Origin of the sequence: Sphingobacterium humi, assembly GCF_009768885.1 — a bacterium.
GTDB classification, from domain to species: domain Bacteria; phylum Bacteroidota; class Bacteroidia; order Sphingobacteriales; family Sphingobacteriaceae; genus Sphingobacterium; species Sphingobacterium humi.
Genome location: NZ_WSQA01000007.1, coordinates 1 through 115,343 on the forward strand (window position 1 = coordinate 1; position 115,343 = coordinate 115,343).

Sequence of the window (115,343 nt, forward strand, 5' to 3'; positions counted from 1 at the left end):
CATAACCGTTGTAAACGTGCTCTTCCCAACGCCCCCTTTTTGGCTTGAAAAAGCAATGAATTTTGTCCTGTTTGTTGCTTCCATTTCTATTCTATTTTTAAGTTTCTATTTCCGTGGACTGCCTGCCATCCGGCGTGAAACAGGGCTGTCATCCCTGCACACCGTCCGGCAGTCTTGATACAATCCCGTCTGTCGGGCTTGCCGTCATTCGTTCAGTCAGCCGTGCCGTCGTTCCGGCTTTCACACAGACAAGACCGATGGCTTGCCTGTCGTCCTGCCTGTTGGAATGGCTACCGGATAGTTTTCATGCCGTCCGGCATTCCTGCGCTCCGTCTTTCACAACTGCCATCGGGAGCGGATGCCTGCAAACAGGCTTGCGTGACTGATAGCGCAAAGAAGCAGGTTATTCCGCTCCATTGATTTAAAGCGGTAATCCACGGCATTTTTTGGCAATGTTTGGTCGTGGCGGATAGGTCAATGCTTTGAAAAAGCTACCCTTACTTTGTAAGGGCTTAAATGCAAAGGGTGAATGGAAAAATCATTGGAGAATGGAAGTTATGGGCGGAACGGCGCAAAGCCGTTTTTTTCCGCTTTACTCAATCCGCATCCGCCGATAGGCGGACGGATTTTCTGTTCACCCGAACAGAGCAAGTTATGTTTTGAGGCACTCGAAACCCGTTTCGTGCCTCAAAACCACTTGCCCTTGCAGGGAGCTTTAAAACACCCTCCGAAGTCGGGGTTTTGTTGGATATTAAAATGGATTTTATAATGAATGGAAAAGAGAAAAAGGAACAGAACAAAGGTGGGCGCAAGCCTAAAGCAAACCCAAGCATCCACCGTTATGTATTTCGTCTTACGGACGAAGAAAATGCCAAATTCCTTACATTGTTTGAGCAATCGGGAATGAAAGTAATGGCACATTTTATTACAGCCTGCATCTTTCAGAAGCCAGTCAAGACCGTAAAAATTGACATGGATGCAGTCGATTTTCATACGAGGCTGACCAATTTTTATAGCCAGTTCAGAGCGGTTGGCGTGAATTACAACCAAATCGTGAAGATACTTTACCGCAATTTCTCGGAAAAAAAGGCATCGGCCTACCTCTTTAAACTGGAAAAGCAGACGGCAGAAATGGCGGACTTGTGCCGGAAAGTGATTGAGCTAACACAGGAATTTGAAAAAGAACACTTGCAAAAACACAGATAAGATGATAGCAAAGATTGGCAAGGGTGAGAATTTGTACGGTGCTATTTCCTATAACCAAAAGAAGATTGACAGTGAAAACGGGCAGGTTTTGTTATTGAACAGAATACCCGAAACGTTGGATAATACCTATTCGACAAGCTACCTGCACCAGTGTTTTGAGCCGTATCTGTCCGCAAATATCAAAACTGAAAAGCCAGTGCGCCACATATCGCTGAACCCTGATCCTGCGGATAGGGTCAGCGATGGGCAGTTCGTAAAAATGGCGCAGGAGTATATGGAGCGTATGGGGTATGGCAACCAACCTTATATCGTTTTTAAGCATACCGATATTGAACGCACCCATATCCACATCGTAACGGTCTGTGTGGGTTTGGACGGCAAGAAGCTACCGGACAGTTACGACCATCCACGTTCGATGGCAATCTGTCGGGATTTGGAACAAACGTACAATCTTATACCTGCAACGGAAAAACAGCGCACCGGAAATGAGCAGGTATTCCGTCCGGTGGATTACAGAGCCGGAGACGTTAAGAGCCAAATCGCATCGGTGGTACGACACCTGCCGAAGTATTACGGGTACGCAAGCCTCGGCACATACAATGCCTTGCTTTCGCTTTTCAATATCACCGCCGAGGAAGTCAAAGGAGAATTGCAAGGACAGCCCAAAAATGGGCTTGTCTATTTTGCATTGAACGAACAGGGAAAAAAAGCGAGCAATCCTTTTAAGGCATCCCTTTTCGGCAAGCAGGCAGGACTGGACGGACTGCAAAACCAATTCGCACAGGCTAAGGAGAAAATGAAAGCAGACCCCGTAAGAGCCGTACTCAAAAGCACCATTGAAGTGGCGATGCACACCGCTACAAACGAAACCGATTTTAAAAAGCAGTTATTGGAACAGGGTATCAATACCGTGGTACGGCGCAACGATGAGGGGCGTATATATGGTATGACTTTTATAGACCACGAAAGCCGTACCGTTTGGAACGGTTCAGCTTTGGGCAAAAACCTATCGGCTAATGTCTTTAATGATTGGTGGAACGGGCAGGCGGTCGGGCAACGCCAAGAAACTGAAAAAGCAACCGCACAAAATCAGTCATCGACCACAGGCAACACCGTAGAGAAAGAGGAAGCCCATGCACTTTTTAACTTCCTAAATAAAGAACAGCAGACCGATGATTTGTTGATAGACGGATTGGGTGGGCTACTACCGGAGGCACAGGGCGAAGACTACGAGGAACAGGAATTTGCCAACCGTATGAAGAAAAAGAAGAAACACCGAAAACGGGGAAGACAACAATAGCTTTTTTGACCATCAAAGACCAGGATTAACATCTTGGTCTTTGTGGTTTTTAAAGTTACTGTCAAACTAAGCCACCAAAAGCCATCCGACCCCCCTTTGTATAAGTGCTTTTAAATAGCCTCTAAATTCCCTACACTAATTTTTTTTGTTATGCAAGGAGAAGACGATTTGAGAGGATTAGCCAAAATCATGGCTTTTATGCGTGCCGTAAGTATTCTTTTGGTACTGATGCACTTTTATTGGTTCTGTTACGGGTTCTTTGCCGAACGTGGATGGACACTGGAAATTATCGGTAAGATACTGACCAATTTCAACCATACCGCAGGACTTTTTTCGCACACGCTTTACACCAAGATTTTTGCCTTGCTGATGTTGGCGTTAAGCTGTCTCGGCACTAAGGGCGTAAAGAATGAAAAGATAACATGGGCTAAGATTTACACCGCCTTAGTTATCGGCTTTGTGCTGTTCTTTCTGAACACGCCATTGTTAAAGCTGTCGGCAGGGGTTGCCACATCGCTTTACATCCTTACAACGAGTTTGGGTTATATAGCCTTGCTCATGGCAGGGGTATGGATGAGCCGACTACTTCGCAACAATCTGATGGACGATGTTTTCAATAATGAAAACGAGAGTTTCCAACAGGAAACCCGTCTGATAGAAAATGAATACTCGGTCAATCTTCCCACAAGGTTTTTTTACAAAGGCAAGTGGAACAATGGATGGGTTAATATCGTCAACCCTTTTCGAGCTTCGATTGTACTTGGTACTCCCGGCTCCGGAAAATCCTACGCCATCGTAAACAACTACATCAAGCAACATATCGAAAAAGGGTTTGCGATGTATATCTACGATTTCAAGTTTGACGACCTTTCCACGATTGCCTACAACCATTTGCTGAAACACTCCGATAAGTATAAGGTAAAGCCCAAGTTTTATGTTATCAACTTTGACGACCCACGCCGTAGCCACCGATGCAATCCGCTAAGCCCTGCCTTTATGACGGATATATCCGATGCCTACGAAGCCTCTTATACCATCATGCTTAACCTTAACAGGTCGTGGATTTTGAAGCAAGGGGATTTTTTCGTGGAAAGCCCAATTATATTGCTTGCCTCAATCATTTGGTTTCTGAAAATCTATGAAGATGGAAAGTACTGCACGTTTCCCCATGCTATTGAATTGCTGAATAAAAAATACGCAGACGTATTTACGATACTGACCTCATACCCCGAACTTGAAAACTATCTTTCGGCTTTCATGGATGCGTGGCAGGGCGGAGCGCAAGACCAATTGCAGGGGCAGATAGCATCGGCAAAAATTCCATTGTCACGGATGATTTCGCCACAGCTTTATTGGGTGATGACGGGGGATGATTTTTCACTGGACATCAACAACCCCCAAGAGCCGAAAGTCTTGTGTGTGGGCAATAATCCCGACCGCCAAAATATCTATTCGTCCGCTTTGGGATTGTACAATTCGAGGATTGTAAAACTCATCAATAAGAAAGAACGGTTAAAAAGTTCCGTTATCATAGACGAGTTGCCTACCATATATTTTCGGGGATTGGATAACCTTATCGCCACGGCACGTAGCAATAAGGTTGCGGTATGTTTAGGCTTTCAAGACTATTCGCAATTGATAAGGGATTACGGCGATAAGGAAAGCAAGGTCATCCAAAATACCGTGGGTAATATTTTTTCCGGTCAGGTAGTGGGCGAAACAGCTAAGAATCTAAGTGAACGCTTTGGAAAAGTGTTGCAGAAAAGGCAAAGCATGACTATCAACCGTAATGACAAATCTACTTCTATATCCACCCAATTGGACAGCCTTATTCCGGCTTCCAAAATATCTACGTTGACACAGGGAATGTTCGTGGGGTCTGTTTCAGATAATTTTGATGAACGTATCGAGCAGAAAATATTTCATGCTGAAATCGTGGTGGATAACGAAAAGGTTTCTGCCGAAACCAAAGCCTATAAGAAGATACCGCAGATATTATCCTTTGCCGATGAAAACGGCAACGACAATATGAAACAGGTCATTGAAGCCAATTACCGGCAGGTCAAAGCGGACGTTGTTCATATTGTGGAAAGCGAAATGGAGCGGATTAAGAACGACCCCGATTTACAGCATTTGATACAGTAGGGGTAAATTACAGTTTGATAAATCGGACATTATATAATTATGTCCGGTTTATTATTTGTCTTTAACCTATAAAATATCTAACAAATCATTTTTAGAAAGACTATTAAAAAAGGAATTGTCCGTTGTGATTAAATCTTGTGCCAGTTTACTTTTTTTCTTTTGCATATTCATAATCTTTTCTTCGACTGTATTCTTGCATATTAGGCGTACTGCCACTACATTTTTGGTTTGGCCAATTCTATAACTTCTATCGATAGCTTGGTTTTCTGATGCTGGATTCCACCATGGGTCAACGAGATAGACATAATCTGCCTCGGTTAAGTTGAGACCCACGCCTCCTGCTTTCAGACTGATAAGGAAAACACGTACATTTTCATTAGTTTGGAAGTTTTGAACCTTAGCCCCTCTGTCCTTTGTCTGACCTGTTAAATATTCAAAAGGAATATTTCGTGCGATAAGTTCAGCTTTAATTAGGTCAAGCATCCCGACAAATTGAGAGAATACCAGTATTTTATGTTCCTTGGATTTATTTTCAATCTGTTCTGTCAATACTTCAATTTTTACCGCATTATCTCCCGAATGTCCCTCCTTTAGTAATACAGGCGAATTACATATCTGTCTCAATTTAGTAAGACCCGTCAGAACGTGCATACTGTTCTTATGGATCTCTTCATCGTTCGTTGCTGATATAAATTCACGTAATTCACGCTCATAGGTATCATATACCTTGCGTTGTTCAGTATTCATATCGCAGTAAATAACCATTTCTGTTTTTTCGGGAAGTTCTTTGGCTACTTGCTTTTTTGTTCTTCGGAGTATAAAAGGTTTAATTTTCCGTTGGAGTTCCAAAGCCCTCTTGCTGTATTCGAATTTGTCAATCGGCACGGCATAAATATCTTTAAAATGTTGCTTGCTTCCTAATAACCCAGGGCAGGCAAATGAAAGTTGTCCGTATAAATCAAAGGTGTTATTTTCTATCGGAGTACCCGTCAGTACAATTTTATTTCGGGACTGTAATAATCTTGCCGATTTGTAGCGCTCCGAATTGGGATTTTTGATAGCTTGCGATTCGTCTAAAAAAACATAATTAAATCTCATGGTTTTCAGAAAGCGAATGTCAGAAAGCAACATTCCATAACTTGTCAATATGACCTCATATTCGTGCATATTTTCTATACTTTTTTCCCTTTCAGCTCCATAATGGAGCAACACGCTTATAGATGGAGCAAACTTTGCTATTTCTTCCTGCCAGTTAAACAATAGAGAGGTTGGAACAACAACAAGATTAGATGTATGACCGTATTTTTGTCGTTGCGAAAGGATAAATGCAATGATTTGAAGCGTTTTTCCAAGTCCCATGTCATCCGCAAGACACCCGCCAAAATTGAAACCGTCAAGAAAGTTAAGCCAATTAAGTCCCTCTCTTTGATAATCTCTTAATACTGCTTTTAAATCGGGAGATACGGCAATGTCTGGCATTTTACTAACTTTAATAAATTTCTCATTATAGCTATCAATCTCATGCCGTACCTCTGCACTCAAGACTTCTTTTTCAAACAAATCTGATATTTCGGAAAAATTGATTTTAGGAATGGCGAGTATATCTTCATCAATTTCACCAACCTGAAAATATCGTGAGATTTTTTCTATCCACTCATCGGGTAAAATACCCTGTGTTCCATCATCCAATCTGACAAACTTACTTTTATTGCGGATAGCACGATGTACCTGCTTCAATGTTGCCTTTTTTCGTCCGAACCGAACTTTTAATTTAGCATTGAACCAGTCAATACCACTGTTTACTTCGATACTTATTTTTGCTCTGTGCGGATTGAGTTTGTTATCTTTTATTTCATTAAACCCAAGAATGGTTATACCATCACTACGCCATATTTCAAAGGCATTTAGAAACCATTTGTCATCTAAGAACTTGTCTTTATGCAGATAGAAATATTCGTGTTCTTCAATCTGTTCTTTAAAATCGTCGTGTTGTTCCAATACCATTGAGGTAAGCCGTATTTCGGCTTCGTTATCACGTTCAATTTTAAATTGGTTTCCATTTTGGTCTGTATCAAAAACCTGCTTTCGGGAATAAACGGGAATTTCAATGTCTCCATACTTCATTATCGGCGTAATAGATATAAAATTTCCTTCCTGATGCAGATAAATAATGCGTTCTGTCTTGTATTCTTTCTCCGCCAATTGTGCAGGAGTTGCTGGACGTATATAACTGTAATTTATATGAACAAGCTGTTCTAATGGTGCAAGTATGGATTGTAGAAATTCATTATATTTTGTGCCATGTATCAATAGAACTTCATTTTTTTCCTTAAAGAATTTAATGATCCGTAACATGTCGGGATTGTCTATCAAGTGGAATGCTTGATGATGATAAACAAAATATTCATTTCTGATAACAACATTCTTAAACGAAAGCCTAATATCATTAAAAACCAGTTCTCCAGTTATTTCAAAGAAAGGTTCCTTTTTAAAAACGGTAAGCTGTACCTCCGCTTTCAAAATTTCTAAACCAACAGGAAGCAACGATTTAGCAGAAATTGTTTCTGAAACATTTCTATCATGGTAATACACCTCCAACTCTAACGGATTTTTTACAATCAGCTTTAATGCTTCGAGGTCTGTGTCTATGCTATCTTCGTTGTATTTATTCTGAAAGCTAACAATAGCTGTATAGAATTTGATTTCTAATGGATTCTCAGCTTTCCAGATAAGTTGCATTGGTTCAATATTGTTGACTGGATTTTTTATTTTACCTGATTGCGTAATATCTGCCTCCATCAACAGAAAGCTTAGCTGATTGTAGTAACGATGTCTACCAATGACCAATATTTGCCTTTTATCCGTGTCTTTTACGGCAAGTTTTTTAACAACCGATTTCCGCTGGGGAACGAGACTGTTTTTTAGTACCTGCTCATCAAATTGAAGTAGCTCTTTTACTTTTGGTTCAATATGTAACCTACTATCCGAATAACTCAAATGAAAGTAAGCATCTAAATTCGGTTCGCTTTCCAATCCATACCCCTTAGCAGATTGTAATAGAACTTTATGCCTAAAGGGATTATCAAAGAAAATACGAAAATTTCTTTGTTCAATCACACAATGTATAACTTCTGCCTGATGCTCACATAATTTTGGTGTATTATTGCCACAAGAACACGATGATATAAGTGAGTTTCCCAATTGGCTCACGGCGACTTTTGGAAACCCAACTACAGAAGCTGTTTTGGTAAACACTCCAGCATTGAGTTCGAGAGAGATTGGAAAGATACTTCCAAAATCTTTCTTGTCCATAAAATTTGCGTTTTGGGTATGCTTTAACAGATCGTACACCGAAAGTATACTGATATTTGTATCGGATAATATATACTCTTTTGGTAACGCCATAAGTAACTTACAAATATTGATATAGAATAATTGAACAAAGTTCCTAAAAAAAATAGAGAGAGAAGTAAAGAAATAGGGGGATTAATAGGACAAATCACGGAATACTTCTTTACCATAGCCCTGTAAGGGCTATGGTAAAGAAGCTACACTGACCAGATATTCGGTGATAAGAAATTGAGATTTCTCTGCGAATTGCTGAAATTCTTCTATAAAAGCTTTTATTTTGCCATCCTTTTCTACTGTTTGGTACATAGATTCGAGGCTGACAATATCTATAATTTCGATATAATCATAAGGAGATTCTAAGGTTTCATTTCCCAAGACACCAATAGTGCGTAACACTTTAAAACTTTTGTGAGAAGATAGCGTAATGTTATATTTCGCCACTTTTTCTTCAAACGCTTCAAACGCTGAACGATCTATATCTTTTTTAAGTTTGACAAAAACCAAAATAACTTTTTCCATAATTAATTAGACTTTAAAAAATGCTCCACCATCAATAATAATTTCAGTACCAGTTTGAGATTCCGAACCAGAAGACGCAAGGTATAATACTGCATTTGCAATTTCTTCCGGTTTTATAAGCCTTCCCATCGGTATCTGTGCAATCAAATTATTTTTCATTTCTTGAAATTTTTCACCTTCCAATCCTAATTTCTGTAATAATGTGGAGTCTGTTGTCCCAGGACTAACTACGTTTACACGAATACCACGATTTACCCATTCATTGCTAAGTGATATAGCGAGACTTCTAAGTGAAGCTTTTGATGCAGAATAAATACTGGAGCCCCAATGAGCTTTGTGCATTCCTGCAGATGCAGTTAAAACGACTGAAGCATTCTCCGAAAATAGTTTTGAAAGGTTTTGTAATGTAAAAAATGCACCCTTAAAATTGATATTCATTACTTCATTAAAAAAACTTTCTGAAATTGTCTCCAATGGTGCGAATCTGGCAACTCCGGCATTGAGAAAAGCAATGTCAAGTTTAGAGAAAGTATCTTTTACAAATATTCCCAATTGCTCAATATCCTTCATTTTTGCTGTGTCGTAAATGAAGAAATGTTTGTTTTTATCATCATAGTCAGCGAGTTCCTTTCGGGCTTTCGCAGTTTCCTGCCCCGCAATGATAACATTTGCTCCGTTTTGTAAAAAAAGCTTTGCTGTTGCTAACCCTATACCGCTTGTTCCTCCGGTAATTAGGGCTGTTTTGTTTTCTAAATGCATAATCATTAAGTTCTAATTTCATTCCAAAACTATAATAGATTGATATTTTCATCACTATGGGTTCCTTGTATGAAACCGGTTTCCGATAGGATACCTTTTCTATTTTTAATATTTTTACAGTGACATTTCGATTTATATATTAAATTAATGCAATGGAAAAAGATACTACGATCGCTGAGGAAGTTTTATGCAAATCAAGGATATTAGCTATAAAAGATACTTCTGATATTTTATGTGGCAAATGGAAGATATTTATTCTTGGAACATTGTTGGTGACAGGGAAAATGAGATTTATGGAACTTTTACATACTATTGATGGTATTGGAAAAAAAATGTTATCAAAAGAATTACATGACTTAGAGCTAAATGGACTAATACATAGGACTGAAATAAAAACAAAACCTATTACAGTAGAATATCAGCTTTCCAAGCAGGGTAAGACTTTAAGTAAACTGATTGAAGAAATGATAACATGGGGAAGCCAATATAGAAAGGACTTATTAAACCTACACGAAAAGAAAATGAATACTGAAATATGAAGCAGGCAATTCATACCATCGAGAGAAACACAAATGCTTATGCAGGCATTGAAATTTCCAAATTGGACACATCAAAGGAAGAAGCATTTTCTGTTCATAGAGAAGATTATTTTTCGCTTATATATTTGCTAAAGGGTTCGGGAACAGTTGTTATTGAATCGGAAAAAATTGCGATAACTTCTCCCTCAATAATAATCGTAAGCCCCTTGCAGACACATTATGTGGAGGAAATAAGTTATTGTAAAGGTTATAACATTGATATTGAAAATTTTCTTATACCAAATGTTATCATATGTAAGTTGCAATCATTAAATCCTACCCAGCAAGTTATTACATTAGATTATAAACAAATAGATAAGCTCTTTCGTATAGCTGATTTGCTTTTTGAGCAATTTGAAAACAAGGGAAAAGCTTACACTAAAGAGATTATTGTCCATTTGAGTACAGCTTTGCTATTCCAGTCCATTGCTAATCTACCTGTACAACATATTGGAAAGAATGATAATGTTAAAACACAGGGGAAAATCATATCCGATTCTTTTAAAGTACTTTTAAGCAAAACACTTAAAGTCCAGTCTCCTGCGTTCTATGCCAAGAAACTTCATATATCTGTATCACATCTCAATGACATGGTTAAAAGCTATACAGGGAAGACGTCTTCATTTTGGATTCATTATTTTATTATAATTGAAGCAAAACGTTTATTATATCACACAAATTTGACTATCAAGGAAATATCTTTTGAGCTTGGATTCAACGAAGCATCTTATTTTACTCGCTTATTTAAAAACACCACTGGAGTTTCACCCATGAATTTTCGCAATCAATTCTGCGATATGTCCTAATCTTCCCTTCCTTTGTATTCTGTTTATCTAAGCCTTTAAATTGAAATTTGCAGTATCAATTTAAAATATTAGAAGAAATGGATCAATTACAGATGCAAGCAACAGAAATAATAAAAAATGTTGCACGGGAATTACAAGAGAAGTATGTCCCTAAAGAGCAAGGTGTTTCAAAGGAACGGATGGTCGAATTGTTTGAAATAGCCAATTCATTCGCCGAGCATGCAATTAGGACTGCCTTAAATAAAATTGTTCCCGATATTGCATGGGCTGATGCGGAATTTAACATTGTGGCCCAACAAAAAGGAATGGATAAGGATTATTGGGTATGTGATGCATTGGACGGTGCTGTACATTTCCTACAGGGATGCTTCCCATGGGTAATTTCTTTAGTATTAATGAGAAATAATCAGCCTGAATTTTCCATACTCTACTATCCCGAAAAAGACGAGCTGTTTACCGCTAAAAGAGGGGGTGGAGCGTTCCTCAATGGAATTAAGATTGAAGTAAATAGCCGTAAGACTTTGGATTCAGCGTTTGTAAGCACTTTTCATAGATATGGAGATGACGGAGAAAAAGAACTATTGGAAAAAACACTTTTAAGTATGAAAAGAGTAATACCCAAAACTTTTGCATTAAGAATTTTAGGGCCTGCCTCATTGCAAATGGCATATATAGCATGTGGAAGATTGGAAGCGTTTTGGGAATTTGGAAATGATATATATGATTGGTTGGCAGGAAGCCTGCTCGTAGAGGAAGCGGGTGGCGTAGTGACAGATACCGTAGGTAATGCTTTTGGTATTAAATCTAATTTAGGTATTCTATCAACGAACAACACAATTATTCGTGATGAACTTATTCGTATTTTTTAACATCCGGAGTAATGCAGATTAAAACAGTTGAAATATTTAAAACTAACGTTCGAAATGAAAACGACACTAATAAAGCGATAGCTTTTCTTTTATCCTTATATCAAAACTATAAAATCAACTTTGATCTTGAAGATGATGAAAAAATTTTGAGAGTCGAAGCCAATCAACCTGAAATAGAAACGAATAAAATTATCCATTGTATGGTTGGCTTGGGCTACAGTTGTGAGAGAATAGAATAATTCATAAACATACTTATATGGATAAAATTATGCATATGGATTTCTTAACCCAATATGCGCTTTAGTTCCAAAACTATGGTAATCATGAAAGAGAATGTCGGGAAGTACTTTTTTATTAGAAAGGTATTTTTCCGATTCTTCTCTTTTTAAAAGACACTTGAAAATTGACGTTATCTGCAAGAAACCGGATAATACAATTTTATTATCAGTAATACGGAACTCCCAATTAACAATAAAGTATGAATAATTTTTACAATGAAACACTATCTAAACTCGAAACGGGTATCAACGATTTGGAAATTGAAGCCGATTGCTCCACCCAACGAATTGAAGCCGTTATACACCTTATTCTTGAATGCCTGTCCGAACTGAAAGGGTATGTGCTGAAAAGAGGGTTTAAGAATACTGATGAAGAAATCCGTTTTTTCAAGTATCAGAAACCTGCCATTGTAGCGAAACTCATTTACTACAATGCCATTTACAAAATCGAGACAAAGAAACCCTATGGTGCAAAACCCATAAGGAAATACCTCAACAAAGAACTGAAAAAACTAAAAAGGTTCTTTGATAACAACCTCGATTTTTATAAGTACTACCGTAGCAATAACTCGTTTCTTGACGAGAAAATGTTTTTACGGGGCAACCATGATATAAAGCTATGGTTGGACACTTATTATTTCCAGTCTGACCAGTCCTTTTCCACTTCACATGATTACAAGGTCGCCAAGATAATAGCCAATGATTTGATACAGGTCTATATCGAAGACCAGTTGTATAACAAATTCCAAAAAGATAAATCGAAAAATCAAAAGAGGCTGAAATGGACAGGTAGCAAAGTGGCATTAATAGAACTGATTTATGCCCTGCACTATCAAGGCGTGTTTGACAATGGGAACAATGATATAAGGGAAGTCGCCCAATACTTTGAAAGTGCCTTTGATATTGACTTGGGCAATTTTTATCAGACCTATTTGGAGTTGAGAAACCGGAAGATGAACCGTACAAAATTCCTTGATGCGCTTCGGGAGGAACTTATACGGAGAATGGACGAGCAGGACGAAAAGTAGGGTTTGGGCGTGCCACCGTCTGCATTTTAACCCCCATGCCCAGGCTAACGAAAAAATGCAGACGGGTCGGGCTATCCGCTGTATCTTTTGCGGATCTGCGAGGACCGCAAAAGGATGTCGCTTCTATCCCTCACGCTGTATGCCGTCCAAAAAAAAACATTTATTTCCTTTTTGGTTTCCTGTTGTCAAACTCAAAGGAGGTTTCGGCTTTATCGTTCATGACGATATAGGCATTGAATTTATTGCCCGAATTGCTTTTCATGCCTTTGATAAGGCTGGTCTTTCCTTTGGTCACAAGGCTTTCTATGTCGGCAACGCTCAACGGCACTCCGCACACGGTACGGAATTGAAGCCAGTTGCAAGCCTCATCGGGGCATTTTACAACTTTGTTCCAAATCAATAGCTGACGGCTCTTGCATTTGGGGCAGGTCAGTTCCGGTTGTTTTTCATTGGCAATGCCAGTGTCCAAAAGTTCCCGTGTAATGGAAGTGGCATAGGTTTCCATTTCACACTGAAAAGCACCTGCATCCGCCTCGTTGTTTTCGATTTTCTGCAATGCCATTTCCCATTCGGCGGTCATGGCTACATCGGCAATCTTTTTGTCCTTTACTGCCCCGTAAACCTGCAATCCCTTATGGGTAGGGATTAGGGATTTCTTTTCACGCCGAATGTAATCCCTTTTAAAAAGCGTTTCTATAATAGAAGCTCTTGTGGCAGGTGTACCGATGCCGATGTCTTTTAGGGCTTTCCGCTCGTCCTCGTTGTCAATCTCTTTTCCGGCATTTTCCATTGCGGACAACAGACCTGCCTCGGTGTAAAGCACAGGCGGTTTGGTTTTCTTTTCCAGTACGGATGCCTCTTTGATTTTCAGCTCACCACCGACCTTTAATTCCGGCAGTTCCTGCACAGGCTCGCTGTCCTCGTCTGTAAATTTTTCTTTGATGCCACGCCATCCGGCTTCGAGGATTTTACACCCTTTCAATGTGAAGTCATAGTGCAGAGCCTGCAATCCAATGTCGGTTATTTCTTTGGTACAGGCAGGCGAAAGAGCTTCCAGTAGGCGGTGCGCAATCATATCATAGATAACATTTTCGTGTGCCGTTAATTCTGACGGGATTTTTTCGGTAATCAGCAGACCGTGGTGGTCTGTTACCTTTACATCATTCACGATGCGTTTGTTGAAACGACCCCATTTCACTTTTCCGACTGCTTTTTTGCAGGAAGCACGGGCTTCCAAATTCCTTACCAGTGCAGGAATTTCCGACCACATATCTTCGAGGATGTATTTGCTTCCTGTACGGGGATAGGTGATAAACTTCTTTTCATACAGGCTTTGGGCAATGTTCAATGTTTCCTCGGCAGTATAGAAAGCCCTTTTGTTCGCTTCTTTCTGCAATCCCGTAAGGTCGAACAGCAAAGGCGGTTGCTCCGTAACTGTTTTGGTTTCCACTGCCGTAACGGTCGCTGTTCCGATACGCAGAATGGATTTCAGTGTATCGTCAGCGAGTTTCCTGTCATCCCATTTGGTCTTGGAAAGGCTCTTAAAGTCTGTAAATTCTTTGCGGTGTTCCAACTGGATTTGAAAGTATTTCTTGACGGCAAAGTCTTTGTTTTCCAAATACCGCTTGCAGATAAGGGCAAGCGTTGGCGTTTGTACTCTACCAAGCGAGTAAACGCCACGCCCTGCCGAAATGCTCAACGCCTGCGAGGCATTGATGCCCACAAGCCAATCGGCTTTGCTCCGTCCTTGTCCGGCACGGTACAGCCCGTCAAATTCGCTTCCGGCTTTTAGGTTGTCAAAACCCTGTTTAATCGCCTTTTCCGTGAGTGAGCTTATCCATAGACGTTCAAAGGGCTTCCGGCACTTTAGGTATTCGTAGATATATCTAAAGATGAGTTCGCCCTCACGTCCGGCATCGGTGGCCACGATGATACTATCGCATCTACCGATGACCTGTTCGATAATCTTCAGCTGTTTTAATGCTCCGCTATCGGGAACACAACTTTTGTCCTTTTTTATCTTCCGTACCGTCAGTATAAAAGGGTCGGGCAATATGGGCAGGGCTTCCCTTTGGAAACCCGATACCCCGTAATCTTCGGGCATCGCCAGTCCTACCAAATGCCCCAATGCCCACGTAACTTCGTAGCCGTTCCCTGTGAGGTAGCCATCCCGTTTTTCGGTCGCTCCCAATAGGGTAGCTATTTCCCTCGCCACACTTGGCTTTTCTGCAATGATTGCTTTCATAATACTATCTCATTTGAATGGTTGAATGTTAGATTTCTCTTTGAGAAACCCCTCCGTTTTCTGTGAGAGGGGATTTCCAAAGAGAAATGTTTTTTTAATGGTGTTATCTCCTTACCCCTTTGGATTTAGCCGGACGGTTGTGTTCATTCTGCCGTTGCTGTTGTGTTTGATTTTTCGGCTTTTGTTGCTCCGGTTTCAGAGGCTCGTTGATGTGCTTGGTAGCCTCGTTGGTTTTCCCGTTGGAGTTTACGGCAACCTGTGTTTTGTGCGCCTCGGTAGGCTGTGCCTTATTTTTCAACGCATTGGGGTTTTTAAAGCTGAAATCATAATTTCCCGTCTCTTTGTTAAGCGTGACATATCCTTTATACGGGTTTCCTTTTCCATCCTTGAAATCCGAAACGTAAATCGTCTTGCCCTCGGTGAGTTGCTTGTATTGTTCATCGGAGAACGTTTTGCCACGGTAGTATTTCGGGTCGTTTTCCTGTGTCTGTTTGGGGGCTTTATCACCAAAGAGAAACTCCGTATATTTTTTGTCGGCGTTGAACTGCACATGGGCATTTTTGTTCGTACTGTTCTTAAAATCCAACCCCTCTAAATAAATGGCTTTCCCATCTTTCAAATCCCGTTTTTGGTCTTCGGTCAGTTTTACGCCCTTAATCTCATCGGGTACTTTTATCCTATCCTGCCGGAATGCGATAACCTCGTTCGTTAGGTGGTCGATACTGATAATGGACGGTATCTTTTCGCCTGTCTTGCGGTTGGTCAATTCCACCACACGCCCCATGTTTCCGGTTTTGAGCAGGTTTTCCCTGTCCTCTTTGGTAAACTCGTGACCAAAGAAAGGGGCTTTGAGGTTGGGTTCATGCCGTACACCGTACATCATAAGTACAGGTTTTCCGTCTTCACCGTCTTGAAACCCGAGCCTTGCATCCGAGCGCATGATAACCGCACCGAAATTGACGCTTGTGGGATATACCTTATTGGTCTTATAGCCCTTTAACAGCAAATCCAATTGCCCGTCTTTGTCAAGCCTCTCTTTGTTTATCCCAAATTGCGCTAAATAATTCCAGTCCACATCTTCCGCCTTATAGCGGTATTCGCTTTTTTCCTGTGATTGCTGCGCTTCCGGTGTCGCCTGTGGTGCTTCCACATCCTTTTTGGTTTCCTGTTGTTGCTCCTTTGGCTCTTTGACCTCATGCTTTGCCATGACAGCCTCGCCCTCTTTGGTGGGCGCATCGACCTGTTTCTGCATTTCTTTGGCGGTTTCGACCGCTTCCTTTGCAGGTACTTTGAAGAATGAAAAATGGGTCGGGTCTTTAAGCTGTCGCCAAAAGTTGGAGAAGAAATTTGTAAATAAATCTCCGGCTCTCTCAACCCGCATAAATTGGCTTTGGTTCTTCTTGGTGGCATCAACGGTTTTCAGATTGCCGTTTTCGTCAACACCCGTGACCGCTTGGATTTTCTTTTTTTCCTTGTCCATCACCAACAGCACATCCGAAAGCTGTTCGGGATATTGCTGTGGATTTTCAATTGTCTGTTCGCTCATGATATTGATTATTTAAAGATTATATTGCCCGAAAGTAGGCGAAGCAGGTACGGCATAGCCGTACCTGTCTTTTCGTGGTAGGGTTTGTCATCGGTTTTCTTTTGTACGCCGTATAGGTGCTTTGAAACTTTCCCTGATGAACTGGTGTACATCAGATAGTTTGTAGTACAGTTTTCCGCTAATGGTGTAATACGGTAGCTTGCCCGTGGAGCGGTATCGTTGCAGGGAACGGTGGCTGATTTTCAGCATGAGGAGCAGGTCTTGGTTGTCCAGTAGTTCCTCGCCGTCTATGCTGTGCCGTTCTTTCTTGATGTTTAGGACGTACTCTTTCAAAATATCGAAACGCTCCATTATACGTTCCATCCATGCGATAAATTCCATTCTGTCGATGTTCATAGCAAATACTTTTAATGATTTCTAACACCACAAAATTGGAGCGATTGGCGCAGGCTGTCTTCCGATACGTGTCTATCAAAAAGGCACTTTTTTCATTTTTTTACAATTCATGTAAAGTGCTGTTTTTAGGAGCTTTTCGCACTTTTGGTCAATCGGTCGGCATCCAAATCAATGGATTTGCCGATAGACACATATAGGCAAACGGGCAAAAAAAGACAGCACCGATTGATGCTGTCCTTTTTGATGGAAAGAGAAGACAAAATTACAAGTTGTCTTCCCTGTCCATATATTCCTCTAAGCTGTATTTGAGTTGGTCTAAAAACAACGTCCGTGAGCCTGCACGGGTTTTCATCCGGTGGAAGCTGTTATGGATGTCGTTCAGCGAGATACGGAACAGGATTTGGAATACCATGCTGATTTTGCGGATGCCTATTTTCCCGTGCGAAATGGCATCGCAGGCGTAGAGTGCATAAACCAATTCGATAAGGGCATTTTTCGACTGTGTCCAAAAAACATCTTTGGTTTCCTCATGCTGTAGCAGGACATCTGGATTTTGTTCGGGGCTTAGCTTTGTCGTTAGGTAGTTATAGATTAATTCGTTGGCGATGATTTTCGCCACCTTGTAATCAAAGTAGGTGGAAAATTTGGGGTCGATTTCAAAGACAAAGCTGTTCAGCCCGTCATAATAATTAATGTTTCCCAATGTGAAATAATTCCCGTCACGGTCTGTTCTGCCGGAACGGTAATAGCGGTAAAAATCGGAATTGCAGACATGCTCGGTGTATTCCTGTTTCAATCCCCGAAGCTGTAAAGCATAGTAATTTTGGTTAAGATTGCCATTGTCCACTGGGCAAGCCGTCTCAATCCGGTACACCTTATTGTAATAGATAAGTTTTCCGAGGATGTTCGGCTTTATCTGTTTAAAAAAATGGATTTCCTCATCCTTACTGGAAAAGCCCTCTTTTATCACATCGTCTTTGACACTGCATAATAACTCTTGGAGGTAAACCGTCATCTTATATGCCTCATCAATGAAACTGGATGTTTCGGCTGATAGCTTTCTCTCTTGCTTTTGTATTTCAGCCACAATGTTATTCAAAGGATGTCTCATAGCTAAGGTTTTTAAATTGTACACTATCACTATCTATGCACAAATATTATCCTTTACAATGGGTTTCTTACATGATACAGGTCGAAGTCGGGGAAGATAATTAAAGATTAAATGAGCATCTTATTCCTTGTTTACGCTTTGACAACATCATTTTTATGATATTTTTATCTATATTGTCAATATTTTTTGTTTCAGCCGTTTTTACTGATTTCTTTTAATCTGTAAAAACGTTATCAAACCGTATGTAACTTTTAAAACCAACAAATTAAATATGGGAGAATGGTCGAAATCCATTGGAGAAAAGGGCGAATATATAGTCAAATTTATTTTTGAAAATATCTTGAACTTCAACTCTTTAATAGAAAACCCTTCAATCGACTGTATTAAGGGCTTTAAACATAAAGACAAATATGCAGAATCAAACAAATCGTCTCACGGAATAGACGGGCTGATTAGCTATAAAAGTCCATTAGAAGACTATAGTCTTGACATCGGCATTATTTCATCTAAGTATGTAGGAGGTGAATACCCCAAATATCCGTCAACCCTGTTCAAATCCCACATAAAAGATTTAGCTCAGACTTTAGAGTGTTTTTACAACTCTAAATTAAAAAACAATATAAATCAGAATTTTACAGGTGTTAACAAAACAGAAATTTTCGGCATTTTAGTTTGGTTGTCAAATACAAGTGATTTGAATTTTGATTTAGTCTCAAAGGTTGATAACATTCAAATTGATACGGACTTAGTTTTTGATAAAATAATACTATTGGACAATAGCAGAGTCAATTTCTTATATGAGAGTATCTTTAGAACAAAAGAAATATTTGGGAACGATAATGTTGATTTTGTCTACCACAATAGTGGTCTAAACTTCACTTCCATTCAAGAAAACTCTTATGGAAAAATCTTTCCTTTAAACTATTTATACTCCGACATAATTGCACTAAGGACAGCAAAGAACAACAGAATTACATTAAGTATATTCATAAATGATGACTTCGAAGAAGAACAATTTGTACAACTTTTAAATTTTGCAAAATCATTTGACCATTTAAATGCAGTTGATAAAATAATCTTGAGCTATAAGACGTATGATTATTTGACAAATGAAAATATTGTGAAAGAAAAGCTTGTAAAATTTCCGATGTATAAGCTCGGTGAAAATTTAGAAATAAAGAAGTTCCCGTCTGATTTTAGAAATTAATGATATGAATAAAGATATTTTACCTCAAGGAGATTATATAAGACAGCTACTTGTTAAATCTAATGTCACAAACGCAAACATAAACTTTCTTATGAGAGAAAAAGGAGTGTTTCTTGGTCATAACGAGAAGAATAACTCTGTTCCATTGTTAATGAAAAGTGTTATAAGTCCGAGGGATTATTCTGTTTTATACGACACGCAAAAAACGAAAGAAGAAAGTATAAAATATAGGACTTCTTCAATCAAATGCAATTTAGACTTTGATTTTACAGATATTTTTGATACTGCAATTGACTTGCATACTCTAATTGTTGACAAACATACATACAAACCAAATTATAAAATCATTGGTAATCCAACTTTCTATTTCGAAGACGAAAACACTGCAATATTTGAATATCAGATAGAACGAGAGAACCTACTTAGTGATTGGACAAATAATAAAACCTATCACAACGGAGCGATAACACTGAAGAAAGTTTCTGAACAGGACATTCAGATTTCAGTGCAACAAAACTCAACATCAAAAGAGACTTTTGAAGTCAATAATTTGATTATGAATGTGGTGAAAGAAAAGCTCTTTCAAAAATCAATAGTCAGTTCAAATGATGATATTATTACCGTTAAATTTAATCATTTTGATAATTCTTCAAGAATTAAATTTTTCTATTCCTTTGCAAGTGACTTCAATATTTATCTCGAATTCAAATCTATAACTGACATTGATGTTTATTTAGATGAGAATGTTGAAAGCCATAACGATGTAAAGATATTTTTAGATGAAATAGACAATTTAAAACTGAATGGAAAAGGGCTACAGAACCACATATTACTTAATAAGGTCGAATACTTTCCCAAATTAATATTTGGCGCAGTAAAATTTAGATATAAACTGAATTATAGTGGTATTGAAGGCTTTGCAATAATTAATCTTGGCTTTCCTGATTATGTGAAATCTAAAGACGAAAATTCAGATTTTCAAATTTCAATCGACTTAGTTCTAAGTAAACAGGACAAAAATCAAAAAACTGACAATGCTATAAGAAAAAAACTACTGGAATTATTTGAAATTAAAAAAGTTGAAAGCTATGAAAAATTCAAAATAATATAGCTGAGGATATTACCTTTTAAATTTTCTCCCTTTAATGGTAGATATGGATTCTTTAGTTTTATTAATCTTTTCCACGAATATATCAGATTGGTACGGACTGTCTTTAAGTTGGTTTAATCGTCTTAAATCTTCCAGAAAGGAGTTCGAGTTCTGTACCAACGGGTTCACAGAGAAAAAGCCACTTGAAAAAGTGGCTTTTTTTGTTGGTGGAGGATTTGAAATTTTGGCCGGTTTTGGATTAAATTAATCTTTTCTTCTCCAATTTTTTGTGATTAATACTTATCTTTATGTGAATTCAATAATGTCGACATGGAAGTTATTTTAAAATCCGATAATGAGGAAAAAATAGCCAAAATATTGGCTTTAGCTAAAAAGCTCAATATTGATTTTGAAAAAAAGGAGTCAGGTATTGACAAGAAAGCAATCAAACAAAAAATTCTTAATTATAAGTCTGACTCTAAATTACCTTTTGGAGATGCTGCGGAGTGGGAAAGAAATATTAGAGAAGATAGAGAATTACCATTTAAAAAATAATGCTTATTGATAGTAATATCATTATCTATTCCCATGAGGAAGAATACAAATACCTTCGAAAGTTATTGATGAGAAAAGACTGTAATATTTCAGAAATTTCACGAGTAGAAGTATTAGGCTATCATTTACTCACAGAAAACCAGAAAGATTATTTTTCAGTAATCTTTAAATATTCCAGTATAATTATTCCTTCAAAGCCAATTTTTGATAAAGCAATAGAAATCCGGCAAAAACATAATTTGAAACTAGGCGATAGTATCATAGCCGCAACAGCAGTAGTAAACAATTTAACTCTTCACACTAGGAATCTGAATGATTTTAAACGTGTAAAAAAACTAAAGTGTTTTAACCCAATTGGGAAATAGCATCTTTTTTGAAAACCTTTTGTAATATTATAAGTTTCTTCGCTAGCATGTAGAAATCAGGAATTGGTAATTAAATATGTTTTATTCTATCTCTTAATTGACCAATAGTTACACTTCCAAGATTTCTATGAAGCATTCTATGACAATTTGCACAAACTAATGCTAGGTCAGACATTTTAGTTTCCATATTGTCAAAATAATCAGAGATTGGTCTTATGTGATGACATTCTATAAAACCAAAACCTAATTCACCATAAGTTTTATAAAAATCAAACTGACAAACTTCGCATGATAAGTTTCCAGTTGCTTTTAAAACCGTTTTCTTTTTGGCAGAAATAATCTTATTATTCCTTTCCCTGTATTTATGGAATTTGTATAAAACTTGTCCTTCTGAAACACCCTCAACTTCAAAATTCTCATCATCTTCAATTTGGTACAAATTCTTTCGAAGTGTTTCGTCACTAATTATTATTCTTATTTGATCCGCAATATTTTTTAAACGCACTCTATCATTATAGAATTCTTCAAAAACTTCTTTATCAAGTTTGCTATAAGCTACCATCCCTTTTCCATGATACCCTGGGTCTAATGCTAAAAAGTTGGATAGTTTTAAACCAACACCATTGGGGTTTCTAAACTTTTCTGAGTCAACTTTTTCAGGAAAAACTGGAAGTTTATTTAGCGTTTCTGAAAGTTTAATAATATTGGGATTTCTCGCCTCAATACTGCCTCTATCTGGATCAAAGTACAGATCCAAAGCAAGTATTATTTCATCTCTTTGCCATTTAGGGTTTTTCAATAGGTAGTATCACTAAAAATTGGTAAAACGTAATTCAATATATAATAAATAATTCATAAATATACCTTTTAACTTGAATTAAGTTCTATTCATACTATTCGCTTTATTAAAAATTTAAATTATAAGTAGTACGGATTTATACAACCTCCTATTCAGACTGCATCGCTTTGAGCAAAATCAAAAACTTTCAATTGGAAATCAAAGAAATATTGAAGAACAAATGAAATTAAATGGCACGAAAATATAACAACAAATTGCTTAATTAATATTTTTAAAAATTAAATACAGGGATTAGAAAATTGTAGCTTTTGAGATTTGAAAAGTAATAACGATTTCGTTTATCGGAATACTAAACAAACTACAGATAATTAAAAATTGATTTGAAGGAAACCGTTTGGACTAGGGTGGTAAATAAGTCCCTCAACAATTCTTCTTGATTATACTTATCCATATATATGTTGAAGGCTGCTTAAAAAAATAATTTCAATTTGAACCTCCTATATTACACCTTGAATATTTTTCAAATTTAGTACCTTTAATAAAAATAAAACAGGCATGAAAACAGGTGATAGAGTTTTGATTTCTTCCCAAGTTACAGGAAGAAAGGATTGGACAGCAGCCACTGTAATTGAAGTCGAACAAAACCCTTATGCAGGTATTGTGATTACTGCAAAAGCGGATGATGGAGAGATCTTCTTTGAGAAAGAGGATATGTTCAGACTTTTGGATAACGAAGTATACGCGCGTTAGCCTACGGAATGGTTGATTCTTTTTAATAAATCAATTACTAACTAAAAGTTACGTGATTGATTTAAATAAAAACTCAAATAGCGGTATTCCGACAATACTAATCTCCCCCCTAAGCACCAGCCTGTTGTAGCGCCAGTTTTACCGTCTCCTTATTTGGTTTCGAAACGGGTATTTTTTCACCAGACACCAAGCGTAATACTCCCCCATCCTCTTTTAACCAGCTTTTCACGTATTTAGGATTTACCAAGTGGCTTTGGTGCGTTCTTAAAAAACCATTTGGGCTCAATAAGTCAGCATATTCTTTTAGCGATTTAGAAACCAGGATATTTTCACCTGAGGAAAGGAAAAAGTGGGTGTAGGTATTGTCGGCTTCACAGCGGACGATTTCCGATAGCGCCACATACCTTATTTCACCTTGCATCGGCAAGGCAATTTTGCTGCTATTCGCAACAGGCTTACTAAGCTGTTGCATTAGAAAATCAAGCTGTGAAGTTTGCACCTTCGCGGCAATCTTCTGTTCGGCTTTATTGACGGCAAGCACTAATTCTTCAATATCAATGGGTTTTAAAAGATAATCTAGGGCGGCAAATTTCACGGCTTGGATCCCATATTTATCATAAGCCGTAACAAAAATAACTTCAAAATTACGCTTTGGCAGAAGCTTGAGCACATCAAATCCGGTCTGCTCCCCCATTTGAATATCTAGAAACACGACCTCAGGCTCATGCGTTTGTATGGCAGCTACGGCATCAGCCACAGTTTGTGTGGTTTCGCAAATCCTTAGCTGCGGACAATGCTTTTCCAATAAAGTCTGCAGGTTTTCCAAGTTGGAGATTTCGTCATCTATTAAAACTGCTTTCATCATCTTATAACCAGTCTTTTAATGTTATGTTTATTTTCGTTCCATCGCTGTTTGACACCATCCCTAAGGTAATGTGATTTTCTTTATAAATACTATTCAGCAAGGCTATTCTGTGCCTACTTAATTGAAGCCCCAAGCCTGTATGTTGTTTCGCGACATCAAAGCCATGTCCATTATCTTTAATCGATAACAGTAAATCATGGCCTTCCTGAAGGAAGGAGATCAGGATCTTTCCGGCACCGGCTTTTGCTGCTAAAGCATGCTTTACGGCATTTTCTACAAAAGGCTGCAGCAACATACTCGGTATTTCTATATTCGTTAAATCTAGGCTTTCGGCATGCGTTATTTTATAGGTAAATCCGAATCGCAATTGCTCCATCTGGAGATAATCATGCAGGAGTTTTTCTTCTTGCGACAGGCTGATTCGTTCCTTATCATCAAGTACAGTACGCGTGAGGCGAGCAAACTTGGCAAGGTACTGATTCGCATGATCCACCTCGTTCTTATTCATCAAGTTTTGAATACCTGCCAGCGCATTGAACAGGAAATGCGGATTGAGCTGACTACGAATGGAGCTTAATTGCAGCTTCGCGATGTTTTCTTGTTGTTCTTTTTGAGCCAGCTTTTTTTTGTTTGCTTTTTTGTTGAAATAAAGGAGTAGGAAAAAGGCGAAACCAACAAGCAAGGCTGCCATCAGTGTATACCGTAAAAGCTCCTTTTTTGTATAATTTACCTGCTCTAACGCTATCGACAAGGTATATCTGGCGGTATATTCTTCGATATCCTTTGCCGACATTTTGCAATCAAAGCATTTTTTCCAATCGATTAAGGGTTGTATGCTAATTTCATAATCTCCTGATTTCTTAAAGATGCTTTTGTCCAGGCGAACATAGGGCATAAATTTATCGTTCTCATCAACCGTTCCCCCATATTCCCATAGCTTTGATTCGAATATGATTTGACCAGTTTGCTTGTCCTTGATGGTTGTATAATACAAGTAATCAATTTCCGAAACATCTTTTAAGATGGTTAACTGTTCGTCCTTTTCCGTAATGCTAAGCTTAATATTTTCCTCCGGATTGAGGATGCGATCGTAATCTACTCCCTTATATGTTGCAAAGCGTTTTGAAAGTGCTTTGATAACCGCTTTGGGGATACGCTTCCCATAAAAAACAGACTTCCAGATATTCTCGGGGTTTTCAACACTGTAAATCAGGATGCTGATTATTTTATCTTTTACAGGAAAATCGCCCAGTGTTTTTGCTAGCAACACTTCATCTGGCCTATTGACCGTTTTTAACTCCCCTTTTTCGATCGATTTATTGACAAGGATGGGCTTATTATCGACCAGTACGCTGTACCGATAACTTTCTACAGGTTCATCTAACTTGAAATAAATCTGAAGATTGATGCTATCCACTTCTGGAAGATAATTTAAGGCTGTTTTCGGCTGATTGGGAAACATCAAGGCATAGTAAACATTTTTAGCTGCACTATCTACACGCATCAGCAACCTGCCGCCTCCGGCGTAGGAATGGTTGTAATTAATGCCCCTTTGCGCATTCACAGCAATAAGCATCGTTAAAAGACTGAGGATCGTTAGCAGGCTTCTTTTCATGGCGGTTCGTTTAATATGCATCAAACTTCTCACAATAATAGCAAAACTAAAACCTTAAACTAGTAAAGGCAGGGCTGGAAATAGTAAAGGGCGGGTTTTGGGCTGAATTTGAGGGAAGGGTATGTTCAAGGAAAGGATAAGGAATTTGTTCCATAAAATGGAATAATTAAGGTATATTTACCATATGAACATTATTGAACTTTCATCTGGAAATGTGATTCCCATTGAAGTCTTACCTGTTCATGAAAGTGATTTTAAATCCATTACTAAAAAGAGATATTTTTTTAATTGGAGGACAGAAAAAGCTTTCGAAATATTAAAATTAATAATAAGAGGAGAACATGAAATTTTAGGACTCATTTCTTTTGAAAGGATTCCGAATGAATGTAGAATCCATATAAGACTGCTAACAGTTTCTGTTGAAAACAAAGGTGACCATAAAAAATACGATAAAATAGCGGGGAATCTAATTGCCTATGTAGCTAAGATTGCTGTAATGGATTATGCAGAATTAGCCTGCATTTCCTTAACTCCAAAATCAGCATTAGTAAATCATTATATGGAAAAATATCAAATGAATATTACTGGCAAAACACTGAGTTTAGAGGTTCCTGAAATTTTACATGTGATAAATCAATATGACAATGACGAGCACTAAAAATAATATAGATTTTGGCATTGATTCTAGATATCGCTCAAAAACGGAGAAAGATTCAGAATCTAATCAATTGATGAAGGCAAGGCTTAAAAGACAGCAGAATTTGTCGAAAGAACAAATCAACAATGCTAGACTCATGCAGCTTAAATTGAGAATGGAAGATTATTTACAAAACCCTGCATATGATGCTAAAAACTATTTCACTCAATTTCTAAAACAATATGTAGATTCTTTGTACTCAAAAAGAAGCAATTTTGCGCATGATATTAATATTACGCCTAATTTATTGAGTAAAATTTTAAATAACTACCGAGAGCCCAACCAAGAGTTTTTCTATAGGTTGATGATACATTCTGAAAAAGTATTTCAGCATATAGGAGAATTTCAGAAAAAGCTATGGATCCAAGTCTATTATCACGAAAAGATTTGTGACACTATGTTTGATCAAAACAATTGGAGACCTAAAATAGAAAAACAAATAAAACTGTCTGAATTAACTATAAAATAATAACTAGGTAGGTTTATTATTTGGGTAAGTGCTACTCGTTTAATGGAAATTCCTTTTGAATTGCATGATTTGCTCTGGAATGTAATTTCTCTATACTTCATAACAATAGGATAAAGTTATTTCTTATCATCAAAGCCCACCTCTCTTTAACATTCCTAGTGTCTTTCCTCTTTTCTCCTCCCCTCTTTCTTTCTAGTATTTAAAATCTCCTATTAATTCTGCATCTTTGGCTAATTTGCAAGCACCTTACCTATAGCATGAAGATATTTTGTTTTTTACTTTTTTTCCTTTCGTCCCTTTCGGCGCTTTATGCACAGCTCACCCCTCATGATCAACTTAAAAACGATAGTTTATTAACCTTATTAAAAACGGGCCATACGGATAGTATCCGGGCAAGGGCAGCTTTTCACCTTTCCAAGCTCTGGATTGACAACGATTCCACGAAAGGCGTACAGTTTCTTCAGCAGGGTAAAATTTTAGCCAAGGATAATGAATATCTAAATGCTATTTACCGATACCAGTCTATCCGCAGCTATAAGGATAAGCAAGAAGTGAAAGCCTTATTAGCTATTTTTAACCGCTATAAAAATCCAGACAGTTGGGATTATGCCTATCGACTATCCATCAACCGGGTAACCTGGCTCATTAATCAACCGCAACCCGAGGAAGCGATTGCGATGCTGCAGCAAGATGTAATCCCTTTGGTTCGGAAGCTTAAAAAACCAAACTTTCAGGCGGAAATAAACCTGGAGATGGGGAGAGCTTTTTACAATCAAGGGATGAACAACAAAGCGGTTCCCTATTTAGAAAAGTCCGCCGCCATTTATGAATCTATTCAACCCAAAGATCGAGTTCTCCTTTTAGATCATGCCCATACGCTGACCGTGTTAGCGAATGTGTATCATACCTTAATGAACGACAAGGCAGATTCGGTTATCCAACGCACCAAGTCGCTTTTGAAACAAGCGCCTAGCCTTCCGCAGGAGCTTCGTATCGTTTCATTAGCTGCCATGCGGCTGAACCAATCGGGGAAATTCCAAGCTGCAGAACAACTGATTAATCAAACGCTGGTTAAAACTAATGGCGTTCCAGTTCGCTACCTCCTCAGCTTACATTTCCAACGACACAAGGCCCGTATGGGGATGGGCGATTATCGGGCTGCCCTGCATTTATTACAACAAAGTCACCCTATCGATAGCATACAGCATCATCCTACAAAATATGCTGCCATCGATTTAAGCGAGTTATTACCAGCCTATGCGAAGACTTATGAGAAGCTTGGCGATTATAAACTAGCATCGGCATATTGGCAACAGTACATCCAACATCGCGATTCGGTAAGTAAAGATCAGATTGCAGCAGAGATTTCTAAACTGGAAGTACAACTAAGAACCCAGGAAAAGGATGCCGCCATACAAACCCTAGAAGCGGCACAAAGCGAAACCGCCCTACGCTTAAAAAACCAACGCATCTTGAATGGATTATTTGCTGCTGCCGCCGTTTTCCTATTAACGGTATTAGGCTTTATCCTATACATTTACCGAAGCAAGCAACGCGCGAATAAGGATAAAATTCAGCAAATAGAAACCGATAGCAAATTGGGCGTTGCAAACGCCCTATTGGAAGGTGAAGAAAGAGAACGACAGCGCATTGCTCGGGACTTACACGATAGCTTAGGCGGATCCTTAGCCGGTATCCGGATCCAACTGTCTGCTTCTCGGCAGGAACAGCATGCTCCCGATCCAACAATTGACCGTGCTATCGTGCAATTGGAACATGCCATTGCCGAGGTTCGCCGAATCGCCCGTAACATGATTCCCGAAAGCCTTTTGGCGAGAGGTCTTGATATAGCCTTGCAAGACCTCTGTGCGGCATTTTCACCATCGAGCATCCACATCGAATACCAATCTTCGGGTCTTTCTCCCGACATCCCTATCCTCATACAAACGAACATCTACCGCGTTGTGCAAGAACTGCTGGTTAATGCCATACGGCATGGGAAAGCTAGACAAATTATTGTACAGTGTATTCAGGAAGATAATCGTATTCTATTGACCGTAGAAGATGATGGACAAGGCTTCAAGCTGGAAGACACGGTTAAGAACCCTGGAATTGGCCTTCAGAACATTCAACGTCGGGTAGATTATATGCAAGGTCAGCTAAGCATAGAAAGTGAACCCGGCGAAGGTACCGCAGTAAATATTGAAATCCATGTCGACTAAGAAAATAAGTATAGCCATTCTTGATGATCATCCGATTGTAGTGGAAGGCATTCGCATGCTATTATTGCAATATAATCCTAAATTCGAAGTACACACTTTCGAAAGTGCTAAGGCCTTTTTCACCTTTTTGGAAAACAAGGTACATCTAGATGTATTGCTGTTGGACATCAACCTTCCCGATGGCAATGGGCTAAGCATCTGCAAGGAGCTGCTGCAACAAAACCCTACAATAAAAGTGCTTGCCTTGAGCAATGAAATCGAACAGAGTACCATCAAACAAATGTTTGATAATGGTGCCAAAGGCTATTTACTAAAAAGTACGCCTTCGGCTAAGATTATAGCCAGTGTCGAAGGGGTTTTGCAAGGACAAGTGGTCATGGATCCTGAAGTTATGAGCATATTAACCCGTGCAAGCCAATCCAAATGCTTTCCTACTCTCACCAAAAGGGAAAAACAATTAATTGCGCTGTTAGCAGAAGGAAAGACAACAACGGAAATTGCCGAGGAATTGTTTTTAAGCAAACTAACCATTGATACCTACCGTAAGAACTTATTGCAAAAGTTTTCCGTGAAGAATACCTCCCAATTGTTAATGCTTATTATGCAAGAAAACCTCCTATAATTAGGAGGGTAAAAACTCCTGTTTATCGGTATTTCAACAGCAATCTTCGTATGCTAACTTTGCTTACCAGAAACGGTAAAGAGTTCCCCAATGAAGAAAAAAGCATTATTACTTGCGAGCACAGTTCTTTTTCTCGCTTGCAACAACAGTCCAAAAGAAGGCGAAAGTCAGCAGCTAGATAGCGCTTCAACAACAGTAACCGATAGCGGCAATCTGACTACGGACAGCTCCGCCACTACCCCATTCGATATCACCCGATTACCCCTATCTACTGCGGATATCGGCGACTTCCCTTTCATCAATCTCCCACAAGGATTAGAAGAAATGAACAAGCCTATGGTTCGAAACTATGATGTCTGCTTTTTCCCTGTAGATGGCAAGATGACCCCTTTTGAAGGCAAGCTTTATAAAACCTTTGTATCACCAAAGCGAAGGGAGGATTTTTCACAGCATTATTTTGAAAAAAGCATGGCCAACTACCTCGAATCTGTTGGTGCTGTTAAAATATTCGATAGCGAAATTACCCGGGCAGAATTCGATCGATATAACAAGCAGGATGCAAACAAAGGAGGCGAAGGCGATATGGGATATCCGGGAAGTATAATTAAGTTCTGGGCAATACGGAGTGCCGATCAGGGAAATATTTACATCCAATATACGGCGAATAATGCCGGTGGCACCTTGAATGTCCTGCAAGAAGCTGGATTTGAACAGACAATTACAAAAATAACTGCCGATCAGATTGCGGAAGAGTTGACCCAAAAAGGAAAAGCTATTCTATACATCAATTTCGACAGCAACAAGGCTGATCTAACCGCAGAGGGCAAGGAAGTGGTGCAAGAAATTGCTGCCGCCTTGAAAAAAGAAAACAGCCTGAACATTAGCATTGAAGGCCATACCGACAATTCAGGGAATGCAGCACACAATAAGACCTTATCGGAACAACGCGCCAATGCTGTATTGCAAGCCCTCACGAAGGATGGTATAGAACAGAATCGCCTTAAATCGGCAGGCTTCGGTGCAGAGAAACCCCTCCTAGCAAACGACTCAGAAGAAAACAAAGCTAAAAACAGACGGGTTGAACTGGTAAAAACTAATTAATGAAATTACTTCATGAAATATGGCTCTTTATTTCCATTGCTTCATCCAGTCCTTTTCTGCTTGCCATAAGCCATCATCTGTTGGCGAATAGTTTGCATTAGGCATGTACCATGCTAAGCCCGTATAAACCGACTGCAATTCCTTGTCTTTAAATATATAGCCACGTCGTGCATAGGGTAGATTCCGTAATATTTTCTTTTCCTTGGCTGTTTTATTATCGCCATAAAAGGCCATATCCTGTGCATAAATGGAATAAGGTAAATACTGCGCAACTCCCTTTGTTTCCGAAACGCCTATATTGGGACTGAAACTCTGAATATAAAGCTCGCCTTTGGGGCTGAAATTCTTCTTTTGAAAAACGATGCTACCCTTCCGAATATAGAACCTGGAAGCATCCACATTTAATATGGAATTTGCTGAACCCACCACGTCCTGCACCTTGCCTTGACCTTGTATTTTCCAATCCTTGCTATGCTTATAAAAGGATTTCGACAAATAGAAATCCTCAAACTCGCCCATATCGATTTCCAACGTAAAATCATCAATCTGTTTATTGGCCCACCGATTAGCCGCCGTCAGCACATATTCAAAATAATAGTTGTAGGCCACTCCACCCGACACATCAAACGTATAAGTATGCTTAATGATATTTTTACCCTTTTTAAAATTGGCCTTAAAGTGATATACATAGAAAAAATCTACTTCATTTCCTTCTTTGTTTCCTTTAAATGTCTTTAAATCAATGGCCTTAATTTTTCCAGCCTGATTATATAAGCTATCCTCTACATAAGCCACCTGATAGGTCAAGTCCTTATTGTTCATTTGTACCGTAAAGTCTCGCATATAAGGATGTTTCCCATTCTTCGGAGCACCATCCACATCTCCATTGGGCGACATGGCTTCAAATCCAACGATGATTTCCTTGGCATTGCCCGGATTGAAAAACTCGTAATACACGGACACCTGAATATACTTGTTGTCCAGTTTTTTGATTTTCAACACTTCCTTCTGCACGGATATTTCCGTTTCACTAATAGGGATAAGCTGATTGCCGGAAGCGTAGAAAGCACCATCATTGGCATATAGGCATTGACTTAGCAGCAAAATAAATAAGGATAATACGATTCTCATAGATAGTGATTAGTGCCGTGATAATTTTAGACCTCTTCACACACTAACAGGCAAATAATCTGCCAGATATGCATTGGAGCTTCTTGTTTATTACCTATTTTTATAGGAAAAGTAAAATGGAACAGAATCATCAGCTTTGAAAAAGCTTGAAATCATTAGACATGAGAATTAAAAATCACGACTTACAACATGGTAAAATAGCGGAGGTTTTTTCCGACAGTCCTCTTTTTGGTAATAGCGAGCAAGCATTGGATTTATTAGGGGATCTATATTATCAGGGCTACGACCATATCATGCTGCACGTTGAAAATATCCACCCCGATTTCTTTGAACTCAGAAACGGCCTGGCAGGAGAAATTTTACAGAAATTCGCTAATTACCGAATGAATCTTGCCATTGTCGGCGATCTTTCTCCGTATACCAGCAAGAGCCTAAAGGATTTTGTATATGAGAGCAATCAAAACAGACTCATTAATTTTATGCCAACAACAACGGAGGCATTAACTAAATGGGATACTTAAGCAACAACTGTATAATACAATCTTTCTTTTATTGTGCGGTATAACCTCCGTCAATAACCACCGCTTGGCCAGTAACTCCGCCTGCTTTTGTGCTGCACAAAAAGGCCACATAATCGGCAACCTCCTGAACGGCTAGCAACTTCTTTTGCGGAACTAAGGGATAAATTACTTCCTCCAATACTTTCTCCAAGGGCACATTCCTGGTCTTGGCCAGGTCTGCAAGTTGGTTTCTCACTAAGGGCGTATCCACATATCCAGGACAAACCGCATTTACCGTAATGCCATATTCAGCAGCTTCTAAGGCGGCCACCTTAGTCAAGCCGATAACCCCATGTTTGGCACTGTTGTATGCGGCCTTACCCGCAAAACCCACCAATCCATTGATAGAGGCAATATTGATGATGCGCCCCCATCGTTTCGCTTTCATATGCGGCAACACCTGCTTTATGGTAATAAAGGGAGCCACCAGCATAATTTTCACCAGCAGCTCAAACTTCGCGGTCGGGAACTCTTCAATAGGTGCTACAAATTGCATCCCAGCATTATTAATTAAGATATCTATGCCTCCATAAAGCGTTTGTGATTGCTGAACTGCTTCCTCAATAGCCGCTTCACTGGATACATCACAAGGCAAAGCATAAACATCCAGCTGCTGCGATCGTAATAAGGCTGCAGCAGCTTCTACTTTTTGCGCGTCCAGATCCGTTATCACCACCCTTTTTCCTTCTTGAGCCAAGGTTTTTGCTATTTCTAAACCAATACCACTTGCAGCGCCTGTAATAAACACCAGCTTTTGATTGCTTTCCATATGATTAATCTAAGTCCTTGAATTGTATCTCCTGAAAATACTGAATTTCATCCAATAAAAAGAGTCGCTTAAAAGCGATTAAGAAAAAATAATTCCCTTTTTCTTAATAAAAGAATAACATAAAACAACAGAAAGTATTTATAAAATGTTTATTTTTATTTCATTATTATTTATTTTAATTACATACCCTTTCAAAATAAACAAATGAACCTAATCAAAGACCTGTTTTCAACCTTAAAAAAAGGCAAATCCTACGCAATAACCGTATTGATTTGCCTGCTCAGTTTTTATGCTACGCGAAGCCAAGCCCAAGAGGAACTCTGCATCCTAAGTTACAATGTGATGCATGGCTTTGAGGGCGATAGCAGTATCATGAATCGCTATAAGACCTGGATCCAACAGGAAGTAAAACCCGATATTATCCTTTACCAGGAAATGAATGGCTTTAGCAAAGAAAAATTAGCTTCCTTTGCGGCAAGTTATGGCCACCCCTATACTGCCATCCTGAATACAGAGTCTGGACTAAACCCCACCCACCCTTTGGCCATCAGCTCAAAATTCCCGATTAAGGATGTCGAGTTTAAGATTGATGACATGTGGCATGGCTACTTGATGGCCAAGGTAGCAAACCTGCATATTATGGTTACCCATATGGCTCCATTTACGGTGAAAGACAGACAACGCGATGTGCAAACCATCTTAAAACGCATACATCAGCTGCCTGGCAAAGCGAACATCTTGGTTGCTGGTGATTTTAATGCCTTGGCGCGATCAGATGCCGACCATTATGGCCCCACCTTGCTGAAGTCCTTACAAAAGTTGGAAGGTCGGCTAGAACCTAAAAGCGGAACAGCCATTGTAAAATACAGAACCATCTACCGCAACAACTTGACCGATGGGCAGATAGATTATACCGTTACGGATGCCATGCTTGCCGGTGGATTAAAAGATACATTTCGAGAGAAAAACAAGAATTTCAAACATAGTGCACCCATTAAGGCCAATATGACAAAAAAATCAACCCCGAGAAGGATTGATTATATCTGGACCAATGAAACGCTGTTGAAGAAGGTAAAAAGCATAGATATTATTCATGATGATTATACCGAAGCCATATCCGACCATTATCCAGTTCTCATTAAAATATCCAAGAAATAAATAAAGAAGATCATTAGCAGGGTGCCGGGAGGCAATCCTTGAGGGAAAACAGGGTCAGCCTTTGGTTAAGGCTGACCCTGCTTGTTATTATTTTGAATTTCCAAGCTTAAAGCTGAAATTATTGCGGGCATCTGTTTTATAAGCATGCTCCTGCGTTGTTGGGGATATCCCAAATAATGGTGAATAGGTTTTCACATTCACGGTGGTATTATCGGGCATAAATTCCAGAATCCTTAACCAGCCATCCCCCCCATTACCATGTCTATGACCGCCCCCTTCAGATTGGCTATCAAAAAGCATTTGATGCACCGGTTTTCCGGCAGCATTTTTATCCGCGCGGTATCCTTCGCCTGAAATATGACCACATAACACCATGTCGATATTATGGGCAGGTTTCACTAATTTCTCCCAAATCTGCTCGCCAGAATTAGCTTTAGGCAGGGTAATTCTTTCCGATTTTTGAATTTGATTATCAATAGCATAAGGTTCGTAAATAAACCATTTCGGCGCCGCCACAGTACGTTTATCCTTTTCACTTAAGTACGCATGCGTTGTTAAAATAATGCGGTGGTCTTTGTATTGAGGTAAGGCAGCAACACGGCTCGCCCAGGTCAACACCGTATCCCGAGGGGCATACTCCACCGTCATAAACAAATAGTCTTTCCCATTGATATCTTTAATCTCGTAAGCAGAGTTCTCCAGCGTTGGCTGCCCATGCTCGTTGGTGCTGTTCTGCACAATGATTTGCCGATTTTTAAAGTTCTTATCAATTTGAAAAAACTCCTGGAAGCGGGAATTCCGCTTGCCCGAGAAGTCGATGCTGTAATCATGATTTCCGGTAGCCGTAATATAAGGCACTTTTCCATCTAACTTAGAAAAGGTTTGCGACACAAACTCCCATTGCCGCTGTGCCGATTGGTCACCATCATGCCCTTGATTAATAATATCATTTTGCTCGACTAAATCGCCGACACAAACAACCATTTTGATGTTCAAACTGTCCACATTATCTTCCACCCAACGCATCATCAAGTCCAAGATGGGTTGATTTCGATTGAACTTCGAGTAATTTTGAACATCAGGAATCATCACAATAGACCAGGCTTTCGGATCGGATAATTTAGGCTTCTCAAACTTAGCTTGAGCCAAGGCAAACTGTATGCTGCATGCAAACAATAAAGCCGTAAAAAGGGTGATTTTTTTCATTTTATGTATCAATAAACGGTTTAGAATATGTTATTCATCGTGGTATTCGCTTTTCGGGGTATCCCTTATTGCAAATTAGCTTACCTATTTTTCATTAAATTAGCTTTATAAAACTTACTAATTCAAATTTATTTATAAATATTTTAAATATAAAATAACATAAAATAAATAAATGTAAAGATATTGTTAAGGAATTAAGGAAGTAGGAAGAAGTAAGATAGCGCAATAGCTTATCTGCCGGCTAAAAATTATTTCCAATTAATTTTTATTCCTACTATAAAGATATCAAAACCTTACCTACCTTTATTATATTTCTACGAGCAGCTAAAAATACCCGAGACACATTCCTTTTATCAAACCCTATAAATTAATTATACCATGAGAATTGTATTAATCGGCGTTGCAAGCTTATTCCTCTTGGCCTGCAACCAAACAACTAAACAGCAAGCGGCAGCATTGCCAGAAGAAACCGAACATCACCATGCTGAAACCAGCGAAGGCCTTGTTCTCAATCAAGGCGAAAAATGGCCAGTAAATGCGGAAATGAAGCCCTATGCGCAAGAAGGCGAAGCCTTAATAAACCAATACCAAGAGGCAAACCAAACGGATTACAAGCAGTTGGCCCTACAACTTAGCACACAAAACAAAGAGCTTGTTAAGAGCTGTACCATGGATGGCAAGGCCCACGAAGAATTACACAAATGGCTGCATCCGCACCTCACCTTGGTTAAAGACTTAGAAACTGCCAGCAGCACCGAACAGGCAAATGAATTGATCGAGAAAATAAAACAATCATACGCCACTTATCACGAATATTTTAATTGATTGAAATACCATGGAAACCAAACCCGTTAAAAAATTTACCGCCTTTCACCGGTTATTGCATTGGATTATGGCCATCGCCATGCCCGTATTATTTATTACCGGATTTTTACGCATGTATTGGATGAGCAAGGGCATCATCATCAGCAGCGTGGAAAGCAATATTGCTAACGTATCCAAAGAGCAGCTCGGCAATATTGTCAAAAGCATCCGCTCGCCCATGTGGGAATGGCACGAGCTATTTGCCCATATTATGATCTTCTCTTTCCTAGCTCGCATCATTTATATGCTGGTCAAAGGCATTCGTTTTCCCAACCCCTTTAAATCGCAAATTCCAATGAAGGAAAGATTACAAGGACTAACCTACGTCTATTTCTATGTATTTGTCTTCATTTCCGCTGTCACTGGCATTGCCATAGAAAAAGGATTTTTCACGGCCTATAAAGAAACCATCGAAACCGTACATAAATGGGGATTGTATTGGTTTCCAATCTTTATCCTGCTGCACATCGGCGGAATTTTTCTAGCAGAACGTGGTCGCCAAAAAGGAATTTCTTCCAAAATGATTGGCGGCGATTAAATAGGTTTACATCAGTTAACAGTATTTAAAGGGAATAACCTTATTGCTTATTCCCTTTAAAAATAAAATTAGCCTCGGTCGGCACTTCTCTATTTGTAGTTACCGATAGGTATTTATCAGCTACCTCATAAATAAAAATCCCTTTCGGGTCATTTACGTCCGGATTCATCAAATCTCCCTCAATGCTTTCTACGGTAAAAGTCTTCGCCGTTGCGCCATACTTAGGGTCTGGTGTTACCCGCAATTCGGTATCACTTACTTTGGTAATGGTAACTTTCGCATCTTTAATTTCGGTATGTGGCACTTTAGGAACCATCACCTTTAAGGTGCCGCGATACGTTCCTACGGCCTCTTCAATAGGAAACTCTTTCGAATCTTTGCTACAGGAACTTAAAGCAGTAGAGCCCATGGCAATAAGGGCAAGGCATACTAATTTAATTTTTGCTTTCATAGGTTGTTATGTGTAATTCACAGAAGCGATTCCCAAATATCTTGCCAAGAAATATTTGTTGTAAACAGCTATTTTTAGTTAAATATTTTTAACAGCATGAGCCTGAAAGCCTTATCTTAGCAAAGAAAAATAAAATCATCATCATACCTACAACCTATGCTCATTACTTACACCCTATCCTTTATTTTTCTCTGTATCGCAGGAATACATTTATACTGGGCCTTTGGCGGCCAATTCGGGAAAATGGCAAGTGTACCCAGCACTGTAAGTGGCGAGCCTCTGTTTATACCCGGCCCTTTGCCTTGCATCCTCGTGGCTTTAGCCTTCTTCGCTTTTACCCTGGTTCTTCATCTTCCTGAAATCTTTATTTACAACTTGGATTTGTTGCCCATTGCTTCATGGATCTTAGTCGCCATTTTCGCCTTCCGTATCATCGGCGATTTTAACTATATCGGACTCTTTAAAAAAGTAAAACAAACGGATTTCGCGATACTGGATAACCGATTTATTATTCCTCTATGTTTACTTATTACGGTATTGTTGATAATTCGGAATTAATTCAAATCCTTAATTTCCTTTTTCTTAATTAATAGTCTGTACATCAACCTCCCTCATCCCTTCTTTCGAAAATTCTTTCCCATTCCAATGTTGTAAAAGGTAATTCAACTCTTCTATAATTGCAGTGGATGAATTTGCCACATAATGCTCCTTATTGATTTGTCCGACAAAGCGTTAGATCATCATGTTTATATAATGTTTTGTCCCCTCTTTCTCTACCCTATTTCTCCCCTTTCCAAAGGGGATTGAAAAGGGTGAGAAAGGGGTGAGAAAGGGAGGTGAAATGGAAGTGAGCAAAAGGAGGATGAAAGGAGGGTGAAGTTTAGGCAGGTGTTGTCATCGTACTGTCATCGTACTGTCATCGTGAGCGGAGTCGAACGACTGGTACGTCAATGCAATCAACAATAAATAATAAAGTCACTTAAAACTTTTTTTATAAACATCTCATTCCTGGCAACAAATGAGATGTTTGTGTAAAATATTGTTAATAAATATGTTACGCATAAATTATTGCACTGACGTACCAGTCGTTCGACTCCGCTCACGATGACAATACTTGCCGGCACTTATTATAAAGCGTGCCGTAGTTTGCAAGCAATGCCAAATCATGTCATCACCTTCCAATAAATTTTGCAAACATTTTACCCCCTCACGATGACAGCACGACGACAGTACAATGACAGCACGATGACAGCACGATGAAAACACATTCTTAACAATTAAATACCAACTACTTAAAAGAAATTTATAATATTTTGTAATAAATTTTTTACAAAATTTAGAAACAAATTTGTATTTTAGCGTTAATATTTACACTAAAGAATAAATTAATTAACCAAAAATCCACTTTAATACAACACTAACTAAACAAGACTAAATCATTGTATCACACAACTACACCTTTATTTTTTTGCCAATCTAATGATGAATTTACTTTACAAACAAATCACATCCCTCCTATTCTTGCTTTTGCTTTGCGGTATCTCAACTGTATATGCGCAAAAAAGCATCTCCGGAACGGTTCGTTCTGAACAAGGCCCGCTTACAGGGGTTACCGTACAGCTCATTGGGAGCATAAAAAAAACACAAACGAATGCTACAGGTCAATTTAGTATAGAAGCTAAAATTGGCGATAAGCTACGTTTTTCCATTATCGGTTATACTAGCCTCGTGCTCAGCGTCGATAAAGAAACCATGCAAGTGAACTTGCAAACAGAATCGGCGAGCATCGATGAGGTTGTAATAACGGGTTTAGGCGAATCGCGCGAACGCCGACAATTGGGTTATAGCATGACCCAGATTAGCAGCGAGGATATCCGTAAAACAAATGCTATTAATCCTATTGCGGCCTTGCAAGGACTTGTTCCCGGCCTGCAAGTCAATGTTGGAACCGGCGGACCGCAATCTACATCACGCTTTCAAATTCGCGGTGCCTCTTCTTTAAACCAGTATGGAAACACCCCCTTAGTTGTAATCGATGGAATTATCATGGACGAAGAGGTGGTATTACCGAACCGTGGAGGCGACCAAGATTTTGGGAATATTCTTAAAAACATCAACATCGATGATATTGAGTCTATATCGGTGATAAACGGCGGATCTGTAACCGCTTTATATGGTAGTAGAGCAAGTAATGGTGTCATCTTAATTAGCACCAAAAAAGGCTATTCGCAAAAAGGATTAGGCATAAACTTTACGCATAGCCAAGGATTCGACAAGCCCTACTCCAGTACAGAAATGCAAAATAAATATGGACCAGGTTCTAATCCAACTTTGATTTTCCAAAAGGATAATGATGGAAATGAATTAATGCCAGCGCAAAACTATGCCTATAGTTTTGGACCAGCATTCGATGGGAGAACCTTAAAAGATATTGATGGCCGCATGATTAAATACCAGGCCAACAACAATGCCCTATCCATTTTTCAAACGGGCCGTTATATGAATTCCAACCTGGGAATACAAGGCGGAAACGAACAAACTACCTTTCGCTTTTCCTATTCTAACATGTATTCACACGGTGTGGCACCCAATAATAAATTAACCCGAAATAATTTCAATTTCCGTGCTACCCATCGTATTGGTGAAATACTGCTTTTAGACGCCAATGCAACTTATGTAAACGGACAAAGTTTCAATCCTCAATATGGCGGTGAACGCTGGAATATGGGAAATAACCTTTTCTATAGTCTTTCCTATGGGATGCCCCGCACCTATGACCTAGCCCATTGGCGACATAACTATTTAGACCCGATTCAAGGCGGTGTCAATACAACTGACCCGACGGGGAAAGCAGCCATTTTATTTTTACTTTACGAAAATAAACAACAACAAAGTGAAGATAATTTCAGAGGTTCTTTCAATGCTAAAATTAATTTCAATCGTTACTTTCAGTTAGAAAACAATTTTTCAGCAAACCTCTTTAACACGCACTTAGAGGTAAAAAACAGGGGCTATCAAAAGGCATTTCATGGAGGCTATTATGCTACCTACACATCCAGAGTATTACAAACTCGCTACCGAAGCAACCTGAATTATAATCAATCCTTTGAAGACTTCGAGGTATTTACACAGGCCGGTATGGAACTGAACCATTCCTTAAGAAACGGCCTTCGAGCACGAGCTCCAAAACTAAATATTCCGGATGTCTTTCGCTTATCAAATGCCAGTGAAAAGTTTATGGACGAAGATAAACCCAATCAATTCCGTTCTATATCAGCATTCTTCCAGGCGTCCCTGACCTATAAACAAAACCTCAACTTGAATTTATATGGTCGTAACGATTGGGATTCAAGTTTGGTGTATCCGGATGGCCGCGGTAATTTCAGTTACTTTTACCCGGGCATGGATATCGCTTGGACATTTTCCGATATGTTAAAGCTACCGCAACATATCATCAATTATGGGAAGCTACGATTCTCCTACAACCAAGTCGGTAAGGGAACAAGTGTATACAATGCTATGACTGGCTATTATTTGCCGCGTGACATTTACGATAAAATACCGAATTATGGTTTTGACTCTAAGAAACTCGGAAATGCCGACTTAAAACCCGAACGTAGTGACACCTGGGAAGCCGGAACCGAAATAAAGATGTTGCAAAACCGTTTTGGTTTTGACTTTACCTTCTATAGAAAAAACACCAAAAACCAAATTATTAATTTGCCGATTAGCCGGGAAAGCGGCGTTACGTCGAAATTAATTAATAGCGGTTTGATCCGAAACCAAGGTATTGAACTTAAAGTATTTGGAACCCCAATAAAAACCCAAAACTTCTCTTGGGACATGTACTTCAACTACACCCGAAATTGGAATAAAATTATTGATTTAGCACCTGGCGTAACCACCCATGAGTTAGATGGAGATGATGGCATCCGAGCCATAGCTGTAGTCGGTGGAGAATACGGTACCTTAATTGCCCGGTATGGACATGCGCGCTACCAGGCAAAAGATGAACAAGGGAATGCGGTAGCTCATAAGTACAATGGCCAACCGGTGATGAATGCATCAGGTACTCTTGCTTATTATGTACGCTCACAAGATTATGCACATGGCACCGAAAGGGAAGTAACCCTAGGTTCAACACTCCCGAAATTCTTAGGTAGCATCATCAATAAATTCAATTACAAGTCCTTTAGTTTAAGTTTTATGTTGGATGCTAAATTCGGCGGATTGGTTTATTCACCAACGTACAATTACGGTATGCAAACAGGTCAGATTGCGAATTCACTTTACGGCCGTATGGGTGAAGCTGGCAGCGTATCATACAGCGATTCCAAAGGCAATGAAGCATGGGGAATGATTCCTGAAGGTGTTTTTGGCCAGGGTGTGAAAATTAATGGAACCAATGTAGAAGGGATGAGTTATCAGGATGCGATGGATGCTGGTTTATTAAAACCGATAAATGCCGTGAACTACTACAATATAACCTATGGCTGGGGAAATGGCATCCGGGAGAAATCAGTCTTCAAATCCTCTTGGGTTATGCTACGTGATATTTCCGCCAGTTATGACCTGCCGAAAAATTTAACTTCTAAAATGAAGTTAAATAACCTACGTATGACCATCAGCGCCAGAAATATAGGCTATTTATACAATAGTTTACCTGTTAATTTAAACCCAGAAGACTATCGGTCTAATGGTTCCGTTTCTGCCTTCTTAGGGGGTGGATCGCCATTAATCCGAAACTTCTCTTTCACTATAAACACCAACTTTTAACGGCATTAGTTATGATTGCTATGAAATTTGTAAAACAAACCCTCCTAATCCTTTCCGCATGTTGCTTTTTAACGGCATGCGACAAAGATAAATTCGGTCGCTATAACACCGACCCCGATGCTGTCATAAGCCTTGATCCTGATTTATTACTCACCCGGGCGATTATCAACATCCACGACAATGATTTTGAAGCCTTTTACGATAATTACAGCTATATCAGCCGTTGGTCTCGTGTTTTTTTACAACGATCCGGCAACAGCATTGACGTCACGCAGAATGCCTCGAACGCCAATCATCGCTATGGAAAATTCTTCGAAGACAGTGGCCCTATATTAGTTGATATCCAAGAGCTTATTGATAAGTTACCGGCCGAACAGCAAGCGCGGTTAATATATAAAAGAGCGATTCCGACCATCCTGAAGGTATACCAATATTGGTATGTGTCGGATGTGAATGGCAGCCTGCCTTACAAAGAAGCATTTCAAGCCCGTTATCAAGGAACTTTAACCCCGAAATATGAAACGCAGGATGAACTGTACCATTTATTTGATGCCGATTTAAAAGAAGCCGCAACCATTTTAAGCACGGTTCAGAAGGAAGAACAAGTATCCTACGGACAGGCCGATTTATACTTCCAGGGCGATGCAAAAAAATGGGCAAAAGCGGCAAATTCCATGCGTTTATTAATAGCCTTGCGCTTATCGAAAAGAGATCCAGAACGGGTAAAGACCATTGTAAAGGAGGTGTTAAACCATCCTGCCGGCCTTATTGAAAATCCCGCAGAAAGCTGGGTATTCAAAGCGCGCGCAGGATTTACCGCCGGCGGCAATTGGAATATTTCCGGCAATGGACGCGCCTTTGTGGGCGAACATGGCGTGGTAGACTATATGTGGGAGACCAAAGACCCAAGATTGCAGCTCTTCTTCAAAGAAAACATGTGGAATATAGAAAATTTCGAAGAGGCAAAAGCGCAGGAGGTCATTCCGAAAGATGCCGTATTTGACGAACGCCGATACTATGGCCAATATTCCAATCCATCAGCCAATAAGGACCCGAAAAAAGCGCGCTTCTTACGCCCCCTAAGCGTTAAGAAAGGAAAAAACACCCTCTTTCTGGATACGGTTTCCCGCATTCAAGATCGATTATTTCATCCAGACAATAATGGGGGAAAAGGTTCTGGCATATTTCCCATTTTAACCTATGCTGATTTATGCTTTATTCGTGCCGAACTTGCTCAACGTGGCTGGTCGTCGGAACAGCCCAAGGAATGGTATGATAAAGGGGTGAGAGCTTCCTTAGACTTTTATAATGAGTTGGCCATGCGGGCGCAAATTGAACCCTATAACCCATTGACGAGTTTGGACATCGATGGATTCCTACAACAACCGGACATCGTTTTTCAACCCGCTAAAGGACTAGAACAAATCGTTTTACAGGCATATCTAAACTATTTTAGAAACTTTAATGAAGCCTGGGCGCTGATTAAAAGAACAGGCATGCCGAACGAACAAACTCGCTTATCTTTTGAACCATGGAAAGACGAGGAAAGAATTTTAGAAATGCCGAGGCGTTTTCCGATTAATTATCCAGGAATTGGTGATTACAACTTTGAAAACAAGAAAAATGCTTTAGATGAAATGGTCAAGGATCCTGATTTCGGTTTACCGTCCAGCATCCAAGGTCGCGTGTGGTGGGACAAAAAATAAGAACTCCTTTATCCATATATAATCCGGGGAGTTTCCATTGGGGAACTCCCTTTTTTAATAAAAAAACGGCCTGTTTTTTCAAACAGACCGCTTTGGAATCATATTACTAAAACTTATCAAACAATGCTTTAATTTGGGGGTCGCTAGGGCGTGGAGCCTTATACAACTGCAATGTGCCATCCGGGTTATACAACATAAAATGCGGAATACCGGTGATACTCATCATTTTATCGAAGCGGGAATCACCGAGCTCCCATTGCAGGCCATGGAGATTTAACTCCGCCACTTTATTGCGCCATGCTTCTTTACTGGAATCCAAGGATAAACTGATAAACACGATATTCTTATCCTTATACTGTTTTTCTAAGGCTTGAAGGGCTGGAATTTCCTGAATACAAGGAACACACCAGGAAGCCCACAGGTCGATATATATATACTTCCCTTTAAACTGCGCTAATGAAACTTCTTTCCCTTCGATATCTTTGAATTTAACATCAGGCATAGCACTTCCGATAGTTGAGTACTGCAAACTCTTAAAATCGTCGATGATTACAGTTCTCGTCTTTTGGTCTGTCATTTTTTGCGTGAAAGAAATCAAACTTTCGATATCGGCTGCATATTGCTGTCTATCGGTAATTTTATATTTCTGCATAAATTCAAGCAGGTAATCCAAGTAGAGTTTCTGATGTAAAGCCGGAGATTTGATATGCTTATCTAACAAATCACTTTTTAATTGCAGTCTTTTAAAACCACCTACATTTTTTGGCAATTCGCGCTCAAAGAGATAATTAAGATTACCCACTGCCAAATAATTAGAAAGTGCATACTCTGAATCTAGGGTTTCAAAGCAATTTTCTGGCAATGATACCTTGAGGTTTTCCGAATGAATGGCCATCAGGTAATTGTTAAAGCCGAGGAAGTTTAAATAGCCCAGCACCTCTTTATCTTTGAGTTTATTCCGCTTTACATTACGGGTTACCTCATCCAGGTAATCCTGGCAAAAAGCTTCCATATCTGCATCTGCAGGCTTATTTACAAAACGCTCCTTCATTTTCTGATTGCAAAATGAAGTGTATTCGATCATGCTCTTATGGGTTCCTTTAAGCTTACCCGGTAATACTTGGAGGTAGCGGTCTTTATCAAAATGCAGGTTCAGCAGCACCTGCTCTCCCGGTTGCAGGTATAAAGGGAAGCTAGCGCCTAATTGGCGATTACGCGCCAAGGGTTCAAAGGTAAACTGAACCCAGGTTGGGCGCTCCAAGCCATTGGTCCAGGAAAAGCGACCATCGGCTTGCAGGCGGATTTCCTCGGTTTCCAAACCACTGTTCGGAAACAGGGCGGCCACCTGAAGCTGATAGTCTTCACCCATATTAATTTTACCTTGAACTACTGTCTTTTTCGCTGCTGCAGCAAAGGCTGCAGGAATGCTGAATAAACTAATGAGCATCAAGCAGATGCCCATTAGTCTTATTGATTTTACCATGTACACTTAACTTCTCTTTTTAAACATTATTTTCACCGGTTTATCGGCAATGGCGGCAAAACTTGCCTTTTTCGCGCCAGTATCTAAATTATAAACCAGGATACTGCCTTTTAAACCTGCCGCATCTTTATTGTAAACCCCAACATAAAGCTCTTTGCTAACAGGATCTTTTTGCATGCAGGTGATTTCTCCGGGAACATCAATGGTGATGTATGGCTTCTTCGGAAAATCATTCGTGGAATAGAACCATTGGTAGATCTCCTTCGAATTCGCATATATGACTTTAAAGTAAAAATCATCCAATAAAGTCACCGATTGCTTGTTGAGCGACATTTGATCCAAATTGAATTCATGCACTTCCAATACATCTACTTTCTTCCGATCGAAGGTGGTTATTAATTCTCCAAACACCGTTTTACGGTAGGCATTCGGCGTGGTTTTGCTCTTGGTTAAAACCACACAGCGTCCGTTGGAGGTGAAAAAATGAACCAGCTCCTGCCCTTTTAACTCATTGCCTGAATTACTGTTATAATACCAGAAGTTCCACATCTTGGAATTCTTGGCATCCCAAAAGTAATTGTTGGTAAAGTTCGCATTACCAAGAACTTGGGTTTTCATATCAAACCGCATGGTATCCGCATCGGTGAAATTGGAAATAATAAATTCCAAGGTAGCCAGGCTGTAAACTTTGCCACTGCGTGTTAACACCAAGGATGAACGCGCTGCCGTGTTCGGGATGTTCATAGCCACCGGCTTGAAATCTGGATATTCAGGTGCTTTAATTGTACTTTCCAGCTCCAGGGTTTTGGTATTCAATAAAGAAATACCGCCGTCTTCACTCGAAACAAAAAGCTGAGCCAAGCGCGGCACAATATCAGTCGGTTTTTTCCCTAAGGATAATCCCGGGTTATTGACTGCGAAACTATTGATATCAACCGCATCCAAAGGCGTTTGGGAGATAAATTGATTGGCACGCTTTGGAATAAAGCTTAGGGTTCCATCGCCATTGCTAGCCTCCCCTAAGATCATTAATCCCTCTTCATATTGCGAGTTCACGCGAATAGTAAATTCCTTAAAATTGGCACCATCCTCATTACTCACCTTCAGGCGCACTTTATAGGTGCCCAAGTTTGTTCCCACATATTTAAAGGCCTTCTCCGTAGAAACGATTTGTTGATCGACCTCCCACTCATAACTCAAAGGCAGTTCTCGTTGTTGACTTACCTCAGGCTGCAACTCAAACACTTCATTTTTATCGATATCGACGATTGTTTTATCGGCAAACGGCAATTTGACTTCAATCAGGGAAATATCACGATTCCCCACACTTGAATCATCTTTATTACAAGCTTGCAAGAGCACAAATAGGACCAGCAAGCAGGATAATAGGTTTGTTTTCATCATTTTTCAGTTTATCAATTAATAGCCATAAGGACGCGGAACCTCAACGCCCATCTCCGGATGCTGCTCCATAAAATACTGATACAATGGAATCACCACGTACTTGGTTAGGGAGAAGTCATAGTCCCAAGCCCAACCGCCTGGGAAATTAGGCAATAACTCGCCACCATAGGCTTTGCAGATGGCCTGATAGGTGCTAGGTGCTTTATCTTTCATCTGGGCAAAAATCTCCATAAACTTGATGTATTTAATTGGATCCCAATTGCCAAGCTTATAGGATGGCCATGATTTATCGCCCCAATAATCTACCCAATTCGGTTGCTCTACCCTATTATTAAAGGTAATTACGGTTTTTTTATGCTCGTCGATCACCGGTACAAAATCATCCGTTTCCTGAAGGGCAAAACGCACTTTAAAAAAGCCATCTTTAAGATCCTTACGCAAGAGCTTGATGGTCATTACGCCGTTCACAGAATCCGCTTTAATCAGCAGGTTGTTCGGAATTTCAAAATGTACCCCTTGCTGGGCACTTCCGCTTTCAGGAAGGACTTGCACTTTAAAGCTGCGATCTTGTGCACTAGGTGCGCCCATAATTTTTACGGGAATGGATAAATCGTGGCTATTCACGGCCAATGGTGTAATACCAAAAGAATAGTCCGTAGAATCACTTCTGAAATAAATACCGGTTTTAAACTCCTCCGGTTGGAATATATTTTCTTTGCAAGATTGCAAGCTGCAGGCGATAGCGAATAGGAAAGCGCCTACCTTCCATAATTGATGTTTCGTTCTCATGTGCACTAGTTATTATATTCCTGTTCGTCGAAAGGAATGGGCCATACATAGATTTTATTACTTGCTGGAACCTCCACATTGTTTACATTACGGATATTCAAATGCAAGCGTTTCATGTTGAAGAAGGTCTGTCCTTCCCCGATCAGCTCCTTATACCGGTCGGCAGTAATGCGCTCTAAGGTTAGGCTTAATGCCGGGCTGCGTTCATTTAACGGGGTTAATCCGCGCGAACTTAAAACGGCATTGAAATACTGCATCGCTTCTTGCGGATTACTAGTCAATAAGGCTTCGGCCATAATGTAATAGAGTTCTGGTAAGCGGATCAAGTTGATTCCAGAAATCATCCCTTCAGGACGAAAATACTCCTGGTTATCTGCCAAGTATTTATCGAGCAATTTGGAAAAACGGATAGCTCCTTGGCCTGCAACCGGCAGTCTAAAGAACGCTTCCCAACGGTAGTCGTGTCCCACTTGTTCATGTTGATAGATGCCGGCCATGTTAGGACGTAAATCATAGGAGAAATACGTGGATTGCAATAAAAACCGATCGCGAACCGTAGTATAATAGCGAGTGCTATACAAGCCAAAGATGGTTTCTTTCGCATACAAACCACCATTTGTGCTGGCTAAGGCAAGTTCAGATTTATCCATTAAGGTGAACTTCTTCGAATTAATTACCTTCTTGGCATAGACCGCAGCATTCAATAAATCGCCTTTGGTTAAATATACACGTGCCAGCAAAGCCTGAACGGCGTAAAGGTTAAAGTGGGTTTCAAGATCGCGGAGGAAGGAAACCGGTGGATTTACCTTCGGTGTGGTTAGGTATTGCGCATCTGCAGCTAATAATTGCTCTGCTTCCTTTAAGTCGGCGATAATAAGCTCGTATACTTTTGCTGCGTTGCTGAATTCCGAAGGCTTTAAGGAAAACTTCGTCGAATAAGGAATTCCTGAAGCATTAGCATTGGCCTTGATGTTTTCAGTATACAAGCGTAGCAAGTCGAAATGCATGAAGGCACGGATGCCTAAAGCCTCCCCACGGTATAGCTTATAATGCTCCAATTTCCCCTCGTACTTTTCTAAGCTGATCAGAATATTATTGGCATTCGCGATATTGGTATACATATCCTTCCATACATTATATAATGTCGTTTCTAAGAGGGTATGTTTATAATTATAGGTTTGCACCTGTTCTACATATTCATTTTGAAAGCTATCAAAATACTGGGCCAGGATTTCGATCATTTCATGCGACAAGGTTTTTCCATACAAGTTTTCCGTGCTCATGCTGGCATATACCCCGTAGATGGCAGATTCAAATCCGGCTGCATCTTTTAATAATCGATCACTAGGCAACTCACCCTGTGGTCGAACGTCTAAGAATTTATTACAGGAGCTGGTACCGAGTAAACCAATACTCAATCCCATAAAGAGAAACTTCCGTAAAGACGATTTTATAGTCAATTTCATAATTTTTCGATTAGAAGATCACATTGATATTAAAGTCCGCACCACGGCTGTACAAATAACTTGTACCACGCTCGATTCTTACCGTTGATAAACGGAACAAATCATTAATACTCATGCCCACGGCTAATTTACTAGCACCAATTTTCTTCGCTAAAAGAGGTGAGAAATCGTAGGCAAAGTTTAAACGCTCCAAGGCGAAGGTGTTTTCCTTCTCTACAAATCTGGTAGTTTGTTTCGGTGCAGATTGATCGGCAATATCTTTATAAAGAGCAATATCTCCAGGGTGTTTCCAACGATCGTTAAATACGCGTTCATCAGCATTCAACTTCGGATTTGCACCCTCGACTTTGCTGGCACGCGTGGTGTTATAAATATAACCGCCATTCCGTAGGCCGAAATAAGCTGCCATAGACAAACGCTGGTAGCGAACCGTCGTAAATACATTGCCAGATAGTTTAGGCATTAAATCGCCAACCACAATCTTATCTGCCGGGTTATAGCTGAACGTACGCTCGCCATTCCGTTTGATATAAATCTCCTGCCCTGTGGCCGGGTCGATACCTCCCGATTGTACAACCTTAATAGCCGTTGTCGATTCGCCCTCTTGGAACTGTGGCATCGGTGCTAATGACTCGTAATCGTTATTGATTTGGTTCTGCTTTTCTAAGGCACTACTGATTTTTAAAATCTTATTGGTATTGTGCACCAAATTAGTACCTAACTGCCATGACCAGCTGGAATTACGGATAAGGTAACCATCTAAGGTTACTTCAATACCTTTATTTTCCATTTCACCCAGGTTGTCTTTTCCACTAGTTACACCTGTGGAAGGTGCTACGGTTTTATCGATCAATAGGTCCGTGGTTTTGCGTAAGTATACATCGGCCGTTAAGTTTAAGCGACGGTTTAAAATGCTCACATCGGCACCTACGTTATAGTTCAAAGTCCGCTCCCACTTCAGGTCCGGATTACCGATGGTAATCGGAACGGCACCTATGCCATTCAAATAAATAAGCTTATCGCCGAATTCGTAGGTAGTTAAAGCCTGATAGGAATTGAAGCTTACCTTTCCGGTGAAACCTACAGATCCTCTAAGTTTTAACAGGTCGATATTTTTATCCTTTAAGAAAGATTCGTTATGTAGGTTCCAACCCAAACCCGATGACCAGAAATGGCCATAACGGTTGTTTACTCCAAATTTAGATGATCCGGAGATTTGGTAAACCGCATCTACATAATAGCGGTTATTTAAGGAATAGTTCATATTTAAGAAACCAGCGACATCCGCACTTAAGTCTTGCGAGCCGGAAGGCTTCTCATTGGCTGGATAGCCTGCTGCAAACTTCATGAAGTCCAATTCATCGGAGTAAAATCCAATTCCGCGGTGTCCGAAAGACTTGGTATCAAATCGATTGATGGTACCCCCGATATTGGTGCTCAATAAATTATTATTGCCATGTACCTTATTATACGATAAAACAAGGTTACCGGAATAGTTTAATGCTTTCGATTCCTGAATGGCCAAAGAGCCTCGCTTGGAAAGATCCGGTTCGTTTCGGTACATGCCAGATAATGGCGATTGAAAGTAGGTTCTCCTCATATCGTTCATCGATAGATTCCAATGGGAGGTTACTCTAAAGTGTTGATTCAGCTCCCAACGGGCATCAAAATCATTGCTGAATATTTTTGAATGGTTCTTATCGTAGGATCCTAAGTTCGCTTCGTATAAAGGGTTCATATTGTCCCAAGAAAGCACTTGCTTCAAATTGCCGTAATCATCGCGAATGCGATCATAAGGGTTCATCTGCACGTAATGAGAGAACTCGCCATAGGGAGATTTTACCACGCCTACATAGCTGAAGTTGGTACGGTTGCTGAACGATAGACCATGCTTAGCATAATGCTCTAAAGCAAACCCTAAACCATAGCGGTCGCGGCCATCGCCTTTCATAACGCCGTTTACTTGGGCAAAGCGGGCATTCACCTCGTATCTTGTGCCTTGAGAACCGCCTGCTAACCGTAAGGAATGGTCGTGGGTAGATCCGATACGGGATGGTTGTGCTAACCAATCGGTATAAACACCGCGACGAATATCTTGATAACGGCTATTGTAAACCGAATCTAAGGCATAACGATCTTCTAAAATAGGGCTGGAATATAAACCGGCAAGTTTCTCATATTCGAGTTTCTGCATCGGATTTAACACTTTGTAATCGGAGAAATCCGGCGCCTGAATACTGGAAATAAGGTTGTAGATTACCTTTAATTTTCCTTCGGCAATGCGCTTACGCTCGATTACGATTACCCCATTTGCTGCTTTGGCACCATATAAAGAGGCCGCAGAAGCATCTTTTAACACCGTAATGCTTTGGATTTCGTTGATATCCATATCATATAAATCGGCTAAGGTCACGATAGTTCCGTCGCGAACGATTAAAGGCTGATTAACCGACTGATCGGTATTGGAAAATGAAGTGACCCCACGAATTAAAATGTCGGGCAAGGCATTCGGGTTAGACCCTGTTGCTTTTTGCTCTAGGGTAACTAAGCCTGGCGTTAGCATACTTAAGGCTTCAATAACCGATGTAGGTGCTACTGCTTTCAGCTCCTCCCCTGTAAAAGAACGGGATGCCCCCGTAAAGGTGGATTTATTTTGTGCATATAAACCGGTAACTACCACATCTTCCAAGCCTACGGATGAAGGATTCATTTGCACTTCCACAAATGCTTTCCCCTGAATATTAACTTCAGTCATCTGCATCCCTAAAAAGGTAACCTGGATCTTTTGGTCCTGATCGGTAACCGGAATGGTAAATACGCCATTTCCATCGGTGTAAGACATGGTACCACTTGGCAGGGTTTTGATACTCGCGCCTACAATAATGGCACCTGTGCTGCTATTGGTGACGCGTCCGTCTAAAAAATTTTGTTCTCCTGATCTTCTTGCCCTTGTCGCCGTATTCCCCGCGGCAGCATTGGCCTGAATAATAATGGAATTGCCTTCCAACTTATAGGTTAAAGGTTGCCCTTTAAAAAGATTGGCTAATACCTCTTTCAATGGCGCATTGTCTACCTGCAGGCTTACAGGCTTGGCCTGCTGCAATACATTGGCATTTAAGAAATAGTTGTAGCCACTTTGTTTTCTTATTTCTTTGAGCACGTGCTCCAGATTTCCTTGCTTCACTTTCAGCGTAATTTGCTGAGCAAACAGGTTGCTTTGCAACATAAAACACAACAGAAAGCCGCAGGAATAGCGCAGGACAACAGGAAGTTTTCCTTTCCCTTGTCCTCCTGATTTTATAGATGCTAATTCAGCATATAGCTGCTTGAATCGATCTATAAGAAGGATTTTATTCATAATTGTTTTTCATTAGGTAGAATAATCTATTGTTTGGTTTTGGTCAGGAATTAGGTTGTTCGTTGACCATTGTTAGTTTCGGGTTGGAAGTAAAGTTTACTGCATCAACAACCTCCTTTCACTTCCTTCACTTACGACTTTAAATTTCAGGTTACTGCTCATTTGTATCAGTTTCAACAATTCTGATAAGGGCACATCCCGTTTAATTTCTCCATAAAACCGGTCGGATGGCCACTGCTGTATTTGCACATCGATATCATACCAGCGCTCAACCTCTTTCATAATTTCTTTTAAATCACAGTCATGAAAGCTAAACAGGTTGTTCTTCCAGTCTAAGATGGCATATACATCCGTTGGACTAACTTTTAACAATTGCCCCTGCTGGCCTACATGTGCTTGTTGTCCAGGTTTCAATAAAGCCCGACGACCATGCTTATCGGCTACCGCAACAGAACCTTCTAGCAAGGTTGTGGCTGTAGCATCCTCATTATCATATGCTTTGATATTAAAATGAGTTCCTAATACTTCTACTTCTTGCTGCTTGGAAGCCACAATAAATGGCGTTCTAACCTGCTTGCCTTGCGCATCCACATGGTATTGCTTAGCCACTTCGAAGTAGGCCTCGCCGGTGATTTCCACACGACGTTCGTTAGCAGAAAAGGCCATAGGATAGCTTATTGTCGAGGAGGCATTTAACCATACCTTCGTGCCATCGCTTAAGGTTACTTGGAATATCTTTCCCCTTGCGGTACTCAGCTTCAGCATTTTAGGACTTGATACGGCATCAGCATCGGCTAAAACCCGCGTGCCATCCAAGTATTGAACCCCGTCTTTACTGAGAATAATGCCAGACTTTTCATCGCTCATCGCTATTTCTTCCCCATTATCCACGGATAAAACGACTCCTTCATTCGCGGGCATAATGCTCGTAGCTGCAATTTCTTGCAAGACAATTGGCGTTGGTTTCTGCAGGAATAACCAGCTGCCAACAGCCAATAAAATTACCGCTGCCGCCGCACTTAACCACTTCCAAAGCGCAATAGACTGCTTTTTCGGAGCAGACTGCCCTAGGATTTGCTGATAGATTCCCTGCATCTCCTTTTCCGTCCATTCCTGGTTCTGGTCTTGGCTTCCCACCTCCTCCAACCACTGATCAACCAGTTCCTGCTCCTTCTTCGAAAGAGACTGCTGTTGGTAGTTCGCTAATAGCTTATCAAAATCCTTAAGTTCCAAAGTCTTTTATTTAGGTGTTCATAAATAAGGTTGCACTTCTCGGAGGCAACACACAGTCCGTTTGCAATATTTTTTTTTTCGCTGAAAAAATCCTTAGTTTTACCCCCTGTACATCGTCTACCTCTTCCAGTGGAACCACAAAGCACAACCTACGATATCGACGCCGCCCTTCTCCGCCAAGTACAGGAAGGAGATGAAACAGCTTTCAACAAGCTGTATCGTAAGTATGCGCCCAAACTCTTGACCTATTGCTACAGCTATACCAAGAATCGGGAAATAAGTGAAGAATTTGTGCAGGAGATATTCACCTCCATCTGGACGAGAGTGCAGGATTTGAAAATCGAAAGCAGCTTTCAACACTATATTTTTGGGGCTGCCAAATATAGAATTTTATCTTATATGCGATCGGAAAAGGTGCGAGAAAAATACTTTAATCATTTCAAACTTTTTTTAGCCCAATACGAAGTCTACAGCACTGAAGAAGCATTAAATTTAACTGATTTAAAAAAAATAATTCTAAAGGAATTGCAAACACTTCCTGAAAAATGTAGTTTTGCATTTTATCTCAGTCGATTTGAACAAAAGTCGATAGATGAAATTGCAATAGAAATGGGGATTTCTAAGCGCACAGTGGAAAACTACCTGACTCGTGCCTTAAAACATCTTCGATTGGCACTGAAAGATTATGCATGGCTAATCCTATTGTTGTATAACAGTTAATTTTTTTCAAACATAGTAAAGTTTAACCCCTGAAAACAGTAACCTGCTTTCAGCTGAACTGCCTATAGGTGGAAACTTGTTAAAATCAATTATTGTTAAAAACCTATTAATTAGTAATTATTATAATTTTATGAAAAAACAAACGGTTAGTATTTTATTATTAAGCCTTTCTGCGCTGGTATTTCAAGCGGAAGTAAAGGCACAGGCCTTCGACAGCAACAAATGGGAAGGCTTCTTTGACCAAGAGAAATTCCAGATGAATTTCGAAAACAAAACTGCCGACTTATTGAAAAACGCAGTCTACCTAAAGCCTGAGCAAGCAGCTACAGACCTTGTAGCAGCAGAGGGTAAAAAAGTAAAAATTGACCTGCCAAAAGCCCGTAAAAAAGACCTTAAACCAACGGCAATTGCTGACTTGTTGAGAGAGTCTTTTGTTTCTTTCGCCATTGCTTACGATTGTGGAAATTGCCACAGAACGCACGTAAATTCTTCCTCTGGTTATGTGATCAGCGAAGATGGACACATCGTTACGAACTACCATGTGGTTGAGGGCTTTACACAAAAAGATAAAAACAAATACTTAACCATGTCGGTTCAAGGAAACGACGGGGAAGTGTATTTAGTAAATGAAATTGTTGCGAGTAACCAAGCGGCAGATTTAGCCATCGTAAAAGTGGATACCAAGGGTAAAAAATTAAAACCATTGGCGCTAGGAAATACAGCAAAAGTAGGTGAAGAAGTTTTTGTTTTAAGCAACCCAGCTCCAATGATTAATTACTTTACCACAGGAAAAGTGGCTAGAAATTACTTAAGCCCTTCGAACAAAAGAAATAGACTTCCGCAAACGGACATTACAGCTGATTATGCTGCAGGATCTAGCGGTGCCCCTATTGTAGATCGCTTTGGAAACTTGGTATGTACCGTATCTGCTACGAACTCCATTTACTACAATCCGCAAGAGCAAAAGAACTTACAAATGGTTGCAAAAAACACCATCCCTGTAATTTTATTAAAAGAAATGATTCTTTAATAGTTTCCAAGAGCTTTGGAATTTATGAAGTAAAAATGTGAATAAAAACAAAGCCCGGATGCCAACATTCGGGCTTTATTTTGTGCAAAAAATTGAAGGTCTTTCAAATCGAAATACAGGATAAAATCGCTATTTTTAGCAAGCTAAAAATTAGAAACCATGAGAAAAGGCCTACTCCTCCTTTGTATGCTATTCACCTGTTTGTCAGGTAGCTTTGCCCAACTAAAATACGCAAATAACATCATAAAAACAGGCGCAGACCAGACCGAACTTTACTTTCCTACCCTACAAGGAAAACGAGTGGCTTTAGTGGCAAACCAAACCAGTATCATCGGAAATAGCCACTTATTGGATAGCCTGCTGGCTAGCGGAATAAACGTCGTTAAAGTTTTTGGCCCCGAGCATGGTTTTCGTGGAAATGCAAGCAATGGAACCGAGGTAGCAGATGAGAAAGACCTAAAAACCGGCGTAGCAATTATCTCCTTATATGGTAAGAAAAGAAAACCGAGCAAGGAAGATCTAGCGAATGTGGACATCCTGATTTATGATATCCAAGATGTAGGATGCCGCTTCTATACCAATATCAATACCTTACGCGACGTGATGGAATCTTGTGCGCGATTTGGCAAGAAATTAATGATTCTAGATCGGCCTAATCCCAATGCATATTTTATTGACGGCCCCATTCTAGATATGAAGTTAAAGTCGGGTATCGGTCAATTCCCCATTCCGATAAGCCATGGCCTAACCGTTGCGGAATTTGCCCAAATGGTCAACGGAGAACGCTGGCTGGCCGATAATTTAACATGCGAATTGCTTTTGGTAAAGAACAAAAACTACAAGCATAGCATGCTTTATAGGCTACCGGTGCCCCCTTCCCCGAATTTAAATACCCCTGAAAGTATCTTGCTCTATCCCTCCACCTGCCTGTTTGAAGGGGTTAGCTTAAACCATGGCCGAGGCACAGATTATCCCTTTACCCGAATTGGTGGACCTATGCTGAAAGGGAAATACGATTTCAGCTTTACACCGCGGTCGATTCCCGGAAAGGCAGAAGATCCGCTCTACCAAGATCAGCTTTGTTATGGAATTGATCTTCGACACATCAATCTAGAAGCCTTGGTAAAGAACAAGAAAATCAATCTGCAATGGATGATAGAACTCTACAAAAACTATCCTAACAAGGCTAAATTCTTTGATCAAAGCATCCACAGACAGATCGGCAACATCAATTTCCTAGCCGGTGATTATGCATTTAAGAAGCAAATTGAAGCGGGAATGAGCGAGGTTGAAATCAGAAAAACCTGGGAACCAGGCCTCAAAGCTTACAAGCAAATGAGAAAGAAATACCTACTATATCCGTAATTTTTTTAATTTTTTCTTGCGAGAGAAAAGTTATCATCGTAATATTGCGATATATAAAACAACAATGGGCATCTCCAAGACTGAAATATTCACCGAAGAACAAAACCGCTTAGCCAACTTATTTAAGGTATTGGGTCATCCGGCGCGCATTGCCATCCTCCAACATATCATCAAAGAAGAAGGATGTATTTGCAATGACTTGGTGGATGAGTTAGGCCTTGCACAAGCAACTATATCCCAGCATTTAAAGGAATTGAAGCAAGTTGACATCATTCAAGGAACGATTGAAGGCAAAAGTATTTGCTATTGCATCAATCAGAATGTATGGAAGGAAATTCAGGAACATTGCCAGCTTTTCTTCGAAGAGCCTTTGCGGAAGATCTCCTGTTGTTAATATTTTTTTTAACCTTATACATCGTAATATTACGATGTTACAAAAACAAAATACAGTATGAAACTCTCAGAAGTAAAAGAAGTATTGAAAAACCTATCGGAAGTAAACTTCCAATTAGCCAATGGAGAAGCTGTTCCAGCCCATTTCCATGTAACCGAAGTCGGTATGATTAATAAGCATTTTATCGATTGTGGAGGCACTATTCGCAATGAAAAAGCCGTTAACTTTCAACTCTGGTATGCCGGCGATGAAGACCATAGACTGAGTGCCAGCAAACTGTTAAAGATTATTCAACTTTCCGAAGAACAATTGCAAATGGAAGACGCCGAAGTGGAAGTAGAATACCAAGCGGAAACCATCGGGAAATATAGTTTAGCATTCAAGGGTAGTGTTTTCCTCTTAGAAAATAAACAAACGGCTTGTTTAGCAACAGATGCCTGTGGAATTCCCCCGGAGAAAATAAAACGTAATCTAGCCCCTTTGCCTGTTCAACAAAACACTTGTGCGCCAGGCTCAGGCTGTTGTTAATCGTAAAAAGGATGGATAATTTGAATAGAAAAGACCATTGGGAAGGAATTTACCAAACGAAAGCCTTGGAAGATGTAAGTTGGTATCAAGCAAAGCCCACAACTTCCCTAACGTACATAGAACAGCTTAATCTTCCTAAAACGGCAGCTATTATCGATATTGGAGGCGGAGACAGCCTCCTCGTCGATCATTTATTAGCCTTAGGTTACAGCAACCTAAGTGTATTAGATGTTTCTGCCGAAGCCATCGCTAGGGCGAAAAATAGACTTGGCGACAAAGCAGCGAACGTGCAATGGATTGTTTCAGATATCACCGACTTTAAACCAAGTACGAAGTATTCCCTTTGGCACGATCGTGCGGCTTTCCATTTCTTAACCGAAGCTACAGACATAGCCCAATACAAACAAGCACTCCTGGCAGGAACCCAAAAAGATTCCTATTTGATTATAGGCACCTTCTCTGAAAATGGCCCTAAGAAATGTAGTGGCATTGAAATAAAACAATATGCAAAGGAAGACTTAGCGCACCTTTTTAAGCCCGACTTCGAAACCTTATATTGTGAAAACAAAGACCACGAAACACCTTCGAAATCCATTCAGAATTTCTCCTTTTGCACTTTAAAAAGGAATTAAAATACATGCACAATGATCAACCTTCAAAGCATTCAAACTATCCAGCAACTTCCAATCGATGAAGAAAGGAAAACTGCCTTACAACCCTTAATTGATTATATTATAGCACAAAAGGACTTGCATGCTTCGATCCAGTTGCATTTTATTTGCACGCATAATTCTAGACGCAGTCACCTGGCCCAACTATGGGCGCAAGTGGCTGCCTGGCATTATGCTATCCCTACCGTTAGCTGCTATTCCGGAGGTACTGAGGTGACTGCCATGCATCCCAATATTAAAGTCTGCTTGGAATCGGATGGATTTGAAATCCAAGGCAACACAGATGCTGAAAACCCGCATTATCTGGTTTATTATAGCAGCGACTCCGCTCCTATCCCTGCCTTTTCAAAGCTTTACGATGATAAAAGCAATCCTAGTTCTAATTTTGCAGCCATCTTAACCTGTACGCAAGCCGATCAAGGCTGTCCGTTTATTCCCGGTGCTAGCCAGCGCATTCTGCTACCTTATGAAGATCCAAAGCGCGCCGATCATCAACCTGATTGTGCTGAAGTTTATCTGGAAACCAGCAGAAGGATTGCTTCTGAAATGTTTTACGTGTTTTCGAAGATTTAATTATTTAATTAAATACACTTACAAAACCATGCAAACCAACATCACTACTACCTTAAAGGCTTCGATAAAAAATTAAATTCACAATCTTTTAACAAATCTTTATTTTTTTTACTAACTAGGAATTTTCCCCAAATTTCTTATATTTATGTTGCTATACAGCATAGCAAACCTAACATTACGTAATACCAATATCCTAATCTACATGGAAGCTTCTGATCAGGAACTTTTCGAATCGATCCAACAAGACCGACAGGATGCCCTCAAGCAGCTGATGGAAAGGTATTGGCGTCCCTTATTCTTGATGATCGATGCTGCCCTGCACGACCCTTCTTCCAGTGAGGATATTGTTCAGGAGGTGTTTATCAATATTTGGAATAAACGTAAAACCATCCAAATCAAGCATTCTGTTAAAGTATATCTATTTGCCTGCGGTCGGTATCAGTTATTTCGTGAAATTCAAAAAAGAAAGATACCTCATGTCGCCATAGAATCTTGCGAGCAATACTTGGTCGATCCCTACGACCCCAGTCAAGTATTACAGCAACAGGAAATGTTACAAGCACTAGAGACCTTAGTGAACCAACTGCCAGGCCGTTGTCGTGAGGTCTATCGCTTGAAACGTGAAGAAAACCTTTCCCAAAAGGAAATTGCAGAATTGCTACAGATCTCCCGCAAATCTGTAGAAAACCAACTAACCATAGCCCTCAAAAAAATCAGAACCGGCTTAGCTCGGTATATCTTTTTTTTATAATTTTTTCAATCTCCTTTGGGGGATACCTGTATTATCATACTCTATACCATTAAACCAATATAAATTATGCAATCATCATTTATCAATGCAATCATAAAAATGCTCTCTGGAAAATCCAACCAGCAAGAGTCTAATGATATTGATAATAAACTTGCTGAAGAATTTAACCGGACGGATTGGCCAAACAAATATGGTGATCCAGATGACATTCAGCAAAGATTGATTCATAAGATAGAAGAACATTTAAACGCTGAAAACAGTTTACAACCACATCTTATTAAACGAATCTTTAACAATAAGGCCTTTATTAAGATTGCTGCTACCGTAATAATTTTCCTATTTATAGGATTGCATATTTTTAAGCACGAGGCGCAACAGTTTGTAAATAACATAATACACTCAAATTCTTCGAATCCTATCGTTGGTTTGAGTACGAATTTTAATGATTCAATTAATATAGCTGAAATGGAAGTTGGTCAAACGTATAGTAGTGACTATTTCAGTATAAAAAAAATAGATAAGCAACATTTTAATTATCAGCCAGGGAGCACCTCTTTAAATAAATTAATTATAAAAATAGCTACAGGAAATAATCAAGCTTATACAATCAATTTAGAAGATGGAAGTCAGGTAACACTCAATTCAAATAGTGAAATTACTTTCCCAAGCCATTTTGAAGCAGATAAAAGAGAAGTTAAAGCAGCAGGTGAACTATATTTTGTAGTTGCAAAAAGATCACATCAACCATTCACGGTTTCCGCTAAAGATATTATTGCTGAGGTAAAAGGCACTTCCTTTGTCTTTAATACCAATTCGAAAACCAATAAACCATTTATCGCTTTGGTTGAAGGAAGTTTAGAAATGAAGGCAAAAGACGAGAAAATCCTGTTAAAACCCGGTGAAAAAGGTGTATTGGAAAGTAAAAAATTGCAAGTTGATCCTTTCGATGAGGAACAGATATTAGCCTTTACAAACAATTTGTTTCTTTTTCAGGATGAACCAATCTCTCACATTCTACAAGATATAGCTTCATGGTATGATATGGAGTTAGAAATGAAAGGAACTGGATGGGAAGACATTCGATTTACCATTCGTATTAGTAAGGAAAATTCAATAGCTCAGGTTATTGATATATTAGAATTAACAAATGATATTGAAGTTAATATAAAAGAAAGGAGGCTCATAGTACGTAAAAGATAAATTAGAACTATGGCTTATCAAAAAATATTGTCAAGGTGCTGGACACACCTCGACAATGAGGCATAAGTCATCAAATAAATGCGATTCATTAATAACTAAAACCAGACAAAATTATGAAAATTTCATGGAAAAGAAGGTATTACCTATTCTTTTTTAAACCACTCCTAGTGATGAAAGTATTCTTTTTAATTTGCGCCTTTAATTTAGTACATGCAAGCTCACTTTTGAGCCAGCAACTGCAATTCAAAATGAAAAACGCAAGTATTGATCAGGTACTTTTAAAAATCAGTAAAGAAGTAAAATATGATTTAGTATATGATGCTAAATTATTTGTAGGCCTAAAGAAAGTCGATGTCACATTTAATCAAACTACTGTAAAGGAGGCATTAGACCAACTATTTCTGAACCTCCCTTTTACATATGAAGTCAAAAAAAGTGTCATTGTAATTCGTAAATCCAAAAATCCTATCAAAGTTGAAATTACTTCCAAAATCCAACAAAAGAAGATTACTGGTAGAATAACTGATGAACAAAATAATCCTTTAGCTTCTGTTACTGTACAAGCTGTAGGATCAACCAGTGCTGCAAGCAGTAATGCCGATGGTAGTTTCGAGCTTACTGTGCCTGCATCTGTAACTACTCTGCATATTTCCTTAATTGGCTATTTAGATCAAGAAGTAAATATAGCAAACCAAAACAACATAAACATTCAATTAAAAACTTCCATAAATAATTTAGATGAAGTCGTTGTTGTTGGTTATGGTACTCAAAGCAAAAGATTGATTTCAGGATCCGTAAGTAATTTAAAAGAGGAAGAATTCAATAAGGGAGTCAACCGAAATGCGGTAGACCTTTTAAGAGGTAAAATCCCCGGTTTAACAATTACTTCTGGTTCAGGCGATGTCAGCAAAGGAGAAACCATCCGCCTTCGAGGAACCTCTTCCCTAACAGGTAGTTCTGCGCCTTTCGTTGTTATTGATGGGGTACCTGGCTTAAATATAAACTCTGTTGCGCCTCAAGACATTGAATCCATCAGTGTATTAAAAGACGCCTCTGCCGCTGCAATTTATGGTTCAAGGTCGGCTGGCGGTGTTATCCTAATTACCACAAAAAAAGGGAAACCTAATGCCCCTATTATCAACTATGAAGGTTATGCAGGTGTAGATAAAGTAAGCAATAAACCTAAAATGCTGACTGCTGACGGATGGAGAGCTTATGTTAAAGAGAAAAACTTAAATGTATCTGGCTTAGATAAAGGTGCCAATACAGATTGGTTTGATGAGATATTGAGAACAGGTGCTTCACAAAACCACAGTTTATCGGTTTCTGGTGGAAATGACAACAGTGTCTATCGTGGATCTATGAACTATTTAGATCGTCAAGGTCTCGCTATTGGTAACGACCTCAAACTCTTAAATGGTAGACTTGCTTTTACGCAAAAAGCAATGGACGATAAATTAGAAATTTCTCTTATCGGAGGAATAACTCAACGCGATTATAGTCCAACTAACGATAGAAATTTTGTTCTTGCCTATAACATGTTACCTGTTTATCCTGTAAAAAATGAGGACGGAACGTGGTTTGATAGCCGAGGCTATGACGAAGGAAACCCTGTTAGAAATCTTACCTATAATAGTATTGATAACAAAGAAAGTCGGTATTTTTTAAATGCACAAGGGAAGATCAATATCCTTTCTAATTTAATAGGTAGGGTAAATCTATTACGCGAAAGAGGTTCTAATGATTATGGGTTATACAATAATTCAGAAACTGAAAGCGGTCGTGATGATGGTGGTTTTGCGTCACGTCAATCTTGGACAAACGATAGGAACCTGTTAGAAACAACATTAGAATATTTAATTAATACGGAAAGTAAACATAACTTAAGTATTCTTGGCGGTTACTCTTATGAAGACAATTATTATCAAAATGCTGGAGCTCAGTCCCGACAATTTGTTACTGATTTCTTTGATTACAATAATTTGGCAGCAGGAGAAGTTTTAAGAGCAGGTGACGTATGGTCCGGAGCCAATATGAACAAGTTAATATCCTTCTTCGGACGGGCGAATTATTCATTTGACGAACGCTACGTATTAAGTGCTTCTGTAAGGAGAGATGGGTCTTCAAAGTTTGGAAAAAACCATAAATGGGGATTTTTCCCTTCTGTTTCTGCTGCATGGAATATCCTTCGTGAACCTTTTGCCAAACAGGAACTTTTCGATGACCTTAAATTAAGAGTAGGTTATGGTATTATAGGAAATCAAGATGGACTAAACCCATACCAAACTTTGGAGCTATATGCATCAAGTGGCCGATACTATGACAATGGAAGCTGGTACCAAGCCTATAAAATTGGACAAAATGCAAACCCTAATCTAAAATGGGAAGAAACAGCCATGTTTAATATAGGGGTTGATTTCGCCTTATTAAAAAGTCGGTTAAGCGGTACTATCGAATACTATAATAAAAATACTAATGATTTGTTATACATGTATCAAGTGCCTGTTCCACCCTATTTATACCCTTCCATGATTGCCAATGTAGGCTCCATGTCTAATAAAGGTGTGGAAGTCCTATTAAATGGTACAGCCATTCAAAAGGACAATTTTTCGTGGAATGTTTCCGTCAATTTTGCTAAAAACAAAAATAAAATCACTAAACTTTCCAATGAGGATTTCTCTACCTCTTCCATTAAGTTAGGATCTGCTGCTGTGCGAGGTGCAGCACATACAACAACCCATATTTTGGAAGAAGGAAAAGAAGTAGGAACCTTTTTTGGTTGGAAAAGCTTGGGTCTGGATGAAAACGGAAAATACATCTTTGACGATATGATCGATGGAAAACCAGGTCTAACCGACGATGACAGAACTTATATTGGTTCAGCCCAACCAAAATTCACATATGGAATAACCAATTCATTTACTTATAAAAATATTGATTTTTCATTTTTCTTAAGAGGGGTCTATGGCAATGATGTATTAAACTTTTCTAGAATGGCTTATGCAACAACACTTTGGTTACCTGGTGGAAATGTACTCGAAGAAGCCTTAACAAATGGGCTTACTGACAACCCTAAATACAGCAGTTTCAATATCGAAAAAGGATCTTTCCTGCGATTAGATAATGCCACTTTAGGATATCGTTTACCAGCAAATAGCATTAAATATGTAAAAGGATTAAGACTGTTTGTTAATGCCCAAAACTTGTTTCTAATTACCAACTACAAAGGGATGGATCCAGAAGTCGATATGGGCGGTTTAGCACCAGGAATGGAAGGTAGAAATTACTACCCTAAAGCAAAAACTATTTCTTTTGGACTTAACCTTACACTTTAGATCTTGAGCATCATGAAAAAAATATTAAAATATAGCCTTTTTGCCCTTCTTTGCTTAGGAGGGTCGGCATGTACCAACTTAGACGAGGAACTATATGATAAACTTCCAGCGGATCAATTTGGTCAAAAAGAAAAGGAAATCAATGCACTCATAGCACCAATATACAGAGCATTAAAACCTATTTGGAGTCCCGCTTATTTCTGTATGGTGGAAGGCTCTTCAGATATGGCTATTACACCTACTCGAAAAGGTGGTGATGGCTGGGAAGGTGGCCTATTTAAAGAATTTAGATTTGGCACCTGGACATCCGGAAATCGCTATGTAACAGATTCTTACAACGGCATGATGCAAGGAGTTTCTACTTGCAACCAAATTTACCATATGGTAAACAGTAATCCTTCTGTACAAAATAAAGAACAAATTTTAGCAGAAGTACGTGCAGTACGAGCATTGTGGTATTATTTCTTATTAGACAATTATGGGAATGTGCCAATAGTTACTGATTTCAACAATACAGAAAAACCAAAAACGTCAAACCGAAAGCAAGTTTATGAATTTGTTCTATCTGAAATCAATGCCGTAAAAGACTTATTACGGTCCGATGTAAGTAGTAGCAGTTATGGAAAAATGACCCAAGGAGCTGCCTATACTTTATTAGCAAAAATGTTTTTAAATGCACTAATTTGGAACCCGGATGGTGGAGCAAAATGGCAAGAGACGATCAACGCTTGCAATAAGGTAATGGAGCTTGGTTACACCTTAGAGCCCAATTGGAAGACAAATTTCGCAGTACATAACGAAGTTTCGAAAGAAACCATTTTCCCAATTGTATTTAGTACGGTTGATGGGGGGAATATTATGTTGCAACATACCTTACATTACCTCAGTAATACGGCATTAGGATTAAGTACAACAGGCTTTAATGGAATAAATGCGATGCCAGGTTATGTTCATGAATTTGATCAGGCCGATAAGCGGTATTTAGGGTCCTTTTTAATCGGTGAAATGAAAGACCCTGCGACTGGACAAGTTTTGATGACCGCTCATGGCAGACCATTAATCCACCATATAGATTTTACTTTTAAATACAGTGTAGATGCAGATGGTTGGGGTCAGGTGGAACAGGAAGATGGCGCTAGATGTTATAAATGGGAGTTTGAAAAAGGTGTAAATGGAAACATGGAGAATGATTATGCTATTTTTCGATTAGCTGATATCTACCTTATGAAAGCCGAAGCACTTGTGCGCTCTGGAGGAAATAATGCAGCAGCTACCCAATTGGTAAATGACATTCGGAAAAGAGCTTTCGAAGACCCTGCTAAACTATTAACATCCGTTACGTTACAAGACATTTATAAAGAACGTCGATTTGAATTCGCATGGGAGTTGGTAAGCCGTCAAGATATGATTCGATTCGGAACCTTCCTAAATCCGATACCCGGCCCAGTTGGTCGTGGGGCAATTAATAATAATCATCTCATTTATCCGATTCCAAGAACAGCAATAGATGCGAACCCAGGTTTAACGCAAAACCCAGGCTATTAATATTAATCAATCAAATATGAACTACAAGCTTAAAATCATCGGATCCCTTCTTTCCTGCGCGGTTCTTTTCGCTCCAGCAATCGCAGCAGCTGCTAGCCCTGCGGAAAGTTCCAGCCAGCCAAAGCCTCAGCAGAAAGGAAAATGGATCAATTTACTCGCCAACAACTCCCTATCCGCCTGGCACAAATACCTCGGCGGTGCGGAAACCGGATGGCAGGTCGAGAACGGCATCCTATCAACGCCTGGAAAGCAAGGCGATATTGTCACCAACCAAGATTTCAGCAACTTCGAATTGGAAGTCGAGTGGAAAATTCAAACCAAAGGCAATAGCGGTATTTTCATCTATGTTGTTGAAAAACCAGAAAACAAATACATGTATCAAACAGGTCCTGAGTTTCAGATTATCGACAACATCAACTATCCCCAACAGCTGACTGAGCAACAGAAAACCGGTGCTCTTTCTGACGTTGTGGCGCCAAATAATGCTAAACCAAAGCCCGCCGGACAATGGAATAAAACACGAATTGTCTCTAACAATGGTCAGGTGCAGCATTGGCTAAATGGCAAGCTCATTCTGGAATACCAAGTAGGCACGGCAGCCTTAAACCAACAGATTGCGGCCAGCAAATTTGCCCAATTGCCATACGCCAAAACAACATCTGGCAAGATAGGTATCCAAGACCATGGCGACCCTGTATATTTTAAAAACATCCGAATCCGTGAAATCAAATAAACCGCATATATCATGAAAGAAAATTCAAGAAGAGAATTTATCAAGCAGGCAGGCTTGCTGACCGGCTTTACCATCGTATCAAACACTGTATTAGGTAAGAAATTTGGCCATATCGCCCCTAGCGATAAACTTAATATTGCCGGCGTCGGTGTAGGTGGCATGGGCCGTGGAAACCTCCGCAATATGAGTACGGAAAACATCGTCGCCCTCTGTGATGTCGACTGGAAATATGCCGCCAAAACGTTTAATGATTACCCCAATGCAAAACGATTCAAAGACTGGCGTCAGATGTTCGACGAGATGGGAAAAAGCATCGATGCTGTTATGGTGGCCACACCAGATCATACCCATGCCGGCGTCACTGCCCATGCCATTACCCTTGGAAAGCATACCTATACGCAAAAACCCCTAACCCATAGTGTTTATGAGTCCAGGCTGTTGACCAAGCTCGCCAAAGAATACGGCGTTGCCACCCAAATGGGAAATCAAGGAAACTCCTTTGATGGCTGTCGTGAAGTGGCCGAATGGATCCAATCCGATGCTATCGGTGAGGTCACTGAAGTGCATTGCTGGACCAACAGACCGATATGGCCGCAAGGATTAATGAAACCTAAAAACGGCATGCCTGTACCGGAAACCTTAGATTGGAACCTCTTCTTAGGGCCTGCTGCCCAGCGAGATTTCAATGAGGTCTATACCCCATGGAATTGGCGCGGATGGTACGACTTTGGAACCGGAGCCCTAGGAGATATGGCCTGCCATATTATGGATCCAATCTATTGGGCCTTAGGTTTAAAATACCCTACCAAAGTCAACGGAAGCTCCACCTTGAGTAATTTATACTCGCCACCCCATGCCGAAATCGTTAAATACACCTTCCCGGCACGCCAGAAAATGGGCAAGGTAAAAATGCCGGAGGTTGATGTTTACTGGTACGATGGAGGCTTATTGCCCGACCGCCCGAAAGAATTGACCCCAGGCATGATGATGGGTGATGAAAACGGTGGTATTATTTTCGTAGGTAAGAAAGGAAAAATCATGACCGGTTGTTACGGCATGAATGGCACCCTATTACCGGTTGAAAACATGAAGGATTACAAAAAACCTACGCCATGGATTCCACGCGTAAAAGGTGGCAATGGCGATATCTGGAAAACCAATGCCCACGAGCAAGATTGGATTCGCGCCGCCAAGGAGTCGAAGGAAAACAGAACCGAAACAAGTTCGAACTTTGCTTTCTCCGGACCTTTCAATGAAATGGTGGTCATGGGCGTGCTGGCCGTACGCCTGCAAGGCTTAAACCGCGACCTCCTTTGGGATGGCGAAAACATGCGTTTCACGAATATTTCACCAAACGACGAAATTAAAGTCGTATCCGTTGATGAGTTCACCGTAACAGACGGCCACCCGAAATTTAACCGGCAATTCGTGACCTTAAATGCTGCTCAATCGGCAGAAGAATGGATCAAGCATACCTACCACAATGGGTTCAGCTTGCCAGCCATGCCGAAATAAGCAAAACCTATTTCATAATCAACCTGTTTTTACCAAGAAGCCCTGAACAAATTCAGGGCTTCCTTTTATAGCAAAAAATAACAGCTTCCTAATCATACGCTTCTGCGTGCAAGCTAAGTTTTTGCAAGAAAGCAGCCGTAAGTTTTATTCCCTTTTGCTTTACATAGCCTAGAATATCAGGCCCCAAACGGCTATTCACATGGTTCCCTTGCAAGGCTCCATTCAACTTGATAAAACTATACTGCCCCAATAGATCCGGCCGATACTGCCCATTTAAACGGGGTGAATAAATAATGGTATTACTCATAAAAGCACCTAAACTCGCCTGCATATCCAGCTGTATTTGTTCCTCCTTCGTTATTTCAGGAGCAATAAAGCTCTGGTCCACCGTTAGGCGTCCCTCCATTTTACCCCCATCACCAAAGCTTAGCGCAGATATATCGGTATTCCGAATTTGCAGTAGCATCGGAGTCTGCTCGGCGTGCAGTAGCAGTCCCTTGCAGTTTGAAATCTCCAAATCCAGATACAATGAATGCGCATCAGCTTGCGCATAATTCCCGCTCGATATCGCCACATGATATGGCTTTTTAGAGGTTAACACCGTCTTAATGGCTTCCAGATCAACATTCTCAACCTTAATCCGCACATTTCTAGCTAAGCGAATCCCATCATAACTGCCAAGTTGTTCCGTATAGAAACCTTCCGGATTTACCATATTCAAGATTTTTAATCCCGAGAGCTTCCCGCGGCAGCTGATATTAGAAAACTCAATATAGGAAGGGAAAATAACCCGTTCGCCATGGCTCATCTTCGAAAACACCGGTAAGCTCATCGCATAAATCTCCGGCTGCCCCGTTAATTTCAAGGCATCCACAACAATATTCTCCAGGATAATAGATTTCCCCAGCACTATCGGATAATGGTAATTGAAGTTTGCCGGGTTTAGGTCTAACAAGCAAACTTGAAATGTGCCAATCGGCATAAATCGAACATTCGAAATCCGAATATCGCCGTCCCATTTAGAACCGAAATCACGTCTAAAATTCACGATATTCCGGCCTTCCACAGTACAATTCTGAATCGTCAAATCTCCTCCGCCTGTTACGGAAATTCCACGAAAGCCGATCTGGGAATTTAAGATACGCAGGTTCCAACAGTGGAAATGCACGTCAACCCGATTTAATTTACATTGCTCAATCGAGAAATTCTTATTCATATTCGTCCCGAACACGCCCCAGTGCACTTTGCCACCCTCAGCGGTTACATTCCGAAAGGTGCCATATAAAATGCGGTCGCCCGAAATGCCATAGGTGCCCATGGGCACATCACGCTCCTTCCCTTCCCGATCCTGCTCATATGGAATTAATTTAATATCCTCCAAGCGAACCTCAAATACCTTATGGAAGTTGTAGAAACCCGTGCGAGCCACCATCGCCACATCTGAAGCACCCTGCTCCAAACGAACCACCTGCTGCGCAATAATGGTCCGAGAGCGACGGATTAAAAAACCGTTCTTCGTATAGCCAGTGCCAGTACTATTTCCAGTCAACACAAAACAGCCACCACGCATGTATAAATAAGTATCATCCACCGGAATAACCTCAAAGCTACTGATGTCTTTAAATTCATAGGCAATATCACCCAACACTTTCCCATGGTCTTCCACAAAAAACAACTCCTGCTTGGCCCAGGATTGACCGCCATAACGATCGCCTTCCCGATAACCCACACGGTCGTTTTTATCCTCCATATAAATCAGGCTTCCCCGATAAGGTGCCAAAGCTGCAATTTCCTGAACCCCCGGAACCAAATGCTGAACAAGCTGCTGTTTAACCGAGGCCTCCAGGTCAATGGATTTTAATTCCTGCCGACTGCCGATGATAAACTTAAAATCCTTGGTATTATTAAAGCTTTCATCAATATGAATAACCGTCTCTCCCCAATCAACCGAAGTTTGAATCAGGATACTGTGGGTTTCTTTAATCCAAAACTCCCCATTTAAATTATGTACAGGAAGCTGATAGGCATTCGCATACTGATGTGCTGCTTTTATAGCAATACCATCATCGTATTGTGCATCGCCTTTCGCACCAAACATGCGATAATTCACCGCGTCTAAAGCTGTCAACTGTGCAAACAAGCCGTTTTCCAAGGGCAAAGCAGTCTTAAACGCATCCGATTGTGTCTGCAATATATAGCTGGCATGTCCCCCATCACCGGCCTGAAAATACCCTTGGGTATAGACGAATTGACCGGCCTGTAAGCGCTTATTGCGCAACATGGCAGCAACCGTAGGAAATACCTTGATTTCGCCTTCTTGTTTTTCTTTGTCATCCTTCGCAGAGGCCACACCCGCCGTTCCGGCAAGCAGCATACCCACACCCAGACTTTTAATTATATTCCTTCTAGCATTCATTGGTTTAGGTTAAAATTTACTTTATGGGCTTCACCTGGCTCTTTAACCAGCCGTAGGTTTTCTCCACCTGCTGCGGGTAAATCCGGTGGAAGCCTTCTTTGATAATAAATAATTGTTTCGTTGGTTTCACTTGATTGTATGCCGCATAAAAAGAAGTAGGCGGCGTGGTTTCATCATTAAATCCCCAAGAGAAATACATAGGCACCTGAATGCGCTTGGCAAAGTTCACCACATCATAATAGGCCAGGGTTTTAATCATGTCCTGTTTCTGCTTTTCAGTTTCAATTGGCTTCGCAAAATAATGTGGCCAGCCACCGGCGCGCCCGTGCAAATAACCTGTATAATCGCACATAGCCGGGCATAAGGCTACCGAGCGTTTAATCCTTGGTTCCAAGGAAGTCGTAATGATGGATAAGGCTCCTCCTTGGCTAGATCCCCAGGCCATCAGGTTTTCACCATCAAACTCCGGAAGAGAGTAGATAAGATCCGCCGCCCGCACACAGCCTAAAATCACATTTTTATAATAAAAGCTATCCCGATCGCTAGTTCCTTTAAACTGATAATCCTTTAGTTCGTTCTCCTGCAAGCCTTTATAATAGGCTAAATCCTTATTCACCGGATGCCCATGTATGTATACACTAAATGTTATATAGCCCTCTTCGGCGGTTTTAATATCGCCAGACAGTGGCACCCACCCTGCTCCCGGAAGGCGCAAGATGGCCGGATATTTTCCCACTTTTTTCGGGACGCATAATACGCCATAGAATTTCTTGGCGCCATCATTTTCAAAGCTATATTCCACCTGAAAAACATCCACCAAGGTAGAACCATTATTTCCCATTGGCGTCATCTTGGTTTCCAAACCCCTAGATTTGGACTGCTTAATGGCCGCCGCCCAGAACTGATCAAAATCCTGCGGCTCCTTCACCGTTGGTTGAATAGCTTCCGCACTAACGGCTGCCGTAGCAATCGCAACATACTCCTTTCCATTCACGGCTAGCTTGGCCTCCCCGCGTATAAAAGATGGTGAATTCACCCCCTCAATATCAATGCTGCCTTTACCATTTTTCAAAACCAGCTCCCCCGATTTCACCGCCTTCATCTTCTCAGGACCGATGCTGTAGCGAACCGCAGCCAAATCTTTGGCATCGCCGCTCCAGCTGATATCATAGCGAATAGGTTCACCCAGCTTATATTGCCAATTCTCATTAGATAAGGTCATGAGTAGCGTATCGCCTTTTTTAGTTTGCTCGGCAACTGGCGCCTTAACATCAATGCCACTGGTTGAAATTTGCGCGTGTAAGGGCTTGTTTGTCAAGGCAAATAAGCCGATAAATAAAATGGAGGTTATGTATTTCATAGAATAATAATTAGTGCCATTAATCTTCCACTGTAAGATGAACTTCATGCATTACTCGTTCTTCTTTTTGAATGGTCGGGTTTATCCCTTCAAAAACCACCTTATATACTCCCGGCCTTTTAAAAGCATACTTATAACTTTTTAGCCGCGCGTCTGAATAAGATTTAATAGTAATCGGTTTATCCGGTCCTGCATCTAGCACGGCCGACACTGGATATCCCTTGCTGACAAAGTATTCTTCGGTATAGGTTTTATTCGTGTATTCTTTGCCGTCTACAACGGCAGTCGGCGCATTACTCCACATAACTAAGTTGCTGGATCGGTTATCCGAACGAATCGGATTTTTATCCGGGTTCCCGGTAGAGTAAGATAAGAAATCATTTATTAAGGTTGAACTTAAATTTAATTTTCCATTCTCTGTTTCTGAAGTTACTTGCACCGAATTTATCCACATTACGGCACCCACAGAACCCTTCGTCGGATCGAAAACATACTTGTATGCAAAATACAATGGCTTGTCTTTCACCACTAAATCAGAAACATCAACCTTCCCTGATGAAATATAAGCATCCTCTTTTTTAATAACACAACGACTCGTTATATCGGTCCAGGTGGCTGCCTTTATAGCCTCAAAAGAATTGCGTTCACCGTTAAAGTCCGAAGAAGCCAAAACAAAGAACGCGGAAGGAGTTCTCGTCGGATAATTGTATCTCAAACTAAAAGAAAATTCAATTTTACCTGGTGGAATTTTCCGACCTCCTATCGAGTCGTAATTATTTCCAAATTCGCCTGAGTAGAAATTTACAATCTTTGGATTTCCGGATAATAAAAATTCAACTTCCTCACCAACTCTATACGTATTTTTTAGACTTGTCACCGTGAAATCTGAAGGCATTTCTGCATCCAGAACATCTTTACAGCCACAAACTGTGGCTAGTAATATTAGATATAAACCTATTCTTTTCATGATAAAATAATTTACCAGCCTGGGTTTTGCACCATAGCTTTGTTCATTGTCATTTCAATTGCAGGAATTGGCCAAATTAAGTGGCGTTCTTGTTGCGCATTTAAAAACCGCTCTTTTGCATACAGGTTCGAGGTGTTGGGCACTACTACATCCATCCGGTCAGAAACTGCTTTCATTTCCTGGATAAAAACACCCCAGCGAATCAAATCTGCTTTTCGCATTTCTTCAAATGCTAATTCTCGCATGCGTTCATCTCGTATTTGTAATTCAAATTCTGATGGCTCTATACTCGCAGGCAAATCGAATGCATGAATATCTATTGCTTCAGGTTTATATTTTCCAAATGCACGGCGGCGGACCATATTTACATACTCCAACGCCTTAGTAGTGACATTTTGATTTTGGGCATAAAAATCAGCCTCAGCATACATCAATAACACATCCGAGAATCGTAATAGCGGAAAGTTCTGCGGCGTTTGCCCTGTTGCTTTTGGTTTTAAGGTTTCATATTCACGCCTCCATTTTGCTACTTCTCTATTATAAATGGCCGGTTCTAACACCGAGGCTATCATTACTTTATTACCCTCAGGGCCTGAATTCACATAATTAAAATTCGCGATGGTCCAATCTCGTCGTTCATCTCCTTCTTGATACTTGAAATATAACTTCGCCGTAACCTTTACGCCACCAAACCCATTTCCTGTTAATGCATTGCTGGTAATTGGGCCATTTGCAAACCCTACAAAACCCGTTTCGGTATAGGTATCCGTCCGATTTCCCCAATATTCCACCTCCCAAATACTTTCTTTAATATCGTACTGATCGCGCGCATAGTTCTTAAATACCTCAGTAAAATCAGGATTCAGTTGGTGACCTGACTCCGCATCATCAATTAGCTTGGCTGCCCAATCGCGTGCTTCAGCAAACTTCGAAAGATCCTTTAAGGGTTCTCCTGCCATATTCAAACATACCCGAGCGAGCATGCCACGCACAGCAGATTTACTTATACGACCTCCATGCTTAATACTGGTAATATTCGCCACCAATGGTTCAGCTGTATTAAAATCCAATAACACCTGGTCATACACTTCTTTTGCGGAAGCACGCGGTATATCCATATTTTCATTTGAATCTTTGGTGGCTTGTAAAATTAAAGGCACGCCTCCGTATTGCTGAACCAATAGGAAATAAAAATAACCTCGCAACGCATGTGCTTCACCACGAACCTGATTACGAAAATCCGCATTGATAGTCGTATTTCTATCTATATTTTCAATTAGCAGATTGGCCCGAAAGACACCTTCATATAAAGTTCTCCAAATGGAGGCAATATCATTATGTGAAGCTGAATAATTAAAATTCTGAGGCCCTTGAGGTAAATTATTTCGCGCATAATATCCTTCATCCCCTTCCATCCCCAAACGATAAAGCCAAATTGAGCCGTAAACATTCGCCAATCGATCATAAACAGCAGCTAGTCCGGCTGTTAATTCTTTTTCAGTTTCATAATAGCCTTCAGGCGATAAATCATAAGGCCCTTTATCTAAAAACTTATTGCATGACGCATTCATCATACTTATAAGACCTATTAGCAAATAAATAATTCTATTTTTCATAACTATCGATTAAAAGGTTGCTTTTAAAGTTCCCACGATGGTTCTTGCCATCGGATATGCTGAAAAATCAAATCCAGGCATTAAAGTTGCATTTCGCACAGAAACTTCAGGATCCATTCCCGAATACTTTGTCCAAGTAATTAAATTTTGCCCAGCCACGCCAATAGATAAGCCCTTCAATTTCGCAGCTTTTACCCAGCGTACTGGAATTAAATAATCTAAAGAAACCGTTTTTAAACGTATATAAGATCCATCTTCTAATACTCGAGAGGAGTGCCAGCCGATTACCCCCTGCCCATTTGCACGGAAAATATCGGAGTCCGGATTTTCCGGAGACCAACGATCTGCATAAGATGCATATTGATTTAAATTCGTGCGCACATTTCCATTTCCTTCATAATGCAAACGGTTGGCATTGTAAACATCATTCCCGTAAGACCATTGAAAGAATACCGCTAAGCTTAACCCTTTATAAGTAAATTGATTGTTTATACCTCCAATATGAATCGGAAGTCCACGACCGATAATGGTTAAATCTTTATTATCAATGGTAAAATCACCATTGATATCACGGTATTTTACATCCCCAGGTGCAACATTCGAGGTTCCATTATTCGGAACGGTATTCTTCAAGGTATACACATTAGGATTCGGGCTATCGAAATCTTCGTACTTATAAGTCCCTTCCCACACCAATCCATAAAACATGCCTACTGGACGTCCAACCTCAGAAATATAAAGAGGATTGGCACCATACTGACTGATGAAGCTTGGGAAACTCAATAATTTATCCTGATCACCATTTAACGACAAGATCTTACTCCGATTAAAACTGATATTGAAATCAGTCGTCCAGGTAAAATCTTTCTTTTTTAAATTGGTCGAGCTTAATGTCAATTCTAAGCCCTCATTCCGAATTGAACCTATATTTTTCATCGCGAAAGAAAAACCCTGGCTAGTTGGGATTTGGGTATTCATCAACAAATCCCGTGTATTTTTACGGTAGAGATCTACAATAACTTCTAAACGGCCTTTGAAAAAACTTAAATCCAAACCCATGTCTACATTTTCAGTGGTTTCCCATTTAATGCCTTGAGATGGCAAGCTGGTCATTACCGCACCTAGTGTAGGGCTTTCATTCCCCCAAGAATAGGCATTACCAACAGGTAGGGAAATCATCGGATACCTGGTGTATTCACCAATGCGGTTATTCCCATTCATACCATAACTCATGCGAATCTTGGCCGTATTGACAAGTTTTTGACCTTTGAACCAATCTTCTTGATGAATATTCCATGCCACAGCTGCCGCAGGGAAATAACCCCATCTGTTCTCCGGAGAAAATTTAGACGATCCGTCTGCACGCAATGTACCGGTTAAAATATACTTCGATTTATAACTATAATCTACTCGACCAAAAAATGAAAACAGAGAATACTCAGTCCAGATTGATCGAATATCTAATGGAAGACCTTGTTTTACTGCAGCCATTCCCAGTTTTTCATTAGGCAATTGCTGTACAGAAAAACCATATGATTTGTAATTCGATGTCTGTAACTCAATACCCGCTAAGCCATATACCTTATGTACTTTGTTAAAAGTTTTATTGTAATGCAGGGTATTGTTTGTCGAAAAGGTTTTTCGTTCACCGTTATTTACCGCAGCATTTACTCCCTTGCTATTAAAGTAACTAATGTTTGTTCCTTGAGGAGTTTTTGAACTATAAAAATCATCAAATTGAAAGTTATTTGATGAGAAAATCAAGGTGCTCTTAAAATTCAATTCTGGGATAATACGATAATCGATATATCCATTGGTCATAAAGTCAGTGTAATACTTTAGATTATAGGCGTTGTTTTGGGTAACCACAGGATTAAAACGTGCATCGTATTGGTTCTCCGCATCCGCATCCATATCCTCTTCCAGCAAATTACTGCCAGAACCACTAATGGGCCGATATGCCCAAACCCTACTCATTAAATATGAAGTGATGGTAGCACCATCAGATTCCCGGATAACGCCTCCAAATGTTTTACGACGGGTATAATTCGCACCTAAGCCTACCTTCAACTTTTGACCGATTGCTTGATCTAAATTCATACGACCTTGATAGCGTTGATAACCCGTATTGATGATTATCCCATTTTGATCATTAGCTGAACCGGATATGGCATATTTGGTTTGTCCGGTGCCTCCACGTATCCCTAAATTATGAATCCGATTAAGCGAATTCCTAAACACTTGATCTTGCCAATCGATACCTTCCATCTCTCTATAATCTTCCAAAGTACGATTCATCGAATCCAAGTACATCGACTTGGCATTGGCCATATTCATCTCGGTCTGATATTTCACAAACTCATAAGGATTCATCATTTCAATGGTTTTCTGTACTTGTTGAACACCTAATGAATTATTAAAGGTGATAACAGGAGCACCAATTTTACCTTTTTTTGTTTCAATCAGCACCACGCCATTGGCTCCCCGAGCACCATAAATACTGGTGGAAGAAGCATCTTTCAAAATACTTATCGATTCAATATCATCCGGGTTCAATGAAGAACTTGCAAAATCCTCCATTGGGAATCCATCTACAACATACAAAGGAGAATTATCCTGTGTCAACGAATTTCCACCTCGGATAACAATATTGAGGCCTTCACCCGGTTGGCCATCAGTGCCTGAAACCTGAACACCAGCCACTCTACCTTGCAAAGCTTGATCAATATTAGGAACCGGAGCTTTTTCAATATCCTTCATTTTCACTTGCGATACAGCACCGGTCAAATCTTGCTTGCTGATTTGTTGCCCATAGCCTACCACAACCACTTCATCCAAATTTTGCTCTAAGGGTTCAAGGGAAACATTATACGTACTACTGTTCCCAATGACAACTGTCTTGCCATGATAGCCAATAAAAGAAATTTCCAAGGATTCTCCAGTTGCGGCCTTAATTTCAAATCGACCTAATTCAACACTGCTTATGCTTCGATTGGTTCCTTTAACTTTTACCAATGCACCAACTAAAGGCTTCTTAGAAATACCATCGATGATATTTCCACGAATGTTCCTTAACTGTTGTCCACAAAGCCAAACAGGAAAGATTAAGCACATAAACAATAGGCCAGAGCCTATTTTCATAGCGTTTGTTACTTTAATCATAATTTTTAAATTGGTTTTAAATGGAATAGGAAAAATTGGAGAATTTACCCTATTCAATTAGCTCATACTATTAATTACAATAACCGTGCACGTACACGAAGTTCTTCTAAAAAAAACAGCCATACTGATTTCTTGAATTCATATAAATTTAGTTTTAATATAGTTTATAAGGGTTACCTATTACGAAGGTAAAAATGATTTTCAAAAAACCAAGAGATTAACTAACAAAAAAGAAAATATTATAGATAATAACCGAAACTTTATAAACTCTTTGTAACACAACAATCTTCCTTGGTAATAATTATTTGCCAGACTAACTATTAGGATTGAAACAAAGTAGGGAAACAACCTCTGTTTCCCTACCATACAACCCGCGCTTAACGGCCTTTCTCCTTAAAACGCAACCCTTCAAAGGTACGCTTCGGGTTCCCGCGGTCCAATTGAACTTGTTGTTCCCACTGTTTCCGCTTTAACTCTAGCTTATCCTCATCAAAGCCTGCAGCAATTTTCTCCTGCAAGCGTTGCAAGGCCAATTGCTTATTTTGCAACTGCGACCGGCTATCCATCACCTGAACCATCAAACCCGAGGGTTTATGAATTGCTCGAACGGCTGAACTCACTTTATTCACATGCTGTCCACCAGCTCCCCCACTGCGCATAGTCTGAAACTCCACATCCTTTTCCGAAAACTTCAGCCTTTCCGGGCTGCTTTCCAACGCATGAACAGCAACAAACCAATTCTTACGGGCATGGTTCGGTCGAAAAGGGCTTGCACAGATCCACAGGATGCTTCCTACCCATTGCTGGCAGAAGGCAGCTACATCCGGTCCGTGCAACTCACAACGGATCGAACTCGGCAAGCCATCCTGCATCAGCTGGCTCAGCATTTGCACAGATATCCCCCTTTCGGAAGCCTCGGCTTGCAAGCGTTTAAAAACCTGCTCCACGGCATAATTGCACTCTTTAGGACCACGTCCTGCGCTAATTTCTATCGTCTTTTTCATCACCTTCCTATTTATCCATTCTAACAATCTTCGGCGAAAATACACCGATAACGCTTACTAACTCCTCTTGCAATTGCATCACCTTATGGATATCCTTATAGGCCATCGGCGCTTCATCCAACGTCCCTCCAATTAAAGTAATCCCGGCCTCTTGCAATGAATTTGACATCGCCGCGCGCGAAAGCTTCTCTTTACAAGCACCGCGAGACATCAGCCGACCCGCACCATGGGACGCCGATTGCAAGCTTAGCGGATTTCCTTTCCCCTCCACCAGGAAGCCTGGCGAAGCCATAGAGCCCGGAATAATACCCAAAGTTCCTGCTGATGCTGGCGTTGCCCCTTTTCGATGCACAATACATTCCTCCCCTGAGACAAGTTCCTTCCAAGCGAGGTTATGGTGGTTCTCGATGTTGGCCAATACCCTTGTTCCTAAGGCTTTGGCAATCCGACGATGGATATCGTCATGGCAAGCCTTCGCATAATCAGCTACCAAGTTCATCGCCAACCAATACTCTTGCCCATCATGGGTATCCAAATCGAGCCAGGCTAATTGTTGCACCTGCTTAGGCAGCGGACATTGCTTTTGAGCCAAGTAGGAATAATGCTTGGCAACTTGAGCACCCAAGCCACGCGAGCCACTATGCGAAAGCAAGGCCAGGTATTCCCCTTTGCCCAACTGCAGATCGGGCCGATCGGCTAATAGCTGAACGCTGCCAAATTCCACAAAATGATTTCCAGATCCAGAAGAGCCCAATTGCTTGTAGGCCTTGGCGCGCAAGGATTTCAAAAGTGGCAAATCGCGAAAGCGAGGATCATCCAATACCGCATGCTCCGCCTTTGTTTTCTGTACTTCATAGGGCCCAAAAGCGGTATGCTCTTTTAAAATATTGCGCAGCTGAAAGTCCTTCCCTTTCATAAAGCTAGCCGGCAAATCAAAAACCGACAAACTCATCCGGCAGCCAATATCAACGCCTACGGCATAAGGAATGACTGCATTGTTGGTCGCCAAAACGCCACCAATCGGCAGGCCATAACCGGCATGCGCATCCGGCATTAACGCCCCCTGCACGGCAATAGGCAACTTCAAGGCATCATAAAGCTGCCGTTTCGCTTGTTCATCAATTTCATTTTCACCAAAAATGGTAAATGGAACGCGCTGAGCCAACAGTTGTTGCATCCTGACTTCCACCGGCTTGATTAATCCCTCAGCCAATTTCCCCCAGGTACCATGCCCCATAAATTGCTCCGGATGTACTAACACCTCCTTCGCCTCCATTAAGATTCGTTCCTTTTTATCGCGCTTCCGATAGCGCGCAATTTGCCCTAAGGCAATATTGATAGCATTTGTTTGCGGAAAGCCTAATTTTATTAAGTCCTTCCCAGAAAGTTTACTTCCCATGATCTATTTGTTAACATCATAAAAAACTGCCCCTCGGGTTATTTCAACCCTAGAGGTAGTACAAATTGATTCGGGCTCTTCGTTTTCCAAGAAGGGCTTATTTGGCAATCTGCCAACACAGCTTAAAAAAGGGAATAACAGACAAAAGCCCGAATGTGCTTCGGGCTTTTATTCATATAACGTATGGTAAATTACGAAAGGAATAAAGCACGAAGGATCGCTCCAGCAAATCCATTTGCTGTAAAAGCTAGCGTAGTGAAATCAGATTCAAACATCTCTTCGTCTTTTTAAAGGGTTAAAAAATTATTTATCGCTGCAAATGTATAAATAAAATGCTGATAACAAAAAAATCGATAACATTTTGTGAATCAACAAATCAGCACATCGTGCTTAGTACAACCTTGCCTAGGTTGCTAAAATAAGGCCTGCCTAATAAAAGAATTGATCTACGAAAAACCAAAGAATATCCTTATCACTTCCTAATTTCCGTTGCAAGCGCGACCAGGTTTTTGGCGCAAATTCTAGCTTATTGCCAAAGCTATCTTCATAAGACCATTTGTTAAAAATATCTTTATCCAACCAGGCTTTATCGCCGTTTTCTTCGTATTCCCAAAAATCGAATATATTCTTTTTAATACTCGCCTTGCCACCGGTATTTATATCGGTATAATATTCATTACCGAAGATATCTACCCCCGATTCCGTTGCCTTGCCTTGATTATCCTTTACTATTTCCTTCCCAAAAATATCAATGCTATAGCTAATTTGATAGCCTTGGTTTCGCCGATGCTGGTAAATCAATTGCTGAAACAAATGCGTCTGTTTTTTACGGTCTTGCTGTATGCCTGGAAAATACTTATCCAAGTACCTACTTTCATAAGTCTCTTTGTTATTCCTGGAGTCGCTAAACAGTAGATCATTGAAAATATTACGCTCCAATTTCGCCTCATAGGAACGGTCGGGACGGCTATAAACTAAGTTCCCGAAAAAATCGGGTTCTATTTGACCAGATTGCGCTGTCGCAAACTGAAAAAACAGCATGGAAAGGAGTAATAAGGCTAATTTTTGCATGATTTGAGTTTATTGGTTAGAACTGAGGTATGGGTAAAAAGTTTAATTCAAACAAAAATATAAATAGGGTGATTTTAGTGGAAAGATGATGGGTAGTTCGGGTGTGCTTGTACTTTGAAACTTGAGGTAGCAAACGTTCGCCCTTTAGCTTCGCTATCAATGAAATATTTATGTAAACCGTTGGTAAAAAATGCTTTAGGCATTCTTGATTGTATTGACGTACCAGTCGTTCGACTCCGCTCACGATGACAAATCGATGACAAATCGATGACAGCACGACGACAAATACAATGGCAATACCATGACAGCTCACTTTGACGGCAGGTCTAAATACTAACTACTAAATACTAACTACTAAATACTAACTACTCCGACCTCCCCATCCTCACCCCTTTCTCACCCCTTTCTCACCCGTATCAATCCCCTTTGCAGTGGGCTGTGAAAGGAGTGTGTAAAAGAGTAGAAATGCCTTAAAGAAATGGCAAAGCAAAAGCAATAGTAAGCAATTTCTGCTTCGATAGCTGCTTTACTTAAATAGAAGTTTGATAATAAATAAAAGCTTGTAAACTTACTCCGTTTGAATGCGGTCGAAGTAGGTTTTTAGGAGGCGAATCAGGCCATCGTAATATGCTGTTTCATGCACGACACCTTCATCTTTGAAGGTTTTTCTAAAATCACCAACGTCATTTGTGCTTTGCTGGGTTTCCAGGTTAATTTGGAAGTCGATGCGTTGTTCATTGGTTTTTTCAGAATGCAGAAAGAGATTGATATACAAGCGTCTTTCGCGGGCTAGAATACCTTTACCTTTGCTGATGTATTTCCATTGCTGGAAGCCTACTTCCGGGTTTAACGAAGTAATAAAGTAATCGTTCTCCTGGGCAAATTTAAGTAACTGCTTATAGGTTTCCTCTTTGTCCATGTTCATGACCATCATTGATTTGGCCGAATGGCTTTGGGCGGTAACTAAGGAAGAATTGAACAATAGAAATAGGGCAAATAGGAAATATCGTCTCATAAGGATCATCATTAATTTAGCGAAAAATAAGCCGGACTTGCAGACCGTGGGTATAAGGTAAAGTTAGCAATTCAAGAGGGCAAAAAAAAGACTGAGAGCCGAATGCGGGCCCCCAGTCCAAAATCAACCTATAAATTGGTTTGGTTAGTTGATTTTAATGATATTTAAACCATCCCTACCGGTCGCAACGAAAAGGATATTATTTTTTGCAACGACAAAGTTGCTGGATTCGGCTAGCTTGAAGGAGCCAACTACATTGAAGGAGTACTTATTTAAAACAATAACACCGTCGTTACCATTTGCCAGGTATACATAGCAATCGTCTACCGCTACGGCATTGGTTAATCCGCCCGCTTTAAATACTTTAGAACCATTTACGCGGTAATCTTTTGGCACGAAAGTATTCATCTCAGCACCATCGCTCAGGCGAATTTTAGCAACGCCACGATCACTTAATGCGAGGTATGCATATTCCTTATCCAAAGCCATGGTGTTTTTACCTTCCATCGTCACTTGCTTCAAGTTAGGATAGCGCTTTTCAATAGACCCAGAACCATCAAGTTTTGCAATACGCAAATACGCTTGCTCAGATTCTACAGCAAAAAAGGCTTGGTACAAATCGTTTTTAGCGACGTATTTTGCACGACCATTGATGGCAATTTGATCTAATACTTCATAGGCGTTTAATACGTTCAAGCCTAATAGACCTCCTTGGTTACCACTGCTAACCACCCATAACTTGTCGTTCAATAAAACACTATTCTTAGCGGAAGTTCCAGGTAAACTACGTTGAGAAATCTGGCTTAGATCTGTTACGGCCATTGCCCCAGCTTGAATAGGTGCATTAACCAATTTCGCACCAGATTTAGCCTGTCCGGTAGCAAATAATTTATCTGTACTTACCTCAATACCGTTAAATTCAACGGTTTTAAAGGTAGCCTGATTAAGAAGAACTGGTGCCGTACGGTCTTTTAAATCAACAATATTGATGGCTCCATAAGGAAGATCTCCGTATAGCGAATCATTGGTATGGTAAGAGATATAAGCCATATCTTCTGCAATACGAACGTCAGTTGCACTTAAACTTACATTTTCAATTTTAGGACTACTTAACTTCCCTACCATTGTAAGCGTTAATTTCTCATCCAAACAAACACTTGCGCCTAATGCAGGGGTACAACCGTTGGCTGGGATATAGACATTTTGATTTTTCGTTACCTCATTGGCTTTGAATTTAGCTGCAATAGCATCTTGGTCCGCTTGAGAAACTCCTGTAAAATTAACGTCTAACAAATCGGTAAATAAGTTACCTCCGTTTAAATTACCGCGGGTAATATTTTTAAAATCCAAACGAGCGAAGGCGTTTGTTCCACCTTGGATTTTTCCGTTGATATCAATACGGCCTCCTGTTACTTCCATGTACGATTGATCCATATTGATGATGCTGGCACTGCTGTTCATGCTTATTCCATTTTGGAATTGCAAGTGGCTGTAGTTGCTAATGCTGGAATTGATACTGTTTGTTCCGGCAAAAACTACCATACAGTAGTTGTTGAATTTACCGCCAGAATTTAAATTCTCATGGCCTAGGAAGGTTACCTGGTTGTAGTTGTTCCATTCCCCTTGGATAGATCCTGCTTTTAATTCAATAGCACCGTAGTTGTTAATGGTACATGCAGCATCGTTTACATTGAAGGAGTTTGGCGCAAAAGTAGCACCTGGCCCTACTTCTAATAATCCATTGCCTTGTAAATTCACATTTCCGTTAAAAGTACCCAAGACAATAATCTTTCCTTGGCCATAATTAAAGTTAATGGTTCCCGAGAAGGTTTTTCCTTTAGCCACCACGTAGATCGGGTTTTTGCTATCCAAGGTTACCGTTTGGTTGCCTTCAATCGTTGGTCCTGTTGCCGAAGGTTGGTAATCGGCAATGGCCTTTTTGGCCATGGCTGTAGCCTTAAAACCGCTTTGGCTTGCTGCCGGTCTAACAAAGCTGATGGCTTGGTTCAAGCTGTTCATTTGCTTGGCCAAAGCCCCTTTGTCATAGCTAATACTGGTTGTTCCATCGCTCAGGTTCATCCCGGCAGGTCCATCCGCCTGGCGAACGTCCTTCGAACAACTTGCTAATAATGCCATACTCAGTGCGATGGCGCTTACATTTTTGTACTGTTTATACATTTTTATCTAGTTAATAATGTTTGCTGTTTTACATGCCATATTCCCGAGCTTTTTTCGAGGTCTTTACTGGATTCCACACATCCTTATACGACTCGAAGAAAAAGAGCTCGCCCACATAGGCCATGGTTCTTACCATCCGCATATAATAACCCATGTAAAGGGGCATAAGCGGGATATAGATAAACTTCTTTAATAAATCCTGGGGGCTATTCACCACAAATAAGGCCATGATGAACTGAACCAGGGATAGCAATAGGTAAACGGTATACTTGAAGGGAAACCAAAACCATAAAAATTGAGGCTCCACGACAGCAATTTTTACCGTATAAAAAATCCACATAAAATCGAGCACGAAACCAAAGAATACATTCTCGAAAAAGGCCAGTAGATTCGATAGGGAAAAGTTCCGATCGGGAAACCAGACATCCTTATGTTTGCGGATTCTGAACCGCACTAAGGATCGTGACCAGCGTCTGCGCTGCTTGGTCAAGGCCTTCCAAGTGACTGGCACATGGGTTAGGCAAAGGGCATTTTCTTCAAATAACACCTTATAGCGAAGTTTCCGGATTTTAACCGTGATATCACCATCCAGGCCCGGGCCAATATCCCAGCCGCCTAAACGCATTAATAATTGCTTGGGGAAGGCGCCAAAAGCACCTGATACTATTTTATACAAGCCAAGCTTAGAAACCACCATGCGGCCTACGCTTATGGTTTGAATGTATTCCAGGAACTGCATCGTGGTGGTTAGGGAATCGTTTTCATTGCGGACAACGAGATTACCTCCAACAGCGCCTACTTTATCGTATCGATAAAAAGGAGTCAACACCTGTTCAAGGGCATCGGGTGCTAAAGAAGAATCGGCATCTAGGTGCACGATGTATTTGCCTTTGGCATAGCGCAGCCCCATATTGGCCGCCGAGGCCTTACCACCGCGTTGTTCGCCGCGCAAGAATAAATCAATATCTCCCTTTTTCTCCAGCGACTTCCCGATAATAGGCGTCTCATCTGTAGAGCCATCATCCACCACAATAAGCTCGAAATTTTTATAGGATTGCCTTTGAAGCGATTTTACTAATCGCGACAGATGCTTTCCTTCATTATGGCCAGGCACCAAAACCGTCACCAAGGGCATCTCTGCAAAAAGTTTCTCCCGGGCTTCTTCCCATTTTTCACGCGTCAGAATCCGGCGTGTTCTACTATATATCAGAATCAATGCTTCCAGAACCACATAGCGCGGCAGGTCTAACAAAAAGATAAACCAGGCCCATTTCCATAAGGTCTGAAAATCGACATGTGCTATTGTATATAAGTATTGGTTCCAGAAATTATCCATTCCTTAGCTATTTACCTCTGTTTTTATACCATGCGCTCCATATACGTAGCGTTGAATGCCTCGCTCGGCCAAGGCATATTCATACACCTTCTTCACGACCAACTCATAGGGATCATGTTCTTTCCCGCAGTCTACACAGCAAACCCGAATCGGCGCTTCCTGAAATTTATGATTGCACTGCTGATTTTTACAGATGAATACTTTCCCGGGTTTATCATAATCAACACCTAAATTGCGTAGCGCTGTTGAGCATTTCGGGCATACCATATTATCGTGAAGCATAAAATCAGACTCCGGACCTACGTAGGCGCAACGGAAGTGATGCACTAAAGGCATGGCCTTGAGGTTATGGTTTTTGCATTTCGGGCAGATCTCGTGGTAATTCAGAAAACCCGAGTTACAGTCGCTACACAAATGTTGTGTATCGTGATATGTACGTACGAGGAAGCCCTCTTCGGCTGCTTTTTTCAGAATTAAACGCGAATTCATATACGCGTCTTTGATATTAAAGAAAAAAGAATCAATTCGTGGATAAGCATATCCTGTTAAAGATTGATGCGATCGCAGCGGTATAATAGCACTCCCGCGAGTATAGGCCAGGTCAAAAATATATTGCAACACCCGTTCATGCTGATCCATACCCGGCAAAACCGGATTTAAAAAGCGGTTGAGGTAATAATGGACCTGATCGATCAAAGTGGCTAATTTTAAAGGACTCATTGCCTCGAAATAACCATCTGAAAGACGCCCAATGATGGCAGCATCAACCCCTAAAAACGGTCGAATACTATCCTCCAATAAAATAGGTTTTAAGTAAACGCGTCGATCATTAGAACGCAGCACCTGACGTAAGAACTTTTTAACCTTGCTGCCTTGGGTGCTATTCACCAACCATACATCGCCCATATCTCCAGCGGGGAGCATATCAGCATCAATAAAGTCATTAAGCAAGAGAAACTGCTTGCCATTGATTTGTTCAATTTTTGGCTGTATTTGCATCATAGATTTACCCTTCCTTTTCTAATTTTCACCGGCATGTTACTGGCTCTTAAATCGCCCCAGGCTCCTTCCTCTAAAGGCTTTACCTCCACCACCACACCGTATTTTTCTTGATCTAGGGCGTTGAACAGAATGCGTTCTTTATCTTCACCCACGGTATACATTTTAGTGATATGCCCTTGCAACTTGCGGTTGCCATAAGGCAGCATTACCATGACCTCATCCCCTACCTTAAAGCGTTCCAGGTCGGCAAAATCAATATAGGCGCGAACCGTATAGCTGGAATCGACAATGGAGGTAATGATCTCCTGCTTATAGGCCACATCTTGTTGACGAATGCGGATCCGATCTACCAATCCCGATTTCGGAGATACATAAACCTGGGGTTTCACCTGAATGCCCGCCTTGGAAAGGGCAAGTTGATGGCCCTGCCCTGCCAAGCGTTGCAATTGCGCTAACTCGCCCTGTAGGGCTTGCATTTCTGCTTGGTAGGCATTTACCTGAAATTGGATATCGTCTATGGTTCGTTCGATTGTGCTTAATTCTCCTGTTTGCAACACCCCGAGGTAAACCAAGTCCTGTTTTCGTATAAATTCCTGTTGCCAATATTGCAGTCGTTTTTGTGCTTCCTTGCGCAGCAGTTTCCGCTTAATCAGCTGACCTTGTACCGCAATCAGGTTTCCGGCATTGCCATTCGCCTTCATTTCCACTTCCAAGGAGTCGCGGGTTTGCCCTTGATTGTCTAGGCGATATTCTTCATAGAAAAACAAGGTGTCACCGGCTTTCACGGAAGCTCCTTCCTTGGTTTCTATAGACAATAAGCGGATATCCTGCATGAATTTCACATCGAACTGATCGCTGTAAAGCACACCATCGGCCGAGAAAAAAATCCAGGGCCAGGTAATGTATTTTAAAAAGGATAATAGCAACACAGCCAATACCGACAAGTAGAGCCAACGATCCCATCTTGCTTTCTTTTTGGGTTCGGCCACTACGGGTTCAAAAGACTCCATCGGCTGGTTATAAGATATTTTCATATTTCAAAGGATAAGCCTCTGCAAGCAGGCCTATTTCCGTTTTAACTGTTAATAAAATTGGCACTTACATAAGTATCGATAAGCTGTTGGCGCGCATCGCTCATCTCCAGCAGTTTCAATACATAATGGTCGAGCATTTCAATAAATTTCAGGGGGCTTTTTGCTTCCCCAGCTTTTGCAGGTTTCACTAATTCTTCCTGCAGGTTAAAAGCAAGCAACCTTATTTCGGCCGCTAGCATCTGCTTCTTTTGCTGGGCCAACAGTACCTTTCGCTTCCACTCCACTTGCTGCCAGGATTCCTGTAAATGCTGTTCCTCAAAATGGCGGAGCTCCTCTTGTTGCAAAATCTGAAAGCGCTGTTTGGCGATACTTTCTCCAAATTTCAAAGGCACCGATAAGCTGGCTCCGATACTGGCAAAACTGCGATCGCCGGTCTCCACACCGTTGTAATAATTATAACGCAACTTCACCCGCAGGCTCATCCGGTCAGCATTTGATTTGGATTTCACTTCCTGATCAAAGGCTTGCTTACGGATCAATAAATCTCGTTGCTGATCGATATAACTGGAATCCGCCTGCAATAAAGTGGAGAAATCAAGCAAATCTGTGTTACTTATTTGTTGATAGGCCTGCAATTGAGGAAACTGATAGCTTTGGAAAAAACCTTGCAAAGATTCTTGCCAATACCGGGTTTGGGCCAAAGCAGTCTCTGCAGCTAGCTGCTCGGCCTGGCTGATTAATTGCTGCTGGTATAGGGTCTTCTTAAAGTTGGCTTGTAGGCTGCGTAATTGCAACAGCTTATCGACAAGATTTAAGCGTTGCGCATCAAACAGAATTTGAAGGGCTAATTTCTGCTGTTTCAAATTAGGAATACGCTGTTCCTGTTGTTTCGCTGCTTGCAATAATTGCAGTTCGGTACGCAGGTTTTTCTCATCTTCCAGGCGTTTTTTCAAACTTCCCTCACCGAGCACTGCCCAATCGAGCCCGGTTGCTAAACGGGTTTGGAAATAAAGGTCTTCCTGCTCGGCAATGCCGGGTTTAAAGTTATGTGTGGCATCGCTCACCCATTTCAATCCGATATCGCCGGTTGGTTTCAGGGTCGCTATTGCATAGGATTTGTCAACATCAGTTGCCCCTTCAAAAAGGTTTTGATCTCGCAAGAATGCTTTTAGCAATTCGATATCCAGTGGGCTTTCTTCCTGTTGTTTTAGCTGCTTCCACATACCTTCACTAAAGGCATAGGCTTCCTGCAGCTGCCCTTTCGCGGCTTGTAATTTGGGACTCGCCTCTTGCTGTTGGCCTAATAAAGGAAAAGCAGCAAAGAGATTAATCCCGAACAGGAAGTAAACAAAGCATTTCATGGTAGGATGCGTGAGATAATAAAAAGTGTGATTTTACTAATATGTGAAGAGCTACCTAAAAATCAAAAATAGGGCAACTCCACTGTTCTATTAATTAAATATTGTAATAATACAATACACAAAGATACAGTGGATACTTGCTTCTTTTCCCCACCCATAAAGGTGGTTTTTAACGGAAAACCGAAAAAAAAACTTGATTATAGGAAGAAGTAGATATGGCTTTTTCGCCCTCTAGGGGATATAAAACCCCTGATACAAGGTTTTTAGCTCATAGATTCCTGTTTTTAAAATGCCATGTTGCTGAAGGGTAGTTTGAACATCGGCAATTTGACCAACACTAGCATAATCAATCGTTCGCAATACCCATACAAAGTTATCTTGTAATTGCGCGCGCAGGTCCACCGTCCGTTGAATCAACTTCAAAACATTCGGGTTCTCATAGGCCATGATGTAGGCCGGAATGTTCAGCTGGGCCAATAAGATGGCCGTTGAAGCTTGGGTATGCATCGGGATGCTGATGTTTATGTCAATTTGCTGGTAGTTGCACCAAGTTTTGGTACTATCGATCAACTCGTTGAAGCGATTGGTATACAGGTTTAAATTGTCTTTATAATCTGACAAGGCATGAGGTTCTACATCTAGGTGAACACCCGTATAACCTACGGCTTTCAGGTTTATCAATTTCTTCTTTAGATCTTGAAAACCATTATCTTTTTGCACATAACTATTCTCACCAATGAGGCGATATATACGAATCCCATTGGCTTTCATCAAGGCAATAAAGCTGCGGATTTTGTCTGAATCTTCAGCACCGGGCGAAAGGAATACTTCCTCGATTTGAAACAGATGTAGCTGCGCCAATAAGTCTTCATTGCTTGTTGCTTTGAAATATGCAGACCATATGTAGGTGCTTTTAAAGGTTAAGCCTTGTTGTTGCATGCGAGCAGAAACCGCTACTTGGGGCACATGCGCCATCAATGTAAATGGTGCCAAGAAACAGGCTAACAAAAAGAATAAAATTGGAGTAGACAATGATTTCATAGGGGAAATGGAAATGCTAAAGTTATTTATATTTTAATATGAGTTCAGATCGGCTATTGACTTCTAGCTTTTTATAAATATTACGGATATGAAATTTTACGGTATCCACACTAACAAATAATTTAGCAGCCACATCTTTGTAGGTTGCCCCTTCCTGCAGCATAGATACAATTTCAATCTCCCGCGGGGTCAGTTGTTCTGCTTTATCGTATTTTGACTTGGTTTGCACCGGGTTAAAATGATCAAAAACCAAGCGTGCGACCTGTGGGCTCATCACAGAGCCTCCTTTCATCACTTCCAACAACTGTTCTTCAATTTGAGCCAAGGGTGTACTTTTCAATAGGTAGCCCGAAGCACCCGCACATAAAGCCTGGAAAACATTGTCCCGGTTATCAAAAACGGTAAACATCACCACCTGTGTTTCCGGCCTCCGGCGCTTGACATACCAGGTGAGTTCGATTCCTGTTTTGCCAGGAAGGCCAATATCGCTCAGCACAATATCAAGGTTTTGGCTTTTCCAGGTTTCAGTAAATTCCTCAAAGGAAGAACAAACGATCTCCAGATCAAAATGTTCCGAATATTCAAAAAAGGAACGGATTGATTCCAACACGGGAATCCGGTCTTCAATGACGGCAAGTTTAAAAGGGGCTTGAATAGACTGTTCTTTCATATCAGGGGTTTAGGATGGGTTGATTGCATTGATTTTCACGTTATTTTGACGAATAATAAAAATACTACTGAACAACATCCACAAACTAAAGCCAAAGAAATAGCTGCTAAACCAAATCATTTGATTTAAATCTTGAAGTATAAAATTCGCCTGCAGCTGATTGGACATTAAACTTAAGATGACACTAGACTGCATCAAAATGTGAATGGTGTAAAATATGGTAAAACTCATGACATAAGGCTTGTAAAAACCCGGTACATTAGAATTGTTTTTATCGAAAAGATAAACCAATCGCCATTGCGCGGTGAGGTAAATAAAAGCAAGGCCCGTTTTGATGATATAATGCCATTTCTGCGGAATAAAACCATAGGAATGCGTGTAACTGACTCTAAAATCTTGAATAACCGCATCGATTAATTGTAGCTTATCAGGCCTACTGGCCAAGGCATAAGGCAAAATATCGATCAATCCGAAGATGAAGGGCAATAAATGAAGCCATAACAAGCGGGGTTTTAATGAACCCTGTGGAAATAGACTATACAGGGTGAAGAAATAAGCTGCAGGGGCCAGTAAATAGTAAAGAGGAATGCCTTTGTTATATAATTCCGGCAGCTTACGGATCTGCCCACTATACAGCAGCACATAGACCAGCACTGTCCAAAAGAATACGCCAATGACCACGCATAAATACCCTTCTATTTGCCGCCTACTTCCACGCAAATAAATTAAGCGCAGCATCACGGCAAGCAGCATAAACAGCAAGGCCAGTAGCGCAAGAAATACAGCAGTATCATAAAGACCTTGTACGGGCTGCAAGGCAGCCATAAAAATTTCACCCATAGTGTTAATCATACGGTTAGGATTGTTCGACCAAATTGGAAGGGGAATCGTGCGATTATACCTTCATTATCTTTTTTTCTATAACAAAAATCCTAGGATTTTCCCGGAAATCCAGTGTCGTGCATCATCCTAAAATGAAAGTTTAACCACATATTTTATGCTTAAACACCCTGTTTCGTCACTATTTTTTATGCATACGCTTACATTTTTTTGTAATTATTTTATGTCCAATACCTTAACTATCCATGCTTAACTTCCCCAATTGCAGACGGCGCCAGAAGCTTTTTGCCGCCACCCAACGAACTTCCACCTCAAAGACCGAGGCTTGGTTGCTATACTGAAATGTGGCGCCAATTTGTTTGGCGCGCAATTGCATATTCTTTAAGCCATAACTCCGCCGTTTTATCCCCTCTTGCTCTTGTTGCTGTGGCACCTCATTTTTCACCACTAAACAGATAGCACTGTCGGTTGACCGAAACCGGATATAAACCGTTGAAGGGGCAGCATGCTTGCAAATATTATGTAAAGCCTCTTTGTAAATGAGGTATAAATTCTGGCGAACCAAGGTAGACAGGGTGCCTGGCGATTTAATGCGGATATCAAATTGCACCTGAAAGCCTGCAGGAATCAATAACTGACTTGCTAAATAGCGCATTCTATGCTCCAGGCTAGTTAAATTGCTATTCCCCGGATCTACCGTCCAGATAATATCGTCCATCACTTGAATGGCTTCCCGACTGTAGGAGGCAATGGTTTCTACGGCATGTTCCTGCCGGGGTGCTAAACTGCTATGGCGTACTAAGTCGGACTGCATGGAAATTCCCGTTAATAATCCGCCAACCTCATCGTGCAGATCGGCCGATATTTTCCTACGCAAGGCCCTATCGTTTTTTACCCGGCGTCCATTCTCGAATAAGACTAATAGCACGGTTGTCCCGATAAAACATAACAAGAGGAGGTAAAACATCGGAGTTTCTATAAACTCCGGTTTTTTATAGATCACCCATTGCCGTGTAAACTCTTCTTTGGAGTGCGTAAGCATTGCTTTTACCTCCACGGTATACTCCCCCGCCGGCAAGCCTGTAAGGTTGATTTGGGAGAGCTCTGGCATTTCCTGAAACTCCTCCATCAAGGGACTCACTTTAAAATATAACTGGTATAACTGTCGATATTGGTTTGGTTTTGCAAAGTCCATCGTCAATACGGCCACATCACTCGGCAAGGATATGGTATCCTTCAATTGATATTGCCCATAGCCATCGGAGTGGGTATTTGCCTTTTGCCCCAAATGAATGCCCGTCAGCAAGGGCTGAACAGTTTGTGACGCTTCGGTTTTCTCTAACAAACTGTTCGGATCGAAATATACATAGCCATTTACACCGCCCATAAAAAGTAGCTGTTGGGTTTCATCCCAATAGCTTGCGGCATGGTTAAATTCTTCAAAAGGCAAGCCATCGGTATGGAAAAAATGCTGCATTTTATGATTGGAGTACACTGATAAGCCCTTGTAAGTCCCTAAAAACAAATGGTCTTTATACCATTTCATTTGGTAAATGATATTACTTCCTAAGCCCTCCTCTTCGGTATACAGCTGTTGGATTTGCCCTTTCAGATCTTGAATAACCAGCCCACTCCCCTTCGTAGCGAGATAGATCGAATTGTCCTTGATGCTAAAATCATAGACTTGCATATCCTTATGGTCTTGGGGGAATAGTTTTTCACTGCGCCCCCGGGTATAGCGATAGAATCCTCGATCGCAGGCATAATACAATACCCCACGATGCATGGCCAACTGATACATCCGCATCCCTTTGGTAAAGAATTCTCCTTGCTGGTTTAGTAAGGGTTTGAGTTCGCCATTATCGCGCTCATAGCTCCATAATCCATTATAAGTACCCACCAATAGCTCCCGCTCTTTCGTGGGAATTACGCAAAATGCCAAACCCGAATACCAGGACTTATAGCGGGCCTGCATATGAATGGGGGCAGATTTTATTTTCCCTTTGATGAGATAGGCTAAGAAATCGCTTTCTAAAGCAACGATACTGGTATCCGGATGGATGGATAAAAAATCATAGTAATTATCGCTTCGGTTGCTCAAGTCTTCTTTCGGTTCCTCGCCAGGTTTCCAGGTTCTTAATAATCCATAGCCTCCAAAATAATAGGTATCGCCTTGTTTTTGCATCCCCCGCACCGAGCCTACATCCAAATGATTAAAAGGCTTAAAGGTTTTGAAAACACTCAACAATCCTTTTTCTGTCGCTAACAACCATTCCTTATCCCCCGGTTGTCTGGAATTTACCCGCCGCGAGAAAAACTCCGTACCGAAGAGGTGGTTCCCTTGCGATAAAAAATGAAAGTCCGTATCCCTGGAAAAAGCGCGGTACTTGCCGTTAGGTAAAAAGAAAAGAACCTTATCCTGATCTGGAAGCACCCAATGGCTCCAATTGACGACATGATCGAATGGTTTTTCGCTAATTTTAACCGGCTTGAAGGTCGAGCCATTATAGATGTAATAGCCTAGTTTATAATTTCGGATCAGCACCCCACCTTTGATGGCTATTAAATCATCCAGCCTTTTATGCATGCCTTCCGGGAAATTCTGAAAATTATAACGTCCGGTGTTAAGCTCATAATGATGCAGACGCCCTTTATGCGCATACCAGATATGTTGATCATCCAGCGAAATCAATTGATTTACAGGTTCGGAAAAGTTAATGTTAGATGGTATAAAATCGGCGAGCTTCTTTGCCTTTTTAGGCATCACCTCCCAAAGTTGAGTATGGTCGACAATCACAAAAAAGCGTTGCGCATTGCGGTATACAGTGATTTGTCGCTTATTCAGAAATACGCCTAAACCATCTACATCCGTTAAAAAGCTCCAGGAATGGGTATCGAATATATGCATTCCGGCGATGGTCTCGATCCAGATTCTTCCCCATGGATCGGCCTTGGCATGAATCGCCTCTGCAAAGGGCAATTCTTTCCCATAGAGCTTACTCAAGGGCAGCAGCCGTACCCCATCATAACGGTATACCTTTCCCCCGGATACCATCCAGAAGATGCCCAAGGGGTCCTTACTGGCACTGGAAATCATGGCATGGAATTTATCTACCCCATGTAATACCTCAACACATTTATACGATTGCGCGTATAAGCCTGCCGGCCAACAATGGAGCAGCAACAAACAAAGCACAGAAATAGTCAAGCGGAATCGAGGGTAGAATCGCTTTTTGAATTTCATAGAGATGGTTAAAAATCGGAGCAAAGATAATGGAATATGAATACCCTCCAAATTTCTTACCTCCGACTATTTATCATTTACAGAAAATGACAAATATTTAAGAATCGGGCAATTAACTCCTTGATATAAACAACTGCCTGATGATATCAAGGAGTTTCTTCCCGATATTTTTTTGGAGAAAAGCGAGAACTAATGCTGACGAATAGCATTGATTAATTCGGCTTTCGTCATTTTGGAGCGGCCCTTAATTCCGATGGTTTTCGCCTCCTCCATTAAGGATCCTTTATCTCTTTCATCCAATTTCTTGGAATTATGATCGATGGTTCCCGCCGCTTGGGCATTGGAAATACGAGCTGCCTTTTCATCGCTCATCCCTTCTTTCTTCAAGGCTTTGTAAGTATCCTCTTTTTTGATACTTGGGTTTTTAGACTGTGGCATGATATTATTCCTTTCCTTTATAAGGGGAACAGTTCAGGGAATGAATAGTTGTAGCATGGAGGTAAAGTGTTGCTACCTTTTTCTATGGAAGGGCTAAAAAAGGCCTTGCATGATGCAAAGCCTTTTATACGATTTTTAGGAATGACTTGATTGCTTAATCAAATAAGCCATATTTTTCACAATATTATGGTGCTTGGCCACAAAAGGGTTCTCCTTATTCCAAACATAGCCTGCCAATACCGCACATATCCTTTCCTTCACTTCCGGATTTTCCGGCTGATGGTAGAATAATTCCTGCAAATTGCCGGTATACCATTCTTTCACATAGGTCGTAAACACCTCGATACCATACTGCATATAGGCTGAATATTCCTGATCCCAATCCACTTGCTCACCAGCTAATTGGCGGTGCGCTAGTTTGGCGGCCAATATACCCGATTCGGTGGCAAAGCATACGCCCGACGAAAAGACAGGGTCTAAAAACTCGGTGCTATTTCCCGTCAAGGCATAACCCGGGCCATGAAATTGGGAAACCGCAACGGAATAATTGGTCAATCGGATTGGATCGAATTCATAAGGTAAACCCTGGAACCGATTGACATAATGATCGGATAATTGGATGGCATTTTGAATCGCCTCTTTATTATCCATGGTTTCCGATAATTTATTGATATAGTCTGTAGGTCCTACAATACCAACACTGGTGTTGCCATTGGAAAAAGGAATAACCCATAGCCACACTTCCCTTTCGATAATATCGAAGGATATTTGTGTTCCTTCTATGCCGGCCGGCCTGCGCAGGTCGTTGATATGGGTAAAAATAGCAGAGTGGTAATCGAGCTTGGAAGGCATTTCCAGCTTCAACAAGCGTGGTAATACCCGACCATAGCCACTGCAATCAATCACAAACTTGGCAGATATCGTACTTTCCTTTCCTGATTTATCACGAATGGTACTGATGGAATCTGTTCCATGGAATTGGACATCCAACAGTTCAGTTTCAAAGGCAATATCCACCCCTTTACGTTGCAACTCATCGGTCATTGCTTTATCGAAATCAGCCCGTGGAATCTGCCAGGTCCAGTCCCAGCCTGCTCCAAATTTCTCACTGAAATCAAAAACACATTGTTGTTCGCCTCGGATAAAACGTGCGCCCGGTTTTTTCTCAAAGCCATAGCTGTCCAAGGCCTCCAAGAGTCCGGCTTCCTCAAAGTGATCCATCACCCTGGGAATCAAGCTCTCACCAACCACTACTCGTGGGAAGCGCTGCTTCTCGACAACTTTAATCTTCGCGCCTTGCTGTTGCAGATAACCGGCAGCTACACTACCACTAGGGCCTGCTCCAATGATTAGGATATCAACATTTTCGTTTTCCATAGCCTCAAATAAATAATTAAATTCTATTTTTGGGAAATAAAAATTTGTCCCAAAATTACAACCATTTGGAACAATTAAAAGATAAGAAACTAATTATTTTTAATGAAAACCATAAACAACTATTTATCGCTTAAAGATTTTAAGGATATAATTTTTGAAAATAAAAAAATCAAACTGAGCCCTGAGCTGGTTGAACGCGTGACGAACTGCTATGATTTTTTAACCGGGTTTTCTAAAAATAAAGTGATTTATGGCGTGAATACCGGCTTTGGCCCGATGGCTCAATACCGTATTCAGGAGCAGGATCAGTTGCAATTGCAGTATAACCTCATCCGTAGCCATGCCTCCGGAACCGGCCAGCCCCTAACCCAACAACAGGTGAAAGCTGCCATGCTGGCGCGGCTAAATAGCCTATCTCTCGGTAAATCGGGGATTCATATCTCTTTGATCGAATTGATGCAAGAATTGATCAATAAGGAGGTATATCCGCTCATTTTTGCCCATGGTGGTGTTGGAGCGAGTGGCGACTTGGTGCAATTGGCACACCTTGCCTTGGTGTTGATTGGAGAAGGTGAAGTGTATTATCAGGGCGAACGTAGACCGACAGCGGAGGTATTTGCAGCCTTAAACCTGCAGCCTATCGAGATGAAAATTAGAGAAGGCTTGGCCTTGATCAATGGCACCTCAGTAATGACGGGCATCGGCATTGTAAATAGCTATAACGCGCTGAAATTACTGGATTGGTCTATTCAGGCATCCTGTTTTATAAATGAGCTGGTGCAGGCCTATGACGATCATTTTTCGGAAGAGCTCAATCAAGCTAAACTTCATGAAGGGCAGCGCGAGGTTGCCAAAGCCATGCGTAGCTACCTAGCCGAAAGCCCCCGCATTAAAAGAAGACAAGAACACCTTTACAACGGTTCAAATACCGAAGATATATTTAAAGATAAGGTTCAGGAGTATTACTCCCTACGCTGTGTTCCGCAGATTTTAGGTCCTATTTACGACACGATTAAAAGCGTGGAGGGGGTGTTGGAGCGCGAATTGAACTCAGCCAACGACAACCCTATCGTCGATGTGGAAACCGAACATGTGTACCATGGCGGAAACTTCCATGGCGATTATATTGCCTTGGAAATGGACCGCTTGAAGCTGGCCATCGTTAAATTAAGTATGCTCGCCGAAAGACAACTCAATTACTTACTGAACTCGAAGATCAATGAAATCCTCCCTCCTTTTGTTAATCTCGGGAAGTTGGGTTTTAACTTCGGTATGCAAGGCGTGCAATTTACAGCGACTTCCACGACGGCAGAAAACCAAGCCTTAGCGACTTCCCTATACATCCATAGCATTCCGAACAATAATGATAACCAAGATATTGTGAGCATGGGTACCAATGCGGCAATTCTATGTTCCAAAGTAATTGAAAATAGCTTTGAAGTACTCGCCGTTGAATGGATTACTATTATTCAGGCGGTGGAGGCTCTAGGTATTGCCGAGCAGCTTTGTCCGGCTTCTAAAAACCTATACCAACAATTAAGAGCCATCGTGCCAGCCTTTAAAGAAGATGTGGTGATGTATCCTTATGTACAACAGGTCAAAGATTTTTTAATAAAATAAGGACTGAAAAAACTTGTAGGTTTATCGGTCAAAACCGGTAAATTAGTGATACAAGCAAAATATGAGAAACGATAAGCCAATGCTGAACTTTTAGCAAATAGCATGACAGAAACAAAAAAATACGCGATAGTAACGGGCGGATCAAGAGGGATAGGAAGTGCCATCTGTAAAAAGTTGGCCGTAGAAACAGACTATCAGCTTTTAATAAACTACCAATCAAATAAACAAGCCGCAGAAGATACCCTTCAGGAAGTCATTGCCTTAGGGGGATCAGGCGAAATCATTAAGTTCGACGTATCCAATGCGGAAGAAACACAGCAAGCCTTAGCAGCCTGGGAAGAGCAACATCCGGAGGCCATGATTGAAGTTATTGTGAATAACGCTGGGATTACCCGTGATGGCCTATTTATGTGGATGCCTCTGCAAGATTGGAATCAGGTGATTCAAACCAGCGTAGGTGGCTTCTTCCATGTGACCAACTTCTTCATCAAGAAAATGTTGCATAACCGATACGGCAGAATCATCAATATTGTTTCCGTTTCTGCGGTAAAAGGTACGCCGGGACAAACCAACTACTCCGCGGCCAAAGCAGCCCTCATTGGCGCTACTAAAGCCTTGGCTCAGGAAATAGGGAAACGCAACATCACCGTGAATGCCGTTGCACCCGGTTTTATTAAAACCGAAATGACGCAGGATCTCGATCAAAAGGAACTGAAGAAGCAAATCCCTTTGAATCGCTTCGGCGAAGCAGAAGAGGTGGCTGATTTAGTCGCGTTTTTAGCATCGAAAAAATCAAGCTATATTACAGGAGAAGTTATTAATATCAATGGTGGGATTTATTCATAAAGGATGAATAACAGAGTAGTGATTACAGGAATGGGGATTTACAGCTGCATCGGGAGCAGTCTGGATGAGGTGCGGAAATCCTTATTTGAAGGGAAGTCGGGCATTATTTTCGACGCTGAACGTAAAGCTTATGGCTTTCGATCGGCATTAACAGGTACCGTTCCTCCGCCGGAGTTGAAGGCTTTACTGCATCGCCGACAACGCGTCACCATGGGCGAAGAAACCGAATATGCTTACTTGGCTACGATGGAAGCCCTAAAAGAAGCAAATATCTCCTTAGAGGCTTTCAACGAGCGTGAGATCGGGATTATCTATGGTAATGACAGCGTATCGAAAGCCATCATTGATGCTACCGATATTGTCCGGGAGAAGAAGGACACCACCTTGATCGGATCAGGAGCTATCTTCAAGTCGATGAACTCCACAGTCACGATGAACCTATCTACCATCCTGAATATCCGGGGTATCAACATGACGATAAGTGCTGCATGTGCCAGCGGATCTCATGCAATTGGACTTGGCTACATGATGATCCAGAATGGTTTTCAAGACTTGGTTATCTGCGGTGGAGCACAAGAGATTAATCAATATGCTATGGCAAGCTTCGATGGCTTAGGCGTATTCTCTGCTAATGAAGCTGACCCGACGAAAGCCTCCCGCCCTTTCGATGCTAACCGCGACGGCTTAGTCCCAAGCGGAGGTGCCGCGACAGTGATTCTGGAAAGTCTGGAGAGTGCCTTAGCGCGCAATGCTCCCATTATTGCTGAAATTGTAGGCTATGGATTTTCATCCAATGGCGGTCATATCTCAACGCCGAATGTAGAAGGGCCGGCAACAGCCATGCGAAAGGCATTAGCACAAGCGAACCTACCGGCTTCTGCCATTCAATATATCAATGCACACGCCACTTCTACCCCCGTTGGAGACGCCAATGAGGCGCAGGCCATCGATGAGGTGTTTGGCGAAACACGCCCCTTTGTGAGCTCAACCAAGTCGATGACCGGCCATGAGTGCTGGATGGCAGGTGCCAGCGAAATCGTATATTCTACCTTAATGATGAACAATGGATTTATTGCGCCAAACCTTAATTTCGATACCCCTGACGAACATTCAGCAAAACTGAATATTGTCACCGAAACGAAAAACCAAGATTTTGATGTATATTTGTCCAATTCTTTTGGATTTGGTGGAACAAACTCTGCTATGATCGTCAAGAAGTTCAAATTGTAGAGGAAATGAATATTGAAATTGTAGACATCGTCAATAAAATTAACGTGATCCTGGTCGAAGAGTTTGAGGTGGATGAAGATGTCATTGAAGCTGGAAAAAACCTTAAAGACACCCTTGATCTGGATAGCTTAGACTATGTAGACTTAGTGGTGATCATCGAGTCGAACTTCGGAGTGAAGCTCGTAGAAAGTGATTTTGCAAATGTTATTACCTTTCAAGACTTCTATAACCTTATTGAACGTAAAATCCTGGCCAAACAACAGTAGCCATGAGCCAATGGGATGGGCAATCGAAAGGAACCCTCTTAGGTTACCAAATATTCGTCGGAATTATTAAAAAACTTGGGGTAAGAGCCGCATATGGCCTTTTGGTCTTTGTTGCCTTTTACTATGTCATCGCCTATCCGCGCATGGGTAAGGCCATGTTCTATTACTTCCGCCATCGGCAACAATTCCCTTATTTCAAAGCATTAATCGCCCTTTACCGCAGCTATTTCGTATTCGGACAGGTATTGATAGACAAGTTTGCCATCTTCGGCGGCTTGCGCAATCGCTTTACCTTTGATTTCGATGGCATCGATATCCTAAAGCAGCTGCTAGCCGAGAAAAAAGGAGGAATCCTGATCTCTGGGCATATCGGCAACTTTGAAATAGCAGAGAAATTCTTCGCTGATATTGATTTCAATCAGCAAATCCATATCGTGGCGGCCGATCAGGAAAGAAATGTCATTAAATCCTATTTCGCCAGCATATCCAAAGAGCCTTCCACAACTAACTTCATTTACATCAAAGAAGATATGTCGCATATCTTTGAAATCAACGCAGCCTTGGCTCGCAATGAACTTGTTTGCTTAACGGGAGATCGCTATTTTGACCAAGCAAAAACCCTATCTGCAGCGTTATTAGGTGAAGAGGCCTTGTTTCCTGCCGGCACCTTTATGTTGGCTTCCCGGCTGCAAGCGCCCATCGCCTTTGTCTACGTCATGAAAGAGCCAAACCTGCACTATCACCTGTATACACGCCGGGCACCCCAGATAAAACACCGAGATGCTGCTGCCCTACTGAATGCTTATACACAAAGTATGGATCAGATGCTGAAGAAGTACCCCTACCAATGGTTTAACTTCTTCGCCTTTTGGAAGATCAAAAATTAGCGAATTTCAATATCCATTCAAACCTTTTCCCACTATTTGCGTCCAATAGCCTAGTATATCCAGTATCCTGAAAGGCCTAAATGGCATTGGAAACCTGATATATTAATCAATTTGTTATTTTTGCAGTTTTAAGCAGCAGCATAATTATGAAGCACGGCATTCCATTACCTATCATCGATCAGGATATCATTCAACAGTGTATTCCACAACGGCCCCCTATGCTGATGTTGGATAGCCTGTTAGCCTATGCGTCCAGTTCGATTACCGTGGGATTGACCGTTACTAGCGATAATATTTTCACCCAAAACAGCGCCTTACAGGAGGCCGGTGTTCTGGAACATATGGCCCAAGCAGTGGCGCTACATACCGGCTATGGCTATTTCCTACGTCAGGAAGAAGCCCCAATAGGCTATATCGGAAGTATCTCCAACCTGGGAATCTTCGACTTACCGCAGGTGGGACAGCAGATTATCAGTACCGCAGATATCATCCAGGAGTTTGCGGGGGTAACCTTGGTGGCCATCCGTAGCGAGGTCGATGGCAAGCTGATTGCCGAAGGACAAATGAAAACCGTTATCGCAAAATAAGTAGGAATAATTACCTTTGCTTAAACATGCTAAGGCCCAACACATCCCGATGAGTAAAAGAAAAGAGCGATTTAGAACCGATAAAATCTTACAACATACCGAACATTTCAAGGTGAAGTTTAATGAAACCGATGCCCTAGGCATTGTGTGGCACGGCAATTACATCGCTTATTTCGAAGATGGTCGGGAAGCATTCGGCAGGCATTACGGCATTTCCTATAAGGATATCCAGAAACATGGCTGTGCAACACCCATCGTGAAAGTACAGAGCGAGCATAAAAAACCACTTCGCTATGCAGACGATGCTTATATCGTTAGCACCTATATCGACAGTGCTGCCGCCAAGATGATCTTCAACTTTGAAATCTACAATGCTCAGCACGAGTTGGTGTGCAGCGGAGAAACCGTACAAGTATTTACCGACTTCGACGGTAATCTGATCTTAACCATGCCTCCTTTCCTGGAAGCTTGGAAGAAAAAAGTAGGATTATTATGAGGTCAGCCTACATACAAGAATCTGTAATCATCAGTCCTTTAGGATTTGATACAGCGCAGAACTTCAAGCAGCTACAAGCAGGAAACAGCGCATTGCGCAAAACAACCTTATCTGCAAGCCTAGGAGAAACAGTAGTTGCTCAGCTTGATGAGGAGGCACTGAATAACCATTTCCAAGCATTAGGCGTTGAAAGCTTCGGATCACGTATGGAGAAGATGAGCCTGGCAGCCTTAATGCCAATCATCCAACAGCGCCCGATTACAGCGAACTCCCTATTGATTTTATCGACCACAAAGGGAAATATCCAAGCCCTTGCCGATCAGGATATCCAAGGCAGTTTTATCCCGGCTATGGCCAAGCGGATTGCCGATTACTTTGCTTTCCAGCAGGAACCCCTAGTGATCAGCAATGCCTGTGTTTCCGGATTAATGGCACTTTCTGTGGCCAAGCGCTTTATCCAAATGGAACAGGTGTCCGATGTCTATATAATAGCTGTAGATGAATTAACCCCCTTTGTACTTTCGGGCTTTCAATCCTTTCAGGCTTTAAGTCCTGAAAATTGCCGTCCCTATGATCAGGATCGCCAAGGCGTAAACCTCGGAGAAGCAGCCGTTGCCTGTTATGTATCATCGGTAAAGGAGGCCGATAGCATCCGTATTGCCGGTGATGCGAACATCAACGACGCCAATCATATATCGGGACCATCCCGTACGGGCGAAGGGCTCTATTTAAGCATTCAAAAGGCCCTGCAGGAAGCTAATCTAAAGGCTGAGGACATTGATTATGTGCTAGCCCACGGAACAGCCACCCGCTATAACGACGATATGGAAGCTATTGCTTTCCATCGCGCAGGGTTAGCAAACTGCCCGACAACAAGCTTAAAAGGCTATTACGGACATACCTTAGGTGCCGCAGGATTGCTGGAAGCGGTCATCACGGCGGAATGCCTTCGCCGGCAGTTTGTGCTGGCCAGTCTAGGCTATGCCCATCCCGGAACAACAGAACCTATGCATATACAGCAAGAAACCCTTGCGAAGGAAATCAAGACCGCCTTAAAAACAGCCTCAGGATTTGCTGGCACCAATACAGCTTTAATACTCACGACAGATTAAGGACCTATGTATTACATCAGCCAATATATTCAGCTTCAAGCCGGTACGGTCCTATTTAACGGGAATCCCTTTTTCCAGAGTGAGCATTCCGAATTTAAAGGATTCGCCAAGGAGCTCTATCAAAAGCTGGAGCTGCAATATCCGAAGTTTTACAAAATGGATAATTTATGTAAATTAGCCTTTTTAGCATCGGAAATCATCCTACAGGGGAATCAGGAAAGCGATGTTGCCTTGTTGTTTAGCAATCAGGAAGCGAGCTTAGGCAGCGATTTACAACATCAAGCTCATATTCAAGATCCGGAACAATACTATCCCAGCCCGGCGGTATTTGTTTACACCCTGCCTAATATTAGTATAGGCGAGGTCAGTATCCGCCATCAGTTTAAATCGGAAAGCATGTTCCTGCTGGCAGATGCGTATCCTAGCACCTATTTACTGCCCTATACGCAGTATTTATTGGCAAGCGGGAAAGCTAAAAAGGTACTGTGTGGCTGGTTCCGAATGCAAGATGATAACTATGAAGCATGTTGCTATCTGGTCGAAAAAGAAGGCCCTATAGCTCATGAAACCCAAACAATTGAATAGATAATTAATAGAAGATAAAGATGGCGGAACTAAAGGAACTGTTAAAAGAACAAATTATTGACGTTTTAAACCTCGAAGATATTACGGTAGCCGATATTCAAGATAACGACCCTTTGTTTGGCGAGGGATTAGGCTTAGACTCTATTGATGCTTTGGAACTTATTGTATTGTTAGATAAGGAATACGGCATTAAACTCGCAGACCCCAAACAAGGCAAGGAAATCTTCAGTTCCATTCAAACCTTAGCTCAATTTGTTGAGCAAAATCGTACGAAGTAAGATGCCTCGCGGAGTTGCCATAACGGGAATGGGCATTGTTTCCTCCATCGGCTTGTCTATGGAGGAGAATTTTCAATCCCTTATCGAAAGGAAAACCGGCATCTCCCGATTAACCAATTTCAGCAGCAAACATGCGGATCATATTAAAGTCGGTGAAATTAAACATACCGACCAGGAGCTTGCCCAATTACTAGGCTTAGGCTCTGCGCATAGCTTTACCCGCACTAGCCTACTTGGCGCATTAGCTGCCAAGCAAGCCCTAAACGATGCTGGAATTACCGACATCAACGCCGAACGAACAGGATTGCTATCCGCGACCTCGGTAGCCGGGATGGATTATACCGAAAAGTATTTTCAGCATTTTGCAACAGATCCTGAACTGCGCAAGTATATCAACAGCCATCCTGCCGGCGATAGCAGCAATAAAATAGCCAGCTATTTAGGCCTTAAAGGCTTGGTGAGCACAATTTCTACGGCCTGTTCATCAGCTGCCAATGCCATCATGCTCGGTGCAAGGTTAATCGAACAGGGCAAGCTAGACCGTGTCCTTGTTGGAGGAAGCGATGCCCTAAGCAAGTTTACCATCAACGGTTTTCATAGCCTGATGATCCTCTCGGATAGCGATTGTCAGCCTTTCGATCAACATCGCAAAGGACTTAACCTCGGCGAGGCAGCCGCTTACCTGTTGTTAGAATCCGATGCCCTACTCGCGAAACATCCTAAGAAAGTACATGCTTACCTTAGTGGCTATGGCAATGCCAATGACGCCTACCATCAAACGGCATCCTCCGAAACGGGCGAAGGCGCTTTCCTGGCTATGCAAAAAGCCCTTGAAAAAGCCGATTTAGCCCCTATTGCCATTGATTACATCAATGCGCATGGCACAGCAACAGGCAATAACGACCTTTCCGAAGGCCATGCCCTGTTGCGCTGTTTCCAACAAGTACCAGCCTTCAGCTCCACGAAGTCCTATACCGGGCATACCCTGGCCGCTGCAGGGGCCATTGAAGCCGTCTACAGCATATTGGCCCTCCAGTCGAGCTGCCTATTTCCGACCCTCAACTTTCAACATAAAATGGAAGAATTCGACCTGCAACCGCAAACTGAATTACAATCCAAAACCATTAATCACGTGCTTTCCAACTCCTTTGGCTTTGGTGGCAATTGCTCATCCCTTTTATTCTCGAAAGCCTGATGAAAAACTGCTATATCAACGGAATAGGAACCATAGGAATACAGCATCCTGATTATAAGTTGCTGGAACAGGAACCGCAGGCCCTCTTCGCCCGCAATCAAGCGCAGCATCCGGTCTATAAGGAGCTGATTCCCGCAGCCAGCCTACGCCGCATGGCCACAGGCGTAAAGATGGGCTGCTATGCCGCCCAATTGGCCCTGCAGGAAGCACAACAGCCCGCATTAGATGCCATTATCTGTGGCACAGGACAAGGATGTCTCCAAGATTCCGAGAAATTCTTAACGGCAATGATTGCCCAGGATGAAGAATACCTGACACCAACCTCCTTTATCCAGTCGACCCACAATACAGTAGCAGCGCAGATCGCTTTGCAGCTGCAATGCCATGCCTATAATTTCACCTACGTGCAAGGTGGCAGTTCGTTTGAATCGGCCCTTTTTGATGGGCTGAACCAACTCAACTATAGCAATGCACAACATATCCTAGTCGGTGGGGTCGATGAACATGCCCCGCAATTTGATGACTTGTATACCTTAGCCGGCAATTACAAAGCCGAAGACGAGGCTGTCGATTTTAAAAACCCTACACAAGGCGGCGTAGCACAGGGCGAAGGCGCTAATTTCTTCCTCCTATCCCAAGAACAACAGGCAAATAGCTATGCCCAATTGTTGGATGTATGGCTTTTTAATCAGCCTCAGCGCAGTATTGCAACAGAAATAATGCAATTCTTAAGCCTGAACAACTTACAAAGCAAAGATATCGATGTGCTGATGCTGGGCTACAATGCCGATGCTAGCCAGCAAGCCTATTTCGATGCCATGGCAGCCTGTTTCCCAGAAACTGCCATTGCCTATTACCAGCACATCAGCGGATCATACGATACGGCCTCTGCTTATGGGCTGGCCGCCGCTGCACAAGTACTTAAAGCGCAGCAATTCCCGGCGCATCTTTCCTACAATAGCATTAAACCAAACAGGCTAAAAACTATCCTACTTATAAATCAGTCTCGAGGAACTGATTATAGTTTTGTACTGTTAACCGCATGTTAAAACACCGCTACATAAAATACCTGATGCTGGCCATCCTAGTTGGAATTGGCCTAGGGGCTTTTATGGGGGCCTGGTCAGCCTGGTTCCTCTTCCTGGTTGCCGGCTTATGGTTGGCCATTACCGCATGGGGAAGTTTAGACGTACGGTCGAATTATTTTACGAAGGTATATTACAAAGGAGAAGCATTCCATCCGCAAGAATACGCCTTAACCTTCGACGATGGTCCAACCCTCCATACCGAAGCGGTATTGAATTTATTACAGGCCTACCAGATGAAGGCGACCTTCTTTTGTATTGGTAAACAATTGGAGAAATACCCCGAACTGGCGAAGCGCATCCTGCAGGAAGGCCATCAATTGGGCAACCATACCTATACCCATTCCAAGAATATCGGCACCTTTTCAACGAAAGAAGTACAAGAGGAAATCGCCTGTACCGACCTGATTATTAAAAAACTAAACAACGAAAACAACCCTATATTCCGACCACCCTTTGGCGTAACGAACCCACAGATTGCCAAGGCCTGCGAAGCCTTGAACAAGGCGGTGATCGGCTGGAGTATCCGCTCCTTAGACACCGTCATACAAGACGAACAGCGTATTTTAACACGCATTATCCCCCGCTTAGCCGGCGGTGAAATCGTCCTCTTGCACGATACTACGGAGCGTACGGTACGGGTATTGGAACAGTTGTTGATTTATAGTAAAGAACAAAACCTAAGGTCGGTTCGCATAGACCACCTGTTAAAAATAAATGCACATGGATAAGTTGAAAGGATTATTATTTACGGTTTTACTTATTTGGGGGTCTACCCTACAGGCACAAACCAAGATGTCTGCTACGGAAGCCAGCAGCTTTAAGCAAAAAGTCGAAAAGCAAGCCCAAAGCACGAATAGTATTACGGCCGATTTCGATGCCAGCAAGCAGGTTTCGGTCTTAAAACAGCCTTCCACAAATTCCGGAAAATTCCGTCTGAAAGGCAATAAGCTCCTTTGGAAATACGATGCACCCCAGGAAAATGCCATGCTCTTCGATCAGGATAAGCTTTATATGCGCGATGAAAAAGGAAAAAAGTCGACCATCGATTTAAACAAAAACCGTCGATTCCGGCAATTGCAAAGCTTAATGACCGAGACCAACAAGGGCAATGTATTCGATGAGGCAAACTTCATCATCCAATTCTTTAAAACAAATGCCGATAAAATTGCCATCTTAACGCCCAAGAACAAAGATATGGCCCGCTTTATCAAAGAAGTGGTGTTGACTTTTAAAGCCAATGAATACAGCGTATCGGAGATTAAGATTGTAGAGAAGACGGATGATTTCACTGTATTTAAGCTTAAAAACAAGAAATTCAACAGTAACATCCCCGATAGTGAGTTTAAATTGTAATTTTGTGTGCAAGCAGTTCATCAAGCCATGTTAATTCCAGATTTTTACAGCATCCTACATGCCGATATCAGTGCCGATAAGGTAGAAGCCCATATTCGTTTACAGGCCGAGCACCCTATTTTTAAGGGGCATTTCCCCGGAAACCCTGTCACTCCCGGTGTATGTATGCTTCAAATCGTGAAAGAATTAACCGAACAGGCCACCCAACAGCACTTGCGCCTTCGCCATTGCAAAAACATTAAATTTACCGCCCTGATCAACCCTTTTACCGATCCAGAGCTTCATATCAGCCTGCAAATCAAGCCAGAAACAGCAGGCGGCTTTAAGGTAACAGGAGCAGCAAGCTTCGCCGCAACCCAAGCACTCAAAGTTCAAGCCCTTCTTAGCGCTTAAAACATGGAAAACAACCCTCAAGAGCCAGCGAAGGTCTGCGTAATCATCCCCACCTACAACAATGCGAAAACTTTAAAACGCGTTATTGATGGTGTATTGAACTACCTGCCGCATGTTTTTGTAGTAAATGATGGTAGTACCGATCAAACAGAAGCGATATTAGGCGAATACCACAACGTTCAGATCATTCGGCAACCCAGCAACCTCGGCAAAGGAAAAGCCCTGCAGAAGGGATTTAAACACGCCCTAGCCGCAGGTTTTGACTATGCCATTACCATTGACTCCGACGGACAGCATTATCCCGACGATATTCCGGTTTTCCTAGAAGAGCTCGCCAAGCATCAGGAACCAGTCCTGCTGATTGGCAACCGCGATATGAGCCAAGCGGGAATTCCCGGCAAGAGCAGCTTCGGCAACCGCTTTTCGAACTTCTGGTTCTGGTTTGAAACCGGCATCCGCTTGCAGGATACCCAATCCGGATACCGCCTATACCCCCTGCGTCATCTACCCAAAAAACTATATACCAACAAGTTTGAGTTTGAAATTGAAGTTATTGTTCGAACTGCCTGGAAGGATGTCTTAGTCAAAAATGTACCCGTCAAAGTGCTTTACGACCCTGCAGAACGTGTTTCCCACTTTCGGCCCTTTCGCGATTTCACCCGCATTTCCATCCTGAATACGGTACTGGTCTGCATCACCTTACTCTACATCATTCCACGTAATTTCTTCCGAAAGCTAAAAAAAAAAGCTTTAGCCAATTCTTAAAAGAAGATATTCTGCATACGCAGGATTCTCCAGAAATTAAGGCCCTATCGATTGCTTTAGGGGTATTTATAGGCATTATACCGGCTTGGGGTTTTCAAACCTTCTTATGCCTGGCCTTGGCTGCTGCCCTGAAATGGAACAAGGCCCTGGCCTTTCTAGGCTCCAACATCAGTATTCCACCCTTTATTCCCTTGATCGTTTGGCTATCGCTGCTCCTCGGCGGCTATGCCATCCCATCGGCACGGGATATTCCCTTTGATTTCGAACACATCGACATGGACTTAATCAAAATTCACCTCCTCCAATATGTGGTTGGCAGTTTTCTTTTAGCTATTTTTGCTTCGCTGACCATTGGGGGCATTACCTACCTGGTCTTGAAACGAGCAAAACGGAAACCCGATACGCATGTCGAATAGCTTTTATTTCCTATACAAACTGATACAGAAGCACCCGAGGCTGGCTTTGCTCTTCGCCATATTATTCCTGCTGGGCAGTATGGCGGTCATCAAGCAAATCCAGTTTAACGAGGATATCAATAAGGTTATTCCCCTCGATGAAGACAAGGCGAAAGCCAGCAACATCATCAGTCAACTGGCCTTTACCGATAAAATAGCGGTTATATTCAGTAAAAAGGACAGCAGCAGTACGGAACAGCTCAGCGATGCGGCACAAGCCTTTCTCGATAGTTTACCGGCTTATCAAGACTATTACCTCTCCGTACAGGGAAACTTGGATGAGGAACTCTTTAATAGCTCCTTCCAATTTATCAATAGGCATTTACCGATCTATTTAGAGGAGGCCGATTACCAAGCCATCGAACAGAAGATTCAGGCCGATAGCATCCGCACGCAAGTCGAAAGCAATTACCAAACCCTAACGGGAATGTCTGCCGGCTTCATGAAAGATATCATCATCCAAGACCCGCTACAGCTGTCCTTCTTGGCTTTAAAGAAATTACAACAATTCCAAGGAAACAGCGATTACAGCTTTGAAGACGGCTTTTTATTTTCGAAAGACAAAAGCAAGCTTTTTCTTTTCATAAACCCCAAATACTCAGGAACAGAAACCAAACACAATGAAGTCTTTGTTGACAGCCTACGAAGCCTGCAACAGCAATTAGCAGTTGAGTTCCCGCAGATAGAAACCCGTTATTTTGGCTCCCCTTTTATTGCCGTGGCCAATGCCAAGCAAATTAAGCAGGACATCCTCTACACCATCGTTATCTCGGTCAGCTTACTGATGTTGCTGCTTATTTTCTACTACCGCAGTTGCTGGGTACCGCTCATAGTAATGCTCCCCTCCGTCTTCGGTGGGCTATTCGGTTTAATCTGCTTATACTTTATCAAATCGGAGATTTCAGCCATTAGCCTGTCCATCTCTGCCATTCTGATAGGCATTACCATCGACTACGCATTGCATTACCTCACACATTCCAAGGGCAGCCAAAACCAAAAGCAGCTGTTCAAGGATGTCTCCAGGCCCTTACTCATGAGCAGCAGCACCACGGCCATCGCCTTTCTCTGCCTTTTATTCGTGCGTTCTGAGGCTTTGGTAGACTTGGGTATATTTGCCAGCATAGCGGTGGTAGCAACGGCTCTATTTACCTTAATCATCCTCCCGCATATCTACAAGGGCGGAAACATAAAACAGGCGCATATCATCGATCGCATTGCGCGTTATCCTTTCGAGAAAAACAAAGGTCTAATTGGGCTATCCTTGCTATTGCTCATCATTAGCCTCTTTACCTACCATCGCGTTCGTTTTGATGGCGACCTGAGCAAGATCAACTACATCCCGCAGGATCAGCAAGAAGCCGAAAAGATCCTCAATCAAGGGCAGGAAAATCAGAAATCCCTTTTCCTGGTTACCTATGCCAACAGCCAAGAGGAGGCCTTAAAGCAAAATGAGGTTCTATTGCAAAAGCTAAAAAGCGCAAAGCTAGACCTGCAATACCAATCCATCAATCAGTTGGTGCCTAGCCCCGAAAAACAAGCAGCCGCATTAGCCCGTTGGCAGCAATTCTGGACAGCCGAAAAAGTAAAAAACACCATAGATAACCTAGAAAAAGAAAGCAGCTCCAAGGGTTTTATGGACCAGACCCACCTACCCTTCTATCAATCTTTAACGAGCAAACATTCAAGGGTAAACCTAGATTCAATTAAAGTCTTTAACGAACAATTCTACCGGGAGTTTGTGCATGGAAAAAGTCAGCAAAGCATCCTTTCTACCTTAGTCAACTTAGCGCCAAAAGACCGGGATCAATTTGCTAAAACATTCGAAGCCTTTATGGCCGATAAGCCTATGCTTTTGGTAGACCGCCAAGCCTTAAACGAGCAATACCTCAGCTTTCTGATCAATGATTTCAACAGCTTAGTCAGCTATTCCTTTGTGGCGGTGCTGTTCATCCTGTTTGTCTTCTATAAGCGTATCGAACTGGTTATTGTGGCTGCCATCCCGATTGCCCTCACCGGATTTATCACCGCAGGCCTAATGGGCCTATTGCAGGTGCCGTTCAATATATTCAGCAGCATCGTCTGTACTTTGGTGTTTGGCCATGGTATAGACTTTAGTATTTTCATGACCTCTGCGCTGCAAAAGGAATACAGCTATGGAAAGAACGAAATGCCGATCTACCGCACCTCGATTATCTTGGCGGTACTCACCACCATCTTGGCCATCGGGGCCTTGATATTTGCGCAGCATCCGGCCTTACGCTCCATTTCTTCCATTGCCCTCATCGGTGTATCCGTCGCCGTTTTAGTTACATTTGTACTTTATCCCATCCTATACAAATTCCTGTTTTTCAACAGAATTAAAAAAGGATTGTCGCCGATTACCCTCGGGCTATTGCTCCAAGCCATTTTCTTGTTCGGATACTTTGCCCTTGCCAGCATTTTCGTATCGGTTTTTATCCGAAGCATCACCCATATCCTCCCGATCTCCAAAACACGCAAGCAATTGTTCTTTGCCAAGCTGCTGTCTGCCTACATGCGATCGGTGCTTTATTTGAAACTCCAAGTCCAGAAACGAGTCTTCCATGCCGATAACTTCCATAAAGCCCCGCAAACTGTATTTATTGCCAATCACAGCTCCTTCTTAGACAGCCTGAGTATTGCCATGGTGTATTACAAGCTTGTCTTTTTGGTGAACGACTGGGTCTATAATTCACCTATATTTGGCCGTGCTGTTCGCTTTTTAGACTTCTTCCCTACCTCTGCCGGCTTGGAAGCCCATATCCCGAATTTACAGCAACGCATTGGCCAGGAGTTCTCCTTAGCGGTGTTCCCGGAAGGAACCCGATCGACAACCTCCGAGATCCATCGCTTTCATAAAGGCGCCTTTTTATTGGCTCAAGAGTTAAATCTACCGATAACTCCGGTCTACCTGCATGGCAATGCCGACAGCTTACCGAAGGGAGATTTCATCATTTATGATGGCATCTGCCATATCCATGTGGGCGAACCAATCGATCCACAGGACACGCGCTTCGGCACAAACACCCATCAAAAAGCTAAAAACATGGTCGCCTTTTTCCGAGAAAACTTCAAACAGATTCGCTTGAAAAATGAAGATGCCAGTTATTTTAAAAAGAAACTTTTCCTGAATTACCGCTACCACGAAGGCGATATTTTACATCAAGTAAAAGTTGATTTCAAAAAACATAAAGATACATATTATCAATTATTTAAACGAATAAGCGATAAAGCAAAGATTGCCCATATCAGTGGGGATTATGGACAGGTGGATTTTCTCTTAGTCCATCAATTTCCTACCCGAAAAATAAGCAGCTACCTGCCTGAAGAAGCGCATGCCGACATCGCCCGATCTAGCTACATCACGCAGAAGTTCCAGCTCAGCTATGTGCAAGATCCAGCGGAATTATGGCCGAAAAAAGATACCCTCATCCTTTCTCACTTGGCCGATTTCAACGCTGCAATACCTGCACATATCCAGGAAATCGTTGTGCTCTGCTGTAGCTTCCGGAAAGAATTCGTAGATTTCCACTTGAAGCATGAGGAAGAAAACCTGCTAATTTATGCACGGAATGAAAGAAACGCGGCAATTTGATGTAGTGGTCATGGGGAGTGGCTTAGGCGGTTTGACTACGGCCTTGCTGCTTGCCAAAGCTGGCAAGAAAGTGGCTGTGCTGGAGAAAAACAACCAATTTGGCGGCAATCTGCAAACTTTCGTTCGCGACCGAGAGATCTTTGACTCCGGTGTACATTATATCGGTGGCTTAGCGGCAGGACAAAACTTGAACCGTTATTGGTCGCACCTAGGCATCTTGGACAGCCTTGAATTTGAACAAATGAATCCCGACCAATTCGATGTCATTCGCTTTAAAGACGACCCCATTGCCTACCCACAAGCCCAGGGCTATAGCAATTTTATCGAACAACTCAGCCAGCGCTTTCCCGCAGAAAAACAAGCCATCGGCAGGTATATTGACAGCATAAAGTACTATTGCGCTGCTTTTCCACTATACAATCTGGAGAAAAACTTCGATTATCCCGCAGCCCTGATGGGCCATACTTGTTTGGAGGTTATCCAGTCCCTTACCCAGAATAGCAAATTGCAGGCCGTGCTCTTGGGCAATGGATTTTTATATGGCCTACATGCCGATAGCCCCTTCTATGTGCATGCCCTTACCATCAATTCCTATATCCAAAGTGCCTGGCGCTGCCTAAAGGGGGGCAGCCAAATTACCAAAGCCCTAACCAAGCAATTACGCTTGCATGGCGCAAAACTGTATAGCCATCAGGAAGTCGAGCAGCTACATTTCGATGGCGAGATACTCCTGAGCTGCGAAACAGCAGCCTATAAATACCAAGCCGAGCATTTCATATCGAATATAAGCGTTTTAAGGCTCTTTGAGCTTTTCGATGGACACCAGCGCCGCAAGCCCTACGTTAAGCGCATAGAAGGCTTAAAAGAGGGGCCCTCCGTCTTTTCTACACATCTAGTATTAAAGCCAGAGAGCATCCCTTATTTCAAACATAATATTTTCTACTTTGAACAAGCGGAAGATTGCTTTGGCTATCAGCACAACTGGACCGGCCATCGGCCCAAGTCCATGATGATTTCCTGCAGCCCAACCCTGCCCAATCAAGACTATGCCAACAATATTTCCATGTTGAGCTATATGGACTGCAAGCAGTTTGCCCCTTGGGCAGAAAGCTTTAACACCGTAAAAAATCCAGGAGAACGCGGCCAAGGCTACAGCGAGTTGAAACAGGCTATTGCCACCGAAATGATCGATATCCTTGAAACATATATCCCTAACTGTAAGAAACATATAAAATCCATCTACACTTCATCTCCACTAACCTATCGGGATTATATCGGTAGCAAATCAGGCGCCATGTATGGCATTGAGAAGTCCGCCAGCAATGCATTAGGCAGTATGATTTCGCCAAAAACTAAAATCAAAAACCTGTTTTTAAGTGGACAGGATGTGCGGCTCCATGGCCTATTGGGAGTTACCATTACTGGTTTTTTATGTGCCGCAGAAATCATTGGTCGGGATGAACTGTTTGACCCCTTGATACAGGAGGGTGTCCATGCCTAAATACTTGGTCTTCCTAGGTATACTTCTGCTGTTTTCCGGCTGTCGCAGCGTGCGGCACCTGAAGCAGGAAACCACCGCATTTAAAAAAGCCTTCGACAGCAGCAAGGTACATTTGACGGCGCAAGATCGCCTCAGCCAGTCGCCCCACGGCAATTGGCAGTTGCAAGTGCAGGGAAATCCCTTCGAACTCGGCTATAAACGCGGGGTATTAACCAAAGACCTGTATCAATTTCAAGAAAAGGCCTTCTTTCAACAGGTGGAAACCTTTATTCCCAAACCTGGGCGCCAACGCTTTCTGATCAAGTTCCTGAAATGGTACTTGCGCGATATCTTAGAAGACATTCCCCTGCCCTACAGGCAGGAAATATTTGGACTCTCCCGGGTCGCGAATCAGGATTTCGATTGGGTAGGCAGTAAATACGAACGGGCCTTATTGCTTCATGGCGCCCACGACATCGGCCATGCCCTGCAAGACCTCATGCTGGTTGGTTGCTCCTCGGTTGCCCTTTGGGATCAATATACCGAAGACGGGCAGCTACTCATAGGGCGCAACTTCGATTTCTATATCAATGCCGACTTTGCCAAACACAAACTAGTGGAATTTGTAAAGCCTGCGGAGGGCTACCAATATGCCGCCGTTTCCTGGCCTGGCATGATTGGCGTCGTATCGGGCATGAATGAAAAAGGACTCAGCATTAGCATCAATGCCAGTAAATCGAACATCCCGCTCAAAGGAAAGACGCCCATATCCCTTGTTTCCAGAAGCATCTTGCAGCATGCCCAAAATATTGAAGAG

The 115,343-nt window shown here is 41.4% G+C and carries 98 protein-coding genes (1 of these 98 running past the window's edge); 58 read left to right on the plus strand and 40 right to left on the minus strand.

Annotation, left to right across the window (positions count from 1 at the left end):
- Positions 1–768 precede the first annotated feature (768 nt).
- The 3 genes from mobA (at position 769) to mobC (ending at position 4,651) form a co-directional block, all read left to right on the plus strand.
- Positions 769–1,206 (plus strand): conjugal transfer protein MobA, encoded by a 438-nt coding sequence (gene mobA, locus GQF63_RS10560; protein WP_160369363.1) that lies wholly within the window; start codon positions 769–771, stop codon positions 1,204–1,206.
- Between the two features lies 1 nt (position 1,207).
- The gene (mobB, locus tag GQF63_RS10565; RefSeq protein ID WP_160369199.1) at positions 1,208–2,506 is read left to right on the plus strand and encodes a conjugal transfer protein MobB; all 1,299 of its coding nucleotides are present in this window, start codon (positions 1,208–1,210) and stop codon (positions 2,504–2,506) included.
- A gap of 150 nt (positions 2,507–2,656) precedes the next feature.
- The gene (gene mobC / locus GQF63_RS10570; protein ID WP_160369200.1) at positions 2,657–4,651 is read left to right on the plus strand and encodes a conjugal transfer protein MobC; all 1,995 of its coding nucleotides are present in this window, start codon (positions 2,657–2,659) and stop codon (positions 4,649–4,651) included.
- A 66-nt stretch (positions 4,652–4,717) separates the two neighbouring features.
- Here mobC and GQF63_RS10575 read toward each other — a convergent pair whose 3' ends face one another.
- The 3 genes from GQF63_RS10575 to GQF63_RS10585 all read right to left on the minus strand — a co-directional run bounded on the left by GQF63_RS10575 (position 4,718) and on the right by GQF63_RS10585 (position 9,280).
- Positions 4,718–7,963, minus strand: coding sequence for a DEAD/DEAH box helicase (locus tag GQF63_RS10575; protein WP_246163475.1), 3,246 nt, complete (start codon positions 7,961–7,963; stop codon positions 4,718–4,720).
- 222 nt (positions 7,964–8,185) lie between these two features.
- Entirely contained in the window at positions 8,186–8,521 is a 336-nt protein-coding gene (locus tag GQF63_RS10580; protein WP_160369202.1) for a hypothetical protein, read from the minus strand.
- 6 nt (positions 8,522–8,527) lie between these two features.
- Positions 8,528–9,280 carry an SDR family oxidoreductase gene (locus tag GQF63_RS10585; RefSeq protein ID WP_160369203.1) on the minus strand — a complete coding sequence of 251 codons (753 nt, stop codon included), beginning with the start codon at positions 9,278–9,280 and terminating at the stop codon, positions 8,528–8,530.
- A gap of 152 nt (positions 9,281–9,432) precedes the next feature.
- On the opposite strand from GQF63_RS10585, the gene GQF63_RS10590 reads away from it, so the two are divergent.
- The 5 genes from GQF63_RS10590 to GQF63_RS10610 all read left to right on the plus strand — a co-directional run bounded on the left by GQF63_RS10590 (position 9,433) and on the right by GQF63_RS10610 (position 12,839).
- Positions 9,433–9,819: a winged helix-turn-helix transcriptional regulator gene (locus GQF63_RS10590; protein WP_098195177.1), complete on the plus strand. Its 387-nt coding sequence runs from the start codon at positions 9,433–9,435 to the stop codon at positions 9,817–9,819.
- On the plus strand, positions 9,816–10,664 hold the full coding sequence (locus GQF63_RS10595) for an AraC family transcriptional regulator (protein WP_160369204.1): 849 nt from the start codon (positions 9,816–9,818) through the stop codon (positions 10,662–10,664). The genes GQF63_RS10590 and GQF63_RS10595 overlap by 4 nt, the downstream gene beginning before the upstream one ends.
- A 77-nt stretch (positions 10,665–10,741) precedes the next feature.
- Positions 10,742–11,533 (plus strand): inositol monophosphatase family protein, encoded by a 792-nt coding sequence (locus GQF63_RS10600; RefSeq protein ID WP_212592539.1) that lies wholly within the window; start codon positions 10,742–10,744, stop codon positions 11,531–11,533.
- 11 nt (positions 11,534–11,544) lie between these two features.
- Entirely contained in the window at positions 11,545–11,772 is a 228-nt protein-coding gene (locus GQF63_RS10605; protein ID WP_212592540.1) for a methyltransferase type 11, read from the plus strand.
- Between the two features lie 239 nt (positions 11,773–12,011).
- Complete coding sequence (locus GQF63_RS10610) at positions 12,012–12,839, plus strand: RteC domain-containing protein (protein WP_160369206.1); 828 nt, start codon at positions 12,012–12,014, stop codon at positions 12,837–12,839.
- A gap of 160 nt (positions 12,840–12,999) precedes the next feature.
- On the opposite strand, the gene GQF63_RS10615 is transcribed toward GQF63_RS10610, so the two are convergent.
- The 4 genes from GQF63_RS10615 to GQF63_RS10630 form a co-directional block, all read right to left on the minus strand.
- The gene (locus tag GQF63_RS10615) at positions 13,000–15,084 is read right to left on the minus strand and encodes a type IA DNA topoisomerase (protein ID WP_160369207.1); all 2,085 of its coding nucleotides are present in this window, start codon (positions 15,082–15,084) and stop codon (positions 13,000–13,002) included.
- Between the two features lie 103 nt (positions 15,085–15,187).
- Complete coding sequence (locus tag GQF63_RS10620) at positions 15,188–16,630, minus strand: DUF3945 domain-containing protein (RefSeq protein WP_160369208.1); 1,443 nt, start codon at positions 16,628–16,630, stop codon at positions 15,188–15,190.
- Between the two features lie 87 nt (positions 16,631–16,717).
- The gene (locus GQF63_RS10625; RefSeq protein WP_013632691.1) at positions 16,718–17,026 is read right to left on the minus strand and encodes a helix-turn-helix domain-containing protein; all 309 of its coding nucleotides are present in this window, start codon (positions 17,024–17,026) and stop codon (positions 16,718–16,720) included.
- 262 nt (positions 17,027–17,288) lie between these two features.
- Complete coding sequence (locus GQF63_RS10630) at positions 17,289–18,137, minus strand: RteC domain-containing protein (RefSeq protein ID WP_160369209.1); 849 nt, start codon at positions 18,135–18,137, stop codon at positions 17,289–17,291.
- Between the two features lie 271 nt (positions 18,138–18,408).
- Here GQF63_RS10630 and gapS4a point away from each other — a divergent pair, with 271 nt between their 5' ends.
- The 4 genes from gapS4a (at position 18,409) to GQF63_RS10650 (ending at position 21,354) form a co-directional block, all read left to right on the plus strand.
- Positions 18,409–19,344, plus strand: coding sequence for a GapS4a family protein (gene gapS4a, locus GQF63_RS10635; RefSeq protein WP_160369210.1), 936 nt, complete (start codon positions 18,409–18,411; stop codon positions 19,342–19,344).
- A 4-nt stretch (positions 19,345–19,348) separates the two neighbouring features.
- Positions 19,349–20,455 (plus strand): GapS4b family protein, encoded by a 1,107-nt coding sequence (gene gapS4b, locus GQF63_RS10640; protein ID WP_160369211.1) that lies wholly within the window; start codon positions 19,349–19,351, stop codon positions 20,453–20,455.
- Between the two features lie 309 nt (positions 20,456–20,764).
- Entirely contained in the window at positions 20,765–20,989 is a 225-nt protein-coding gene (locus tag GQF63_RS10645; protein WP_160369212.1) for a hypothetical protein, read from the plus strand.
- Positions 20,989–21,354, plus strand: a complete 366-nt coding sequence (locus tag GQF63_RS10650; RefSeq protein WP_160369213.1) for a type II toxin-antitoxin system VapC family toxin — start codon at positions 20,989–20,991, stop codon at positions 21,352–21,354. Before GQF63_RS10645 ends, GQF63_RS10650 begins: the two co-directional genes overlap by 1 nt.
- A 70-nt stretch (positions 21,355–21,424) precedes the next feature.
- Here GQF63_RS10650 and GQF63_RS10655 read toward each other — a convergent pair whose 3' ends face one another.
- A complete protein-coding gene (locus GQF63_RS10655) occupies positions 21,425–22,153 on the minus strand; it encodes an HNH endonuclease (protein WP_160369214.1) in 729 nt (242 codons plus the stop codon).
- Positions 22,154–22,708: 555 nt separating this feature from the next.
- Here GQF63_RS10655 and GQF63_RS10660 point away from each other — a divergent pair.
- Complete coding sequence (locus tag GQF63_RS10660; protein ID WP_160369215.1) at positions 22,709–22,903, plus strand: transcriptional regulator; 195 nt, start codon at positions 22,709–22,711, stop codon at positions 22,901–22,903.
- Positions 22,904–23,012: 109 nt separating this feature from the next.
- Here GQF63_RS10660 and GQF63_RS10665 read toward each other — a convergent pair whose 3' ends face one another.
- A complete protein-coding gene (locus GQF63_RS10665; protein WP_246163478.1) occupies positions 23,013–23,768 on the minus strand; it encodes a LytR/AlgR family response regulator transcription factor in 756 nt (251 codons plus the stop codon).
- A gap of 1 nt (position 23,769) precedes the next feature.
- Complete coding sequence (locus GQF63_RS10670; protein WP_160369216.1) at positions 23,770–25,383, minus strand: sensor histidine kinase; 1,614 nt, start codon at positions 25,381–25,383, stop codon at positions 23,770–23,772.
- A 184-nt stretch (positions 25,384–25,567) separates the two neighbouring features.
- Here GQF63_RS10670 and GQF63_RS10675 point away from each other — a divergent pair, with 184 nt between their 5' ends.
- The 5 genes from GQF63_RS10675 (at position 25,568) to GQF63_RS10695 (ending at position 30,494) form a co-directional block, all read left to right on the plus strand.
- Positions 25,568–26,041 carry an N-acetyltransferase gene (locus tag GQF63_RS10675; RefSeq protein WP_160369217.1) on the plus strand — a complete coding sequence of 158 codons (474 nt, stop codon included), beginning with the start codon at positions 25,568–25,570 and terminating at the stop codon, positions 26,039–26,041.
- Complete coding sequence (locus GQF63_RS10680; protein ID WP_160369218.1) at positions 26,028–26,549, plus strand: hypothetical protein; 522 nt, start codon at positions 26,028–26,030, stop codon at positions 26,547–26,549. Before GQF63_RS10675 ends, GQF63_RS10680 begins: the two co-directional genes overlap by 14 nt.
- A gap of 257 nt (positions 26,550–26,806) precedes the next feature.
- Positions 26,807–28,771, plus strand: a complete 1,965-nt coding sequence (locus tag GQF63_RS10685; RefSeq protein ID WP_160369219.1) for a tetratricopeptide repeat-containing sensor histidine kinase — start codon at positions 26,807–26,809, stop codon at positions 28,769–28,771.
- Positions 28,761–29,393 (plus strand): response regulator, encoded by a 633-nt coding sequence (locus tag GQF63_RS10690; RefSeq protein ID WP_160369220.1) that lies wholly within the window; start codon positions 28,761–28,763, stop codon positions 29,391–29,393. The genes GQF63_RS10685 and GQF63_RS10690 overlap by 11 nt, the downstream gene beginning before the upstream one ends.
- 90 nt (positions 29,394–29,483) lie before the next feature.
- A complete protein-coding gene (locus tag GQF63_RS10695; RefSeq protein ID WP_160369221.1) occupies positions 29,484–30,494 on the plus strand; it encodes an OmpA family protein in 1,011 nt (336 codons plus the stop codon).
- A gap of 27 nt (positions 30,495–30,521) precedes the next feature.
- On the opposite strand, the gene GQF63_RS10700 is transcribed toward GQF63_RS10695, so the two are convergent.
- Positions 30,522–31,625, minus strand: coding sequence for a YARHG domain-containing protein (locus tag GQF63_RS10700; RefSeq protein ID WP_160369222.1), 1,104 nt, complete (start codon positions 31,623–31,625; stop codon positions 30,522–30,524).
- A 161-nt stretch (positions 31,626–31,786) separates the two neighbouring features.
- Here GQF63_RS10700 and GQF63_RS10705 point away from each other — a divergent pair, with 161 nt between their 5' ends.
- Positions 31,787–32,146: a DUF4180 domain-containing protein gene (locus tag GQF63_RS10705; RefSeq protein WP_160369223.1), complete on the plus strand. Its 360-nt coding sequence runs from the start codon at positions 31,787–31,789 to the stop codon at positions 32,144–32,146.
- A gap of 28 nt (positions 32,147–32,174) precedes the next feature.
- On the opposite strand, the gene GQF63_RS10710 is transcribed toward GQF63_RS10705, so the two are convergent.
- On the minus strand, positions 32,175–32,954 hold the full coding sequence (locus GQF63_RS10710) for a 3-hydroxybutyrate dehydrogenase (RefSeq protein ID WP_160369224.1): 780 nt from the start codon (positions 32,952–32,954) through the stop codon (positions 32,175–32,177).
- 204 nt (positions 32,955–33,158) lie between these two features.
- On the opposite strand from GQF63_RS10710, the gene GQF63_RS10715 reads away from it, so the two are divergent.
- Positions 33,159–34,112, plus strand: a complete 954-nt coding sequence (locus GQF63_RS10715) for an endonuclease/exonuclease/phosphatase family protein (protein WP_160369225.1) — start codon at positions 33,159–33,161, stop codon at positions 34,110–34,112.
- An 87-nt stretch (positions 34,113–34,199) separates the two neighbouring features.
- On the opposite strand, the gene GQF63_RS10720 is transcribed toward GQF63_RS10715, so the two are convergent.
- The gene (locus GQF63_RS10720; RefSeq protein ID WP_160369226.1) at positions 34,200–35,318 is read right to left on the minus strand and encodes a metallophosphoesterase; all 1,119 of its coding nucleotides are present in this window, start codon (positions 35,316–35,318) and stop codon (positions 34,200–34,202) included.
- A gap of 378 nt (positions 35,319–35,696) precedes the next feature.
- On the opposite strand from GQF63_RS10720, the gene GQF63_RS10725 reads away from it, so the two are divergent.
- A complete protein-coding gene (locus GQF63_RS10725; protein WP_160369227.1) occupies positions 35,697–36,143 on the plus strand; it encodes a hypothetical protein in 447 nt (148 codons plus the stop codon).
- A gap of 10 nt (positions 36,144–36,153) precedes the next feature.
- Positions 36,154–36,720: a cytochrome b/b6 domain-containing protein gene (locus GQF63_RS10730; protein ID WP_160369228.1), complete on the plus strand. Its 567-nt coding sequence runs from the start codon at positions 36,154–36,156 to the stop codon at positions 36,718–36,720.
- A gap of 40 nt (positions 36,721–36,760) precedes the next feature.
- Here GQF63_RS10730 and GQF63_RS10735 read toward each other — a convergent pair whose 3' ends face one another.
- On the minus strand, positions 36,761–37,171 hold the full coding sequence (locus tag GQF63_RS10735) for a hypothetical protein (RefSeq protein ID WP_160369229.1): 411 nt from the start codon (positions 37,169–37,171) through the stop codon (positions 36,761–36,763).
- A gap of 156 nt (positions 37,172–37,327) precedes the next feature.
- Between GQF63_RS10735 and GQF63_RS10740 the strand changes: the two genes are divergently transcribed.
- The 3 genes from GQF63_RS10740 to GQF63_RS10750 all read left to right on the plus strand — a co-directional run bounded on the left by GQF63_RS10740 (position 37,328) and on the right by GQF63_RS10750 (position 43,653).
- A complete protein-coding gene (locus tag GQF63_RS10740; protein WP_160369230.1) occupies positions 37,328–37,729 on the plus strand; it encodes a DUF3995 domain-containing protein in 402 nt (133 codons plus the stop codon).
- 921 nt (positions 37,730–38,650) lie between these two features.
- A complete protein-coding gene (locus GQF63_RS10745; protein ID WP_160369231.1) occupies positions 38,651–41,947 on the plus strand; it encodes a SusC/RagA family TonB-linked outer membrane protein in 3,297 nt (1,098 codons plus the stop codon).
- A 20-nt stretch (positions 41,948–41,967) separates the two neighbouring features.
- Positions 41,968–43,653, plus strand: coding sequence for a SusD/RagB family nutrient-binding outer membrane lipoprotein (locus GQF63_RS10750; protein ID WP_160369232.1), 1,686 nt, complete (start codon positions 41,968–41,970; stop codon positions 43,651–43,653).
- A gap of 106 nt (positions 43,654–43,759) precedes the next feature.
- Here GQF63_RS10750 and GQF63_RS10755 read toward each other — a convergent pair whose 3' ends face one another.
- The 6 genes from GQF63_RS10755 to GQF63_RS10780 form a co-directional block, all read right to left on the minus strand.
- A complete protein-coding gene (locus GQF63_RS10755; RefSeq protein WP_160369233.1) occupies positions 43,760–45,136 on the minus strand; it encodes a TlpA family protein disulfide reductase in 1,377 nt (458 codons plus the stop codon).
- A 6-nt stretch (positions 45,137–45,142) separates the two neighbouring features.
- Positions 45,143–46,540, minus strand: a complete 1,398-nt coding sequence (locus GQF63_RS10760) for a PKD domain-containing protein (RefSeq protein WP_160369234.1) — start codon at positions 46,538–46,540, stop codon at positions 45,143–45,145.
- A gap of 15 nt (positions 46,541–46,555) precedes the next feature.
- Complete coding sequence (locus GQF63_RS10765) at positions 46,556–47,329, minus strand: DUF4843 domain-containing protein (RefSeq protein ID WP_160369235.1); 774 nt, start codon at positions 47,327–47,329, stop codon at positions 46,556–46,558.
- Positions 47,330–47,334: 5 nt separating this feature from the next.
- A complete protein-coding gene (locus tag GQF63_RS10770) occupies positions 47,335–48,795 on the minus strand; it encodes a RagB/SusD family nutrient uptake outer membrane protein (RefSeq protein WP_160369236.1) in 1,461 nt (486 codons plus the stop codon).
- A gap of 10 nt (positions 48,796–48,805) precedes the next feature.
- The gene (locus GQF63_RS10775; RefSeq protein ID WP_160369237.1) at positions 48,806–52,153 is read right to left on the minus strand and encodes a SusC/RagA family TonB-linked outer membrane protein; all 3,348 of its coding nucleotides are present in this window, start codon (positions 52,151–52,153) and stop codon (positions 48,806–48,808) included.
- A 96-nt stretch (positions 52,154–52,249) separates the two neighbouring features.
- Entirely contained in the window at positions 52,250–53,386 is a 1,137-nt protein-coding gene (locus GQF63_RS10780) for a FecR family protein (protein WP_160369238.1), read from the minus strand.
- A 129-nt stretch (positions 53,387–53,515) separates the two neighbouring features.
- Here GQF63_RS10780 and GQF63_RS10785 point away from each other — a divergent pair, with 129 nt between their 5' ends.
- From GQF63_RS10785 to GQF63_RS10845, 13 genes are all read left to right on the plus strand, one after another.
- Complete coding sequence (locus GQF63_RS10785) at positions 53,516–54,106, plus strand: RNA polymerase sigma-70 factor (RefSeq protein ID WP_160369239.1); 591 nt, start codon at positions 53,516–53,518, stop codon at positions 54,104–54,106.
- Between the two features lie 130 nt (positions 54,107–54,236).
- Complete coding sequence (locus GQF63_RS10790) at positions 54,237–55,136, plus strand: S1 family peptidase (protein ID WP_160369240.1); 900 nt, start codon at positions 54,237–54,239, stop codon at positions 55,134–55,136.
- Positions 55,137–55,295: 159 nt separating this feature from the next.
- A complete protein-coding gene (locus GQF63_RS10795) occupies positions 55,296–56,501 on the plus strand; it encodes an exo-beta-N-acetylmuramidase NamZ family protein (protein ID WP_160369241.1) in 1,206 nt (401 codons plus the stop codon).
- Between the two features lie 64 nt (positions 56,502–56,565).
- On the plus strand, positions 56,566–56,895 hold the full coding sequence (locus tag GQF63_RS10800; protein WP_160369242.1) for an ArsR/SmtB family transcription factor: 330 nt from the start codon (positions 56,566–56,568) through the stop codon (positions 56,893–56,895).
- Positions 56,896–56,952: 57 nt separating this feature from the next.
- Complete coding sequence (locus GQF63_RS10805; RefSeq protein ID WP_160369243.1) at positions 56,953–57,423, plus strand: DUF6428 family protein; 471 nt, start codon at positions 56,953–56,955, stop codon at positions 57,421–57,423.
- An 11-nt stretch (positions 57,424–57,434) separates the two neighbouring features.
- On the plus strand, positions 57,435–58,055 hold the full coding sequence (locus tag GQF63_RS10810; protein ID WP_160369244.1) for a class I SAM-dependent methyltransferase: 621 nt from the start codon (positions 57,435–57,437) through the stop codon (positions 58,053–58,055).
- A 12-nt stretch (positions 58,056–58,067) separates the two neighbouring features.
- Positions 58,068–58,667, plus strand: coding sequence for a low molecular weight phosphatase family protein (locus tag GQF63_RS10815; protein ID WP_160369245.1), 600 nt, complete (start codon positions 58,068–58,070; stop codon positions 58,665–58,667).
- A gap of 145 nt (positions 58,668–58,812) precedes the next feature.
- Positions 58,813–59,418, plus strand: coding sequence for an RNA polymerase sigma factor (locus tag GQF63_RS10820; RefSeq protein WP_212592541.1), 606 nt, complete (start codon positions 58,813–58,815; stop codon positions 59,416–59,418).
- Between the two features lie 66 nt (positions 59,419–59,484).
- A complete protein-coding gene (locus GQF63_RS10825) occupies positions 59,485–60,618 on the plus strand; it encodes a FecR family protein (RefSeq protein WP_160369247.1) in 1,134 nt (377 codons plus the stop codon).
- A gap of 170 nt (positions 60,619–60,788) precedes the next feature.
- Positions 60,789–63,953: a TonB-dependent receptor gene (locus GQF63_RS10830; protein WP_212592542.1), complete on the plus strand. Its 3,165-nt coding sequence runs from the start codon at positions 60,789–60,791 to the stop codon at positions 63,951–63,953.
- Positions 63,954–63,965: 12 nt separating this feature from the next.
- Entirely contained in the window at positions 63,966–65,498 is a 1,533-nt protein-coding gene (locus tag GQF63_RS10835; RefSeq protein ID WP_160369249.1) for a RagB/SusD family nutrient uptake outer membrane protein, read from the plus strand.
- A 16-nt stretch (positions 65,499–65,514) separates the two neighbouring features.
- Positions 65,515–66,231, plus strand: coding sequence for a 3-keto-disaccharide hydrolase (locus GQF63_RS10840; protein ID WP_160369250.1), 717 nt, complete (start codon positions 65,515–65,517; stop codon positions 66,229–66,231).
- 12 nt (positions 66,232–66,243) lie between these two features.
- Complete coding sequence (locus GQF63_RS10845; protein ID WP_160369251.1) at positions 66,244–67,746, plus strand: Gfo/Idh/MocA family protein; 1,503 nt, start codon at positions 66,244–66,246, stop codon at positions 67,744–67,746.
- An 88-nt stretch (positions 67,747–67,834) separates the two neighbouring features.
- Here GQF63_RS10845 and GQF63_RS10850 read toward each other — a convergent pair whose 3' ends face one another.
- The 20 genes from GQF63_RS10850 to GQF63_RS10945 form a co-directional block, all read right to left on the minus strand.
- Positions 67,835–70,162, minus strand: a complete 2,328-nt coding sequence (locus GQF63_RS10850) for a hypothetical protein (RefSeq protein WP_160369252.1) — start codon at positions 70,160–70,162, stop codon at positions 67,835–67,837.
- Positions 70,163–70,178: 16 nt separating this feature from the next.
- Positions 70,179–71,522 (minus strand): acetylxylan esterase, encoded by a 1,344-nt coding sequence (locus GQF63_RS10855; protein WP_212592543.1) that lies wholly within the window; start codon positions 71,520–71,522, stop codon positions 70,179–70,181.
- A 19-nt stretch (positions 71,523–71,541) separates the two neighbouring features.
- Complete coding sequence (locus tag GQF63_RS10860) at positions 71,542–72,489, minus strand: DUF5017 domain-containing protein (RefSeq protein WP_212592544.1); 948 nt, start codon at positions 72,487–72,489, stop codon at positions 71,542–71,544.
- Positions 72,490–72,500: 11 nt separating this feature from the next.
- Entirely contained in the window at positions 72,501–74,105 is a 1,605-nt protein-coding gene (locus GQF63_RS10865; protein ID WP_160369255.1) for a RagB/SusD family nutrient uptake outer membrane protein, read from the minus strand.
- Between the two features lie 9 nt (positions 74,106–74,114).
- A complete protein-coding gene (locus GQF63_RS10870; protein ID WP_160369256.1) occupies positions 74,115–77,267 on the minus strand; it encodes a SusC/RagA family TonB-linked outer membrane protein in 3,153 nt (1,050 codons plus the stop codon).
- A 377-nt stretch (positions 77,268–77,644) separates the two neighbouring features.
- Positions 77,645–78,271 (minus strand): peptide chain release factor H, encoded by a 627-nt coding sequence (prfH, locus tag GQF63_RS10875; RefSeq protein WP_160369257.1) that lies wholly within the window; start codon positions 78,269–78,271, stop codon positions 77,645–77,647.
- A 7-nt stretch (positions 78,272–78,278) separates the two neighbouring features.
- Positions 78,279–79,670: an RtcB family protein gene (locus GQF63_RS10880; protein ID WP_160369258.1), complete on the minus strand. Its 1,392-nt coding sequence runs from the start codon at positions 79,668–79,670 to the stop codon at positions 78,279–78,281.
- 429 nt (positions 79,671–80,099) lie between these two features.
- Complete coding sequence (locus tag GQF63_RS10885; protein WP_160369259.1) at positions 80,100–80,741, minus strand: hypothetical protein; 642 nt, start codon at positions 80,739–80,741, stop codon at positions 80,100–80,102.
- Positions 80,742–81,309: 568 nt separating this feature from the next.
- Positions 81,310–81,756 (minus strand): hypothetical protein, encoded by a 447-nt coding sequence (locus GQF63_RS10890; protein WP_160369260.1) that lies wholly within the window; start codon positions 81,754–81,756, stop codon positions 81,310–81,312.
- A 144-nt stretch (positions 81,757–81,900) separates the two neighbouring features.
- Positions 81,901–83,934, minus strand: coding sequence for an LVIVD repeat-containing protein (locus GQF63_RS10895; RefSeq protein ID WP_212592545.1), 2,034 nt, complete (start codon positions 83,932–83,934; stop codon positions 81,901–81,903).
- A gap of 28 nt (positions 83,935–83,962) precedes the next feature.
- Positions 83,963–85,270: a glycosyltransferase family 2 protein gene (locus GQF63_RS10900; RefSeq protein ID WP_160369262.1), complete on the minus strand. Its 1,308-nt coding sequence runs from the start codon at positions 85,268–85,270 to the stop codon at positions 83,963–83,965.
- A 3-nt stretch (positions 85,271–85,273) separates the two neighbouring features.
- Positions 85,274–86,272, minus strand: coding sequence for a TackOD1 domain-containing metal-binding protein (locus GQF63_RS10905; RefSeq protein WP_160369263.1), 999 nt, complete (start codon positions 86,270–86,272; stop codon positions 85,274–85,276).
- Positions 86,269–87,306, minus strand: a complete 1,038-nt coding sequence (locus GQF63_RS10910) for an HlyD family secretion protein (RefSeq protein WP_160369264.1) — start codon at positions 87,304–87,306, stop codon at positions 86,269–86,271. Before GQF63_RS10910 ends, GQF63_RS10905 begins: the two co-directional genes overlap by 4 nt.
- 41 nt (positions 87,307–87,347) lie before the next feature.
- A complete protein-coding gene (locus GQF63_RS10915) occupies positions 87,348–88,667 on the minus strand; it encodes a hypothetical protein (RefSeq protein WP_160369265.1) in 1,320 nt (439 codons plus the stop codon).
- Between the two features lie 231 nt (positions 88,668–88,898).
- The gene (locus tag GQF63_RS10920) at positions 88,899–89,708 is read right to left on the minus strand and encodes a hypothetical protein (protein ID WP_160369266.1); all 810 of its coding nucleotides are present in this window, start codon (positions 89,706–89,708) and stop codon (positions 88,899–88,901) included.
- 22 nt (positions 89,709–89,730) lie between these two features.
- Entirely contained in the window at positions 89,731–90,378 is a 648-nt protein-coding gene (locus tag GQF63_RS10925) for a response regulator transcription factor (RefSeq protein ID WP_160369267.1), read from the minus strand.
- 9 nt (positions 90,379–90,387) lie between these two features.
- The gene (locus tag GQF63_RS10930) at positions 90,388–91,218 is read right to left on the minus strand and encodes a hypothetical protein (RefSeq protein ID WP_160369268.1); all 831 of its coding nucleotides are present in this window, start codon (positions 91,216–91,218) and stop codon (positions 90,388–90,390) included.
- 235 nt (positions 91,219–91,453) lie between these two features.
- Positions 91,454–94,462 carry a sensor histidine kinase gene (locus GQF63_RS10935; RefSeq protein ID WP_160369269.1) on the minus strand — a complete coding sequence of 1,003 codons (3,009 nt, stop codon included), beginning with the start codon at positions 94,460–94,462 and terminating at the stop codon, positions 91,454–91,456.
- Positions 94,463–94,651: 189 nt separating this feature from the next.
- A complete protein-coding gene (locus tag GQF63_RS10940) occupies positions 94,652–94,900 on the minus strand; it encodes a DUF7218 family protein (RefSeq protein WP_160369270.1) in 249 nt (82 codons plus the stop codon).
- A gap of 135 nt (positions 94,901–95,035) precedes the next feature.
- Positions 95,036–96,277 (minus strand): NAD(P)/FAD-dependent oxidoreductase, encoded by a 1,242-nt coding sequence (locus GQF63_RS10945; RefSeq protein ID WP_160369271.1) that lies wholly within the window; start codon positions 96,275–96,277, stop codon positions 95,036–95,038.
- A gap of 102 nt (positions 96,278–96,379) precedes the next feature.
- On the opposite strand from GQF63_RS10945, the gene flxA reads away from it, so the two are divergent.
- The 20 genes from flxA to GQF63_RS11040 all read left to right on the plus strand — a co-directional run.
- Positions 96,380–97,897, plus strand: a complete 1,518-nt coding sequence (gene flxA / locus GQF63_RS10950) for a flexirubin biosynthesis tyrosine ammonia-lyase FlxA (protein WP_160369272.1) — start codon at positions 96,380–96,382, stop codon at positions 97,895–97,897.
- Positions 97,898–97,999: 102 nt separating this feature from the next.
- Positions 98,000–98,743: a flexirubin biosynthesis SDR family reductase FlxB gene (gene flxB / locus GQF63_RS10955; protein ID WP_160369273.1), complete on the plus strand. Its 744-nt coding sequence runs from the start codon at positions 98,000–98,002 to the stop codon at positions 98,741–98,743.
- Positions 98,744–98,746: 3 nt separating this feature from the next.
- Positions 98,747–99,973, plus strand: a complete 1,227-nt coding sequence (locus GQF63_RS10960; RefSeq protein WP_160369274.1) for a beta-ketoacyl-[acyl-carrier-protein] synthase family protein — start codon at positions 98,747–98,749, stop codon at positions 99,971–99,973.
- A gap of 5 nt (positions 99,974–99,978) precedes the next feature.
- Positions 99,979–100,239, plus strand: a complete 261-nt coding sequence (locus tag GQF63_RS10965; RefSeq protein ID WP_160369275.1) for an acyl carrier protein — start codon at positions 99,979–99,981, stop codon at positions 100,237–100,239.
- Between the two features lie 2 nt (positions 100,240–100,241).
- Positions 100,242–101,126, plus strand: a complete 885-nt coding sequence (locus GQF63_RS10970) for a lysophospholipid acyltransferase family protein (RefSeq protein WP_160369276.1) — start codon at positions 100,242–100,244, stop codon at positions 101,124–101,126.
- A gap of 146 nt (positions 101,127–101,272) precedes the next feature.
- Positions 101,273–101,713, plus strand: coding sequence for a hotdog family protein (locus GQF63_RS10975; RefSeq protein WP_160369277.1), 441 nt, complete (start codon positions 101,273–101,275; stop codon positions 101,711–101,713).
- Between the two features lie 49 nt (positions 101,714–101,762).
- Positions 101,763–102,209 (plus strand): acyl-CoA thioesterase, encoded by a 447-nt coding sequence (locus tag GQF63_RS10980; protein WP_160369278.1) that lies wholly within the window; start codon positions 101,763–101,765, stop codon positions 102,207–102,209.
- The gene (locus GQF63_RS10985; RefSeq protein ID WP_160369279.1) at positions 102,206–103,321 is read left to right on the plus strand and encodes a beta-ketoacyl synthase N-terminal-like domain-containing protein; all 1,116 of its coding nucleotides are present in this window, start codon (positions 102,206–102,208) and stop codon (positions 103,319–103,321) included. Before GQF63_RS10980 ends, GQF63_RS10985 begins: the two co-directional genes overlap by 4 nt.
- Before the next feature lie 6 nt (positions 103,322–103,327).
- Positions 103,328–103,906 carry a 3-oxoacyl-ACP synthase gene (locus GQF63_RS10990; protein ID WP_160369280.1) on the plus strand — a complete coding sequence of 193 codons (579 nt, stop codon included), beginning with the start codon at positions 103,328–103,330 and terminating at the stop codon, positions 103,904–103,906.
- Between the two features lie 20 nt (positions 103,907–103,926).
- The gene (locus GQF63_RS10995; protein ID WP_160369281.1) at positions 103,927–104,184 is read left to right on the plus strand and encodes a phosphopantetheine-binding protein; all 258 of its coding nucleotides are present in this window, start codon (positions 103,927–103,929) and stop codon (positions 104,182–104,184) included.
- Position 104,185: 1 nt separating this feature from the next.
- Positions 104,186–105,379 (plus strand): beta-ketoacyl-[acyl-carrier-protein] synthase family protein, encoded by a 1,194-nt coding sequence (locus tag GQF63_RS11000; protein WP_160369366.1) that lies wholly within the window; start codon positions 104,186–104,188, stop codon positions 105,377–105,379.
- Positions 105,379–106,428 carry a beta-ketoacyl synthase chain length factor gene (locus GQF63_RS11005; protein WP_160369282.1) on the plus strand — a complete coding sequence of 350 codons (1,050 nt, stop codon included), beginning with the start codon at positions 105,379–105,381 and terminating at the stop codon, positions 106,426–106,428. Before GQF63_RS11000 ends, GQF63_RS11005 begins: the two co-directional genes overlap by 1 nt.
- Positions 106,422–107,195, plus strand: a complete 774-nt coding sequence (locus GQF63_RS11010) for a polysaccharide deacetylase family protein (protein ID WP_160369283.1) — start codon at positions 106,422–106,424, stop codon at positions 107,193–107,195. Before GQF63_RS11005 ends, GQF63_RS11010 begins: the two co-directional genes overlap by 7 nt.
- On the plus strand, positions 107,188–107,820 hold the full coding sequence (lolA2, locus tag GQF63_RS11015) for a flexirubin biosynthesis/transport protein LolA2 (RefSeq protein WP_160369284.1): 633 nt from the start codon (positions 107,188–107,190) through the stop codon (positions 107,818–107,820). The genes GQF63_RS11010 and lolA2 overlap by 8 nt, the downstream gene beginning before the upstream one ends.
- Positions 107,821–107,826: 6 nt before the next feature.
- Entirely contained in the window at positions 107,827–108,213 is a 387-nt protein-coding gene (locus GQF63_RS11020) for an ApeI family dehydratase (RefSeq protein WP_212592546.1), read from the plus strand.
- Between the two features lie 3 nt (positions 108,214–108,216).
- Positions 108,217–108,978: a glycosyltransferase family 2 protein gene (locus tag GQF63_RS19665; protein WP_212592547.1), complete on the plus strand. Its 762-nt coding sequence runs from the start codon at positions 108,217–108,219 to the stop codon at positions 108,976–108,978.
- 50 nt (positions 108,979–109,028) lie between these two features.
- Positions 109,029–109,394 (plus strand): DUF2062 domain-containing protein, encoded by a 366-nt coding sequence (locus GQF63_RS19670; protein WP_343031041.1) that lies wholly within the window; start codon positions 109,029–109,031, stop codon positions 109,392–109,394.
- Positions 109,384–113,046 (plus strand): MMPL family transporter, encoded by a 3,663-nt coding sequence (locus tag GQF63_RS11030; protein ID WP_160369286.1) that lies wholly within the window; start codon positions 109,384–109,386, stop codon positions 113,044–113,046. Before GQF63_RS19670 ends, GQF63_RS11030 begins: the two co-directional genes overlap by 11 nt.
- The gene (locus tag GQF63_RS11035; RefSeq protein WP_160369287.1) at positions 113,015–114,547 is read left to right on the plus strand and encodes a phytoene desaturase family protein; all 1,533 of its coding nucleotides are present in this window, start codon (positions 113,015–113,017) and stop codon (positions 114,545–114,547) included. The genes GQF63_RS11030 and GQF63_RS11035 overlap by 32 nt, the downstream gene beginning before the upstream one ends.
- On the plus strand, positions 114,540–115,343 hold the beginning of the coding sequence (locus GQF63_RS11040; protein WP_160369288.1) for a C45 family autoproteolytic acyltransferase/hydrolase. Its footprint extends 828 nt past the window's final position; 804 of the gene's 1,632 nt are visible here — the first part of the coding sequence; it begins with the start codon at positions 114,540–114,542; its stop codon lies off the right edge, out of view. The genes GQF63_RS11035 and GQF63_RS11040 overlap by 8 nt, the downstream gene beginning before the upstream one ends.

What these genes read in the sequence shown, in the direction of transcription:
- mobA (WP_160369363.1), top strand. Translation starts at nt 769, where the DNA reads ATGAATGGAAAAGAGAAAAAGGAACAGAACAAAGGTGGGCGCAAGCCT.
- mobB (WP_160369199.1), top strand. Translation starts at nt 1,208, where the DNA reads ATGATAGCAAAGATTGGCAAGGGTGAGAATTTGTACGGTGCTATTTCC.
- mobC (WP_160369200.1), top strand. Translation starts at nt 2,657, where the DNA reads ATGCAAGGAGAAGACGATTTGAGAGGATTAGCCAAAATCATGGCTTTT.
- GQF63_RS10575 (WP_246163475.1), bottom strand. Translation starts at nt 7,963, where the DNA reads ATGGACAAGAAAGATTTTGGAAGTATCTTTCCAATCTCTCTCGAACTC.
- GQF63_RS10580 (WP_160369202.1), bottom strand. Translation starts at nt 8,521, where the DNA reads ATGGAAAAAGTTATTTTGGTTTTTGTCAAACTTAAAAAAGATATAGAT.
- GQF63_RS10585 (WP_160369203.1), bottom strand. Translation starts at nt 9,280, where the DNA reads ATGCATTTAGAAAACAAAACAGCCCTAATTACCGGAGGAACAAGCGGT.
- GQF63_RS10590 (WP_098195177.1), top strand. Translation starts at nt 9,433, where the DNA reads ATGGAAAAAGATACTACGATCGCTGAGGAAGTTTTATGCAAATCAAGG.
- GQF63_RS10595 (WP_160369204.1), top strand. Translation starts at nt 9,816, where the DNA reads ATGAAGCAGGCAATTCATACCATCGAGAGAAACACAAATGCTTATGCA.
- GQF63_RS10600 (WP_212592539.1), top strand. Translation starts at nt 10,742, where the DNA reads ATGGATCAATTACAGATGCAAGCAACAGAAATAATAAAAAATGTTGCA.
- GQF63_RS10605 (WP_212592540.1), top strand. Translation starts at nt 11,545, where the DNA reads ATGCAGATTAAAACAGTTGAAATATTTAAAACTAACGTTCGAAATGAA.
- GQF63_RS10610 (WP_160369206.1), top strand. Translation starts at nt 12,012, where the DNA reads ATGAATAATTTTTACAATGAAACACTATCTAAACTCGAAACGGGTATC.
- GQF63_RS10615 (WP_160369207.1), bottom strand. Translation starts at nt 15,084, where the DNA reads ATGAAAGCAATCATTGCAGAAAAGCCAAGTGTGGCGAGGGAAATAGCT.
- GQF63_RS10620 (WP_160369208.1), bottom strand. Translation starts at nt 16,630, where the DNA reads ATGAGCGAACAGACAATTGAAAATCCACAGCAATATCCCGAACAGCTT.
- GQF63_RS10625 (WP_013632691.1), bottom strand. Translation starts at nt 17,026, where the DNA reads ATGAACATCGACAGAATGGAATTTATCGCATGGATGGAACGTATAATG.
- GQF63_RS10630 (WP_160369209.1), bottom strand. Translation starts at nt 18,137, where the DNA reads ATGAGACATCCTTTGAATAACATTGTGGCTGAAATACAAAAGCAAGAG.
- gapS4a (WP_160369210.1), top strand. Translation starts at nt 18,409, where the DNA reads ATGGGAGAATGGTCGAAATCCATTGGAGAAAAGGGCGAATATATAGTC.
- gapS4b (WP_160369211.1), top strand. Translation starts at nt 19,349, where the DNA reads ATGAATAAAGATATTTTACCTCAAGGAGATTATATAAGACAGCTACTT.
- GQF63_RS10645 (WP_160369212.1), top strand. Translation starts at nt 20,765, where the DNA reads ATGGAAGTTATTTTAAAATCCGATAATGAGGAAAAAATAGCCAAAATA.
- GQF63_RS10650 (WP_160369213.1), top strand. Translation starts at nt 20,989, where the DNA reads ATGCTTATTGATAGTAATATCATTATCTATTCCCATGAGGAAGAATAC.
- GQF63_RS10660 (WP_160369215.1), top strand. Translation starts at nt 22,709, where the DNA reads ATGAAAACAGGTGATAGAGTTTTGATTTCTTCCCAAGTTACAGGAAGA.
- GQF63_RS10665 (WP_246163478.1), bottom strand. Translation starts at nt 23,768, where the DNA reads ATGATGAAAGCAGTTTTAATAGATGACGAAATCTCCAACTTGGAAAAC.
- GQF63_RS10670 (WP_160369216.1), bottom strand. Translation starts at nt 25,383, where the DNA reads ATGAAAAGAAGCCTGCTAACGATCCTCAGTCTTTTAACGATGCTTATT.
- GQF63_RS10675 (WP_160369217.1), top strand. Translation starts at nt 25,568, where the DNA reads ATGAACATTATTGAACTTTCATCTGGAAATGTGATTCCCATTGAAGTC.
- GQF63_RS10680 (WP_160369218.1), top strand. Translation starts at nt 26,028, where the DNA reads ATGACGAGCACTAAAAATAATATAGATTTTGGCATTGATTCTAGATAT.
- GQF63_RS10685 (WP_160369219.1), top strand. Translation starts at nt 26,807, where the DNA reads ATGAAGATATTTTGTTTTTTACTTTTTTTCCTTTCGTCCCTTTCGGCG.
- GQF63_RS10690 (WP_160369220.1), top strand. Translation starts at nt 28,761, where the DNA reads ATGTCGACTAAGAAAATAAGTATAGCCATTCTTGATGATCATCCGATT.
- GQF63_RS10695 (WP_160369221.1), top strand. Translation starts at nt 29,484, where the DNA reads ATGAAGAAAAAAGCATTATTACTTGCGAGCACAGTTCTTTTTCTCGCT.
- GQF63_RS10700 (WP_160369222.1), bottom strand. Translation starts at nt 31,625, where the DNA reads ATGAGAATCGTATTATCCTTATTTATTTTGCTGCTAAGTCAATGCCTA.
- GQF63_RS10705 (WP_160369223.1), top strand. Translation starts at nt 31,787, where the DNA reads ATGAGAATTAAAAATCACGACTTACAACATGGTAAAATAGCGGAGGTT.
- GQF63_RS10710 (WP_160369224.1), bottom strand. Translation starts at nt 32,954, where the DNA reads ATGGAAAGCAATCAAAAGCTGGTGTTTATTACAGGCGCTGCAAGTGGT.
- GQF63_RS10715 (WP_160369225.1), top strand. Translation starts at nt 33,159, where the DNA reads ATGAACCTAATCAAAGACCTGTTTTCAACCTTAAAAAAAGGCAAATCC.
- GQF63_RS10720 (WP_160369226.1), bottom strand. Translation starts at nt 35,318, where the DNA reads ATGAAAAAAATCACCCTTTTTACGGCTTTATTGTTTGCATGCAGCATA.
- GQF63_RS10725 (WP_160369227.1), top strand. Translation starts at nt 35,697, where the DNA reads ATGAGAATTGTATTAATCGGCGTTGCAAGCTTATTCCTCTTGGCCTGC.
- GQF63_RS10730 (WP_160369228.1), top strand. Translation starts at nt 36,154, where the DNA reads ATGGAAACCAAACCCGTTAAAAAATTTACCGCCTTTCACCGGTTATTG.
- GQF63_RS10735 (WP_160369229.1), bottom strand. Translation starts at nt 37,171, where the DNA reads ATGAAAGCAAAAATTAAATTAGTATGCCTTGCCCTTATTGCCATGGGC.
- GQF63_RS10740 (WP_160369230.1), top strand. Translation starts at nt 37,328, where the DNA reads ATGCTCATTACTTACACCCTATCCTTTATTTTTCTCTGTATCGCAGGA.
- GQF63_RS10745 (WP_160369231.1), top strand. Translation starts at nt 38,651, where the DNA reads ATGATGAATTTACTTTACAAACAAATCACATCCCTCCTATTCTTGCTT.
- GQF63_RS10750 (WP_160369232.1), top strand. Translation starts at nt 41,968, where the DNA reads ATGAAATTTGTAAAACAAACCCTCCTAATCCTTTCCGCATGTTGCTTT.
- GQF63_RS10755 (WP_160369233.1), bottom strand. Translation starts at nt 45,136, where the DNA reads ATGGTAAAATCAATAAGACTAATGGGCATCTGCTTGATGCTCATTAGT.
- GQF63_RS10760 (WP_160369234.1), bottom strand. Translation starts at nt 46,540, where the DNA reads ATGATGAAAACAAACCTATTATCCTGCTTGCTGGTCCTATTTGTGCTC.
- GQF63_RS10765 (WP_160369235.1), bottom strand. Translation starts at nt 47,329, where the DNA reads ATGAGAACGAAACATCAATTATGGAAGGTAGGCGCTTTCCTATTCGCT.
- GQF63_RS10770 (WP_160369236.1), bottom strand. Translation starts at nt 48,795, where the DNA reads ATGAAATTGACTATAAAATCGTCTTTACGGAAGTTTCTCTTTATGGGA.
- GQF63_RS10775 (WP_160369237.1), bottom strand. Translation starts at nt 52,153, where the DNA reads ATGAATAAAATCCTTCTTATAGATCGATTCAAGCAGCTATATGCTGAA.
- GQF63_RS10790 (WP_160369240.1), top strand. Translation starts at nt 54,237, where the DNA reads ATGAAAAAACAAACGGTTAGTATTTTATTATTAAGCCTTTCTGCGCTG.
- GQF63_RS10795 (WP_160369241.1), top strand. Translation starts at nt 55,296, where the DNA reads ATGAGAAAAGGCCTACTCCTCCTTTGTATGCTATTCACCTGTTTGTCA.
- GQF63_RS10800 (WP_160369242.1), top strand. Translation starts at nt 56,566, where the DNA reads ATGGGCATCTCCAAGACTGAAATATTCACCGAAGAACAAAACCGCTTA.
- GQF63_RS10805 (WP_160369243.1), top strand. Translation starts at nt 56,953, where the DNA reads ATGAAACTCTCAGAAGTAAAAGAAGTATTGAAAAACCTATCGGAAGTA.
- GQF63_RS10810 (WP_160369244.1), top strand. Translation starts at nt 57,435, where the DNA reads ATGGATAATTTGAATAGAAAAGACCATTGGGAAGGAATTTACCAAACG.
- GQF63_RS10815 (WP_160369245.1), top strand. Translation starts at nt 58,068, where the DNA reads ATGATCAACCTTCAAAGCATTCAAACTATCCAGCAACTTCCAATCGAT.
- GQF63_RS10820 (WP_212592541.1), top strand. Translation starts at nt 58,813, where the DNA reads ATGTTGCTATACAGCATAGCAAACCTAACATTACGTAATACCAATATC.
- GQF63_RS10825 (WP_160369247.1), top strand. Translation starts at nt 59,485, where the DNA reads ATGCAATCATCATTTATCAATGCAATCATAAAAATGCTCTCTGGAAAA.
- GQF63_RS10830 (WP_212592542.1), top strand. Translation starts at nt 60,789, where the DNA reads ATGAAAGTATTCTTTTTAATTTGCGCCTTTAATTTAGTACATGCAAGC.
- GQF63_RS10835 (WP_160369249.1), top strand. Translation starts at nt 63,966, where the DNA reads ATGAAAAAAATATTAAAATATAGCCTTTTTGCCCTTCTTTGCTTAGGA.
- GQF63_RS10840 (WP_160369250.1), top strand. Translation starts at nt 65,515, where the DNA reads ATGAACTACAAGCTTAAAATCATCGGATCCCTTCTTTCCTGCGCGGTT.
- GQF63_RS10845 (WP_160369251.1), top strand. Translation starts at nt 66,244, where the DNA reads ATGAAAGAAAATTCAAGAAGAGAATTTATCAAGCAGGCAGGCTTGCTG.
- GQF63_RS10850 (WP_160369252.1), bottom strand. Translation starts at nt 70,162, where the DNA reads ATGAATGCTAGAAGGAATATAATTAAAAGTCTGGGTGTGGGTATGCTG.
- GQF63_RS10855 (WP_212592543.1), bottom strand. Translation starts at nt 71,522, where the DNA reads ATGAAATACATAACCTCCATTTTATTTATCGGCTTATTTGCCTTGACA.
- GQF63_RS10860 (WP_212592544.1), bottom strand. Translation starts at nt 72,489, where the DNA reads ATGAAAAGAATAGGTTTATATCTAATATTACTAGCCACAGTTTGTGGC.
- GQF63_RS10865 (WP_160369255.1), bottom strand. Translation starts at nt 74,105, where the DNA reads ATGAAAAATAGAATTATTTATTTGCTAATAGGTCTTATAAGTATGATG.
- GQF63_RS10870 (WP_160369256.1), bottom strand. Translation starts at nt 77,267, where the DNA reads ATGATTAAAGTAACAAACGCTATGAAAATAGGCTCTGGCCTATTGTTT.
- prfH (WP_160369257.1), bottom strand. Translation starts at nt 78,271, where the DNA reads ATGAAAAAGACGATAGAAATTAGCGCAGGACGTGGTCCTAAAGAGTGC.
- GQF63_RS10880 (WP_160369258.1), bottom strand. Translation starts at nt 79,670, where the DNA reads ATGGGAAGTAAACTTTCTGGGAAGGACTTAATAAAATTAGGCTTTCCG.
- GQF63_RS10885 (WP_160369259.1), bottom strand. Translation starts at nt 80,741, where the DNA reads ATGCAAAAATTAGCCTTATTACTCCTTTCCATGCTGTTTTTTCAGTTT.
- GQF63_RS10890 (WP_160369260.1), bottom strand. Translation starts at nt 81,756, where the DNA reads ATGAGACGATATTTCCTATTTGCCCTATTTCTATTGTTCAATTCTTCC.
- GQF63_RS10895 (WP_212592545.1), bottom strand. Translation starts at nt 83,934, where the DNA reads ATGTATAAACAGTACAAAAATGTAAGCGCCATCGCACTGAGTATGGCA.
- GQF63_RS10900 (WP_160369262.1), bottom strand. Translation starts at nt 85,270, where the DNA reads ATGGATAATTTCTGGAACCAATACTTATATACAATAGCACATGTCGAT.
- GQF63_RS10905 (WP_160369263.1), bottom strand. Translation starts at nt 86,272, where the DNA reads ATGATGCAAATACAGCCAAAAATTGAACAAATCAATGGCAAGCAGTTT.
- GQF63_RS10910 (WP_160369264.1), bottom strand. Translation starts at nt 87,306, where the DNA reads ATGAAAATATCTTATAACCAGCCGATGGAGTCTTTTGAACCCGTAGTG.
- GQF63_RS10915 (WP_160369265.1), bottom strand. Translation starts at nt 88,667, where the DNA reads ATGAAATGCTTTGTTTACTTCCTGTTCGGGATTAATCTCTTTGCTGCT.
- GQF63_RS10920 (WP_160369266.1), bottom strand. Translation starts at nt 89,708, where the DNA reads ATGAAATCATTGTCTACTCCAATTTTATTCTTTTTGTTAGCCTGTTTC.
- GQF63_RS10925 (WP_160369267.1), bottom strand. Translation starts at nt 90,378, where the DNA reads ATGAAAGAACAGTCTATTCAAGCCCCTTTTAAACTTGCCGTCATTGAA.
- GQF63_RS10930 (WP_160369268.1), bottom strand. Translation starts at nt 91,218, where the DNA reads ATGGGTGAAATTTTTATGGCTGCCTTGCAGCCCGTACAAGGTCTTTAT.
- GQF63_RS10935 (WP_160369269.1), bottom strand. Translation starts at nt 94,462, where the DNA reads ATGAAATTCAAAAAGCGATTCTACCCTCGATTCCGCTTGACTATTTCT.
- GQF63_RS10940 (WP_160369270.1), bottom strand. Translation starts at nt 94,900, where the DNA reads ATGCCACAGTCTAAAAACCCAAGTATCAAAAAAGAGGATACTTACAAA.
- GQF63_RS10945 (WP_160369271.1), bottom strand. Translation starts at nt 96,277, where the DNA reads ATGGAAAACGAAAATGTTGATATCCTAATCATTGGAGCAGGCCCTAGT.
- flxA (WP_160369272.1), top strand. Translation starts at nt 96,380, where the DNA reads ATGAAAACCATAAACAACTATTTATCGCTTAAAGATTTTAAGGATATA.
- flxB (WP_160369273.1), top strand. Translation starts at nt 98,000, where the DNA reads ATGACAGAAACAAAAAAATACGCGATAGTAACGGGCGGATCAAGAGGG.
- GQF63_RS10960 (WP_160369274.1), top strand. Translation starts at nt 98,747, where the DNA reads ATGAATAACAGAGTAGTGATTACAGGAATGGGGATTTACAGCTGCATC.
- GQF63_RS10965 (WP_160369275.1), top strand. Translation starts at nt 99,979, where the DNA reads ATGAATATTGAAATTGTAGACATCGTCAATAAAATTAACGTGATCCTG.
- GQF63_RS10970 (WP_160369276.1), top strand. Translation starts at nt 100,242, where the DNA reads ATGAGCCAATGGGATGGGCAATCGAAAGGAACCCTCTTAGGTTACCAA.
- GQF63_RS10975 (WP_160369277.1), top strand. Translation starts at nt 101,273, where the DNA reads ATGAAGCACGGCATTCCATTACCTATCATCGATCAGGATATCATTCAA.
- GQF63_RS10980 (WP_160369278.1), top strand. Translation starts at nt 101,763, where the DNA reads ATGAGTAAAAGAAAAGAGCGATTTAGAACCGATAAAATCTTACAACAT.
- GQF63_RS10985 (WP_160369279.1), top strand. Translation starts at nt 102,206, where the DNA reads ATGAGGTCAGCCTACATACAAGAATCTGTAATCATCAGTCCTTTAGGA.
- GQF63_RS10990 (WP_160369280.1), top strand. Translation starts at nt 103,328, where the DNA reads ATGTATTACATCAGCCAATATATTCAGCTTCAAGCCGGTACGGTCCTA.
- GQF63_RS10995 (WP_160369281.1), top strand. Translation starts at nt 103,927, where the DNA reads ATGGCGGAACTAAAGGAACTGTTAAAAGAACAAATTATTGACGTTTTA.
- GQF63_RS11000 (WP_160369366.1), top strand. Translation starts at nt 104,186, where the DNA reads ATGCCTCGCGGAGTTGCCATAACGGGAATGGGCATTGTTTCCTCCATC.
- GQF63_RS11005 (WP_160369282.1), top strand. Translation starts at nt 105,379, where the DNA reads ATGAAAAACTGCTATATCAACGGAATAGGAACCATAGGAATACAGCAT.
- GQF63_RS11010 (WP_160369283.1), top strand. Translation starts at nt 106,422, where the DNA reads ATGTTAAAACACCGCTACATAAAATACCTGATGCTGGCCATCCTAGTT.
- lolA2 (WP_160369284.1), top strand. Translation starts at nt 107,188, where the DNA reads ATGGATAAGTTGAAAGGATTATTATTTACGGTTTTACTTATTTGGGGG.
- GQF63_RS19665 (WP_212592547.1), top strand. Translation starts at nt 108,217, where the DNA reads ATGGAAAACAACCCTCAAGAGCCAGCGAAGGTCTGCGTAATCATCCCC.
- GQF63_RS11030 (WP_160369286.1), top strand. Translation starts at nt 109,384, where the DNA reads ATGTCGAATAGCTTTTATTTCCTATACAAACTGATACAGAAGCACCCG.
- GQF63_RS11035 (WP_160369287.1), top strand. Translation starts at nt 113,015, where the DNA reads ATGCACGGAATGAAAGAAACGCGGCAATTTGATGTAGTGGTCATGGGG.